Annotated in this window: 113 protein-coding genes and 1 riboswitch (2 of these 114 cut by a window edge); of the genes, 63 read left to right on the top strand and 50 right to left on the bottom strand. The window is 43.9% G+C overall.

Translation table 11 applies throughout. From position 1 onward, the window contains the following. Together ABD744_RS18470 and ABD744_RS18465 are read right to left on the bottom strand one after the other, a co-directional pair. A protein-coding gene (locus tag ABD744_RS18470; protein ID WP_344800057.1) for a hypothetical protein crosses the window boundary here: on the bottom strand, positions 1–222 show its beginning. 543 nt of this gene lie to the left of the window's left edge; the window shows 222 of its 765 coding nt (coding positions 1–222); its start codon is at positions 220–222; its stop codon lies off the left edge, out of view. A gap of 1 nt (position 223) precedes the next feature. Further along, positions 224–1246, bottom strand: a complete 1023-nt coding sequence (locus tag ABD744_RS18465; RefSeq protein ID WP_344800056.1) for a LysM peptidoglycan-binding domain-containing protein — start codon at positions 1244–1246, stop codon at positions 224–226. 280 nt (positions 1247–1526) lie between these two features. Between ABD744_RS18465 and ABD744_RS18460 the strand changes: the two genes are divergently transcribed. The 9 genes from ABD744_RS18460 (at position 1527) to ABD744_RS18420 (ending at position 12083) form a co-directional block, all read left to right on the top strand. Continuing rightward, positions 1527–2282, top strand: a complete 756-nt coding sequence (locus tag ABD744_RS18460; RefSeq protein WP_344800055.1) for a substrate-binding periplasmic protein — start codon at positions 1527–1529, stop codon at positions 2280–2282. A gap of 230 nt (positions 2283–2512) precedes the next feature. Next, positions 2513–3097: a pyridoxamine 5'-phosphate oxidase family protein gene (locus ABD744_RS18455; RefSeq protein WP_344800053.1), complete on the top strand. Its 585-nt coding sequence runs from the start codon at positions 2513–2515 to the stop codon at positions 3095–3097. Further along, a complete protein-coding gene (locus ABD744_RS18450) occupies positions 3097–3417 on the top strand; it encodes a hypothetical protein (protein ID WP_344800052.1) in 321 nt (106 codons plus the stop codon). Before ABD744_RS18455 ends, ABD744_RS18450 begins: the two co-directional genes overlap by 1 nt. 67 nt (positions 3418–3484) lie before the next feature. Then, positions 3485–4369, top strand: coding sequence for a diguanylate cyclase (locus tag ABD744_RS18445; RefSeq protein ID WP_344800051.1), 885 nt, complete (start codon positions 3485–3487; stop codon positions 4367–4369). Positions 4370–4673: 304 nt separating this feature from the next. Further along, complete coding sequence (locus tag ABD744_RS18440; RefSeq protein WP_344800050.1) at positions 4674–5807, top strand: hypothetical protein; 1134 nt, start codon at positions 4674–4676, stop codon at positions 5805–5807. Positions 5808–5963: 156 nt separating this feature from the next. Beyond that, on the top strand, positions 5964–7241 hold the full coding sequence (locus ABD744_RS18435; protein WP_344800049.1) for a hypothetical protein: 1278 nt from the start codon (positions 5964–5966) through the stop codon (positions 7239–7241). 279 nt (positions 7242–7520) lie between these two features. Further along, entirely contained in the window at positions 7521–10184 is a 2664-nt protein-coding gene (locus ABD744_RS18430; protein WP_344800048.1) for a LamG-like jellyroll fold domain-containing protein, read from the top strand. A gap of 60 nt (positions 10185–10244) precedes the next feature. Continuing rightward, the gene (locus ABD744_RS18425) at positions 10245–11090 is read left to right on the top strand and encodes a helix-turn-helix domain-containing protein (protein ID WP_344800047.1); all 846 of its coding nucleotides are present in this window, start codon (positions 10245–10247) and stop codon (positions 11088–11090) included. Between the two features lie 147 nt (positions 11091–11237). Next, positions 11238–12083 carry a hypothetical protein gene (locus ABD744_RS18420; protein ID WP_344800045.1) on the top strand — a complete coding sequence of 282 codons (846 nt, stop codon included), beginning with the start codon at positions 11238–11240 and terminating at the stop codon, positions 12081–12083. 111 nt (positions 12084–12194) lie between these two features. Here ABD744_RS18420 and ABD744_RS18415 read toward each other — a convergent pair whose 3' ends face one another. From ABD744_RS18415 to ABD744_RS18405, 3 genes are all read right to left on the bottom strand, one after another. Next, positions 12195–12839, bottom strand: a complete 645-nt coding sequence (locus ABD744_RS18415; RefSeq protein ID WP_344800043.1) for a DsbA family protein — start codon at positions 12837–12839, stop codon at positions 12195–12197. A 132-nt stretch (positions 12840–12971) separates the two neighbouring features. Continuing rightward, on the bottom strand, positions 12972–13724 hold the full coding sequence (locus tag ABD744_RS18410) for a substrate-binding periplasmic protein (protein ID WP_344800040.1): 753 nt from the start codon (positions 13722–13724) through the stop codon (positions 12972–12974). 285 nt (positions 13725–14009) lie between these two features. Then, positions 14010–15311, bottom strand: a complete 1302-nt coding sequence (locus tag ABD744_RS18405) for a DUF1835 domain-containing protein (RefSeq protein WP_344800039.1) — start codon at positions 15309–15311, stop codon at positions 14010–14012. 309 nt (positions 15312–15620) lie between these two features. On the opposite strand from ABD744_RS18405, the gene ABD744_RS18400 reads away from it, so the two are divergent. Further along, the gene (locus ABD744_RS18400) at positions 15621–15899 is read left to right on the top strand and encodes a type II toxin-antitoxin system RelE/ParE family toxin (protein ID WP_344800038.1); all 279 of its coding nucleotides are present in this window, start codon (positions 15621–15623) and stop codon (positions 15897–15899) included. Continuing rightward, positions 15899–16192, top strand: coding sequence for a HigA family addiction module antitoxin (locus tag ABD744_RS18395; protein WP_344800037.1), 294 nt, complete (start codon positions 15899–15901; stop codon positions 16190–16192). The genes ABD744_RS18400 and ABD744_RS18395 overlap by 1 nt, the downstream gene beginning before the upstream one ends. 167 nt (positions 16193–16359) lie before the next feature. Here ABD744_RS18395 and ABD744_RS18390 read toward each other — a convergent pair whose 3' ends face one another. Beyond that, complete coding sequence (locus tag ABD744_RS18390) at positions 16360–17430, bottom strand: alkene reductase (RefSeq protein ID WP_344800036.1); 1071 nt, start codon at positions 17428–17430, stop codon at positions 16360–16362. 115 nt (positions 17431–17545) lie between these two features. Here ABD744_RS18390 and ABD744_RS18385 point away from each other — a divergent pair, with 115 nt between their 5' ends. Continuing rightward, positions 17546–18526: a LysR family transcriptional regulator gene (locus tag ABD744_RS18385; RefSeq protein WP_344800035.1), complete on the top strand. Its 981-nt coding sequence runs from the start codon at positions 17546–17548 to the stop codon at positions 18524–18526. 13 nt (positions 18527–18539) lie between these two features. Here the strand turns inward: ABD744_RS18385 and ABD744_RS18380 are convergent, their stop codons facing one another. Continuing rightward, entirely contained in the window at positions 18540–18971 is a 432-nt protein-coding gene (locus ABD744_RS18380; RefSeq protein WP_344800034.1) for a helix-turn-helix domain-containing protein, read from the bottom strand. Between the two features lie 98 nt (positions 18972–19069). Here ABD744_RS18380 and tmpT point away from each other — a divergent pair, with 98 nt between their 5' ends. Continuing rightward, positions 19070–19702, top strand: a complete 633-nt coding sequence (gene tmpT, locus ABD744_RS18375) for a thiopurine S-methyltransferase (protein ID WP_344800033.1) — start codon at positions 19070–19072, stop codon at positions 19700–19702. A 313-nt stretch (positions 19703–20015) separates the two neighbouring features. On the opposite strand, the gene ABD744_RS18370 is transcribed toward tmpT, so the two are convergent. Continuing rightward, positions 20016–22043 carry an amidohydrolase gene (locus tag ABD744_RS18370; protein WP_344800032.1) on the bottom strand — a complete coding sequence of 676 codons (2028 nt, stop codon included), beginning with the start codon at positions 22041–22043 and terminating at the stop codon, positions 20016–20018. Between the two features lie 226 nt (positions 22044–22269). Further along, a complete protein-coding gene (locus tag ABD744_RS18365) occupies positions 22270–23238 on the bottom strand; it encodes a GGDEF domain-containing protein (RefSeq protein WP_344800031.1) in 969 nt (322 codons plus the stop codon). 383 nt (positions 23239–23621) lie between these two features. On the opposite strand from ABD744_RS18365, the gene ABD744_RS18360 reads away from it, so the two are divergent. Beyond that, positions 23622–24845 carry a DUF445 domain-containing protein gene (locus ABD744_RS18360; RefSeq protein ID WP_344800030.1) on the top strand — a complete coding sequence of 408 codons (1224 nt, stop codon included), beginning with the start codon at positions 23622–23624 and terminating at the stop codon, positions 24843–24845. Positions 24846–25070: 225 nt separating this feature from the next. On the opposite strand, the gene ABD744_RS18355 is transcribed toward ABD744_RS18360, so the two are convergent. Further along, complete coding sequence (locus tag ABD744_RS18355; RefSeq protein ID WP_344800029.1) at positions 25071–25427, bottom strand: hypothetical protein; 357 nt, start codon at positions 25425–25427, stop codon at positions 25071–25073. Between the two features lie 63 nt (positions 25428–25490). Beyond that, the gene (locus tag ABD744_RS18350; protein ID WP_344800028.1) at positions 25491–25877 is read right to left on the bottom strand and encodes a hypothetical protein; all 387 of its coding nucleotides are present in this window, start codon (positions 25875–25877) and stop codon (positions 25491–25493) included. A 1559-nt stretch (positions 25878–27436) separates the two neighbouring features. Here ABD744_RS18350 and bamI point away from each other — a divergent pair. The 8 genes from bamI (at position 27437) to ABD744_RS18310 (ending at position 36209) form a co-directional block, all read left to right on the top strand. Then, positions 27437–28141 (top strand): biofilm-associated metzincin protease inhibitor BamI, encoded by a 705-nt coding sequence (gene bamI, locus ABD744_RS18345; protein WP_344800027.1) that lies wholly within the window; start codon positions 27437–27439, stop codon positions 28139–28141. Between the two features lie 62 nt (positions 28142–28203). After that, positions 28204–29946, top strand: coding sequence for a biofilm-associated metzincin protease Mep72 (gene mep72, locus ABD744_RS18340; RefSeq protein WP_344800026.1), 1743 nt, complete (start codon positions 28204–28206; stop codon positions 29944–29946). A 259-nt stretch (positions 29947–30205) separates the two neighbouring features. Then, positions 30206–31033, top strand: a complete 828-nt coding sequence (locus tag ABD744_RS18335; protein ID WP_344800025.1) for a substrate-binding periplasmic protein — start codon at positions 30206–30208, stop codon at positions 31031–31033. A 234-nt stretch (positions 31034–31267) separates the two neighbouring features. Further along, positions 31268–31516 (top strand): hypothetical protein, encoded by a 249-nt coding sequence (locus ABD744_RS18330; protein WP_344800024.1) that lies wholly within the window; start codon positions 31268–31270, stop codon positions 31514–31516. Between the two features lie 39 nt (positions 31517–31555). Further along, positions 31556–31882 (top strand): hypothetical protein, encoded by a 327-nt coding sequence (locus tag ABD744_RS18325; protein WP_344800023.1) that lies wholly within the window; start codon positions 31556–31558, stop codon positions 31880–31882. Positions 31883–32151: 269 nt separating this feature from the next. Continuing rightward, positions 32152–32718 carry a (2Fe-2S)-binding protein gene (locus ABD744_RS18320; RefSeq protein ID WP_344800022.1) on the top strand — a complete coding sequence of 189 codons (567 nt, stop codon included), beginning with the start codon at positions 32152–32154 and terminating at the stop codon, positions 32716–32718. Continuing rightward, positions 32708–34930, top strand: a complete 2223-nt coding sequence (locus ABD744_RS18315; protein WP_344800021.1) for a xanthine dehydrogenase family protein molybdopterin-binding subunit — start codon at positions 32708–32710, stop codon at positions 34928–34930. Before ABD744_RS18320 ends, ABD744_RS18315 begins: the two co-directional genes overlap by 11 nt. A gap of 178 nt (positions 34931–35108) precedes the next feature. Further along, on the top strand, positions 35109–36209 hold the full coding sequence (locus ABD744_RS18310) for an XdhC family protein (RefSeq protein ID WP_344800019.1): 1101 nt from the start codon (positions 35109–35111) through the stop codon (positions 36207–36209). 4 nt (positions 36210–36213) lie between these two features. On the opposite strand, the gene ABD744_RS18305 is transcribed toward ABD744_RS18310, so the two are convergent. Then, positions 36214–36735 carry a hypothetical protein gene (locus ABD744_RS18305; RefSeq protein WP_344800018.1) on the bottom strand — a complete coding sequence of 174 codons (522 nt, stop codon included), beginning with the start codon at positions 36733–36735 and terminating at the stop codon, positions 36214–36216. 152 nt (positions 36736–36887) lie between these two features. On the opposite strand from ABD744_RS18305, the gene ABD744_RS18300 reads away from it, so the two are divergent. Continuing rightward, positions 36888–37385: a protein disulfide oxidoreductase gene (locus tag ABD744_RS18300; RefSeq protein ID WP_344800017.1), complete on the top strand. Its 498-nt coding sequence runs from the start codon at positions 36888–36890 to the stop codon at positions 37383–37385. 23 nt (positions 37386–37408) lie between these two features. On the opposite strand, the gene ABD744_RS18295 is transcribed toward ABD744_RS18300, so the two are convergent. The 3 genes from ABD744_RS18295 to hspQ all read right to left on the bottom strand — a co-directional run bounded on the left by ABD744_RS18295 (position 37409) and on the right by hspQ (position 38937). Beyond that, positions 37409–37600 carry a CPXCG motif-containing cysteine-rich protein gene (locus ABD744_RS18295; RefSeq protein WP_344800016.1) on the bottom strand — a complete coding sequence of 64 codons (192 nt, stop codon included), beginning with the start codon at positions 37598–37600 and terminating at the stop codon, positions 37409–37411. Between the two features lie 88 nt (positions 37601–37688). After that, positions 37689–38510 carry an alpha/beta fold hydrolase gene (locus ABD744_RS18290; RefSeq protein WP_344800015.1) on the bottom strand — a complete coding sequence of 274 codons (822 nt, stop codon included), beginning with the start codon at positions 38508–38510 and terminating at the stop codon, positions 37689–37691. Positions 38511–38625: 115 nt separating this feature from the next. After that, on the bottom strand, positions 38626–38937 hold the full coding sequence (gene hspQ, locus ABD744_RS18285) for a heat shock protein HspQ (RefSeq protein ID WP_344800014.1): 312 nt from the start codon (positions 38935–38937) through the stop codon (positions 38626–38628). A gap of 442 nt (positions 38938–39379) precedes the next feature. On the opposite strand from hspQ, the gene ABD744_RS18280 reads away from it, so the two are divergent. Then, positions 39380–39775, top strand: coding sequence for a phasin family protein (locus tag ABD744_RS18280; RefSeq protein WP_344800013.1), 396 nt, complete (start codon positions 39380–39382; stop codon positions 39773–39775). 122 nt (positions 39776–39897) lie between these two features. After that, a complete protein-coding gene (gene phaC / locus ABD744_RS18275) occupies positions 39898–41670 on the top strand; it encodes a class I poly(R)-hydroxyalkanoic acid synthase (RefSeq protein WP_344800012.1) in 1773 nt (590 codons plus the stop codon). Positions 41671–41736: 66 nt separating this feature from the next. On the opposite strand, the gene ABD744_RS18270 is transcribed toward phaC, so the two are convergent. After that, positions 41737–42138, bottom strand: a complete 402-nt coding sequence (locus ABD744_RS18270) for a MaoC family dehydratase (RefSeq protein WP_344800011.1) — start codon at positions 42136–42138, stop codon at positions 41737–41739. A 287-nt stretch (positions 42139–42425) separates the two neighbouring features. On the opposite strand from ABD744_RS18270, the gene ABD744_RS18265 reads away from it, so the two are divergent. After that, positions 42426–43979 (top strand): methyl-accepting chemotaxis protein, encoded by a 1554-nt coding sequence (locus tag ABD744_RS18265; protein WP_344800010.1) that lies wholly within the window; start codon positions 42426–42428, stop codon positions 43977–43979. A 129-nt stretch (positions 43980–44108) separates the two neighbouring features. On the opposite strand, the gene ABD744_RS18260 is transcribed toward ABD744_RS18265, so the two are convergent. Both ABD744_RS18260 and ABD744_RS18255 read right to left on the bottom strand, forming a co-directional pair. Beyond that, on the bottom strand, positions 44109–44915 hold the full coding sequence (locus ABD744_RS18260) for a substrate-binding periplasmic protein (RefSeq protein WP_344800009.1): 807 nt from the start codon (positions 44913–44915) through the stop codon (positions 44109–44111). 105 nt (positions 44916–45020) lie between these two features. Then, positions 45021–45452: a hypothetical protein gene (locus ABD744_RS18255; protein ID WP_344800008.1), complete on the bottom strand. Its 432-nt coding sequence runs from the start codon at positions 45450–45452 to the stop codon at positions 45021–45023. A 96-nt stretch (positions 45453–45548) separates the two neighbouring features. Between ABD744_RS18255 and ABD744_RS18250 the strand changes: the two genes are divergently transcribed. Together ABD744_RS18250 and ABD744_RS18245 are read left to right on the top strand one after the other, a co-directional pair. Further along, on the top strand, positions 45549–45983 hold the full coding sequence (locus ABD744_RS18250; RefSeq protein ID WP_344800007.1) for a MarR family winged helix-turn-helix transcriptional regulator: 435 nt from the start codon (positions 45549–45551) through the stop codon (positions 45981–45983). 145 nt (positions 45984–46128) lie between these two features. After that, positions 46129–46563: a DUF1330 domain-containing protein gene (locus tag ABD744_RS18245; RefSeq protein ID WP_344800005.1), complete on the top strand. Its 435-nt coding sequence runs from the start codon at positions 46129–46131 to the stop codon at positions 46561–46563. Between the two features lie 91 nt (positions 46564–46654). On the opposite strand, the gene ABD744_RS18240 is transcribed toward ABD744_RS18245, so the two are convergent. After that, positions 46655–46948, bottom strand: a complete 294-nt coding sequence (locus ABD744_RS18240; protein ID WP_344800004.1) for a putative quinol monooxygenase — start codon at positions 46946–46948, stop codon at positions 46655–46657. Positions 46949–46968: 20 nt separating this feature from the next. Beyond that, the gene (locus tag ABD744_RS18235; RefSeq protein ID WP_344800003.1) at positions 46969–48003 is read right to left on the bottom strand and encodes a zinc-binding alcohol dehydrogenase family protein; all 1035 of its coding nucleotides are present in this window, start codon (positions 48001–48003) and stop codon (positions 46969–46971) included. Between the two features lie 157 nt (positions 48004–48160). Here ABD744_RS18235 and ABD744_RS18230 point away from each other — a divergent pair, with 157 nt between their 5' ends. Further along, on the top strand, positions 48161–49066 hold the full coding sequence (locus ABD744_RS18230; RefSeq protein WP_344800002.1) for a LysR family transcriptional regulator: 906 nt from the start codon (positions 48161–48163) through the stop codon (positions 49064–49066). 50 nt (positions 49067–49116) lie between these two features. Here ABD744_RS18230 and ABD744_RS18225 read toward each other — a convergent pair whose 3' ends face one another. Together ABD744_RS18225 and ABD744_RS18220 are read right to left on the bottom strand one after the other, a co-directional pair. After that, entirely contained in the window at positions 49117–49494 is a 378-nt protein-coding gene (locus ABD744_RS18225; RefSeq protein ID WP_344800001.1) for a MoaF-related domain-containing protein, read from the bottom strand. Positions 49495–49512: 18 nt separating this feature from the next. After that, positions 49513–50586, bottom strand: coding sequence for an alpha/beta hydrolase (locus tag ABD744_RS18220; protein WP_344800000.1), 1074 nt, complete (start codon positions 50584–50586; stop codon positions 49513–49515). Between the two features lie 178 nt (positions 50587–50764). Here ABD744_RS18220 and ABD744_RS18215 point away from each other — a divergent pair, with 178 nt between their 5' ends. Further along, positions 50765–51688 (top strand): LysR family transcriptional regulator, encoded by a 924-nt coding sequence (locus ABD744_RS18215; RefSeq protein ID WP_344799999.1) that lies wholly within the window; start codon positions 50765–50767, stop codon positions 51686–51688. Positions 51689–51769: 81 nt separating this feature from the next. On the opposite strand, the gene ABD744_RS18210 is transcribed toward ABD744_RS18215, so the two are convergent. From ABD744_RS18210 to ABD744_RS18195, 4 genes are all read right to left on the bottom strand, one after another. After that, the gene (locus tag ABD744_RS18210; RefSeq protein ID WP_344799998.1) at positions 51770–54397 is read right to left on the bottom strand and encodes a TonB-dependent siderophore receptor; all 2628 of its coding nucleotides are present in this window, start codon (positions 54395–54397) and stop codon (positions 51770–51772) included. 117 nt (positions 54398–54514) lie between these two features. Further along, positions 54515–55555 carry a FecR domain-containing protein gene (locus ABD744_RS18205; RefSeq protein WP_344799997.1) on the bottom strand — a complete coding sequence of 347 codons (1041 nt, stop codon included), beginning with the start codon at positions 55553–55555 and terminating at the stop codon, positions 54515–54517. 9 nt (positions 55556–55564) lie between these two features. Further along, positions 55565–56092 carry a sigma-70 family RNA polymerase sigma factor gene (locus ABD744_RS18200; protein ID WP_344799996.1) on the bottom strand — a complete coding sequence of 176 codons (528 nt, stop codon included), beginning with the start codon at positions 56090–56092 and terminating at the stop codon, positions 55565–55567. Positions 56093–56318: 226 nt separating this feature from the next. Next, positions 56319–57992: a GAF domain-containing hybrid sensor histidine kinase/response regulator gene (locus ABD744_RS18195; RefSeq protein WP_344799995.1), complete on the bottom strand. Its 1674-nt coding sequence runs from the start codon at positions 57990–57992 to the stop codon at positions 56319–56321. Between the two features lie 460 nt (positions 57993–58452). On the opposite strand from ABD744_RS18195, the gene ABD744_RS18190 reads away from it, so the two are divergent. Further along, complete coding sequence (locus tag ABD744_RS18190) at positions 58453–59100, top strand: hypothetical protein (protein ID WP_344799994.1); 648 nt, start codon at positions 58453–58455, stop codon at positions 59098–59100. Here the strand turns inward: ABD744_RS18190 and ABD744_RS18185 are convergent. Next, the gene (locus ABD744_RS18185; RefSeq protein WP_344799993.1) at positions 59097–60863 is read right to left on the bottom strand and encodes a SulP family inorganic anion transporter; all 1767 of its coding nucleotides are present in this window, start codon (positions 60861–60863) and stop codon (positions 59097–59099) included. The genes ABD744_RS18190 and ABD744_RS18185 overlap by 4 nt on opposite strands. 204 nt (positions 60864–61067) lie before the next feature. On the opposite strand from ABD744_RS18185, the gene ABD744_RS18180 reads away from it, so the two are divergent. The 4 genes from ABD744_RS18180 to ABD744_RS18165 all read left to right on the top strand — a co-directional run bounded on the left by ABD744_RS18180 (position 61068) and on the right by ABD744_RS18165 (position 66410). After that, positions 61068–61820: a TetR/AcrR family transcriptional regulator gene (locus ABD744_RS18180; protein ID WP_344799992.1), complete on the top strand. Its 753-nt coding sequence runs from the start codon at positions 61068–61070 to the stop codon at positions 61818–61820. Positions 61821–61925: 105 nt separating this feature from the next. Continuing rightward, positions 61926–64292, top strand: a complete 2367-nt coding sequence (locus tag ABD744_RS18175; RefSeq protein WP_344799991.1) for an efflux RND transporter permease subunit — start codon at positions 61926–61928, stop codon at positions 64290–64292. Positions 64293–64323: 31 nt separating this feature from the next. Next, the gene (locus tag ABD744_RS18170; RefSeq protein ID WP_344799990.1) at positions 64324–65148 is read left to right on the top strand and encodes an outer membrane lipoprotein-sorting protein; all 825 of its coding nucleotides are present in this window, start codon (positions 64324–64326) and stop codon (positions 65146–65148) included. Between the two features lie 5 nt (positions 65149–65153). Beyond that, positions 65154–66410 carry a hypothetical protein gene (locus ABD744_RS18165; protein ID WP_344799989.1) on the top strand — a complete coding sequence of 419 codons (1257 nt, stop codon included), beginning with the start codon at positions 65154–65156 and terminating at the stop codon, positions 66408–66410. Positions 66411–66419: 9 nt separating this feature from the next. Here ABD744_RS18165 and ABD744_RS18160 read toward each other — a convergent pair whose 3' ends face one another. From ABD744_RS18160 to ABD744_RS18125, 8 genes are all read right to left on the bottom strand, one after another. Beyond that, positions 66420–67274 carry an ABC transporter ATP-binding protein gene (locus ABD744_RS18160; RefSeq protein WP_344799988.1) on the bottom strand — a complete coding sequence of 285 codons (855 nt, stop codon included), beginning with the start codon at positions 67272–67274 and terminating at the stop codon, positions 66420–66422. Beyond that, positions 67271–68284, bottom strand: coding sequence for a DUF6925 family protein (locus tag ABD744_RS18155; protein WP_344799987.1), 1014 nt, complete (start codon positions 68282–68284; stop codon positions 67271–67273). Before ABD744_RS18155 ends, ABD744_RS18160 begins: the two co-directional genes overlap by 4 nt. Positions 68285–68320: 36 nt before the next feature. Next, positions 68321–69403: a FecCD family ABC transporter permease gene (locus ABD744_RS18150; RefSeq protein ID WP_344799986.1), complete on the bottom strand. Its 1083-nt coding sequence runs from the start codon at positions 69401–69403 to the stop codon at positions 68321–68323. Beyond that, on the bottom strand, positions 69393–70475 hold the full coding sequence (locus ABD744_RS18145; RefSeq protein ID WP_344799984.1) for an ABC transporter substrate-binding protein: 1083 nt from the start codon (positions 70473–70475) through the stop codon (positions 69393–69395). Before ABD744_RS18145 ends, ABD744_RS18150 begins: the two co-directional genes overlap by 11 nt. Positions 70476–70524: 49 nt before the next feature. After that, on the bottom strand, positions 70525–72471 hold the full coding sequence (locus tag ABD744_RS18140) for a TonB-dependent receptor plug domain-containing protein (protein WP_344799983.1): 1947 nt from the start codon (positions 72469–72471) through the stop codon (positions 70525–70527). Positions 72472–72692: 221 nt separating this feature from the next. Next, positions 72693–72877: riboswitch (cobalamin riboswitch) on the bottom strand. Between the two features lie 731 nt (positions 72878–73608). Then, positions 73609–73995 (bottom strand): hypothetical protein, encoded by a 387-nt coding sequence (locus ABD744_RS18135; protein WP_344799982.1) that lies wholly within the window; start codon positions 73993–73995, stop codon positions 73609–73611. Between the two features lie 32 nt (positions 73996–74027). Beyond that, a complete protein-coding gene (locus ABD744_RS18130) occupies positions 74028–74414 on the bottom strand; it encodes a hypothetical protein (RefSeq protein WP_344799981.1) in 387 nt (128 codons plus the stop codon). A gap of 2 nt (positions 74415–74416) precedes the next feature. Next, positions 74417–75358, bottom strand: a complete 942-nt coding sequence (locus tag ABD744_RS18125) for a LysM peptidoglycan-binding domain-containing protein (RefSeq protein ID WP_344799980.1) — start codon at positions 75356–75358, stop codon at positions 74417–74419. A gap of 283 nt (positions 75359–75641) precedes the next feature. Here ABD744_RS18125 and ABD744_RS18120 point away from each other — a divergent pair, with 283 nt between their 5' ends. The 4 genes from ABD744_RS18120 to ABD744_RS18105 all read left to right on the top strand — a co-directional run bounded on the left by ABD744_RS18120 (position 75642) and on the right by ABD744_RS18105 (position 79146). After that, a complete protein-coding gene (locus ABD744_RS18120) occupies positions 75642–76139 on the top strand; it encodes a 2-thiouracil desulfurase family protein (RefSeq protein WP_344799979.1) in 498 nt (165 codons plus the stop codon). Positions 76140–76171: 32 nt separating this feature from the next. Beyond that, entirely contained in the window at positions 76172–76465 is a 294-nt protein-coding gene (locus tag ABD744_RS18115) for a YciI family protein (protein WP_344799978.1), read from the top strand. A 79-nt stretch (positions 76466–76544) separates the two neighbouring features. Then, complete coding sequence (locus ABD744_RS18110) at positions 76545–77237, top strand: aspartate/glutamate racemase family protein (RefSeq protein WP_344799977.1); 693 nt, start codon at positions 76545–76547, stop codon at positions 77235–77237. 70 nt (positions 77238–77307) lie between these two features. Further along, positions 77308–79146 carry a hypothetical protein gene (locus ABD744_RS18105; protein ID WP_344799976.1) on the top strand — a complete coding sequence of 613 codons (1839 nt, stop codon included), beginning with the start codon at positions 77308–77310 and terminating at the stop codon, positions 79144–79146. A 50-nt stretch (positions 79147–79196) separates the two neighbouring features. Here the strand turns inward: ABD744_RS18105 and ABD744_RS18100 are convergent, their stop codons facing one another. Continuing rightward, positions 79197–79583 (bottom strand): DUF3391 domain-containing protein, encoded by a 387-nt coding sequence (locus tag ABD744_RS18100; protein ID WP_344799975.1) that lies wholly within the window; start codon positions 79581–79583, stop codon positions 79197–79199. A gap of 285 nt (positions 79584–79868) precedes the next feature. Between ABD744_RS18100 and ABD744_RS18095 the strand changes: the two genes are divergently transcribed. The 5 genes from ABD744_RS18095 (at position 79869) to ABD744_RS18075 (ending at position 86336) form a co-directional block, all read left to right on the top strand. Then, positions 79869–80216, top strand: a complete 348-nt coding sequence (locus ABD744_RS18095; protein WP_344799974.1) for a hypothetical protein — start codon at positions 79869–79871, stop codon at positions 80214–80216. A gap of 113 nt (positions 80217–80329) precedes the next feature. After that, positions 80330–81337: an ATP-dependent Clp protease proteolytic subunit gene (locus tag ABD744_RS18090; RefSeq protein WP_344799973.1), complete on the top strand. Its 1008-nt coding sequence runs from the start codon at positions 80330–80332 to the stop codon at positions 81335–81337. A gap of 21 nt (positions 81338–81358) precedes the next feature. Next, positions 81359–82555 carry an iron-containing alcohol dehydrogenase gene (locus ABD744_RS18085; RefSeq protein ID WP_344799972.1) on the top strand — a complete coding sequence of 399 codons (1197 nt, stop codon included), beginning with the start codon at positions 81359–81361 and terminating at the stop codon, positions 82553–82555. Positions 82556–82746: 191 nt separating this feature from the next. Then, complete coding sequence (locus tag ABD744_RS18080; RefSeq protein ID WP_344799971.1) at positions 82747–83448, top strand: hypothetical protein; 702 nt, start codon at positions 82747–82749, stop codon at positions 83446–83448. A gap of 302 nt (positions 83449–83750) precedes the next feature. Beyond that, the gene (locus ABD744_RS18075; RefSeq protein WP_344799970.1) at positions 83751–86336 is read left to right on the top strand and encodes a S8 family peptidase; all 2586 of its coding nucleotides are present in this window, start codon (positions 83751–83753) and stop codon (positions 86334–86336) included. A gap of 13 nt (positions 86337–86349) precedes the next feature. Here ABD744_RS18075 and ABD744_RS18070 read toward each other — a convergent pair whose 3' ends face one another. From ABD744_RS18070 to ABD744_RS18040, 7 genes are all read right to left on the bottom strand, one after another. Beyond that, positions 86350–86850 carry a GNAT family N-acetyltransferase gene (locus ABD744_RS18070; RefSeq protein WP_344799969.1) on the bottom strand — a complete coding sequence of 167 codons (501 nt, stop codon included), beginning with the start codon at positions 86848–86850 and terminating at the stop codon, positions 86350–86352. A gap of 71 nt (positions 86851–86921) precedes the next feature. After that, on the bottom strand, positions 86922–87497 hold the full coding sequence (locus ABD744_RS18065) for a uracil-DNA glycosylase family protein (RefSeq protein ID WP_344799968.1): 576 nt from the start codon (positions 87495–87497) through the stop codon (positions 86922–86924). A gap of 42 nt (positions 87498–87539) precedes the next feature. Further along, entirely contained in the window at positions 87540–88019 is a 480-nt protein-coding gene (locus ABD744_RS18060) for an MAPEG family protein (RefSeq protein WP_344799967.1), read from the bottom strand. A gap of 190 nt (positions 88020–88209) precedes the next feature. Continuing rightward, entirely contained in the window at positions 88210–88515 is a 306-nt protein-coding gene (locus ABD744_RS18055) for a DUF1330 domain-containing protein (protein ID WP_344799966.1), read from the bottom strand. An 80-nt stretch (positions 88516–88595) separates the two neighbouring features. Next, on the bottom strand, positions 88596–89219 hold the full coding sequence (locus ABD744_RS18050; protein ID WP_344799965.1) for a glutathione S-transferase family protein: 624 nt from the start codon (positions 89217–89219) through the stop codon (positions 88596–88598). A gap of 30 nt (positions 89220–89249) precedes the next feature. Then, positions 89250–89660 carry a DUF1348 family protein gene (locus ABD744_RS18045; RefSeq protein WP_344799964.1) on the bottom strand — a complete coding sequence of 137 codons (411 nt, stop codon included), beginning with the start codon at positions 89658–89660 and terminating at the stop codon, positions 89250–89252. A gap of 46 nt (positions 89661–89706) precedes the next feature. Next, positions 89707–90408 (bottom strand): sigma-70 family RNA polymerase sigma factor, encoded by a 702-nt coding sequence (locus ABD744_RS18040; RefSeq protein ID WP_344799963.1) that lies wholly within the window; start codon positions 90406–90408, stop codon positions 89707–89709. Positions 90409–90666: 258 nt separating this feature from the next. Between ABD744_RS18040 and ABD744_RS18035 the strand changes: the two genes are divergently transcribed. Further along, positions 90667–91251 carry a TetR/AcrR family transcriptional regulator gene (locus ABD744_RS18035; protein ID WP_344799962.1) on the top strand — a complete coding sequence of 195 codons (585 nt, stop codon included), beginning with the start codon at positions 90667–90669 and terminating at the stop codon, positions 91249–91251. 48 nt (positions 91252–91299) lie between these two features. Here the strand turns inward: ABD744_RS18035 and ABD744_RS18030 are convergent, their stop codons facing one another. Beyond that, complete coding sequence (locus tag ABD744_RS18030; protein WP_344799961.1) at positions 91300–91566, bottom strand: hypothetical protein; 267 nt, start codon at positions 91564–91566, stop codon at positions 91300–91302. Between the two features lie 424 nt (positions 91567–91990). Here ABD744_RS18030 and ABD744_RS18025 point away from each other — a divergent pair, with 424 nt between their 5' ends. After that, on the top strand, positions 91991–92647 hold the full coding sequence (locus tag ABD744_RS18025) for a CatB-related O-acetyltransferase (RefSeq protein ID WP_344799960.1): 657 nt from the start codon (positions 91991–91993) through the stop codon (positions 92645–92647). A 50-nt stretch (positions 92648–92697) separates the two neighbouring features. On the opposite strand, the gene ABD744_RS18020 is transcribed toward ABD744_RS18025, so the two are convergent. Further along, on the bottom strand, positions 92698–94095 hold the full coding sequence (locus ABD744_RS18020) for a DUF5666 domain-containing protein (RefSeq protein ID WP_344799959.1): 1398 nt from the start codon (positions 94093–94095) through the stop codon (positions 92698–92700). Next, positions 94082–94948: a DUF6502 family protein gene (locus ABD744_RS18015; protein WP_344799958.1), complete on the bottom strand. Its 867-nt coding sequence runs from the start codon at positions 94946–94948 to the stop codon at positions 94082–94084. Before ABD744_RS18015 ends, ABD744_RS18020 begins: the two co-directional genes overlap by 14 nt. Positions 94949–95126: 178 nt before the next feature. On the opposite strand from ABD744_RS18015, the gene ABD744_RS18010 reads away from it, so the two are divergent. The 4 genes from ABD744_RS18010 (at position 95127) to ABD744_RS17995 (ending at position 99055) form a co-directional block, all read left to right on the top strand. Then, positions 95127–97094, top strand: a complete 1968-nt coding sequence (locus ABD744_RS18010) for a serine protease (RefSeq protein ID WP_344799957.1) — start codon at positions 95127–95129, stop codon at positions 97092–97094. 144 nt (positions 97095–97238) lie between these two features. Continuing rightward, the gene (locus tag ABD744_RS18005) at positions 97239–97592 is read left to right on the top strand and encodes a hypothetical protein (RefSeq protein WP_344799956.1); all 354 of its coding nucleotides are present in this window, start codon (positions 97239–97241) and stop codon (positions 97590–97592) included. Positions 97593–97680: 88 nt separating this feature from the next. Next, positions 97681–98694: a transporter gene (locus ABD744_RS18000; protein WP_344799954.1), complete on the top strand. Its 1014-nt coding sequence runs from the start codon at positions 97681–97683 to the stop codon at positions 98692–98694. A 7-nt stretch (positions 98695–98701) separates the two neighbouring features. Further along, positions 98702–99055, top strand: a complete 354-nt coding sequence (locus ABD744_RS17995; protein WP_344799953.1) for a hypothetical protein — start codon at positions 98702–98704, stop codon at positions 99053–99055. Here ABD744_RS17995 and ABD744_RS17990 read toward each other — a convergent pair. Then, positions 99052–100101 carry an AraC family transcriptional regulator gene (locus ABD744_RS17990; RefSeq protein ID WP_344799951.1) on the bottom strand — a complete coding sequence of 350 codons (1050 nt, stop codon included), beginning with the start codon at positions 100099–100101 and terminating at the stop codon, positions 99052–99054. The two genes, ABD744_RS17995 and ABD744_RS17990, sit on opposite strands and share 4 nt — an antisense overlap. Before the next feature lie 179 nt (positions 100102–100280). On the opposite strand from ABD744_RS17990, the gene ABD744_RS17985 reads away from it, so the two are divergent. From ABD744_RS17985 to ABD744_RS17965, 5 genes are all read left to right on the top strand, one after another. Beyond that, on the top strand, positions 100281–102254 hold the full coding sequence (locus ABD744_RS17985) for a fatty acid desaturase (RefSeq protein WP_344799949.1): 1974 nt from the start codon (positions 100281–100283) through the stop codon (positions 102252–102254). Positions 102255–102333: 79 nt separating this feature from the next. Beyond that, positions 102334–102825, top strand: a complete 492-nt coding sequence (locus tag ABD744_RS17980; protein WP_344799948.1) for a GNAT family N-acetyltransferase — start codon at positions 102334–102336, stop codon at positions 102823–102825. A 49-nt stretch (positions 102826–102874) separates the two neighbouring features. Then, positions 102875–103723, top strand: coding sequence for a hypothetical protein (locus ABD744_RS17975; RefSeq protein WP_344799947.1), 849 nt, complete (start codon positions 102875–102877; stop codon positions 103721–103723). Continuing rightward, positions 103720–104232 (top strand): pilin, encoded by a 513-nt coding sequence (locus ABD744_RS17970; RefSeq protein ID WP_344799946.1) that lies wholly within the window; start codon positions 103720–103722, stop codon positions 104230–104232. The genes ABD744_RS17975 and ABD744_RS17970 overlap by 4 nt, the downstream gene beginning before the upstream one ends. 205 nt (positions 104233–104437) lie before the next feature. After that, a complete protein-coding gene (locus tag ABD744_RS17965) occupies positions 104438–105994 on the top strand; it encodes a carboxypeptidase-like regulatory domain-containing protein (protein ID WP_344799945.1) in 1557 nt (518 codons plus the stop codon). A gap of 69 nt (positions 105995–106063) precedes the next feature. On the opposite strand, the gene ABD744_RS17960 is transcribed toward ABD744_RS17965, so the two are convergent. Continuing rightward, positions 106064–106528 (bottom strand): DUF1499 domain-containing protein, encoded by a 465-nt coding sequence (locus ABD744_RS17960; RefSeq protein ID WP_344799944.1) that lies wholly within the window; start codon positions 106526–106528, stop codon positions 106064–106066. A gap of 70 nt (positions 106529–106598) precedes the next feature. On the opposite strand from ABD744_RS17960, the gene ABD744_RS17955 reads away from it, so the two are divergent. From ABD744_RS17955 to ABD744_RS17925, 7 genes are all read left to right on the top strand, one after another. Further along, positions 106599–107537, top strand: coding sequence for a sensor domain-containing diguanylate cyclase (locus ABD744_RS17955; protein ID WP_344799943.1), 939 nt, complete (start codon positions 106599–106601; stop codon positions 107535–107537). 161 nt (positions 107538–107698) lie between these two features. Continuing rightward, positions 107699–108604 carry a methylenetetrahydrofolate reductase gene (locus ABD744_RS17950; protein WP_344799942.1) on the top strand — a complete coding sequence of 302 codons (906 nt, stop codon included), beginning with the start codon at positions 107699–107701 and terminating at the stop codon, positions 108602–108604. Positions 108605–108801: 197 nt separating this feature from the next. Continuing rightward, positions 108802–109152 (top strand): hypothetical protein, encoded by a 351-nt coding sequence (locus tag ABD744_RS17945; RefSeq protein WP_344799941.1) that lies wholly within the window; start codon positions 108802–108804, stop codon positions 109150–109152. Between the two features lie 46 nt (positions 109153–109198). Then, a complete protein-coding gene (locus ABD744_RS17940) occupies positions 109199–109834 on the top strand; it encodes a uridine kinase family protein (RefSeq protein ID WP_344799940.1) in 636 nt (211 codons plus the stop codon). A gap of 108 nt (positions 109835–109942) precedes the next feature. Then, positions 109943–110284, top strand: a complete 342-nt coding sequence (locus ABD744_RS17935) for a 5-carboxymethyl-2-hydroxymuconate Delta-isomerase (protein ID WP_344799939.1) — start codon at positions 109943–109945, stop codon at positions 110282–110284. 192 nt (positions 110285–110476) lie between these two features. Beyond that, positions 110477–110971: a YehS family protein gene (locus tag ABD744_RS17930; RefSeq protein WP_344799938.1), complete on the top strand. Its 495-nt coding sequence runs from the start codon at positions 110477–110479 to the stop codon at positions 110969–110971. A gap of 216 nt (positions 110972–111187) precedes the next feature. Continuing rightward, complete coding sequence (locus tag ABD744_RS17925) at positions 111188–112861, top strand: FG-GAP repeat domain-containing protein (protein WP_344799937.1); 1674 nt, start codon at positions 111188–111190, stop codon at positions 112859–112861. Between the two features lie 52 nt (positions 112862–112913). On the opposite strand, the gene ABD744_RS17920 is transcribed toward ABD744_RS17925, so the two are convergent. Then, a complete protein-coding gene (locus ABD744_RS17920) occupies positions 112914–113912 on the bottom strand; it encodes a hypothetical protein (RefSeq protein ID WP_344799936.1) in 999 nt (332 codons plus the stop codon). A gap of 159 nt (positions 113913–114071) precedes the next feature. On the opposite strand from ABD744_RS17920, the gene ABD744_RS17915 reads away from it, so the two are divergent. Next, positions 114072–114530, top strand: a complete 459-nt coding sequence (locus ABD744_RS17915) for an Lrp/AsnC family transcriptional regulator (protein WP_344799935.1) — start codon at positions 114072–114074, stop codon at positions 114528–114530. 8 nt (positions 114531–114538) lie between these two features. Here ABD744_RS17915 and ABD744_RS17910 read toward each other — a convergent pair whose 3' ends face one another. Then, positions 114539–114965 carry the 3' portion of a substrate-binding periplasmic protein gene (locus ABD744_RS17910; RefSeq protein ID WP_344799934.1) on the bottom strand. 323 nt of this gene lie beyond the right edge of the window, so the window shows 427 of its 750 coding nt (coding positions 324–750); the start codon falls outside the window, past its right edge; its stop codon occupies positions 114539–114541.

Below are 114965 nucleotides of genomic sequence, written 5' to 3'. Positions count from 1 at the left end.
TTCTTCTTCTGTTGATTGTTGAAATTGAATAGATTGATATTGTTGAAACATCTCTACTGGCAGTTCTTGTTTTGACTGCATTTGTGTAATATCAATAAAGAACTTATCTCTGATTTGTTGCTTAGTTATATTGTTTTTTCCAAAAGAAACGTTGAGTAGCAAAGCAGCTACGACACTTACGATAATACCTATTTTAAGAAACTTCACTTTGCTACTTTCCATGTTACTTTTCTTCTGCAAATGCAGTTGATGCCGCCCCTGTACTAGCTACAGCAACAGGTAATCTTGCGTTATTTATCATTGCCCAACCACGAGCAAACATTCCGGCAGCTAGAGCAAAGCTCGGTGCATCATCTGCAACTCCGGCGCCTGCTGTAAGGACATCTTCAACTAGGGTTCCAATGATAACTGCTGCTCCTCCCAGAATCACTATACTACCTCCAGCAACCAGCCAAAGGTCTAGTTCATTTTCAGGGCTTGAGGATTGTACAGAAGTGGGAACGACAACGGGTTGACTCGCAGTCCTGCTTCGATCGCTTAACTTCTCAATTTCAATGTCAACTTGATAATCCAAAGCGGTAAATTGCATTCCATTATGCTTACCTTCTAATTTTGGAAAAGAGAATGTTGCTGTTGCTACGGGATTACCTAAAGGAGAAACCGAAAGTTTTGCAGAAGTACTAGGTGAATTAGGTAGGTTTGTCGCGCTAGAGGTCAATCCAGTAGAAAAAGAAATTCTCTTGGATTTAGGGTCAAAACTCGCGTCAAATGATTGAGTTAATTCACCATAGGCACTTTTGTATTTATTTTCTAACTTGGTTTGGACGCCACCATTTTTATTTATTTCAGCAGGAGAAATAGATTTCTCTGATTTGAGCGCTAATTTGCCTGCGAATCGCATCGTAACTTTAACGTTGCCTGATGTTTTGGTTAATTCTGGGCCACTTAAGTCAAAACTTAATGTTGGAGCTTGGCATGCAATACAGGCTTTCTTTTTACCTTTTGTTGGATCTATTTGGGGACGACTTCTTGCTGTCTTAGGGATGAGAAGGGTTTGTCCCACAAAAATTAAATCAGGGTTCTTGATAAAGTGAGATGGTTTATAAACCTGTCTTAGGTGTGGATTATTAAATTCTTTGTTGGTCAATTCAACAATGGCAGGCCATTTAAGCGGGTCACCTAACTTAGAAGAGGAAATGTCCCAAAGAGTATCTCCTGCTTTTACAATATATTTTGTTCCAAACATTTTAAATCCTTTTAAAACTCATAGCCTGTGTTCATGGCATTTAGGTTAGGTAACTGAGGGTAGCACTGATCAGCCAAATTGAAGTTGCGATGTTATCTTTTTAATGAGATAGAAAATGTGATTGAACTCAAACCTATCATTTTATAAACCTAAAAGGATGTTTCGCGTAGGATTTGTACTTAAAAAAACACCATTTAAGTACCAAGGCCGCATTGCGAATATGCTATAGTTTAAAGATCATTTCCCTCTGGCTTTTATGTGAATAAAGGGCTGACCCAAAGTGATAGGACTGTCTTTATTCGAGCATTTTCAAAAGCAATTCGTTTCTAGTCTCTTGGTATCTGTTGCGCTGATTTTCTGCTTTTGCTCCGCTTCAGGCGCGCAAACTTTGAAAGTCTCTATGATAGAAAAGACTCCTGATCAGCTGGTGGCAGCAGAGGTGTTACGTGAAATTTATCATCGGTTGGGTATTTCGTTAGAGTTTATTGTGTTTCCTGGTAAAAGGGCGTTGGTGGAGTCGAGTAAAGGCAATGTAGATGCTGAATTGCAGAGGATTTTTGAGATAGGAGAAAGCTATCCTACTCTCATTCGAGTACCTACGCCTTTTATGACTTGGGGTGTCTCTGTTTTTTCTAATAAACATGATTTTAAAGTTGATGGTTGGTCCTCAATGAGAGGGTTCACCGTTGTGATGATCAGGGGAATGAAGTACGCGGAAATTGGTTTGGAAAATGCCGGGGCAAAAGAAATTATCGTTTTGAATGACATAAAATCAATGCTGAATCTTATAAATAGTCATCGTGCAGATTTGGCAATTTCTTCACACTTCAATGTGACTTATCACTTAAAGAAAATGAATATTGATTCGATTCACCCTCTCAAGCCCCAACTGAAGCGCTATGAGCTGTTTCATTATCTTCATGAGAAGAATAAACATCTGGTCTCTCAACTGGATGGGGTGATCAGGACAATGATAAAAAGTGGTGAGTTAGAAAGGCTTCAAGAAAAGCATAAAGAAGGCGTATTGAACTTCTAACAATTGAGAACAAGCCAGCAATTCTAACCCGTCGTGGCAACGCCTTTCCTCTCTCTGATCCTATTAACCCTAGTTTGGCGTATGAATTTCTCAAAACCATTTTTATTTAAAAAACGTAGGAATTTAGCTGAAGAGCTCATAGAGTGGTGGTTTCACCTTTTCTTTTGGTGTTGTGTGAAGGGTGTGTATTGAGCTGATTTAATTTCAGATTGAACAAGGAGGTTAATGGTATGGCAAAGCAGTTTTCGGAATTATCCGGTAAACACATTGAGTTTATCGGGAATCAAAAAATCTTTTTCGTGGCTACCGCAGCGGAAACTGGCAGGGTGAATTTATCACCCAAAGGTGGGGATTCATTACGGGTGATCAGCCCCACCGAAATTGCCTGGTTGAACCTGACCGGAAGCGGTAATGAGTCGGCTTCTCATGTGCTTCAAAATTCCAGGATGACGTTGATGTTTTGCGCTTTTGAAGGGAAACCTTTGATTCTCCGGGCATATGGCAACGCCAGAGTTTTGCATCAGGGTGATGATGAGTGGGAGAGCTATTGTTCTCAATTTCCATACAGCGTTGCCTCAAGGCAAATTTTTGTTCTGGACGTTAATTTGGTCCAGTCTTCGTGCGGTATGTCTGTCCCGTATTTTAGCTTTGATAGTGAACGTGATGACTTGGAAAAGTGGTCGGAAAAGCAGGGCAAAGAAGGCATCGAAAAATACTGGGTTCGAAAGAATCAAAAGAGTATCGATGGGTTTGAAACGGAAATTATCGAGCGCTCCGGCATCTCGGTGGCTGAACGTGTTAATGAGGAACAATAATGAAGTTTATCAAGTGTCCTGCGTGCTGTGAGAAAATAGATTCAGAGTCCATCCGAAATGGACCAATACATCGAAACCCGTTTAAGCGCAGAGTGATTCAGTGCGATAACTGCGGAGTGCCTTTAAAAGCAACGAGATTGGCATTTTTGATGGCTTGGGTGTTGGTGCTGTCTTTGCCGTTTGCGGTTGTTCATTTGGATGTCATTGCTTTTTCCTTGGTCGCTGGAAGTGGGTTGGTGTTATATCTTTTGATGTCCAAGGGCTATAGTTACGAATTAATGAACAATGCTCAAAGTGATTCAGTTGAGAATGAGAGTTAGCTTGTGACGCTTGACTGATTAATTAGGTGTATAGGGAGTGGATTAGAGTCGAATGAGGTTAATGTATATGGATTCTTTCACTAATCAGCAGTTGCAGTTAATCATTACACAGCTTGATCAGGCGATTCAAAATCACGACTGCTGGTATAAGAACCTGTTGCGTGTTTTGGTGGCTCACCTATCGCCTGAAGAGACCGACTTAATGCCTGATGCACATCGTCGGTGTTTGTTCGGCCAATGGTATGACAGTTCGCAGGCGGAATTCATTAAAGAGCATCCTGCGTTTATTTCATTGGGCACGTCTCATGAGAAAATGCACCACAGTGCCCGGGTTTTATTGCAACGAATCACAGAAAACACTCCGATTGCTGTTAGCGATTGGGATCAGTTCTCTAACCATCTGGAGAGCATGAGGTTTGCATTTCAAACATTAAGGCATGAATTTGCGGACGCGGTGCAAAACCGAGATCCGCTGACGGAAGCTCAGACAAGAACGAACTTGCTGACCAATTTGAGCCAGCAACAGGCGTTGGTTGAGAGAGGTCGTCAGTCTTGTGCGTTGGTGATGCTGGATCTGGATCACTTCAAACATATTAATGATGAATACGGTCACGCCGCTGGGGATGAAGTGCTTGTTTCCACGGTGCAATGTATCAAGTCGGCACTTCGGCCTTACGATCAAATTTACCGGTATGGGGGTGAAGAGTTCATTATTTGTATGCCCGATACAACGGTCGAGCAGGCTCGCCAGGCTGCGGAACGGATGCGCTCTGCCGTTGAAGCGCAATGTTTTCAGTTTGCTGGTTCGGATGCGGGGCTGAATGTCACTGCATCTTTTGGTGTGTCTGCTCTAAGTTCGTCGTTCTCTGTTGAAGAGACAATGGATCGTGCTGATCAGGCAATGTATAAAGCCAAGTCAGCTGGTCGAAACCGAGTGGTGGTTGATGACTAGGAACTTGGTTTTACCTTTCAGGCTCCCCAATCTTAGTGAATAAATTTTTCGGTTCTCACTATTTCTATGGCAAATAAAAACAGCGTTTACGTTCAATACGCTGTTAGCACAATTGGATATGATTTTTCTGTGCTTGCGTAAAGCGCACTAGCAAACTCAGGTTGCTACATAAAACGCATTCATTAGGAAATAGTTTGATGAACATTGTTAATTTTTTGTCGATAAAGCCTTATCTAATCAGGACGTAAATACTTTTCTGAAAAACCGTACTTTTTAAGAATATAACAATAAAAAAGGTATTTTCATGAATCGTTTAATTCGTTCTTCTAGGTTTAATGTGTTATCCGTATTGACCGTTAGTGGCATGGGGATTTTGAGCTATTCGGTCATAAACGATAGTAATGAGATTTCAGTTTCACAGTCGTTTTATCCAGAAACAATCACCGAAAACTCGATGGCGTTAAAAGCTTCGACTGTAAAGCAGGAGAACCTTCAGCTGTTACCGGGCGTGGAAAAGACGGAAGAAGGTTTTAATTTTGATGACTCAATGAAGCTCAAATTAAGAAAAGTCAGTGCAGCTTATGAAGAGCAGGCCAAGTATCCGAGTTTTTCTATACCCATTAACCCTGAAGAATTAAAGAGTAAGTATTTACCAGATATTTCGGTTGCCAATGATTTACCTGCAAACCTTAGAGATCCGGAAAGTCCGACACTTTCCATAGAAACCAATAAGCTCCGTTACTTTTATGGGGATCGTCTGACCGCTACTGTTCAAATTTCCGGGTTATCCGACAATGAAAACAGTGCGGTATCAGCTCGTCTTGTAAGCGAGGGTGACGTTTTGGCTCGCGCTACCGTATACAGAGCGGAGGAAGGGGCTCATATTTACGAGTTGGATTTCAGCGAGTTACGTTTTGACGACGTGGACTGGAAGCAAGAGTTTACGGTGGATACGGAGTTTCAGTTTCTGGGGCAAAGTTACCAGCGTGGTAAAAGTATTGAGTATTTGGCAACCATCGCCCGTGTTGAGGACGTTTCGCCGTCTGAAGTGCAAGAAGACTATTTGTTCATACCGGTGCATATTTCTACAGAAAAACCTGGCTACCATCGTTTGCGTGCAAACTTATATGAGTCTGACAGCGGCAACCCGCTGCTACACTTGCGTGCTGAGGAAACTATTAACGGCAGTAGTGGAACCCTGACCCTTAAAGCGCACGTTACCGCACTCATAGAAGCCGGCTCTGAAGGCCCTTATCAATTGAGAGACATATCGCTTAAGAGGTTGCCTTCGAAGCCTGACTACATCACCGAATTTGGACGAGTTGATCAATCCGCATTTGGCGTGGATGGATACAGTTTTTCCGAATACCAAGATAAACCTTACGTGAATGAAAAGGCAAAACGTATCGCAAGCGAGTTGCGACGTCTTGGTTCTTAATCAGTTTTTAAGTAGTTCTTAATTAGTTCTGGAGCACATCTGGATAAATGACTTTCTGCTTTGGCTAACTAGCAACTCACGCCAGATGAGAGTGATTATTCAGAGACGCCCTGATTCTAAATGATAAAAATAAAATATAAGAAACAGGAGAATACTATGAAATTTTGGAAGTTACTTGCATTATCGGCTGCTATAACCGGAGCAACGACTGCGTCGGCTAATCAATTGGCTGATAAGAACATTATTCTGGTTCAGGGGTTTCAGTTACAGCACGTGTTTATGTCGCGTACGCACGACGATGGTAAACGCTTTGGTTATAACTATTGGAACCGGTTTGATCTTTACAATGATGGTAATGGCGCTGTCAGTGTCGGCAATCCTACTGGCATCACATTGATGGATCAAAATATTCCGATGCTGAAAGATGCGAACGGCGATACCTTCAATATATATGACACGTCCAAACAAGCCGTTTATGCCTCCGACAGTCATGCCAAAATATTGCACTTTGACTCTACTTATCGGTTAGAGGAGCCAAATGGTGAGGGTATTGGTGCTACCATCGCTCAGCAGCTTGATGATTTATTTGATGATGATCCAACCTTTTGTATTCGTACCAATGGTTGTCTCGTGATTACTCATTCAACGGGTGATCTAATTATGCAGTACGTCGAAGAAAACAAGAACTCGCTGCTAGATTCCGCAACCCGAGATGCCTTTGATGTGACGGCTTATGTGGATCTTGCCGGTGCCAGAGGAGGCACTGAAGGCGCAACCCTGTTATATCATTTGGCTAATTTTCTGGATGACTTGGCATCGAACACTGTGCTGTCTTCCGAAAAACAAGATGAAGTGGATGATGCCAATGAGTGGATCAACTTCTTCCTTGGTACTGAGGATGTGGAGTACTTCGCACCAGGTAAACACTTCCAGTCGGGTGTTCTGTATAATTTGCAACCGGATCAAGCGAGAAGTACCGGGCTATCAAACCCGGATGGTATTCCTCATTTACGTGTTGCTTCGGCGGGTGATGAACCTTACGGATTTGTAACTCATTTGTTGATCAAAGGGCAGGATGACAGTGTGGTTCCTTTGCACAGCTCTTGTGGATCGTCTGAGCCGAAGAGCTATGACTCTTGCGTATCGAACCGAAAGCTGGATGGTGAAACTACTTGGCTTGCAAATGCGCCTTCGTCTTTATATGACCATCACTATCCGTTCATTCAAAGTGAAAGCCTTCGTCATAATGGTCACCAGTGGGATGACTCCGGTAACTACATGACACCGCTGATGGATAACGGTAATTTTGTAGATGATCTGGACATTGATTTTGAAACGGTTATCTACAGGGATCTGCTGTTGGATAAGCACATTCTAATTGAAAATTCGTCCAATAAAACCATGGCCCAAGTGCTGGATGCGTCGTTGGACTAATTCTTCAAGCACTGAACCCCGATGTTAAACGCGTCGGGGTTGAGGAACCTCAGATTAAGTCTCGACTGCTTAGTGAAACACGGCCAGAAAGAATGGCCTGAAAGGGAAGTGCTGTTGTTGAGGGGCCTTACCTCTGTCTGTGATTGTTTCTGTATCAAAAAACAGCGTTTACGTTCAATACGCTGTCAGCACAATTGGATATGATTTTTATGTGCGTGTTTAAAACACACGAACAGGCGTTGGCTGTCACATAAAACACATTCACAAGGAATTAGTTAGATGAACATTGTCACTAAGTTGGTCATTCCCTTACTTGTTTTAGTTAATTATCACTCGTTTACGCTGGCATCCGTTCCTGAACGTGTTGAGGTGACAACGTCTAATTCAGTTGGCGTTGCACCACTTGGGGTGCATTTTGATGTTTCTGCCATCGTATTGAATGGAGAGACTTTGAACCCGATTCGAGACGTTTCTTACCGCTGGAGTTTTGATGATGATAGTGGTGATCGTTGGTCGACCAATCAGAAATCAAAAAATACGGCACAAGGTTTTATCGCGGCTCATTTGTATGAAACGCCTGGCACCTACGAAGCAACGGTTCAGATATCGAGCCTTGACGGGTACTTTGAGCCCGTAGAGCGCAAGACCACGATAACAGTGCTTGACCCGGAGTTGGTATATGGCGGAGAGAATACCGTTTGTTTTTCAATGGAGGGTAATTTTGAGGGATGTCCGCTGGGTGCGGAGCAGGTAACACTGACAACGGACAAAGATGCGATTATAAACCTGCGAGAAGAAGGTTATTTCTCCGGTGAAAGCACCAAGCATTACCGTGTTTGGAATACATACAAAGAGTATGTACTGGGGTATGAACACTCCAATTCTTTTGAAAAGGTTGAGTATAAAGAATCCTGGAATTGTCAGAACGAAGCCTTGGAATACAGTGAGCAACTTATATCGGCCAAGCAAATCGAGGGCTATGCTCAAGGCGCTAAACGTTTATTGTTCGCACGCAATGAAACATTTCTTTTGTATGATTCTTTAGCTTTAAACCGCGCGAATGGTTCTTCTTTGGGCGCTTATAAAGCCTGTGAGTTATCTGAATACGGTTTATGTTCAAATGCGCCCGAGCTTTCATTTATCGCTAAGTCATCGCAGACAGATATGTTGATCATAGATGACCAGTCAGACTCGTCGTCTGAGAACACGGATTTACGTGTATCGGATTTGTCCTTCAGTCGTATCTGTGGCTTTAAAAACCGTGCGATTAATCTTTACGATAACGTATCGCAGGTGGTGTTTAATCGTTTGAACATCACACAACTGGACTCAGCCATTGTCGGAAGAACTTATGGGCAGGTGAAACCACACGATGTGATTGGCATGTTTAACTCCAAACTGTGGAAACTTGGGCCTGTGTCAGATACTCAGTTTAACCCTGAGAAGTGCCAAATCCGCAGTTTACCGCTTTGGCACACTGGCGATGGAAAAACCGCGATTGATTCAAAACTCTGGAAGAAAGAGTGGGAGCAGTACAGGAGCGATGTGGCCGCCTTAAAGTCTGACCCGGATTGCCTTGGTGGCGGAACCAATATTGCCTATTTACCTGCACATCGTCATATGTTCCTGGGTAACCATATGTTCGACGCAGTGACTAAACAGGCCGAGCATATTCTGCGGGTGCCATTGGCCCATAAATCGATTTTTTCTGATAATGTTTTTGATCATCCTTCACCCAATAAACATGCCTTAAAGCTTCACAATATGGGTGATTGCGTTCTTATCAATGACTGCCACCTTAATCCTGTTCAATCCGCAGAAAACTACCCAACAAGCTGGGTGTTAATTCGTGATAATTTATTTAAAGCCGACACTGACATTGTTGTGAATATTGGGCCGGGTACCAGCAAAAAGGGTGAGCGCGTTAATAATATTTTGTTTGAGTCCAATCGCGTCGAAGCCAGCTCAAGTGCCAATCAGGTTGCATTGAATGTATCGGCTTTTGACAGTGTTGTTCGCAATAATGTGTTTCTTCAGCCTTTCGAGGAAGATGAGGTAAATGGTCGCACAGACTGGGCGGCTGTTGTGATGGGGCAGGCCAGAAATGAGCCAGATCATGCGAAAGGAAATCAGGTCGTTGGAAATACGGTTGATGTCAATGGTTCTTCGAGTTTGGTTCGGCTGTACACTCAAACGGATGATGCGCGCATTACGGACAATCAGGTTTGTGCGCCAGAAGAGCCTAGGTTTGTTGACCTGCGTGATCCGTCCGTTTCGTATCATGCAGAAAACAATCTGTGGAGTTGCGTGCAGCCTTTAGTGCACCTTGCCTTCGAAGATGAGGAGAATCTGTCGTCAGACTCTGAAAATTACACATCTGGTTCTGTGCATGGGGGCGTTGAATCCGTTAGCGGTGCTGTCGGAAAGGGTGTGGCGTTTAACGGAGTAGGGCAAGAAATTATTCTGACTGACCCTATGAACACGGTTGAATCCACAGGGGCGTTTACCATTATGACATGGCTAAACGTGTCGGACTTTTTGACGCAGGGTGAGGCATTTGGTCGGCCAAGACTGAATCGGCAAGGTGATGTTTCGCTCGGTTTTGATGCCGAAGGCGATGCCATGATTTACTTAAATTCGTTGCATGTTGTTCCTGGGATTCGACTGGTGGAAAATGAGTGGAATCAATTAGCCATTACGTTCAGTCGTGAACATAAGCTAGTGCAGGTGTTTTTGAATGGTAGCCTCGTCCATTCGCAAGTATTTTCGGAAAATACCGACCTTAATTTTGATACGGGTCAGGAGTTCAGGTTAGGCGTTGGGCAATGGCGCTCGGGCTCGAAACACTTCTCAGGCAAGTTGGATGAGTTTAGAATCTTCGATCAAGCGCTTTCGCCAGAGCTGATAAATCTTCAGTATCGGGCTGAGCAGTTATTTTTCTGAGGCTGCTTTCCTACATGTTTGGATTAATAGAGCAATATGCGCTGAATGAGTAGTGATATCATGACAAAAAGTTGCAACACAGAAGAATCCAGCCGGGCACTGCTTTATATCTACGATGGACTTGTGGTTCTTTTGCGTCGTGCTTTTTATGCCGAGAAGCACAGCCATCACTCCATTCAGATTGTGATCAGCCTAGAAAACCCGTTTCAGATTGAATGTAATGATCAGACTCTTGAATGTTCTGCGGTAGTGATTCCGCCGGATCGTCCTCATCAGGTTCGGGAATCTTTTGGCTGGCACGTTACTATTTTGATTGAGCCTGAGTCATTACATGGACGACGGCTAACCAGTGAGTTGTCACTGACGACGTCTGCCCATGTGTTGTCTATGGATAAACTGGAAAACTTACTGGATGGCTACCGCTCGCAAGCGTACATCGATGATGTTGATAATGAAGGTCATTGGGATTTTATTTATCAGCATACCATCAAGTTGTTGGGTATTTTGTCGAAACCGATAGTGCTCACGCCTTTGGATGCCCGAGTAAAACAAGTAATGACAATCATTGAAGCTGAACCGGACAGTAATAACGTCAGACACCTGGAATTCCCTGATATACCTTTATCGAAGAGTCGCTTGGCGCACCTGTTTGTGGAACAGACAGGCATTCCGCTTTCTAAATACGTACTTTGGGTTCGAATTAAACGCGCAGCGGAACAAATACTGGCTGGAGCCAGCTTTACGGAAACTGCGCATCAAGCGGGTTTTTCGGATCTTCCCCACCTCAGTCGAACGTTCAAGCGCATGTTTGGTCTCACTATGTCTAATCTTTTCCAAGACAATGAAAGAGTTCATTTGGTGACTTCAAATCAGCGGTTATCTGGACTTTTGCAGACCAAAAAATAGCGTTTGCATTCAATTCGTGAATCTCCCCTTAGGATATGATTTTTTCTGATCGCCATATTAAGCGCGTCGTGGTCACTTTGTACCAGCTTAGTGTATTTGGTTAATGGATATGACCCAAACAATCGATTAGGAATTAAGGAAAAAATCATGAAGTTAAAGAGTTACATTCTGCCTGTGCTGGTCAGTATGAGCAGCGTTCTTTCTCATGCTGACAGTCTATGGATGACCGATGGCTCACCCGTTGACTTTGCAGACACCATTAAAATTGAAGAAGCGAAAACACCGGAAAGCTTATTGGGTGGTCATGTCTATGAAGGCGCTGTTGACCCCTTGGTGGTATTCGGGACCTATCAGTTGCCGGTTGATGAATCAGCCTATGTCAGTGTGGAAGCTGAATGGGTGCTGATATTGCCAGACACATCCGGCGAGATAGACCTAGATACACCTGTGAAATTACAAGGCATGATTGATGGTAAATACTTTGCGGAATTTCTGGAGAATCAAACTCATTGGTTGCCGGCTTCCATCGGTAACAACTTAATAGCGTCTGGACCGGGCATAGAAACTACTCTTCGGGCTATTTTAGCCGGAGACGTGAATGCGACTATTGAACTCTCGTATGAAGATAAATGGGGACTGCAGCAGACGTTTACTTCCAACAGCTTATCTCTCGCTGAACTGCCGTTGTTGGCGTTAGTGAATGGTGTGCTTCATCGAGATGGCAGCGTTCAATATGTTAACTTGGGCGCGATAGAGTCATCCAGTGCGTTTGTAAATGCAGAGTCTATCAGAACCGTCGCTATTCTCAGAAGTGTCTTGGAATTACCCACCAGTGGTTTGCCTCTGTCGCTTGAATCATTGACGCAATTGACGCTGAAAAACATCAGTAAGGTGATTGTCAACCATCGAAAATACATGGCAACGTATGCAGAGATGAAAGTGACGGATGCCAGTGGCAATGAAATCGGCTCCGGTTATCTTATCTTGCAGTGAGTTAATTTTGCAGTGAGTTTTGCCGTTGACAGATCAACGTTTTGACCGCGATTTGCGGTCAAAACGAGTTTGAGTAATTGGAAGGGGTGATCTCAATAGTTGTTATTGGTCTCAATAGTTCTTGCTGATTTCTGATTCGATCAGGTCTTTTAAGGTTTGATAACCAAACTTGGTCAGAGGCTGCCCGTTAACAAAGAACCCAGGCGTTTTTGTTACTTTAAGGCCCATGGTATCGGCAATGTCTTGTTGAACCCGCTGTACTATTTCTGGCTTCTTCATGTCTTCACGGAGCTTGTCTAAATCCAAACCGAGCGGAGCCAGGTATTTCCAGATTTTCTCAGGCTGCGCTCTGTGATGTTCAGTCCAGTTGGCTTGTTCCTTCAACATGACTTCTAGGGTTTGCCAATACTTTCCTTGTTCTTTAGCGGCTTCAAGAATCAACACCATGACATCCGAACCCTGGTGGAAAGGCGCGTGTCTTACTACCAGATTAACTTTGCCGGGTTTGGACTTTAAAATATTTTTTACGAATGGATAGAACTGTCTACAGGTTTCACAGGCAGGGTCCAGAAATTCAACAATCGTTACTTTTGCGTCCTTACTTCCCTTCATGGGAGAGTAGGGGCGAACTAACTCAGAGGCGCTTTCTCTGGCCGCTTGGTTTTGGCTGCTTTCTTGTGCACTTTTATACATCAGCGTTGCTGCCACCAACACAAGCAGGGCTATTACACTTGCGATTATTGCTTTTTTGTTCATTTAAATATCCTGGTCTTTAACCTTAAATCATTAGATTCAACTATTGCTGAGACACTATACCAGCAAGACTGGAAGTCGTCTGGATTTGAAGCTTTACGATTTAGGTTTTTTGATGTGGGTCATCTTGGAGACTTAATATTCATCCAGCAACTTTTTATATTTCCCGGATTTGATAAGTTGTATGAGTCCACGGTTAAAGTCGCGAAGGATGGTTAAGCCATTTTCAGATTGTTTTGAAATGGCAAGGTGCCGTTCATTATTGGCGAGAAAGGGTTCAATGGCTTGTATTTCATTGTCAATGTTAGGGTATTGAAGACTCAATTGTTGAATCTGATACAGCGCGGGAATATCTTCTGCAACCAGAAGGTCCAACCGGTCGGCATAAAGCATGGTTAACCCTTGTTTTATATCCCGTACTTGGTGCTTGTTTAAGCTGGTATCACTGTCAAACGCAGGCGATGCAGCTGCGCCCCTGATGATGCCGATTCGATAGTCTTTCAAATCTTGCATCAACAGGGAGGGTATTTCTCGGTCAGTGCGTTTAAAAAAAACGGTATTTACTTCTCCATAAGGTGCAGAAAACCGCGCCCACTGAGTTCGGTCTTTTGTATAAAAGGCATCGGCCAGGGCATCGCATTCACCATCTTTAACACTTCTGACGGCCCGAGCCCAAGGCATAATTGTTAATTCGGTGTCGTAGCCTTGAGAGCTCATAACTTCTTGGATGATCCGCCAGGATTGCCCTGAACCAGGTAGGGTTTTATCTGTGAAGGGGGTCCAGGTATCAGTGCAAACTGTAAGTTTTGGTTTCGTGGGTGCAGGGGAGTCTGCAAATGAGAAAGGAGTAATGCAGGCTAAGAAGAGAAGGAAAAGAAGGTTCCACATACGTTTGCGTTTCTTTACTTAAGGTGTCGAATAAATACCTAGCAGGCTATTAACAGGCATCACCTGTGCGCTAACAGTTGATTAGCTTGGTTGGTTACTCATTAAACCTAGTCTAGAAATGAAGATACGTACAACGACTCTCAGGCTTCAGTGGTTTTACATCGAGCGTTGAGGGAGGGCTGTCGGGCTTTTTGAATGTAAATTTTATATGCAAAGGGTCTTGCTCATTCGTTGTTGGGACTTTAAAAAGCCAGCGCGGAGCCGGCTTTTAGATAGTAAAAGTCATTATTTTAAAATGAGCTTTTCGGGTGCTTGATCCCAACGCCAGCAAGACGATTGAGGATCAATGTGCACTCCGCCGAGCCATCTTTCAGGTGGGTTCATGGTTAACCAGTCACTCTCTTTAGCGAGTAACGCCAGGCCTGTATTTGTAATTTCTACTTGTCTGTGTGGCCATTCAGTTTTAGGTTGGTCTGTTGATATTCGTACAGCCGGGTTGGATGACTTGGCCAAGGATTCAAGAATATACCAAAACATGATGTCGCCCAGCCAAGGCAAGGGTTCCCGTTCTCTCGTCAATAAACCAAACAGTTTTCCGGCAGTTCGGCTTTCTTCCTTCAGCATTTCCAGAATTATTTGTTCTGTAAGACTTAAACCGTTCGCTGTAGAAGGCAGTTCTTGTAAGTGGCGTTGTATTGCATTGGCCAGGTTGGGCAATACGCTGGTGTCTTCTAGGCGTATGTTTGCTAACGCAGTGGGGTTCGGAGATTGAAAGGCATTCCAGGTGCGTTGCCCCAAATTTAACTGTTGTTGAGAAACGGGTTTTCGATCATTCCAGAGTAACCAGATCGCCTCAGGGGGTAACTGGCCAAGACCAATGAAACGTTCTGATCCCGGAAAGTGGTTGATGGAGACTATTTCGAATACGTTCGGACGTTGATTTTCTGCGAAGTGGGCCAGAATTCTGGCTAAAATCAGTTGATCGTAAGTGTCATGCTCAAACCAGAGAACCACTCTTTCATAGGTTTGGGCGGCGGTTTCTAAACGATTTTCTTCGGACGTTAAGTCTTCAAGTATCTGATTTCTGGATTGTTGGATGTAAGGGCCATAGGCGGAGGTCAGGTAATCTACCCGAACATCAATAAGGCTTGGATCGTTAGGCACTGGGCCTTGGCAAACTGGATCTGAATACTCCAGAAAATCTCCGACGAAACCCGCCAGTGGTAATGTGTTTTGTAAATCTGTTCCACATCGAATATGAAGCGTCTTCAGATCACTATCCTGGGGTTTATTTTTTGAGTTTATCGTTTTAACAGCACATTGCATGGCTTCAACATGGGCTTTCAGTTTAGGCCAGCTTGGCAATCCAAGCTCTCGGGCTATGACGAACTGAGCATCACTTAACTTAGCTGTTTCAGCGGGTTTGGCATGATTGTTTTTGGAATATTGAGGATGATTGCGATGGAGCCGGGCAATGCCACTTTCATCAGATGCATGAATGTCTTTAAGTAACGCTTTGGCGCGTTTCTTCTGTTGCTCTAAATTAATACGAAACGGGGTGTTTACCCGTGGAGATAGGTCGGTCATGTTCGTTACCCTTTCATGGTATCTGTGTCTGCCTATCAGATTGAAAAGGAAACAAATAATATGTGTGTTTCACCTTGTCGTGGGCGCAGCCCTTTCCGCAGACACAGTGGCTTCGACCGAGCCAATGGACAAACATTACATTGCCTAGGCTTATGAAGTCAATCCCTGTTCGGGATCGAAAGAGCGAAGACGGAAAGGGCTAAGTGTATTGCACTTGAGAGTTGAGTTCGCGAATCAAGTGTTAAAGATGGCTGGTGGGCCGTTATATTTTTATTGATGTACTGATGCGCATCACGCTACACTTATTCTATGATTAAATCATTTAAACACAAAGGCCTTAAGAAGTACTTCGAGACAGGTAGCACTTCAGGTATTCAAGCAAAGCATCAAAATAAATTACGTATGCAACTTGCAGCAATTGATACCGCCCAAGAAATTGATGATATCAATTTGCCCGGTTTTAAATTACATCCTTTAAAAGGAAACCGTGATGGGATTTGGTCTATTACCGTAAACGGTAATTGGCGTATTACTTTCGAGTTTATTGATGGTAATGCTTATATTCTCAACTACGAGGACTATCACTAATGAGTATGCATAACCCTCCACACCCAGGTGAGTTTATACGTGATGTATACCTTGAACCAGCAGGTTTCAGTTGTCGTTATTTGGCTAAGCAATTAGATGTAGCCTCATCAACTTTGAACCGAGTCTTAAAGGGGCAGAGTGCTATATCGCCAGAAATGGCTCTCCGTTTATCTAAGGCGCTAGGTAGAACACCAGAAAGTTGGTTAGCTATGCAAGATAACTATGATCTTTGGCATGCCAAGCAGAATTTAAACTTGGCTAATGTTCGTGAAGTCAATTTTGCAATGGTTTAGTAAAGATATTACTACAACAGATAGGTTGTGCGCAGCTGCAGCATTATGTGAGTGTTGTATAACCCCGCAGCCTATAATAGTTTAAATAGAAGTGTTCAGAGGTTCCCTAATGAAGTTATTTAGAACAACTACTTTTGGTAGTTGTTCTGATTTATTTTTATGGACTATTAGGCCATCGCAGGATAATCAATATAACCTTCAGCACCGCCAGTGTAGAAGCTGTCTGGCTTAGGTTCATTTAACTCGGCATCCGCCTTAAAGCGTTCGACCAAATCCGGGTTGGCAATGAAAGGAACACCAAACGCGACAACGTCGAGTTTAGTGTCCGCAATCGCCGTCGATGCTTCATCTTTGGTGTAGCCCATATTGCCCATCAGGTTACCTTGATAAAGTTCACGAACCGGCGTCATTACATCTGCCTGTTGTTCGCCTAAGAAGTCGGTGCGCATTACATGCCAATAGGCCAGGTTAAACTGGTTCAGGTTCTCTGCAAGCCAGCGTGTTAAGCCAACCGGGTCACTGTCTTTCATGTTGTTAAAGCCATTCAACGGCGAGGTTCGAACGCCAACTTTTCCTGCGCCCCAAACACCGATGACAGCTTCCAATACCTCAAACAATAAACGTGCCCGGTTTTCAATGGAACCTCCGTATTGATCGTTACGGTGGTTGGTGCCATCGCGTAGGAAATTATCGAGCAAATAGCCGTTCGCACCGTGGACTTCTACACCATCAAAACCGGCATCTTTGGCGTTGATGGCTCCTTGTTTGAAGGCTTCAACAATAGTCGGGATTTCTTCTGTGTCTAACGCTCTCGGTACGGTATACGGTTTTTTGCCTTCTGGCGTATGGACTTCGTCTTCAATGGCGATGGCACTTGCAGCAACGGCTGCTTTGCCTTCGTTTAAGTCTGGGTGGCTTGCGCGACCGCCATGCCAAAGTTGCAGAAAGATTTTCCCTCCGTTCGCATGTACGGCGTCGGTGACTTTTCGCCAACCTTCGATTTGAGCCTGAGAGTAGATGCCTGGTTCATTGATGAAGGCAGATGTACCTTCAGCTACCATGGTGGCTTCCGCAATGATCAAACCCGCACCGGCACGTTGCGCATAATATTCAGCCATCATATCGGTAGGTACATGATCAACTGCTCTGGCTCGGGTTAAAGGCGCCATCACGGCACGGTTTGAAAGTTGAATATCACCCAGTTGCACGGCAGAGAAGAGATTTAAAGAAGCAGACATGTCAGCACTCCGTTTCAAATAATTTAATGTGTTTGTTGGTCAGAGCTCCGATGTATCAGAGCTATTGTTTAAACGTTGGACGTAGATTATGCTTCTGGATTGAAAGAAACAATGGGTGGTTTGGAAAGTGATTGTTCGTAATTTAGAAACTATAGACTTTAGAACCTTGTCAATTTTTGTGACGACTTGTCGGTTGTTGAGTCTGACTCAGTGTGCAGATGAAATGGGGTTGCCGAAATCCACGGTCAGTAAAGCCATTTCCAAACTGGAGGAACACCTTCAGGCTAAGTTGCTAGAGAGGTCTACTCGAAGAGTTCAAATTACTGAAGCAGGTCAGGTGGTGCTTAACAGAGCTTCTCATTTGGTGGAGGAGTTTAATTCGTTAAGTGAGGACGTTCGTGAAATTCAACAGCAAGTGCAAGGCTTGATTCGAATATCTGCGCCGCCGGCCATGGGAGCGAATTTAGCTCAAGACATTTTTCCTGATTTCCTGAAACAGTGGCCTAAGGCTCAAATTTCTTTGGAGTTGTCTTATGCCTTTGACGATCTTTTTGTTCAGGGCATTGATCTTGCTCTCCGGGTGGGGAAGGTTGTGGATGATCGCTTGGTGGCGAAGGAGATTGGCTACAGCACCAGGGTACTGGTAGCCAGCCCTCAGTATCTTGAAGAGCATGGTGTTCCGCAAACACCTGAAGAACTCATGAATCATAATTGTCTTAGGTTCCAGTACTCTCCAGATGTGACTCCTTGGATCTTGGTTTCGGGAGAAAAGTCTGTGTCCTTGGATATTTCCAGTAACTTCTATTGTTCAAACATTGAGGCCATCAAACGAGCGACTATGGAGGGGATGGGGATTGCACAGATCCCTGTCAATAACATGGTTTGTGAACTGAAAAGCAGGGCGTTAGTAAGAATTTTACCGCAATGGCATGCTACGATGATGCCCATCTATTTGGTTTATCGGCCTGGGGTGAATAAGCCGAAGCGGGTGGAGGCCATCCTGGAATACCTGGTAAGCAGGAAGGAGTACTTCCAGTTTGGGCCGGACCATCATCTTTGTCAGCAAGGGTGTGTTTCAAGGGCGCAGCCTGAGTAATAATGGGGAAGCGCTAACTTTTCTTCTCTAAAGCTTGTCCTGACTTTTTCAACTTCTTTGCAACTCTGAGCAGCTTTAAAAACGTTGGGCATTCAAAATGACTGGGCGCCTGGCAGGCTGCTGCATGTCGTAATCCGTCGCGCATGGCGGTTAATTCTTTGATCTTAATGTCCAGCTCATCTGCTTTAGATATGAGCAGCTCCCGATTTATTTCCGGCCCTTGAGGCGTAAACATGGAGCCGATTTCATCCAATGAAAGACCTGCCGTGCGGCCCAGTGAAATCAAGGCCAGACGTTGCAATACATTGACGGGGAAAAGACGTCTTAACCCGTTGCGGCCGTTGGACTTTATCAGACCTTTTTCTTCGTAGTAGCGAAGGGTGGACGCCGGTAAACCGGATTCTTTAGAAACCTTGCCAATATCCAATGCATCAGAGTTCGACATTTTTTACTTGACCTCAAGTTGACTTGAATTCGTATCCTAACGTTGAACATTCATCAAAACAACACATTCGCTCAGTTGAGCGATGTTTAGGAGGAATCATGGACGTAAGTTTTTGGCATGAACGATGGGCAAGTCGGGACATTGGTTTTCATGAAGGCGATGCCAATCAATTAATGGTCAACAGTTTTCATGAGCTGGATTTAGCGCAAGGCGCTCGAATATTTATCCCGCTTTGCGGTAAAACACGGGATATCGCCTGGATGTTATCTCAGGGTTATCACGTGGTTGGTGTAGAGCTTAATGAAGGTGCTGTGCTTGAATTGTTTTCGGAGCTGGATATTGAGCCTGTTGCGTCTGAGGCAGAAGGACTTATTCGATACCATGAACAAAACATCGATATTTTCGTTGGTAATATTTTTGATGTCACAGCGGAAATTCTCGGGCCAGTGGATGCTATTTACGATAGAGCGGCGCTGGTGGCTTTGCCATTAGTCTCTCGCAGACAATATACAAAGCATCTTCAAACCATAACAGACAATGCGCCTTTGCTTTTGATCACATATGAGTATGATCAAACGAAGTATGAGGGGCCTCCTTTCTCGATTGTGGGAGATGAAATCAACTCTCATTACGGTGAGCACTATCATATTTCCCAGTTGGCAAGCCGAGAGGTTCCGGGTGGAATTAAAGGCGTGGTTTCCGGCAAAGAGAAGGTATGGTTGTTAAATTAAAGGGTATTAACCGCCTGCCAGGGGGCTAAATATTATTTATTGATGGACTGACTAAGTCGCTATTAAAGAAGATATATGGCCGCTGTATGGGAGTAGACACAGCGGCTGTAAAAGCATGAAAAGCTATTGCCTCTAATCTTCTAGCGTTAATAGACTTGAGTTAATCCAGTCTGCACTTGATGACCGCAATAACCATTGCGGTTTATCATCCGGGCTTTTTGCAGGAAGATAGATTCCTTTGCCGTGATACAAGCCATTGTATTCAGGACAGTTTGATATTTCGTATTTTACCGGATGCAAGTTGAACTCAGGGTTAAACAAGTTCGGCTTCATTTTCTTGTTTGGCTTGGTTATGTGTTTCTGTCTGCATGAAGTGGTAATAACAGGTCGCATTTTTCCAGGTAGAAATAACCTTTATATTTCTGAAGGTTTCATAGGGCTTATTTTCATCAAGTTTCATACTGAGAGGATTGTTTTCCAATATCACAAAATCAGCGTATTTGCCTACTTCCAGTGAACCAACCAAGTCTTCAACACAGCAATGCGCTGCTGCATCAATGGTGACCGATTTAAGTGCATCCAAGCGACTTATTTTCTCATTCTCATTGAGAACGCCAGCCTTTGGGTCTGCCTCCATGACTCTATGAACGGCTTGATCCATCATTCTTAACGGCCCCATAGGCGTGACAGCGTTATCGCTGTGTAGGCTGATTTTGATATTGCTGTTCAGGGCACTTCTGCACAGGTCCAACAGGTTTGCTCTGTCTTCTCCAAAAATGGTGTTTTTAAAGGAGTGTCCCCAATAGCCTACATGCCCGATTAAAAAGCTAGGCGAGATATTAAGTGTGGCCATTCGTTTGATTTTGTCTGCATTCAGCAGTGATGCGTGCTCAATTCGATTTCGTTTCGAATGGTTTGAGGCGTTCTCAAGTGCATTGAGAGTTATTTCTATCGCATCGTCACCGTTAGCATGAATCATCATTGGCCAGTCCGATAAGGATACTTGATCTACTAATTCATTCAGGTCTGTTGAGGTGGGTGAACAACAGTAGTTTGGAGTGCCACGTGTGGGTTGCATTGGGTAGCGCTCGTAATCGTCCCCACATAGGTAAGGTTTTGATTGGTATCCTGTTAAGCCCTGATTAGATCCATCCGACATGATTTTTATATAGGGTAAGCTGAAAAACGGGTATCGAGCGCCCTTAATATAGCTCTCACTTGCAGGCTGAGTTTTGATGCTGTCTATTGGCTTGTAGTTTCGATCTTTGACTTTGGTTTCAAAATCATTAAGGGATTCGACAACCAGAGCGCCTCCAATTCTTACTGGTGTCTCGTTGTTCTTAGCCAATTGATATAAGTAATTTGGCATATTGGCTAAGGCTGGAACTCCGTTTGAGCTTTCCTCTGCGGGTTCAACGCCTGCATCGAAAACTGAGGTTACCCCTCGTGAAGAGGCCACATCAAAATACGTTTTGATTTCGGTTTTAAAAGAATCTAAGGACGGTAAGGGGAGTACGGTAGAAAACGGAAGAATTTGAGTCATTTCAAAAATTTGTCCGTTGCAGTCTGGCTCTGACAATATGGCTTTTAATGCAGCTACGCCGGGGTCTGAGTCATCGGCTGTGTTTAAAAATATCTCAATGGCTTTTGAGTTTACATAGGCTATGTGCATCGAGGCATTAAGGATAAACACCGGGTGGCTGCTGAACTTGTCGTTAAATTTGTCAATGGATTCTTTATTGATGATTTTAACTTGCGGGTCGTCTTCACTGGCTGTGAATAGGGAAGGGTCTATCCCGGCCCCTAAGTACCATTGATTCGGGTTGTTATCGCAATAGAACCCTTTATCCAGAAGCACTTGGAATTGTTCATTTCTGGTATAGGTGTCTTTAAGTGTTTGACCTAGTACGTTTTGGTTATTGATTTTTTGGGGTTGAGTTATGAATCGGCTTAAGTCTGTCCAAGTGTTAAAAATGGCCGCCGGAACGATATGAAGGTGTGGCTCGATGAGTCCGGGTAATATGGTTTGGTGGTCAGTAAGCTTGATGGTTGTGTATTGACTGCACTGTGCGTCAAGTGCTTTTGTGACTTCTGCTTTATCTCCAGCGGCGAGAATCTTATTGTTAAATACAGCCAAGGCTTTTACATCAGTGTCTTCTCCGTTCTTTAAAGTTTGAATAGCTCCTTTACCGCAATTAAGAATTAACAGATTTTGACCTGTCGTTGTTATGTTTTGCTTAGGATGAAGTGCTTTGGCTGAAAGATTGAGTCTGGAGATCAGCGCTTTTGATAGAGGGCTGCAGCAAGAGCAATTAAGTCCGTGATGATGTTTGTGAGTCATGATTTATTCCCTGTCTGGTTTTATTGTGATTGCTCTCGTGTCTTTGAAATGACGCTCGATGCATTTTTTAATGTAGAAGATGAGAGGGAGATTTAAATTACGGAGGATTACATACAAAAATAAAAGATGGGGGGTATCCGGATAATTAAGAAAAAGCGGATATTTTTCAAAATTGTTTTTTTATGTGAAATATTAAAAAATTGGCTGGTTGTGATTGAGTTGATTATTAGTTTTTCACAATTTTGTTCCTCCCGTCTTCTTTCGCTTGATAAAGTGCCTGATCGCAACGCTTTAACCAGCTGGTTACCCAGTCGCCTTCTTGTACTTCTGACAGCCCGCCGCTAAAGGTGACGGATTTACCAATTTTGAAATCATGACTTTCCACCATGGTTCTCAGCTCTTCGGTAAGTTGGACGGCGATATCGAGCTTGGTTTGTGACAACAAAATGGCAAATTCTTCACCCCCGTAACGGAACACCTGATCGCTTGAACGAAGCCGATCCAATAGCAGATCAGACACCTTTTTTAAGACGTAGTCGCCAGTCTGGTGGCCGTGAATGTCGTTGATTTTTTTAAAGTGATCCAGGTCCAGCAATAACAGTGTTGCTGGTGTTTGGTATCGGTTGAACTCATTCAACGCTTTTTCAATTGACGTATTAAAGGTGTAGCGGTTTAAGGTGTTGGTCAGAGAATCATGGGTGGCGATTTGGTTAATTCTTTCGTGCAGACGTTCAATCAAGTAAGAAAACGAGAACGTGAAGAGTCCGACCAGCAAAATGGTGCCATAAATTCGGTAAAGCACGTAATCCGGGTAATGAGGGTAGGCCAGATAAAACACGGCTGAGATGAAGGCCAGTGCCCCCAGAGAAGCTTCTTTTAGTTCCATCACCAAAAAGAAACTGACGACCCCGACGTACGCCCAATAAATACCAAAGCTGGGTTGTAAATAGATGATGTTCAGGATAGTGATCGGAATAAAAAACAGGAAACCTCGGCCTTTCCACAGATAATGACGTTTATGAATCATTAAGTAGATCACCAGTATGAAGTATATTCCGCCCAGAAACGATATGGTGGCGGTGATCGTTTCTCCTCGGCTGTATTGCAAGGCACTGAAGAAGGAGGCCGCTGCGACGCCAAAAACGGAAAGGTATAAACGAAGCCTGAACTTAAACTGGGTGATTTCATCAAGCATAGGGTTATTAGGTGTTAGACCTGTTTTTTGTGAGGGTAGCAATCAGTATAGGTAGGAAATTTACCTTTGGGACCTTAAATGTCTATTTGGCTGGTCTCGTTATTCCTGGGCGCCGTAATTTCTTAGAGTTGCTTTAATTGCTCTCGAATCCAAACATGCAAGGGGTCTTGATCGGAGCGTTGGTGCCAAACGGCAATCACTTCAAAAAGTATGTATGGTGGCACAGATAAAGGTTATACCGATTACCCTGAATACTCAGAGTAGTCATTTAATAGGTTAGGGTTGTTTTGTTGGATTGTCTGTCAATTTTATGGCCAAATTGGGTAGAATGAAAGTTACTTGGTCAATTATCCATAATAAGAACAGGACGCCGACGAATTTAAATGGAATTACATGAGATTTGGTTAGACCTACAGAATAACCCCCACTATTTGCTGATGCCCTTAATTGCCGGCTTCGTAGGCTACATTACTAAGGTGCTGGCCTTGGAAATGATGTTTTTGCCTGTGGAGTTTAAGGGCATAAAACCGTATTTTGGTTGGCAGGGGGTTGTGCCCAGAAAAGCCGATAAAATGGCTGGTTCGGCCACTGATTTGTTATTAAGTCGGTTGCTTACTCTTGAAGAATTGATTGATCGTTTGGACATTCAACGAATGGTGAATGAAGTAGAGCAGCATCTCAAATTAATGACCGACAGAATGATTCGGGACGTTGGAGACAACTTTGTTCCGGAGTATTGGCACAGGCTTCCTAACTTTGCTCAGTACGCCGTGATCAAGCGCATTCAAAAAGAAATACCGGACATCGCAGAAGCGATCTGGCTTGATATTCGAAAAGACCCGAATCACTACATTGATATCAAACACCTGTTGGTGTCGAATCTGGTTAAAGACAAAGCGTTATTGAATAAAATCTTTCGTCAAATTGGGGCTAAGGAGTTTGTCTTTTTTCGCAATGCAGGGTTTTGGTTCGGACTTGTTTTAGGCGTTGTTCAGTTGGGGTGTTGGTTGGTGTGGCATCAACCTTGGTTAATGCCTTTATTCGGCGGAACGGTTGGCTTGTTCAGTGATTGGTTGGCCTTAACGCTGCTCTTTAGACCTTTAAATAAAATTAGAATCTTTGGTTTTGACGTGCAGGGGAAGTTCATTGCCCGGCAACAGGAAGTCGCAAAGGACTATGCGACTCTCATTGCCAAAGAGTTATTGACCCCTGCAAATATGATTGAAGAAGTAATGCGAGGCCCCAGTGCCGATCGCCTTGTGGATCTCATTCAAAAGCACGTTGAGGTCGCTTCGGAAGAACAACTGGGGCGAGCACGTCCTTTAGTGAAATACGCGTTGGGCTCAGAACGGTTTGAAGAGATCCGCAGTTATGTGGTGGAGAAGAGTATGGAAATGCTGCCCGAAACTTCAAGGCACGTAGAGGCGTATGCTATGGATGCTCTCGACATTAACAACACCATTATTGCTCGCATGGATCAACTTACGCCAAAGGAGTTTGAAGGGCTGTTGAGACCCGCCTTTAAGGAAGACGAAAAAACTTTGATTGTTGCTGGTGCCGCACTCGGCTTTTTGATCGGAGAGTTACAAGTGCAAGTGATGCTTTGATCTGATAGATCAGGTATTAACAAGATCAGGTGTAGAAATTAAGATCCGATCCAACATCTCTGAATTAGAAGGTTAGACATGTCCTTACATTCTTCTGTTAATGTGGGTGATTTAAGCAAATCTTTTATGGAGTGTTTTTTTCGACGGCTAATACGCCAAAGCGGTCATTATGATTGAGTGACGAATGCTTCCGCTTTGGTTGTCAGAGCAGACATGTTGAGCGCTTCATTCAACAGATTTTCTGCTGCAATGACTTGTTAACTTTTTCTGATTAATAAAACCATCAAGTACCGGTTTTAATAGGTCGTCAATTTGAGAATCATCAAGCTCAGAATTGCCGTCAATCCACCATCCACCAATACAGGTAACGCTTCCGAGATTAGTTTCAAATCCATTTCGGAATACTGCCATTAATTGTGCTTTACCGCTGATTCCTCGATTCTCAATCAAGTACTTCAGAATTGTAGAGGGTAGACATCCATCTATAGCCATTCGACCAACTTCAGTCAATATCGCTTCATAGTCCTCTATTGAATCTGTAATTTCGCCCATAATTAAGTTAGCGTCGCCAACAAAGGCCAAACGACAGCGAGGTCCAGCCCTCGCGCTTTTTGCGTGGGCGATTTTGATTGGCCTTGGTATGAGTTACTTGTATTCCCACTCTAACCCTACAATATTGAATGTGGTGTATTTTATTTCTTCGCCTTTCCTGTTGAGGATTTTAAACCCCATATCACTTATTTTATTTAGAATATTACGCGCTTCGTCAGAATATTTTTCTTCCAATTCTTCGTTACCACTTTCAGATGACTCTTCTTCAAGTTTTTTAAGCGATGATACTTTTTCAAACAGCTCTGAATAGTCTGAAAAATTCTCAGAAGGCTGCAAGTTTCCATATAACCAAGGAAAGTCGAAGCCCTTGTAAAGCACCTTTGCTACCTCTTTTCCATCTGGACCTAAAAGGTTAAAAGAAGGGTTTGAGCGTTCCCGTGCTTTCTCTTTTAGTTTCTTCTTTTCTTCTCGAGTTGGCATGATTAAATTTACTCATAACAGAGTAATGAACGGACCCTGCCGGTCCGTCCATTACTTTATCTACTTTTCCAGAATTTGTCTCAGCTCAACTGTACCAAGGCTTTTAAGAAATTTCTAAGGAATTCCTCACTGTTCAAAGCAGAATTTTTCATAGAAAGTGTCACTAAATCCAAGCTCATATCTAAGGCAAGAAACCGAAGGGGTTAATGTGCGGGCAACAATGTCCGCTTTTGATGATATACAAGATGCCAGTAGAAGCCAGGCACATAGTCAGCAACGGGGCAGAAGCGGAAGTTCTGAGATGGCAGTAGAAACGACCTCCAGGAATATGGGAGGTCTGATTGCGTCAAAACTCAGCAAACTAACCTGTCAGATAAGATCCAGGTTTTTACAGATCAGGTGATGGCCATAACCGGAACCCCCTTTCGGCCGATTAAACTGGCTCATGCCCCTTCCTTGTAGAATGATACGCTATTTGCTTGAGCCGGATGTCGTAATATTAGTGTTCGTTAAACTCGTCTGCCCCAATATCCACGCCATTACCTATGGGTCTGTTCTCTCCGTCTATGTCTTTTGTGACTTCCGAGAGTAATTGTCCTTGGTCATCGCCCTCGGTTTTTTTGAGACGCTAAATGCAGGTTTCCAGAGTCAACATCCACGAACCAGTGTTTTTCTGTATTGGTTAAGTAGTATTGAACCGTTGCCGTGCCATCATTTCGAGACTGGATTCTTTTATTCGTTAAATTGTTGAAAATTACATTGTCGGTTGATGGGGAAAATCGATATTCAATGGCATTGCTGTATTGGTGATCCAAAAAAATTGTATTGTTGTATACCTTCACATGGCTGGCGCTCTCAAGACCAATTCCGACATCATTATTCAGCCCAAAATTATTGCTATAAATTACATTGTTTCGAACGATTCCTCCTGAATACCCTCGGCTCCCTAGACCTAGGCCGATGCCCCGGTCACAGTTAATAACCGTGTTTCGTTCAATAATGGCATTTTCAGCATCGCTTCAGAAATGAATCGCGTGTTCTGCAATCTTTGTAGGTCGGGTGAACAGTTTCATTTCCATAACAAAACTCTCAAAGTTGTATAGATAGAGCCCTGACAGACAACTGACGCTATCGTTAATGAATGAGTGGATAATTGTTTTTCAGACTAGAAGCAAAAAAAATACAAATTGTGCGGTAGTTGGCAATGTCGGATGTTTTTATTATTTATTAAGAAACTGTGATGTAAACGACTTTTATTATAAGCCTGAGTCACAAAATACTTAACCAGGTACATCTTAAATAACCCTCCCTAACAAAACTATCGTCTTACTTAATTCAAACAGTTTCTTTTAGTATTGTATCTTAATGTCTGAAATTAGCCTGAATTTAGGATTTATTCTTTAACTTAAATTATTTTCTTGATGGCATTTGAGACTTATTTCACGCTAGTTTTGAAGGTGGGTGCTCAAATTTAATAAATTAGTAATTTTTTCTGAAAAATAATAATATCGTAACTTATATTGTCGTCTTACAGATTTTCTATTTTAAAAGGAGTTGAAATGAATAAGCCTTTGCTGGTGTTCTTCGGTTTTTTAATATCAATAGTCAGTATTATCTTGCTAATACAAAAAGAAGAGGGGGATGCTCCGTCAGTGGATGCTCAACAAGCGGAGAATAGAAAAACTGAGCAATCATTAAACCCGTCTTCATTGCCCGAATTATCAAAGGCTGAACCCCAATCGACCGTGAACAGAAACACGTCTTCGGCTCCTGTATCTGGGCCTATCCCAGAACCTATAGCCGCTGTGAAAGATAGGCCATCCTCTATCACTCTGTGGAGCCAAATTGAAGATGCCCTTGATATTGAAATAAACGGCGTTGCTGCAAAAGCACTTACAACCAGCCCAGAGGTCGTCGACTCCATTCATCTCGGTCAAAAAATAGAGATACCGATTCCACAGTTAAATAAGTCACTTCTTACTGAAATTAAGTCTACTCACAATCAATTAAACAGAGTAGAAATTTTCAAGGGCCCAATCCTTAATGGTCTTGATAAAGATAACGTTATTATTACTCGTGGAAAAACCAGTACTTATGTTGTTGTTTCTACCTCTGAAGGTATTTTTTCGGCTGTTATTGATAATGCTACTGGTAAAACCTCTATGACAGATGAAGCCGATATTAATAAGAATAGTTCCAATAAAGATGATTCCGTCACTGTTACAGGAATTGAAATGCATCCGCCAAATCAACCTGTAAATTAAAGGAAGTTAACTGTAATACATTCAATCAATATTAATTTTCTCGTTAAAAAGGACTTTCCAATATGAAAAAATTTAGTCGAGCAACGTTAGCTGCCGTGACGTTAATGTCTGGTTCGGTGGTGAATGCCACTGAAGTCATTGATGTGCTGGTGCTGTATGTGGATGAAGCCACGCAAACCAGCAATGGCCAGGATATAGATGCACGTGTAGCTGCATACATTGAGTTTAGTAATCAGGCGTACCAGAACAGCGAAGTGGATATGAAGCTTCGTTTGGTGGGTATTGAGAGAATAGAAGATAACTATACCTACGTTAATGGCGAAAATTTGGACGCATTAAGAACCAATAGAAATGTTGCGAAATTACGTCAGCAGTATGGTGCAGATCTGGTTTCACTTATAAACCTGCGTCAACCGATGCAAGGGGGTTATGTGTGCGGTATTGGTTACGTTCCGCAAGGAAACGAACAGACAGAAACTCTCTACAGTAATTCATCCAGTGTCGGTTTCAGCCTTGTTGGTGTGGACTGCGGATACAACACGTTTACTCATGAGTTAGGGCATAACATGAGTCTGGGGCACTCCTACGAACAAAATTCTGAAGGTGGTATTTTCTCATGGGCCAGAGGACACGGTGAATACGGTGTATTCAGTACCATCATGGCTTATCCTCAGGCTTTTGGTACAAACAACCAATTACAACAACTTTCCAACCCTGATCATAATAAATGTGAAAACAGGGCCTGTGGCGTAGACGCGTCTCTCTCCAGAGGAGCAGACGCCGTTGGCAACCTTGAGATAACTGCTTCACAGGTGGCCGCTTTTGTTCCTGCTGTTGATACAGGAGGCGGGGATAACGGAGGTGATCTTCCTGTTTGTAATAAGCCAGAACTCGAAGGTAACCTGATCATTAACGGTGATTTCACTTCGCTGGAAAATTGGCAAAGTTTTTTCAATGATGCCAACTTAAGCCTCGTGGAAACCGTAGCAGACTGTGGTAAAGATCTTTTACTTTCCGTTAATGGCCGACAAGAATTTTATGGCGGTCCGTTTCAGGATTTAACGAATGTCATTGAATCAGGTTACGAGTATCAAGTTAAAGCAAAACTGGGTATTGAAGCGGGAGCAAGCCGTGATAATGTGCGCATGGCGTTACAAATCAAGGACAGCTCCGGAACACACTATCAATACTTACCTTCAATGTCAGTAACCGACAATGGTCTGTCTCAATACGATGAGATCTTTAAGCCCGATATCATTGGTGACCTTCAGAGTATTGGGTTGTTAATTTACGGCCCACAATCCGGTACGGATTTCCTAGTGGATGAAGTGATACTTTCCCAGACCGGAGTGAAAGAGGCACCAACTTTGTTGGTAGATGAAGGTTTTGAAAACGGAACCACAGGGTGGGGAGCTTACTTCACAACGAATTTGGCACTTTCACGATCTGCAAAAGAGGGCAATTACAGCCTGGTATCGACTGTACGAGAGAATTGGTATTCAGGCCCTGGCTATAATGTTCATGGTCTTTTAGAGCAAGGAAAAACCTATCAGGTGTCTGTTGATGTGTATTTAGAGAGTGATCAGCGATCAAGAGACTCTGCTCAGATCTGGCTTTATTATGTGGATAATACCGGAGGTCATTGGACGCGTTTAGCTCAAAAAAATGTGTCTATGTCTCAATGGAACTCTCTTGAAACCGAATTCACGGTCAGCGGAGAAGGAACCATTACTCAAATGCGTTTGCATGTATTTGGCCCCCAACCGTCCACGGACGTGTACATTGATAACCTAAGCGTTAAGTAGTTAATGCCTTTAGTTTTATAAATATTCTCCCCTGAGGTTCTGCACTGGTCAGAACCTCAGGGGGCTTCCTGTGAATCAATTCATCCGCTCCAGTCTCACTGCCTTAGCCACTTCTAGCCCAGAAACTCCGAAAAATTGTCTACAACGTATTAATCTTGCTTATTTTCGTATTCAACTTTCGTGACATCCCCTGAAATTAGGACTAGAGTTCAGAGAGTTATTAAGCTCAAAATACTAATAAGTTTTTATAAATGGCTTAATGGTGCTAAAAAACGGAATAGCATTGTATATGGAGATACTTGGTCTATTGAGTTTCAAGCGAGTGTATTCGAATCCACCTGAATCAGAGTTTAACCAAGTTAGACGGCTCATTTCTTTCGTTCTTCTGTGTTTTTCGCTGCAGGCCAATGCTGAGCACTTTAATGCGGCTTCAGACATTTGGTCGCCGTTTATCATGGCAACTGAAGAATCGTATTCTGGTATTGGAGTCGATATATTAAACGAAGTCGTTAAACGAACGGGCGATACGGTTTCTATTCAGCTGGCACCGAACAAGAGAGCAATGAAAATGTTCGAGGTGGGGGAGGCTGATTTTATGATTCTGGACTCGCCGCTTTGGAACGACCCTGAGATGTCTGATCAAATGGTTTTCTCGGATGATGTGATGTCTATCCAAGAGTATATTTATTTTTTGAAATCCAGTTTCATAGAGGTAAAAACACCCTCGGACCTGAACGGGCAAACGGTCAATATTTTGCGTGGCTATTATTATCCCTTGTTTGAAGAGGCGTTTTCAAATGGCTCGATCGTGAAAAACGAAGTGGGCAGTGAACCGAGCTTAATAGAAACCTTGGTCAGGGGGCGGGTTGCTGCTATTTTCATGGACTCCATTGCGTTTCAATACACTACCTCCAAATTCAAGTATGAAACAAACCAATTCCAAAGAGGCCTTCAGCTCAGTAATACAAAGCTAGGAATTAAAATACGCGCCGATAAAGCGTATGTTTTACCTCGCTTCAACCAAGCCATTAAAGCAATGAAGCAAGACGGAACGATTGACCGGATCATCCAAAAATATACTGAGTAAGAGGGTCGTGATTACCTTCAATAAAACGAGTAAGGCGCAGGGAAAAGCGAAACCGGGGTTGTTTCTGAAAAAGGTGTCATAAAAGCACCGAATTTGATCTGATTCTTACTAAAGCTCTGATGTATCAATCTCCTGATCAGGTTGAGCATCCCTCTGGCCATACCGCACCCCTGATGTCATCATTATGTTTATGATTAAATAGTATTGATTTTGTCATTATCAAGGAGATAAAAATTGGGAATTCTAGACAAAGCAAAAGAGCTTGGAGACAAGGTTAACGAGTCTGTTACGGCGTTCAGCAGTGATGAGGTGATTGCGAATACCGTCATTAAAGCGGTAGAGAAGCAAGAAAAAGTAAATGCAATTCTTAAACAGAAGGGTTGTAACTACCGAGTTGCGGATATTGATCTGGGCATGGGCATCCCGCCTTCTGTTACTTTTGGTGTGCGCAGGGTGAATGAGTCCGAAGGTTCTTCTGAATAGTCAGACCCATAGATGTTTTCACGGAATGGAGAAATGGATATGAAATGGATGATCTTAACCGCATTAATCGCACCTGCTCTGGCGGTCGCTGGAGAAAGACCACCTGAACTATGGTCTTGGTTTAAAGATCTTAATAAGTCCAAGGAGGCCTGTGAGATTCAAAGCTCGTATGTTCTTAAGTCACTTTCTTTAGAGAATCAAAAAGAGACTGAACATGGTATCTATGGCAATGTAAAATCGAATCGAGTCGTGGTTAAGTGTTTGTCGATATCGCCTAATAAAAGCAAGTTAATGGTTGCAGTAGCTGGAAATAACCGGGATTCTGTTGAAATTATCCGTAACAAAATTGTTCACTCAATCGATTAGTAGGCTGGCTAAACGCATAGTTTAGCCGGTGTTACAGCTTGCTAGGTCACTCAACTCGCCGTTAAATGACACACGTCTTTCATGCTTTTTTCGGATGTTTGCACGATTCTCCAAATTTGTTGCATGTTTCTGCTTAATTTCGGCCCGCCCATTTCGTATTAATCGTTTCTTATCTAGTCTTTGTTCTTATTCTTATAAAACAATAATTGCGACTCAAACAGAAGTCGTTCGTGATTAATAATTCAAACGTCACTTTAGGGACATGCTTGATGAAACTCTCTCTTAATATTAACGGTAATCAGCAAGAAGTGGATGTTGATCCGAATACGCCTTTATTGTGGGTAATTCGAGATCACCTGCAACTGACAGGGACGAAATTTGGTTGTGGAATGGCGTTGTGTGGTGCCTGTACTGTTCATATGAACGGCAATCCGATTCGTTCATGCGTAACACCTGTTAGCAGTGTTCAGGGTCAAAGCATTACTACCATCGAAGGTGTTACTGAGTCTGATCTTTCAAAAGAAGCCAATGCAGTGGTTGACGCCTGGGAAGACATTGCCGTGGTTCAGTGTGGCTATTGTCAGTCTGGCCAAATTATGTCTGCCACTGCGCTGTTAAAACAAAACCCGAATCCCTCTGATCAAGACATCAACAACTTTATGTCCGGCAATATTTGCCGTTGTGCGACCTATAAACGCATCAAAGACGGGATCAAACAGGCCGCTCAAACAATGCAAATAGCACAAAGCGAATCGGATCTTTTCTACAACGCATCTGAAGAAAACGTCGCTCATGCAACAACGGATTCAGAGGGAGTAAATCATAATGCTGCATAAATTCTCTAGCTCGAACGTTTCCAAAGTAAGGTCTTCTGAATCAGGTATAAGCAGACGTAGTTTTTTAATTACCAGTGCTCAATCCAGTGCCGGTTTGGTGTTGGGTATGGCATTGCCTTTGTCCCAGGCTCAGGCCAAAACAGAAAGTGCTGTTGCGACGACAAAAACCTTTACTCCCAATGCATTTGTCTCGGTTGATTCGTCGAATAAAGTCATCATTACCATCAAACACCTGGAAATGGGGCAGGGCACTTTTACGGGCTTAGCCACATTGGTGGCAGAGGAGTTGGACGCTGATTGGTCTCAGGTGGAATGCCGGGGTGCGGAAGCAAACACGGAGCACTTTGCTAATACCATGTGGGGTAAGTTTCAGGGGACGGGAGGCAGTACTGCGATTGCCAACTCTTATTCGCAAATGCGTAATGCAGGGGCAACCGCACGAGCTATGTTAGTGAGTGCTGCGGCCACACTTTGGCGCGTACCTGTATCTGAAATCAGCGTTGAACAAGGTGAAGTGCTTCATAAATCATCCGGGAAACGTGTTTCGTTTGGTACTTTGGCAGAACTTGCTGCGTTGCAGAAAGTCCCTTCGTCTGTAAATTTGAAAGATCCGGCCAATTTCAAATTGATCGGCCGAAAAGTACCTCGTAAAGATGTAGGCAAAACTTCGGGTAAGGCCATCTTTACTCAGGACATCCAACGGCCAGATCAGTTGACGGCAATGGTCGCGCATCCTCCGAAATTTGGCGCGACCCTTAAATCGTTCGATGCCTCCCAAGCAAAGAAAGTACCGGGTGTTGAAGCTGTGGTCGCTATTCCCAACGGGGTCGCGGTGTTAGCGAAAGATTATTGGGCCGCGAAAACAGCCCGTGAGCAGTTGAGCATTCAGTGGGATGAGTCTAAGGCATTTCAGCAAAGCTCAGACGACATTATGAAAGAGTACAAAGCCTTGGCAGAAAAGCCGGGATTATTGGCGGCAGAAAGTGGCGATGTTGATAAGGGATTCACTGAGGCGGCTCAAATCATTGAAGCGGAGTACGAGTTTCCGTATTTGGCGCATGCGACTATGGAACCAATGAATTGTGTGGTTCAAATTAAGGCCGGAGCGAATGGTACAAGTGGCGCGGAGCTTTGGTATGGCGCTCAGATTCATACTGGTGATCAGATGGCGGTGGCCGGTGTGCTGGGCATCAAGCCGGATCAGGTGAAGATAAACACGTTATTTGCGGGGGGCAGTTTTGGCCGTCGGGGTAATTCACACTCTGACTATGTGGTGGAAGCGGTGCAGGTTGCAAAGGCCCATGGTAAAGGCGTTCCGGTGAAGCTGGTTTGGTCCCGTGAGGACGATACTCAAGCGGGTTACTATCGTCCTATGTACTTCCATAAACTTAAAGCAGGCCTGGATAAATCGGGCAACTTAGTTGCCTGGCAGCATCGCATTGTAGGGCAGTCCATTGTCAAAGGCACAGGCTTTGAAGGCATGATTCAGAACGGCATTGATCATACCTCGGTCGAAGGTGCATCGAATCTGCCTTATGGGATTCCAAACAAACGTGTTGAATTGCATACCACAGAAAATCAGGTGCCGATTCTTTGGTGGCGCAGTGTGGGCTCAACTCATACAGCACATGCAACCGAGTCTTTTTTGGATGAAGTGGCTAAAGCTGCCAATAAAGACCCGCTTGAGTTGAGAATGGCCTTATTGAAAGATCACCCAAGGCATAGTGGTGTGCTTGAATTGGCTGCCAAGCAAGCCAATTGGGCTGCAAAACGAGCAGCGGGCAAATCAGTGGGTGTGGCAGTGCATAAGTCTTTTGGCACTTATGTGGCACAAGTGGTGGAAGTTGCAAAAACAGGTGAGGGCTATAAAGTAGAGCATGTCACCTGTGCAGTTGATTGCGGCGTAACAGTGAATCCGGATGTGATTAAGGCGCAGATGGAAGGGGGCATTGGCTATGGCCTTTCGCCTGCGTTGTTGAGTGAAGTGACTTTTAAACAAGGTAAGGTGGTTCAAAGCAACTTCCATGATTATCAGGTTATTCGAATGAAGGATATGCCTGCCATTGATGTGCATATTGTTCCTTCTACGGAGCCACCAACAGGCGTTGGTGAACCTGGTACACCTGTGATTGCCCCTGCGTTAGCGAATGCGTTGGTGACTGCAGGGGCTGAACGTGAATACCGTTTGCCATTGAAAACGCCATTGGTTTAACTGTTTGCCTGAAAGCGCTCATGATGCATGAGCGCTGTGATAGGGCGCTTGTAATCAGTGTTTGTAATCCAGTGTTAGTATTCAGAGCCATCAATCGATGCTTTGAAAGCATGTTGGATGTGCATTTGTTGGATGCGCATTTGTTAAAAGTATGGGTTGAGTTGAGAGAGTCAGGTTTGTGGAACAGCTAAATACGGCGGAGATCAAGCAAGATAACCACCAGTCAGGTGAAGAGGGGAATTACCCGCTATCTGACTTGAGGGCTTTTGTGGATGATGTTCGTGCTCACCTAATTCAATGGCGTAAATCAGGGAAAAACCTGGCGTTGTTGACGTTAGTGAATGTGGAAGGTTCTTCACCAAGGCCAATCGGCAGTCAAATGCTGGTCAGCCAAACGGGTGAGTCGGTTGGATTACTCTCCGGTGGCTGTGTTGAGTCTGCGTTGGTGAGTGAAGCGCAGGCTTGCATCGAGCGAGACCAGTGGCGGATGATTCGTTATGGAAAAGCGTCCGATTATTTTGACATTCAGCTGCCTTGTGGCTCGGGCATTGATGTGTTGATTGTTCCTATTCTGCATGAACCGCATGTTGCTCATACCTGGTTGGTTGAGTTGGAGCATGCACTTGAACGACGTGTTCCGGTGCAACTTGAAATGGATGTCATTCAGCAAGTTTGCAGAGTGCACGCATTAGCTTCTTCAGAAGGGCAGCGTGAGTACCGTAAAAGCCTGCAACTTACTCGCTTTGAGGCCGAGAAAACTCTGACCTCTTTTCAACGAAGCTATAACCCGAAACATCGGGTCGTAGTGGTTGGCCAAGGCGCGGTGTTTGATTATTTTCTCAAAATGGCCGAATCCTTTGATACGGAACTGGTGGCGTACAGTAATCAGTTTTATCAATCATTGGAAAAAGACATTTACTCGGGGAATCAATGTTTTAAACCTTTGAAGTCGGCAAAGAGTTTTGATCACGATTTGTTGGATGCATACAGCTCATTGGTGATTTTAAGTCATGACCATCAATGGGATGTGCCTGTTTTAACTCAGGCACTGAGTTCAGACGTATCTTACATTTCAGCATTGGGCAGCCAGGCCACTCATCAACAGCGTTTGACATTATTGACGGAAGCGGGCGTTTCGGTTGAAAACAGAGCCAGGGTTAAAGGCCCGGCGGGATTAAATATAGGGGGGCAAACGCCACCTGAAATTGCTTTGTCTATTTGGGCTGAATTGATTTCGAAAAAAACAGGCCCAGAAAAAAACAACTTAGATAAAACTTAAAGTGCTATGCGCTTAGTATTTTCGAAGCGTGATGAATGTTGATTTCATGGGCCGCTACTTTCTTGCCATACTCTTTGCTGAATTTTAAAACAGCATCCAGAAAATACACTACAAAGTCATCGATATTTACGACCACTCGTTGGTTGCCAATGTCATTGGCTGTGGCTTCCATGACGGCCTTAATAAAGATATTTTGAGTTGATTCATTGATGAACTGAATGTTTCTGGCTTTATTGCATTGGCCAATGAGAGATTCTGGGGCTCGTAAGGTCTTGCATCGATCCAACCATAAGTCATCCGGGGTAAACTCAAATGCAGCGGTGTCGGATAAATAATCTTCAGCCCAGATTTTAAAGGTTTCGCGGTCTGCTTCGGTTTGGATTTTATCCGAATGGATTAGCCCCAAGGTGTCGATGGAGGTATATACCACGATCAGCAGCTGTTCAAACAGGTTCTTAGAGTATAGTAACATCACTGCGTCCACGACGTTGGCACAATAGGCTTCCAAGCATTGATTTTGGCTCATAGATTTCCTCAGGTTTTGATTCTGAGCTTTAATTCAATCCAATCATTATGCACCTTAGTACAATTTGGTTTGTTAGGTAGAACTCTTATCGAAATTCTTTGTCTACTGCCTGTTACTGAATTTTACTTTTTGCAAAGGGACTAACATTGCTCATGGCTCAGCGTATATTCAAAGTACTCAGGCAAGTGGCCATGTATTTGGTGTTACTCATGGTGATCAGTGCGTCAGTGGACTGGTGGCGAGCGAAAGACATTCCTAAAATTGACTTACCTGACTTAGTCGGCACGACGATTCAGGGTGAAAGCGTAAATCTCAAGGTAATGAGTAAAGACCAACCTGTGATGCTGTACTTCTGGGGATCATGGTGCGGTGTTTGTAATTTTGTAAGTCCCTCGGTGGATACCATTTCAGAATATTTTCCGGTTATGACTGTGGCTCTGAGTTCCGGCTCAAAGCTGGCGGTGACACAATATTTGAAGGATAACGATTACCATTTTCCGGTATTAAATGACCCCGATTATAAAGTAGGCTCTGAATGGGCGGTTCAGGTCACGCCGAGTATCGTGGTTGTAAAAAACGGGCAGGTTGAACACATCGCAACGGGTTTCGTTAGCTTATTTGGAATGTGGTGGCGCATGTATTTTGCGTAACGATAAACGAGTTGCTTACTGTGTTACTCGTTTTCGTGGAATACCGACACTTTCAGCTCTTCATTCTCAGTAATCTGTACTTCAAAGCGAATGGGTCGGCAGCAAACCTGACAGTCTTCGATGTATTCCTGCTCTGACTCTGAACAGTCGATAAACACAGTATTGGTTTCTCCGCAGTAGGGGCATTGAATATTGGTTTGTTCTTCTCCGTTCATACTGAAACTCTCGTCGTTAAGTTCACTGCATATTGAATGATTTTCCGTCAGACTCTCAGTTGGAGCGTCTGACGTTCCTTATAAAAGATTAGTCCAGAAACTCACGAATTTTAAATCCGGTGGTAAAAGGCCGAGTTTTTGGTAAGAAATGGCCGGCCAACGGAACAATGTCAAGCTCAGCGCCTGCAATGGCATTTACTATAGCTTGGGTGTGATCGAAGCGGATAATTTCATTCTGGCCAACCATCACTAATGTTTCTGCATTAATGCGCTGCAACGGCTCTAAACAAAACTCCGGGTCAGTTGGTAAATAGCACTCGGTATTCCAGAGGGTGTACAGCTTATCTCTGAATACAGGCCAGTGTGCTGGCTCGGGGTTTACAGTTCGGTATTTCAAGCCAAAGGTTGAATCTGCAAAGGTTTTAAACAAGACTTCGCTGCCCAGAACCGTTGAGAATGCTGGTATATAAGTATCACCTCCAAAAGCGGCACCTATTAATATGAGTTTATTGACGCGCTGAGGTTGGTAAGCTGCAATCTGAGCTGCGATGACCGCGCCATCGCTCCAGCCTGCAAAATGCGCATTATCGATATTCAATTGATTCAATAAGTCGAGAGTGTCTTGTGCCATTTGCTCATAGGTGATGGGCGTACTGCCATCTGTGGAGCGACCATGGCCTCGACTATCAATTTCAATGACTTGGTAGGTCTTCGCTAAAATGTGAGTCTCGATGGTCCACATATCAGAGTCAACATAACCTCCGTGTAAAAGTACCAATGGGGTGCCTTCTCCGTGCACTTCATAAAACATTTGTATGCCGTTGATGCTGGCGTACTCGGCTCTTGCGACAGTGGTTAGGGTCATCAAAAAAGCCAAAGAAAGAAGCTGAAATAGCGTATTTATTCTCATAGTAAACGTCCTGTTTTATGTTTGATTTTTATTGTTGTCAGGCGGTTAACTATAACAATCCTCGTGAAAAAGTCTGTGATTTGGGCGGTGAATCAGTGAAGCACTCGCGATACCTTTAATGATGATTCTTACGAACACCGTAACGAACACCGTCGTAATTTTTAAAATAAAAACCCAGCATCGGATGGTCAATTTGACCGGTATCCTCGCTTTGTTTGAGGTTTTGCTCTGCTACGTAAGTCATGTGTCCTGCTTTATCGACCATAACATGATACCAGGGTTTATCTTTGGGGGGCTTTGATTTTGCCATGTCTTCATACCACTGTTCTGTGTGCATGAATCGGTTATCCACCCCGAAAATGACGCCTCGATAGTTAAACTTGTTATGAACAATGATTTGTCCAACGTAAAACTTGGCTTCGCTCATCAGGGTTGCCTTCGGTGATGGCTGAAAAAGAGAATATGTATAACAGTATAGGAACTTATGGGCTTTTGGTGATTGAATTTAAAATAGGAAGGGTGTTTTCGTAGAACTTTTAGGTCGTCAGAACAGATAGAAATCCGCCACGAGAGTTGGAATAATTATCTGAATTCAGGCTCAAGGAGTCATACTTTTAGATCTTGATGAATGGTTCCATATCTATTTTAATGTCGCAGCCAGGTTGTTAAAAAGTGACGTGAAATAGTCCCTGTGTATGAAAAAAATAATTCTAAACGAGCTTTTATGTTTAGGTCATTTTTTTGATCTTGATCAACCTTTTGCGGGTTATTTGGTATACAGTAAAATTGATCATTAAACAGTCACATAGTCAGTGTAGGAAGTACTGGTGTGACTTCAAAATAATAACATCCATCATGGAGGACGAATTATGACTTCACAATTTTTTAAAGATTTTGGTGATAAAACCCAAGAAAGCCTGGCTCCTTTGGTTAAGTTCAATGAATTGCTGAGTGCGTCTATGCAAGATATGTTTAAAGCACAAATGGCTGCGACGAAACGTTATTCTGAAATGACCATGGAGCAAGTCAAGGCCGCGACGGAGATTCGAGATGTTGAGTCACTTCAATCATTCTTTCAAAAACAATTAGGCGCTTATGAAGCGTTCAATGAACAATTCATGGCTGACCTGAAAGCAATGTCTGATGCAGGTATTAAATTTAAGTCTGACGTTGAGTCCATCATTAATCCTGTTCAGGGAGGCGATGAACAAGACGAGAAATCAACCACAAAAGCTAAAGCAAAGACGGGGAAAACGGCGTCCTAACCGTTGGTCTGACTTCACTTTAAACACGTCATTCAGATGCAGGTACTCGTTGGCTGATTAGGCCATGGGGGCTTGCACCTGACGTTTTGTTCTTTTTCTATATCCGCTGAGAGATGAGAGTGATGGCTCCGTTTGAAAATCCGTATTGGAAGATGTCTGTGAAAGCGTTTGAGGAGACTCAAAAACTGTTTTCGACGTTTGCTGCAAAAATGAATACCGATCAAGGCAGTATGCAGGCTGTGGCCGCTGACGCCAGTGAAGCCTACACCAAGTATCTGAATGAATGTGCAAAGCATCCTTGGTTGACGACAAAGCAGTCCGCCCGGGTTGGTGTGGATTATTTCAAAGTGATGAAACAGTCGTTGCTTCAATTAGTGGGTCGTGAGTCGGCTGCTGTGATTGATCCTGAAAGGGGGGATTTGCGATTTGAACACCCGGATTGGTCGGAAAATGCCTGGTTTAACTTTGTAAAGCAGATGTACTTGGTCACCGGCCATGCATGGCTGGACAGTATACAGAATATTCCGGGGCTGGATGATACTGCGCGTTACAGAGCAGAGTTTTTTGTTCGGCAGTTTGTGAATGCCATGTCTCCGTCTAATTATTTGCTGACGAACCCTGAGCTTTTGAAATTGACCGTTAAATCAAGAGGAAAAAATCTTTACCGGGGAATGGAGCGATTTGTTCAGGACATGGAAAAAAGTGCTGATGCGCTTAAAATTTCGATGACGGACGATAGCGCGTTTGAGTTAGGCAAAAACATTGCTACCACGCCTGGCAAAGTGGTTTATCGGGGTGAATTATTTGAGTTGATTCAATACTCACCGTTGACGGAAAAGGTTGCTGAACGCCCGCTGTTGATAGTGCCTCCGTTTGTGAATAAATACTATATTCTGGATTTATCGGCTAAAAACTCTTTTGTTCGCTGGGCGGTGGAGCAGGGCAATACCGTGTTTATGGTGTCCTGGGTCAACCCGGATGAACGGCACCGGAACATTGGCTTTGATCGCTACATTACCGATGGCGTGTTGAAAGCACTCGAACTTGTGGAAGAGCAAACCGGGATACGAGAGGTCAATACGGTAGGCTATTGCATTGGCGGCAGCTTATTAATGGCATCTTTGGCTTATATGGCCGGAAGAAAAATGAAAGCCCGTGTCAAGAGCGCCACGTTATTTACAACTTTGACGGACTTCTCGGACCCTGGCGACATCGGGGTGTTTATTGATGATCAAACCGTGAAAGCCATTGAAGATCAGAATAATCACAGGGGTTACTTTGATGGTCGGGTCATGGCGGTGTCTTTCAGTATTTTGAGAGAAAATTCACTGTACTGGAATTATTTCATTCAAAACTACCTGAAGGGTGAATCGCCGATTGCGTTTGATTTGCTGTACTGGAACTCAGACAGCACCAACATCAGCGCAGCTTGCCATAATGATATGTTGCGTAAGTTTTACATAGAAAATCAATTAATTAAGCCGGGCGCTTATTCGGTAAATGGCACTAAGATTGATTTGGCCAAAATACAGATACCCTTGTATTTTATTTCCACTCAGCAAGATCATATTGCCAAGTGGAAGGTGACTTACGAAGGTGCCAAAGCATGTAAAAACAACGCAACTTTTGTGCTGGGTGAGTCTGGCCATATCGCGGGCATTGTGAACCCGCCTGCAAAGAAAAAGTACTCTTATTGGCTGAACGATACGATTGAAGACAGCGCAGACGCATGGTTAGATAATGCAAAGCAACATTCGGGCAGCTGGTGGTCGCATTGGAATGATTGGTTAGAAGAAAATAAAGGCGATGCCGTCAGTGCCCGAGATCCGGGAGCTGGTTCACTTGCTGTGGAATGTGATGCGCCAGGGGAGTATGTAAAAAGAACCTTGTCTTAATCTGGTGTATTTCATGAGAAAAGCCGCAATCGTTAAATCCATTGCGGCTTTTTAGTATCAGCTAATTCAGCCCTTGTATAAAACCACAGCTTGGCCGGTAATCACTATTTCGTCTTCATCGTTGATGGCTGTGGTAGAGAGCGTGATGATGGGTTTATCTTTCCGCACTTCAATGATTTCCACCGTAGCTGTAATGTCCTGGTCGAGGTACACCGGTTTTTTAAACTGAATGTCCTGGCCAAGGTAGATAGTCCCTTCACCCGGAAGGTGCTTGCCCAGTAATCCTGAAAATAAGCCCGCAACCAACATACCATGAACAATTCTTTGGCCAAACATGGATTTTCTGGCGTAATCGGGGTCCAGATGAACCGGATTGAAGTCCAACGAGAGCTCTGAGTAGTGGCCTACATCATGCTCTGTAAACTTGCGGGTGATTTGTGCTTTTTGACCTACTTGTAGTTGTGTCATACCTAAATTCCTTGGCTGTTTAAATTGAATTTTTCTTTTTGTTTTCAGCTTTAAATATACGGTTTCAAGGCAAAGCGATAATGATTTAGGTCATTTGTTGAACAATTTTCGAATGGAAGGTCAAGTTTCAGGCCAAGTTCAGTGTTGGTACAGGCTTTTTAAACGAATAGTAGTTCGATTTTCTTTCAATAAACCTGTTTTTTATAAAATCTGTCTATACTCAATGGATATTATGAAAAATGCAGAAGCATGAAGTGTATTTTTAATATGGCAGTGAAGAGAGCAGTATGAAAATCAAACATAAGCTATTTGGTTTAACCGGGTTGTCCATCATTTCTTTGATTGTGGTGGTCGCCATTACAGAAATTTTGAATCTCAAATTACTGGATTTGGAAAAAACTTACATAGACGTCAAAAGCCTCGAACTTTCCCTGTTAAATCTGAACCGAGTAGAAATGGAATTCTTGGTTTCTAAAGATAAGTCGAAACTCAGCGAGTTTTCTAAAGAATACAAGTCGTTTCAGGACTTGTCCTTGTTATTGAACGAGGAGCTTGAAGTGCTGGGAATAGACATTCCTGAACTGGCCAAGTTAAAAGGTGAGATCACTCTGTTTCGCAAAGACTTTGAATTATTAGTCAATAATTATGGCCGTGATCCTGCGCGAGATACTGAATTGAAAAAAGAGATGCGGCACTTGTTTACAGCCATTCAGGGGCTGTTTTTGAAAACAGAACATGTGCTGGAGGAAGAAATTAGCCATGGAATAGATTTGGTGGAGTCTCGGATCATTTCGTCAATTTCTATTGTGATAGTGGTATTAATGGCGCTTTCTTACTGGATTGTCAGAGACATACAGATTCGTATTGGCGGGCTTAGCGATGTTATGGCAAGTGTTGCAGAAACAAGAAATTTATCCCTTACGGCGAACGCAAAGGGGAGTGATGAGCTGGCGTTGGTTGCAAGGAGTTTTAATGCATTATTGAGCAGCATCCGGGATTTGGTAGGTAACGTTCAGGGAACGGTGAGTGAATTGAGTGAAGCATCGAGAGAACTGCAACAAAACAGCAGCTCAACTGAAGATGCGTTAACCAAACAGAAAATAGAAACCGATTCCGTCGCAACGGCCATCACTGAAATGGGGGAAACGATTAAAGATGTGGCAGCGACGTCTGAAATGGCGGCTGAGAATACACAGTCAGGTTATCATATGGCTGAAACCGGGTTGACGGATATTTCTTCCACAAAAGAGACGATTTCATATTTATCCAATGATTTAGATGCTGCTAATCAAGAAGTAATCAGTTTGTCTTCCTTGTCTGAAAAGATCAGCTCCGTTTTAAAAGTGATTAAAGACATTGCAGAGCAAACCAACTTGTTGGCGCTCAATGCTGCAATTGAGGCGGCCAGGGCGGGTGAACAAGGGCGTGGTTTTGCTGTAGTGGCTGATGAAGTGAGGACGTTGGCTGGCAGAACTCAAAGCTCCACAGAGGAGATTTCTGCCATTATTTCGTCCGTGCAGAATCAGACACAACGAGTGGTCAGCAACATCAGTTCATGTAAGCAAAAAGGGAATGAAAGTGTTGAGAAGTCCGAACTTGCTCTTACCAGAATTCAGTCAATCATGAGTAATATGCAGCAGATTTTGGATAACAGCACACAAATTGCCGCAGCAGTGGAAGAGCAAAGTGTGGTGTCGGAAGAGATCGCGCGCAATGTGAATGCTATCAGAGCCGTTACCACAGAAAATTCAGACTCCGTAGCAAATAACTCCTTGTCAGCGTCCCGTGTGGCACAGCAGGCTAAAGACCTGAACCTTGCAATATCTCAATTCACTATTTGATATTTGACTGGTTTATTGAACGCTTAAACACGCGTTCAATAAACTGGGGGGAATCATCAGGATGGAGGGTTTGGATAGCGAGTAAACCAGACTGAGTTATTACCTGCAAAGCGCGTTCAAAGTGCCGGTTCAGAAAGAACTTTCTGATTGATGCTTCCATAAAGAGAGTGCGCGTTCCAGATACAATTCCATACGTCCTTCTTCGGTGAGCTTGATTAATAAATTTCGAATCGCATCCTTTAACGCACTGGTATTGCATGGCGACTTTCTTGAAATGGTCAGAAAAAGTGCCTGGCTGGTAACTTTATTTGGCAGGGCCACAATCCCTTGGATGTCCAGTTGCTTGATGTACGCTAAACCGGGGTTTTCTTCATAAATCAGGTAGTCTATTCGTTTTAAACTGAGCATACCGATCCCTTGGCTTAAGCTGCCGACTTCATCAATGGTGAGAAACTTTTTAGCGTATTCATCAAATTCCTGGCCAAAACTGTTATCGACCACTGTAATGCCTTGGTGGGGCATAAGGTCTTCCCATATTTTAAAGTTGATGGGCTTGCTTTCGTTAACCCATACCGCAGTATTCGTTCCGAGAAATTTGGGGTAAATGTAATCCATATATTCGGTTCTTGGCTTGGTAAAGAAAGCGCCACTGACCATATCCAGCTCGCCATGGGCGGTTTTGGCCTGAACTCGCCCCCAGGGGCCGTGATATTTTAGCTCAATAGGAATTTCCAGCGCTGTAGATAGATCGTCTATCAAGAACGAAATGGCACCGGTTAATTGGGACTTATTGTCCGCATTGCGCCATAAATAAGGGGGATATTCAGCATTACCACTGGCTTTAATCACGGTACAGGCAGGCGCCAGCTGGTTGGCCGATAGATTAAAAGAGAAGGCGAAAATTAAGGAGATGAAAACAAACGTTACAGGTTTCATAGTGAACTCTTCGTGCCCAATTTTTATAAATATAGTTCAATAATGATCTCTGGTGTAATTAGCACCGATCCGGGTGGAAAGCCATTTACTATTAACCAGTGTTGATTATTTATGCGCGAGCTTACGGCCTTTGTTTGCGTTCATTATCATTAACGAAGCATTGATAAACCCTGCAGTCAATTCAAGAACTTGTACTGTGTAAAAGGCCAGATTGAACTGCCCAAGAGATGCCCAGTAGTGCAGCACTAAAGCCGAAGGAATGAGTATCAGTAGCCCGTTTGCTGCAATGATTTTCATCCGTTTTTGTTTTTCCTGAATCAGTCTTCCTTTACGGTGTTTTGCTAGTGAGGCCCCCGTTGCTCCTGTAATCGCCATAGCAGGAATTAAAATAAACAGGCCAGGAAAAACAATGATGCTTTTAATCCAGGCGACCTGGTCTAAAGTGCCGAAGAGCTCTACTAACAAAGTGATACTGAAAAAGGAAATTACACATAAAGTTGCAAGAATGGCTGCTGAAACGTGTATTTTAGCTTTCATTTCTATCTCCTGAGATTTATTATTTATGACAATATGTTGTCATTTTATATTTTGACAGTATGTTGTCAAACTGTATTTTGTTCAATTGGAGAAAGCATGACGAAAGGTGAGAAATTTACAGAATTGGTGTTAGAAATTTTTAAAGTGAATGGGATGCTCAACATAGAAGGGGATCAATTGACTTCGTCTTTTGGACTGACCAGCGCCCGATGGAAGGTATTAGGCGCAATTGGTTTGGAGCAAAGACCACTTACTGTGTCAGACATTGCCCGATTAATGGGCCAAAGCCGGCAAGGGACTCAGCGGCTGGTTGACGCTATGGTGAAAGATGGAGTTTTAGCGATGTTAGATAACCCTAATCACAAGCGAGCAAAGCTCATTCAACTGACCATAGAAGGTCAAAAAATTTATGAGGAACTGGATGAAACTCAACGGCCATGGGCAGCAGATTGCGCAGAACATCTATCCAATGAGCAGCTAGAAACCGCATTAACAGTTCTTAAATCGTTAGCCAAGAAGTTTGAAAGTTAAAACGTTGTTTTGAATATTTTCTGGGCTGAACTTATTCATCCTGTTTTTTACAAATACGCTAGCCTGAGCTTCAAAAACTTAATCTTAGGCTCCGTAGTGGCGTGTCGTCACTGGGTTTAATTTTTCGAATTAGTAGGGAACATGGATGGAATACTCGATTGATGAGTTGGTTAAAGTGTATGGTGAAGGTTCAAACTGTCCCAGCCGAGATCAATGGAAGAATTTATTAGAGGGTGATTTAAGTCAGCCGCTGACTGTTGTTAATTTTTTTAAGCTTCGCAAAAATGCTGATACAGCAATTATTGATGATGCGATTTCCGGTGAGGAAGCATTCAGCAAGTATGCAGAAGTGAGCGTACCAACGGTTGATAAAGTTGGAGGTCACTTTGCTCTAAGAGGCGTCGTGGAAAATGACTTTATGGGTGACAAGTTGCTGGACTGGGATTTGATTGCTGTAGGCCAATACCCAGAACGAAAAAATTTCATTGAGTTGTTGATGGATAAAGAATATCAGGCATGTGTTAAATACCGCCAAGCTGCAGTTGAAGCTCAGCACGTTTATTTTGTAAATGCGATGTAGTTTTGGATTGCTACAACTAAAACAGTGAATCAGATCCGTACCAAATACGGATCTGATTGAGCTGAAGGGCATTTTCAGTCAGAACATGCCATTATCCAATTTTGGTCATTTCATTAAGAATAAAGCGATCGACAGCGCCTTCAGTTTCTTCCATATAGGCTTTCAGGTGGTCGTTGTTCATGTGGCTTTGCCAAAGTTCCAGGGTCTCCCAACTCTCAAAAAACAGGAATACCGCAGGGTTTTCATTGTCTTGATGAAGGTCGTATTGAAGACAACCTGTTTCCTTGCGCGTTGGCTCAATCAGTTTCATAAGTGCAGTTTTAACCAGATTAATTTTGTCTGATTTTGCTTCGATTCGAGCAACAATAGTGAGTGCTTGTGACACGATGTTCTCCTATGGGTTATTTAAAAACCTTCCAAAACGACTTTCCCAATGGTCTGGTTGCTTTCAATATGAGCATGGGCTCGTTTTAAATTTTCAGCGTTGATGGTGCCGTAGTGGTCGCCCAAAGTGGTTTGAATGCGACCTTCATCAATCAACTTGGCGATGCTATTTAACAGCTCGTGTTGTTTGATCATATCGGATGTTTGGTACATTGAACGGGTGTACATAAATTCCCAGTGAAGCGAGATCGACTTCATTTTCAGTTTCATAATATCTAAGCCATCACGTGGGTCATCAATTAACGCCAGTTTACCTTGAGGGGTAAGTACTTCTACCAGCTGATCAAAGTACTGATCTGTGTGTGTTAGGCTGATAACATGAGTGACGTCATCGATGCCTACGTCGTTCAGTTGAGGTAATAGCGGTTGATGATGATTGATCACATGATCCGCGCCTAATTTTTTCACCCAATCCTGGCTTTGTTGACGAGACGCTGTGCCTATAACGAATGCATCTGTCAGCCGGGTGGCTAATTGAGTCAGAATTGAACCCACACCGCCGGCAGCGCCTATGATTAGAATGCGTTTTTCAGAAGCAGTATTTTGTACTTTAGCCGTTTCTGTTTGGGCAACAAAATCGAGACGATCAAATAATAACTCCCAGGCGGTAATTGCAGTGAGAGGCATGGCAGCTGCTTCAGTGTTTGAAAGGCTAGTTGGTTTTTTACCGACAATACGCTCGTCCACCAGTTGGTATTCCGTATTAGAGCCTGGCCGCGTAATGTCGCCGGCGTACCAGACTTTGTCACCAATGTTGAATAACTCAGTGTGTTCGCCCACAGCAATTACTTCACCGACAGCATCCCAACCCAGAATTTTATATCCTGATTCAGGTGCACTATTGGCTCTAACTTTGGTATCCACCGGGTTCACTGAAACGGCCTGGACTTTAATTAATAAGTCTCGACCTATTGGCGTTGGAGTTTCTAATTCAATATCAATAAGTGAATCGTTGTTTTCAATGGCTTGGGGTTGTAAGTAACCGATCGCTTTCATGTTTATCTCTCTTTAATGTAGGTTGAACAGCTTATTCACCTGGCGTCCTGAATTGGTGTTTAAGAGCCGTTGAATGTTTGGATGAGGCTATTATTCAAGAATGGATGCATGGTATAAACGGGGTAATTAATGAAACAAATTCAAAATATTTTTGATAATGAATACGGCAGACCTTGATCTTTTTATTCGCACCGCAGATTCTGGCAGCATCACTCGTGCAGCAGAGCAGTTGGATATTTCCACCGCAGCGGCCAGCGCAGCCTTGAAGCGGCTGGAGAAACAACTGAACGTTCAGTTGTTCATTCGCTCGACGCGACAACTTCGCCTGACGTCTGAGGGTGAGCGTTTTCTGGTGCATTGCCGAGCTGCACTGGAAAGCTTAGAGGTGGGCAAAGACTCCATTCATGCGCTCCAAGGAAAAGTTGCGGGTGAGATCAGAATGTCAGCTCCATCGGACGTCGGACGAAATGTGTTGTTGCCATGGATTGATGAAATGATGGATGAACATCCGGAGCTTTCCATTAACCTGACGCTTGGAGATTCTTTATCGGATTTTTATCTTGATCGTGTGGATTGTGCAATTCGGTATGGCACACCGGAAGATTCTTCTATGGTGGCTTTTGAATTGGCCAAGGTAGAGCGAATTATTTGCGCTTCTCCTCAATATGTTAAGACGTATGGCGCGCCAAATGAGCCTGATGAGTTGAAAAACCATAACTGTCTGATTTATCAATTGAGTAATCGTCTGTACGATCATTGGGAGTTCTCTTCAAATAAAAATCAGGCGTTGGGGCAATATAAAGTTCGAGTGACAAGTAACCGAACCAGCAACGACAGTGATTTGGTCCGTCGGTGGGCCGTCTCTGGAAAAGGGATTGCGTTTAAATCTTATATAGATGTATTTAATGATATCCAGGCTGGTCGTTTAATGCGTTTATTACCTGATTACGGAACACCTGACGTCGTGGTGAATTTGATTTGCCCAACCCGTAAACAAATCACCCCTGCGGTGTTATTAATGCGTGATTTTTTTAGAGAGAAGCTAAGGGCGGTCTCTTCCTGAATTCAGGCAGGAAACCCCAACCAGGGGCTTCATTCATTCTTTCTGTATGTTCACTTCGAAAAATTACTTTGGCTTTGGTATCTTTCTCCATTGGGCAGAATAAAATTGGCGTAAACTTTATTGTCATTAAAGTCAAAGATATCAATGACGTGAGTGCCTTTTGTTTCTGTCCAGGCGAATAAAATCAAACCAGTTCTCAAGTCTGTTCGATCCGTGGTTTCAAGTGCAGTTTTGCCTATTTCATTTTTATTCGGGGCATTTAGGTAGGTCCAACGCAGTTTATTCTCTGGTAAAAACTCCATTTGGATTTCGTAACCCGAGACAGAATATTTAATCACTGTATCATCAATATTAAATGAATTTTCTGCGTAGGTTTTCATAGTGACAGCACAGGAAAGCAGTAGGGCGATAAATAAGGGGCTTTTCATTTTCAAGCTCTCGAGAAGTTAATTGAAAAATTTAATCAGGTGTTCTGTGACTAAATCAATGGTCAGAGGGTCTTCGTAAAACTGCATTTGATTCCGGCTTTCCAGCCAGACTAAATCTTTCTGAGCTGAAGGAATTAACTTGAATATTTCTTTGGGTACTTCAGGGCCTGATGCCGCGTTATCTGCATGAATCATTAGCAGAGGTTTCGTTAATTTTGCAGCGACAGGTCGTATGTCGTGACCCCATATATCCACTTCCGACATCGTGGTTATTCGATTTTCCCAGAGACCATGGAAATTCCAAAAACTTCCTTTGTCTTCCCAACGGTTGTAAAACTCTTTAATAACAGGCGCACCAAGTAATACCTTTTCACTTTTTGATACAAGATCAGTGCGAATGATAGGTTGATATTCTACTTTTCCTGTTTGCAGGAATAGATCACGAGCTTCACTGGCTTCAGTTAGACGCGCTTGAACTTTTTCCTCTCCACCAAGATACATACTGGCAACTTGTGGGGTGAGGTAATGTCCGGCTGTGGTTGCTACTTTGGTAATTCTTGGATCAATAGACGCGGCTTCAATGATCCAGTTCGCACCCTGACATATGCCCAAGCCATAGATAGGTTGGTTATTAAGCGAGTTTAACCCGCTCATGAATTCGGTTGCTGCCTGAAGATCTTCTATTTTAGCTTTTCTTGATTCGAATCGACGTGGTTCTCCTTCGGATTCACCATGATATCTTGGGTCAAAAATCAGTACGCTGTATCCCTCTTTTACTAAGCGACTAGCGTATTGAATTGGTGCTTGTTCTTTTACATAGGCAACGGGGCCAATAATGACAATGCTGCCTTTGATCGCATTTTTTGGGAGAAATAAATTACCAATGATTTGGCTACCTTTACTTGTAAAGGAAACTTTCTTCACGAAATGGTTATTAAATTCAATTTGCCCTAATGACCATGGTTGAGTTTCGAATTCTTCGTTGTTCACGTTTGACAGGTGAGAGGGCGTGTTGGCTTGTGTCGATAGGGAGAAAATAATTCCTAAACTGGCAATCGCTGTCTGTAATAATTTGAGCTTTTGTAATTTCATAAAAGTCTCCTGGTCTGAACTCTGGAAAAAGTGAACGGGTAATCAGTAGCGTGCTGATTATTGTTTGTTCAATGAAATAATATTAATGAATCGTTGGTATGATATAAACTAAGTAAAGTGGATGTTAAACATGCAAATTTTGCATGTTTAAGTTGTATGAAATTGCAATGAGACTCTTATGCAAAAAACTCGCTCAATCCCGAATCAACCTAATCTGAATAATTTGCCGTTTCTATCTGCTTTGCTTGAACATGCGAGTATTACGCGGGCAGGACTGGAACTTGGTTTGAGTCAGCCAGCGGCAAGTCGAATTGTTGCTCAACTTAGAAAACAACTTGGAGATCCTCTGTTGGTTCGGACCCAACAGGGGTATCAATTGACGGATTATGCCCGACAGCTAAAAGGGCAGGTGACTAATGCGCTTCATTTAACGGAAGCGTTATTCGAACCTAAATCCTTCTGTCCTGCTCAGGACGAACGCATGTTAAAAATTACCACGACTGATTTCGGCATCTTAACTGTGATTAACAATTTAAATGCTGAGTTACAACATCTTGCACCAAAGGTAAGTGTTCACTGTCAGGGATGGGCATCAGATACACTCGGTCAATTAGAGCAAGGTAGAGTCGACATGGTTCTCTTTGATGAAAGTTCACTTCCAGCGGATTTTCATCGGGAATATCTATTTGATGAGACATACTATTTGGTTGTTAGATCTGGTCATCCTCTTGAAGGCCTAAATACAATTAATGACGTTTTTAAGCATGCTCATGAGTTTACCCGTGTTGTGTTAAGTTATCCTACGGGCCAGGCGTTTGCGCTTGATGATGTTCTTGATCGATGTGGTTTTGAACCACCTTTAAACACGATTGCAATGCCGTACTTTCAGAGTGCACTTTGGTTTCTTCCGACTTCAAATGCTGTAATGGCTGTGCCAAGTCGGATATTTCGTAAATTTGAGAAGGAACTAAAGTTAACCGGATGGCCATTAGATATGTGGGACGAAGGATTTAAGTATTATTTGGTGTGGCATCACCGTTCTAAAGATGAACCTTTCCATTCTTGGATGAGACAAAAAATTAAGAATCTCACTTTAACTTGAATATTTTGAATTCAGAAAGGTCATAACGGCACCTTTTGGGTACCGTTATTAATTTCAGAACGCCACTGTAAACCGTGTTACTTAAAACTCCAGTCTCGCAGTCATGTAAGCTGTCCGGGGTTCGCCGACATTGATACGAAATGCGTTGATGGACGCCGGGTAATATTCTTTGTCCGTCAGGTTTTTAACACCGGCCTGTAAACGTAACTTACTGTTCTCGGTAACCGGGATGTAATACCAGGCCGCTGTGTCATAAATGGTGTAGCTTGGCAGTGTGAAGGTATTTTCATCATCACCCTGGCGTTCGTCCGCGTATTCCAGACCAAAGCCCATGCCCAGACCAATCAGGCTGCCACTTTGTACTTCGTAGGAGCCCCAAACGCGCGCTTTTTGATCGGGCACACTTTGCGGTGAATTACCTTCATTTTCTTTGCTGTCATCGTTGTCGTTAACAATTTCCGCGTTCAGGTTTGTGTAGCTGGCTAACACGTTTAAGCCGGGTACAAACTGCATGGTGGCAGACATTTCAAAACCTGTGGTTTCTTCTTTGCCGTTTAAACGTTGGACAAAATCGTTGTCCACCGTAGAGACATTCTTTCGGGATAATTCATAAAAGGATGCAGTAATACGCAGCTTGTCATCCATTAAACTGGATTTTATGCCCAGTTCATATTGTTTGGCTTCTTCCGGGTCCAGATCTTTTTCTTGCGTGGAAGGAACAAACGTGGTTACTTCCGGATAATTTGGCAAGAAAGACTCAGAATAGGAGCCGTAGAGAGAAATGCCTTCGGTAATCTCATACATCAAACCAAACTGGCCGCTGATGTTTTCATTCGAGCTTTTGAGTTTGGAATCTTTTTCCGTTGCCAGGGGCGCATAGGTACCTGTGAACGGACCATCTTCAAAATACTCAGTGGCCTTGCTATCTCGTTCAAAGTGGTCATAGCGTAAGCCTGTCAGCAGGCTCAGTTCGTCAGTCAGGTAACTTAAATTTTGTATTGAAAAGCCGTATTCGGTATAGGTGTCGTCATTTATGTTAACAATGGTTTGTTCCCGTTTGGTATAAGCCGGTCGTGTGTCCTGATAGATGTCGATGATGTCCAGGTCGAGGGCAAACAGAGGGGCAGGAGATAAGACGCCTGTAATGTCCTGAAGGGCAAAGCCGTTCTCCCGTTTTTGATCCCGAACCGTGTAGTTTGCACCTATGTATAAGGTGTTATCGATATCACCAATTTGGAAATCACCAGTAAGGCTGTTGGATATAAAAAAGTCTGTTTCTTCACCGTTTAAATTTGTGTCTGCTGTGCGTACTAATAAGCCATTACTTTGTACGCTATTGGTATTTCGAAGCTCTATAACTTCGAGTAGGTTAGTTGGAACGCCATCTAATCCAAAGGCAGGTCGTGCCTGATAATCATCAAAGTTTTTCTCAAAATAGCTCACGTTTAGTTTGTTGGTCCAACCGTTATCAAATTCGTGGTCGAAGTTGAACTGGACCCGTTTTTCAATGCTCTCTCGTTCGCTGTATTTACTGCCCAGGCGACGTTCAATCGGAATGTCAGCAATCGATACGTTGCCAGTACCGTCGTCCACTGCGACTGTGCCTCGATCGATTGGAATGGTTTGATCACTGTAACCCAGAGTCAGGATGAAAGTATTTTGATCGTCAGGTGTGTAACTTAATGAGGGGGAAACAGACATACTTTTTGTTTCTGCTTCAACAGTGCCATCCGTGGTTTTTACTTCTCGTAAGGATTCCGAATCTTCTCCTGCTAAAACAACGCGATATTGAAATTTGTCGTTTACAGACCCGGTGCTGTCAAATATCAGTTTTTCTCTGCCGTGTTCGTCCAATTCTGCCTGAATGGAATGGGCGCTTTCTTTTTGAGGTTTCTTGGTGACGATATTGATTAAACCACCGGGACTGACTTGCCCATGAAGCACGGATGCCGGGCCACTGATCACTTCCACACGCTCTACGTTGGCAACGTCTACCCGAGTGCGGTTACTCACCGGACTGCCGTCGAAGAATAGGTGGTTGTTTTCCATTCCGCGAATGTTTACTTCGTCTTCAGCACCACCATAGCCGTCAGAGCGGGTAACGCTTGCTGCATTTAATAACACTTCAGTAATACGGGTAGCATTTTGATCAATGATTAACTGCTCAGGAAGAACCTGAACCGAGCGGGGAAGGGTGTCTACATCCGTTGTAAATCCGGTTGCTGAGCTGGCTTCATCGTATTCATAACGGCTTAACACAGTGCCGTAAATTACCTGGGTTTCAAGTGCTCTGAGTTCAATGGGCGAGAGCGAATAGCTGTTATTTTCTAAGAGGATTGCTTCAAGTTCGGTACCGTTTAATAGCTGCTTTAACGCTTCTTCTGTGCTGTAGAGGCCGTGTATTCCTTGAGTTGTTTTATGTTCAGTTATGCTGGACGGAAACGACAATAAGATACCAGCCTCGCGCCCTAACTGGTTCAGAGCATCTTCCAATGGGCCAGCGGGTATGCTGAACATTCTTTGGACTGAAACGGCATTGTTAAGTGGCTGAGCAATCGCTTTTGTTGATGTCGCGATGAGGGTTGCTGAGCTTAAAACGGTAACAATACAAGCGCCTGATATGGCGTTTGCCATTGCAGTGCGAGAAAAGAGATTACGTTTTCGGTGGAAGTTTTTCGAAGGTGCTGATTTAGTTGTTTGGGGAACCATTACTTCAAGTCCTCTTGATGCCAGGCATAGATAAAAAAAGTTGTTTCTACCCTCTATGTCCCGTGAGAATTTAAAACAGACCATGTAAATTGAACTTTTTTTAGATATTTTTATTTATTAGGACGTTGCGGGCTTTAAGGTCACGAAATATCGGGTCATGTAATGTGCTTTAATCGAAAGGCTGGCTTCAATTGCAGCGATAATTCGGTCTGTGCTGGCAAGCGGATAGGTACCGGACACTCGTAAGTCGGCAATGTTATCAGCACAACGTAAACGCCCATGACGATAGCGGCTGAGTTCTGTCAGAAAGTCTTTTAAACGCATGCCTCTGGCCACAATCATTCCCTGAGCCCAGGCGATGGAATTCAAATTGACAGGTAACGGCTTGTTAATGACGTCTTTTGTAAAATTAACCTGTTGACCTGCTTTAATTGTTTGAGTGTTGTCATTAGCAAGAATAGGTTTGATTTCAACGGAACCGTCAAACACCGATAATTGACAGGATCGATCGTACAGCCTAATTGAAAAACGGGCTTTTGATGTAACTAAACTGCCTTGAGAGGTCTGGATTGTCAGGGGGCGAGATGGTTTGTGGTTTCTCTCTAAGCCTGTAGAAATTAATAATTCACCATTGACTAGATGAATACCTCTTTGATGAGTGTTATCGAACAGATTAAATGCACTATCGGTATTCATTTCAATTTGGCTGCCGTCGGCCAATTGGACGGTTCGTTGTTCTCCTACCCCTGTTTTTTGATCAGCAATCCATTGTTGCCAAGGCGTTTGCTCTTTTGCTGTCCAGGCAGCTCCGCCTGCAAACAAAGCAACGGACAGTGCCTTGATCATTTCCCTGCGGGAAATCATTTGAGGATGTGTGACAGAGCTGTGAGCGACAGATTTGGCTACGACATCGAGCATGCCAAAGCGGTTGTTGACTGACTCGATGTGCTTCCAAGCGCGTTCATGGTCGGGGTGTTGGTCACGCCATTCTTGTAGCGCCTTTAAAATATCAGCTTTTTTGTCAATGGCTTCATTGACATCGACTAACCACTCGACGGCGCGTTTGGCTATTTGAGGCGAGATATCCGTTGGGACGTTGTCACTGACAGAACCTAAGCCGTTTTGAGCGTTTGGTGATTCTGTATTTCTTGCATTCATTAAGGATGCTCAGTCGACAGCGATTGAAAAATAACAGTGGGCACTGGCCTTAACCAGATATCGTTTAACCGTGGTGACAGAAATGGCCAGCTTTTCAGCAATCTCTTGTTGTCGCATACCGTCCAATTGTGAGTATAAAAAGGCTTGTTTTACCGGGATAGGGAGGCCATCCAGTAATCGATCAATCTCCGTTAATGTTTCGAGTAAGATGGCTCGTTCTTCTTCCGAAGGCTCAAAATATTCTGGCATTTGAGAAAGAACTTCAAGGTAGACCTTCTCCAGCTGATCCCGTCGCCAGTGATTTGATAGTACTCGTTTAGCAATTGTGGTCAGAAAAGCTCTGGGTTCACATAAATTGAGAACCTGTTGTTTCCGCAGAATGCGGACAAAGGTGTCATGGCTTAGGTCTTCTGCTTGAGTGCTGCAACCTAACTTGCCGGTGAGCCAAGAAAATAGCCAATTGTGATGTTGATGGTAGAGAGTATGCAATTGCTGTTGAACTGCTTTTTGTTCAATAGTCAGTTCACCAGATGACATAAACACTCCTTTAACTGCGTGTGTTATGTTAATGAGAACGATTATTATTGTAATTTAGTTGGTGGGGCTTTTCAATAATTGAACAAGGATGTTAGGTATATAGATTTGCTAGGTACATAGGTTTGATAGGTAAACAGAACTGGCAGAACAGTGCTCGAGATATGGCCAGAGGTAGACCGGACTTGATGTGTTTAATTATGATGAAACTTATCTAAGTTAAAGCTGGTTACTTTAGCCAAAGTGCGAGCTTTTTAAATAACTCATCCGGGTCAATAGGCTTTGCAATGTGGTCGTCCATGCCTGCGTTCTGGCAGTTCTCTATGTCGCTGGAGAAGGCGTTAGCCGTCAATGCCAGCACAGGCAAAACGGCATTGCCGGATTGAACGTGTTGTTTGATCAGGCGGGTTGCTTGATACCCATCCATTATGGGCATTAAACAGTCCATGAGTACCAGGTCGTAGGTGTTTGAGGCCACTTTTTCAACGGCTTCTTGGCCATTTTGAGCCACATCATAGGTAACGCCGATAGTATCCAGAAAACCTTGGGCTATAAGCTGATTGGTGAGGTTATCTTCTACCAGCAGTATGTGGCCGCTGAGGTTGTCCGGGGTGATGTCAGGCTTTGCATCAGTCGAGCCCTTTGCTGAGTGATCAGGCTGGGCTGCTTCTTCTGGTTGGTGGTCTAAAGGCAGGGTAAACCAGAAGGTTGAGCCTTTACCTGGTTTGCTGGTGACGCCGATCTCGCCTTGCATCATTTCGATGAATGATTTTGAGATCGATAATCCAAGACCTGTTCCGCCATACAGTCGGGTCGTTGATTGGTCTGCTTGATTGAATCGGCCAAATAATTTTTCTATCTGGTCATTGTTCAGGCCGATGCCTGTGTCTTGGATTTCAAAACGAAATAGGCCCGAGTTGGGTTTTCCTTGGCGTACGGAGGTTTCCGAAACCGTGATGGTGACGCTACCCTTAGTCGTAAACTTTAATGCGTTGGAGATCAGGTTATTGAGAACCTGACGAATTCTTAGGCTGTCGCCGAACAGGTGGACGTGGGTGTTCTCATGTATCGAGTGCTTTAAAGCGATTTGATCATCCGTCAGTTTAAATGTTTGGATTTTAACAATCTCGGTCAATAATTGATCAAGGTTAAAGTTATGTTTAGACAGTTCAATTTTACCCGCTTCAATTTTGGAAATATCTAAAATGTCATTCAGTATGTCGTTGAGGTTATTTGAGCTGCTCAGTGCTAAATTAATCAGTTGGGCTTGGTCGTCGTTCAACTCAGAGTTGAGTGCCAGTTTTAACGCACCAATAATACCGTTCATCGGTGTACGTATTTCGTGACTCATATTAGACAGGAAGTCAGTTTTATATTGGTTGGCCTTGGTTATTCGTCGTTCCTGGTCCTGACGAATAAGCTCAACTTCAATCCAGCTGGCCATTAACTTTAGGGCATCAATATCCGTATCCAGAAAATTCCTGGGATAGGCTGATGGACTGCTGAAATTGAGGGTGCCGTACAATTTGTTTTTAAGCCGGATGGGCACACCAATGTAAGACTCTAATTGAAACGCCGTGTAGGCCGGGTGCGAAGCGTATTTATCGTGTTCACCCATGTGTTCAATGGCCACAGGTTCGACGGCATTGCAGGTGATATTGCAGTAAGTGACACCAAAGTCGAATTCGTCGCCAGGGTTAAGGTCAACACCTTCTGGTGTGACGCAATATTTAACCGTATAAGTGTTGTTCTCTATTCGCGATAAAATGGCGATGTCTAAGTTAAAGCGTTCCAGCCCCAGCTTCAACAATTCTTGAATTTGGTGATCAAACCCTTTGTCGAACTCGTTCGTGATTTGATAGATCCGTCGAATCAGAACTTCACTGTTGGAAGAAGGTGTCATAGCGCTCCAGCTATCTCTCAGTGTATCTCTCAGAAAGTCTTTCAGTGTTGCACTATTGAGTCTGGGTCAGTTTGCTTGATTTGCAATTTAAAGTCGATAATTTCAGTGATTTTCAGAGAACGAAGGTTTGTGGTGCGTTTGTAATGCAAAGGTGGGCGTCTTAAATGAAACTGGCAGGTGAGTTTAAATGTAAGTCTACTTAGAGAGGAGGGTAAACAGGGCGTGGATTTACTGATTCACACCTGAATTGCTTGGTTCATTTCTGGATTGTTTGGCTCATGCACCTTGTATCGGGGTGGCAAACCGTGTTTTTAAAGCGGCAAGTCGTTGCCTGGGTGAATGGGCGGAGGTTGGCTAAATTATGATCATGTAAGCGTTTGTAAACGAGTTTTTGTTTCTGGCACGGATTCTGCTGTAGAGGGTTAAATCTTATTCATTTAGCTCAAAGGATTGCTGAATCATGGCTATTACAACAGTGAACAACGCAGTCACCAATACTGCACCTGTTACAGGCAACAGTGCAGGGTCTGCATCTACAACATCTGCGACCAATACCAGCTCTAACTCGAATCAGGAACAAACAAGCGCCGTTGAGAGTGATATAAGACTTTCAAGTCGTGCTAAGAAAGTTCAGAAACTGAACGAGGAGTTTTTTCCTGGTGGTCCGTCGACGGTGAAAATTACACCGGAATTTATCGAGCGCCTTCAGGAGTATGGCTTCATTTCCAAGGCAGAAGCTGAAAGCCTGGGCGCGCAACAAGCGAAAACGGGCGCCGGGGATACGGTTGGGAAGCTTTCATCTGAAATTAAAGCACTGCAAGAACGCTTGAGAACCATTGATCCTCAGGATGGCTTATTAGATATTCTCGAAAAATCCGATGCAATCATCAGTAATCTCGACGGTTCCAAACCATCAGGTCTTGCAGCAGATATCAAAACGGTGAACGCTGAGTTGAACGCGTATTTAAACAGTGAGCAAGCGAAGAAATTGTCTGAGACAGAGAAAGAAACATTGGATGAACTGAGCCTTGCGCTGCAAATTGCAGACAAACTTAACCCAAACAATATTTCTTCTCAAAAGCTGAACAGTTATCTGGCGTTCGCTTAATTTTTAAGCGGTAACCCGGTGAGGTCTGTCCAGGCCTGATAATGGCTTAAATACAGGTTTCCTGACAATTGATCGAGAAAGTTACTGCGTTTTAAGCGGTCTAAAATCGGGCCTTTGACTTCTGAAAGATGAAATTTCATGTTGGCATCTTTCAAGTATTGGTTAATCTCAAACAGGGTTTCAAGTGCACTGGCGTCGATGTCGTTAATGGAGTAACACATCAATACCAAGTGTTTGGCGTCTGGATGAGAGGCGACTAACTCGTTCACTTTATCCTCCAAAAACCTTGCGTTGGCAAAATACAGGCTGGCGTCGATTCGGAAAGAAACGACTTCCGGGTGCGTGATGACATTGTAACGTTCGACGTTTCTGAAATGCTCTGTGGTGGGCACCCGACCCAAAATCGCCACATAAGGATGACTGGAGCGGTATAGGTGCAAACCTATGGATAACAACACACCACTGATCAATCCCCATTCTACCCCGCTGGCCAGTGTAACAACCATAGTAACCATGAGCGCAGAAAAATCTTTCCGGTTAAATTCCCAAGTACGCTGAATGGCTTTGAAATCAAATAATGAAAGCACAGCCACTAAAATCATGGCAGCCAGCGTTGCTACGGGTAAGTAAAATAAATAAGGGGTTAAAAATAAGCCACTGATTGCGATGCCGATGGCAGTAAAACCGCTTGCTGCCGGTGTTTTAGCGCCCGCTTTAAAGTTGACTGCTGATCTGGACAGGCTGGCTGATACCGGAAAAGCCCCTGAAATTCCTGAGGTCAGATTAGACATGCCGAGTGCCACAGCTTCCTGATTCGGGTTAATTCGTTGCCTTTGTTTAGCGGCAAAAGATTGTGCTGCGGATAAAGAACTGACGAAGCCAATGATGCTGATGAGGAGGGCGGAGCTGGCCAGACTTTTCCACGTTGCGGATTCCCAATGCATTGATTGCACATCGGGTAAAGCTATGGAGGGTAAGCCGGCCGGAATATCACCAACGACCACAATGCCTTGCTTTGAAAGATCCCAAAAAAAGACGGCCAAAATGGACACCAACATCGCCAATAGCGGTGTTGTTTTGCTTAATGTTTCCGCCAGGAAGCGGGACTGAGTGATTTTGAAAATAAAAAGATTCAAGAGTTTCGGAAAGAAAAACAAAAAGATAAAGGCGCTAAGGCCAATCATCAACGTGTAAGTATTAAGCTCGCTGATGTTTTGAAAGGTAGAACTTAAAACATTAAAGAAGCTTGAGGTGTCGAGTTCGATACCCAATATATTGCCGAATTGACTGGAAGCGATGACCAGCGCTGATGCCGAGATAAATCCGGTGACTACCGGAAAGCTGATGAAGTTGGTTAAAAACCCCAGTCGGAAGATGCCAAAGGCCAATAAAAACCCACCGGACATCGCTGCCAATACAGCTGCGCCCATGATGTATTGGTCATTACTCAATGTAGTACCCAGTTCAGGGGTTGAAAATGCCGAACCTAAAGCCGTTGCGGTCATAATGGAGGTGATCGCAAAAGGTCCCACTGATAACGGCCCGCTCGAACCAAACAGCGCGTAAGCCAATAGGGGCAACATGCTGGCGTACAGACCGAGCTGAGGAGGCAACCCAGCTAATAAAGCATATGCTAGGGACTGAGGAATCAGCATCATGGTGATCACCAGAGCAGCAATGACATCTTCCACTAAAGTTGCCCGATTGTAGTTTTTTGCCCATCGCAATACAGGAAGCAATTGGCCAACGCTTGTTTTTGTCATCTGGATAATTTTTTGAATGTGATAGTGAGTGAAAATACCAAAAGGATTCTGAGGTCGAATGTAATAAAATGGGAGTATGACCTGTCATACATGATAGATCTAATGCAAATGACCTTTTGGCGGTAATTTTGATTTTATCGTTGACTTTAAACTCTAACTTTTTATTATTGACGAAACGTCACTGACGGATCGTCACCTAAAATTATGGCACCAAGACTATTAGACGAAAACAGCCTTAGGGCGCGAGAGCAACAAATCATCGAAGCCGCAATTGAGATTATTCAACGAAATGGTGTTGAGAACTTAACGATGGATAAAGTTGTTTCCGGCGTGCCATTCTCAAAAGGCACGGTTTATAAACACTTTTTAGGTAAAGAAGACCTGATTTTGGCGATCAGTAATTACGCCATGTCGATCTTGGCAGATTTATTTTGTCGTGCGGCTCAGTTTCAGGGCTGCCCGCGTGAAAGAATGATGTTAGTGAACTTCTCGTATTTGTTGTATGCCATTTTGCATCCGGCGTTGTTTAAAACGGCGCAATGTGCAAAAAGCCCAAATGTATACGGTAAGTGCAGTGAGGAGCGGTTAGGCCAACAGGAACAGCTTGAATTTAAGCTGTTGGGCGCGATTCACAGCATTGTTGAAGAAGCGTTGGCCAGTGGCAGTTTTACGTTGCCGGAACACATGAATATACAGCAGGTTTGTTTTGCGAATTGGTCGGTAGGCCACGGCACCATTGGTTTGTTGTCGGACGATGTAGAACAGTGCGAAGGCAGTAATGGCCTGATCGTTGAGCGAGAATTGTTTAATCAGAATAACTTGTTGTTTGATGGTTTACAGTGGGCGCCGTTTACCAAAGATCATGATTACAGAGCAGGGTTAAGAAAGGCTTTGGAAGAGATTTTCCCTGGGGAACTTTTGCTGATTAAGCGATTGGGCCGGGAATTGCAGATTTAATAAAAAAGATAAAATTACGGTGACATTGTTCCAGCCTGAAAGGGCTGAATATTTCGCCGTATTTTTTTACATTATAAGTGACGATTCGTCATGTTAGGAGGGGCAATGAAAGATAAGATATTTGATTTTGTGGGGAAACATCCCATATGGGTCATTTTGGTGAGTTTAATACTCGTCTTTACGGCCGCAAGCGGGGCTCAACACCTTGTTTTTAAAAGTGATTATCGAGTGTTTTTTGGTGAGGATAACCCTCAGCTAATCGCTTTTGAATCCATGCAAAAAGTCTATACCAAGAGTGATAATGTTTCTTTTGTGGTAGTGCCAGCAGACGGTAATGTGTTTACTCCTGAACATTTGGGTGCACTCAAGAAGTTGACCAAAGATGCTTGGCAGGTGCCGTATTCAACCCGTGTTGATTCGGTGACAAACTTTCAATATACCTACGCTGAAGAAGACGACATGATCGTTGAAGATCTGGTGATGAACCCGGATCGTCTCAATGCCGCACAGCTTGAAAACATTAAGCGGATTGCCATTAGTGAGCCCCAATTGGTCAATAAAATTGTCTCGGAATTGGGCCATGTGTCGGTAGTCAATGTTACGGTGCAATTTCCAGGTATTGATCCTATCGTCGAGTTTCCGGAAGTAGCTTCGAAAGTCCGTGAAATGAAGGCGCAATTTCTGGCAGAAAATCCGGGCACGGAAGTGTACTTGTCGGGTATGGTGATGATGAACACCGCCTTCTCTGAAGCCGCTATGAATGATGGCTCGACTTTGATTCCACTAATGTTCTTGGTTGTGATCATTGTGATTGGGGTTTTGCTACGGACCATCTCTGGCACGATCGCCACCGTGACGATCATTATCATGAGCATTGCTGCGACCATGGGTTTGGCCGGGTGGATGGGCTTTTACCTGACAGGGCCGTCTTCCTCTGCTCCGACCATGATTCTGACACTGGCCGTGGCTGACTGTATTCATATCTTAACGTCCATGTTCTATGAAATGCGCCACGGTGCTGAAAAACGACAAGCCATCAGACGCAGCTTGGAAGTTAACTTACAGCCGATCTTTCTGACCAGCATTACAACCGCCATTGGCTTTTTAACCATGAACTTTTCGGATTCTCCGCCGTTTTGGGATTTGGGCAACTTGGTGGCAATCGGCGTGATGTTGGCGTTTGTATTCTCGGTCACGGTGTTCCCTGCATTACTGACGGTGCTGCCTATTCGGGTGAAAGTTCAAGAAGAAGATAAGCAAGACAATATGACGGCACTTGCTAACTTTGTGGTGAGCAAACGTAAGTTGCTATTGCCATTGGTGAGCGTGTTGATCATCGCTTCGGCAGCGTTTATTCCTAACAATGAACTGAATGATGACTTTGTGAAGTACTTTGATGAAACGGTACCTTACCGTTCAGCCACCGACTTCATGCAAGAAAATGTATCTGGTATGACAGTGCTGGAACTTTCAATCAAGTCAGGCGAGCAAAGTGGCATTAACAGCCCGCAATTTCTTAAAACGGTTTCCGATTTCAGCGACTGGTTGCGTTCTCAGCCTAAAATGGATCACGTAAATACCATTACGGACACTTTGAAGCGTTTGAATATGAATATGCACGCCGATGATCCTGCCTGGTATAAATTGCCAACCAATCAGGAAATGGCCGCACAATACTTGCTTCTGTACGAAATGTCGTTGCCTTACGGTTTAGACTTGAACAATCAGCTGGACGTTGCAAAATCTTCCACGCGTGTCGTCGCTACTTATGAGAACTTATCAAGCAATGAAATGATTGCCGCAGAGAAGAGTATTAACGATTGGTTTGCGGTGAATGCTCCGCAGTATCAAGTGGATATTGCCAGCCCAAGTTTGATGTTTGCTCATATTGGGCAACGCAGCATCATAAGTATGCTGGGTGGTACCACCATTGCTTTACTACTGATTTCTGTGTTGCTGGGATTTGCTTTGAAGAGCTGGCGCTATGGTTTAGTCAGCCTGATTCCCAATTTGGTGCCTGCTGCAATGGCGTTTGGTATCTGGGGTCTTGCAAATGGTCAGATTGGCATGAGTTTGTCGGTCGTTGCGGGCATGACCTTGGGTATTGTGGTCGATGATACGGTTCACTTTTTAAGTAAGTACCTCCGTGCCCGTCGTGAAGGCCAGGCCGATTCCATGGCCGCAGTCCATTATGCCTTTGGTAACGTGGGGACTGCGCTTTGGATCACCACCTTTGTGTTGGTTGCCGGGTTCATGGTGTTGGCGCAGTCCACCTTTAAGATGAACGCAGATATGGGCATGTTGACCGCGATGACCATCTTCATTGCTCTGGTCGTGGATTTCTTATTCTTGCCTCCATTATTGATGGCCATTGATAAATCCGTAGAAAAAAAGAAGGCTAACGCCGATGTATCAAAAGCATCAGGTGAGCATTCAGAAACAAAAAATAATTCTTCCGAAGTAACGGTATAAGCGTCTGTTTTAAGACGATAGGAGAACGAATATGACTGCAGTAATAAAACCAAATTTACAAAAGAAATCTGGCTTTAAAGCGATTTTGGCTGGCGTGACTCTGGCCCTGGTAAGTAATCTGTCTTTTGCTTTGACTGCTGAAGAACAAAAAGGCCTGGATATTTCAAAAGAGGCCAAGTTACGGGATCTGGGCTGGGTCGACAGTACATCGGATATGTTGATGGTGTTGAGAAACCAGCAAGGGCAGGAGAGCATCCGTGAAATTAAAATGCGGAACCTGGAAGTGAAAGGCGACGGTGATAAGAGTTTAACCATCTTTAATAAACCGCGAGATGTAAAAGGAACGGCTTTTTTGAGCTTTTCTCATCCGGTGGGTGCTGATGACCAGTGGTTGTATTTACCCTCGCTAAAGCGCGTGAAAAGAATTGCTTCACGTAATAAATCCGGCCCTTTTATGGGGTCAGAATTTGCCTTTGAAGATCTCAGTTCGTTTGAAGTTGAAAAGTACACTTATAAATATTTAGGTGATGAAGTGGTTCATGGCCTGGACAGTTTTATGGTGGAACAGTACCCGGTTGATGAAAACTCCGGTTATACTCGTCGCGTCGTTTGGATTGATAAAGAAGAATATCGAGTTCAGAAGATCGATTTTTACGACCGTAAAAACTCATTGCTGAAAACGTTAACTTATGTGGATTATCAGCGCTATTTAGGTAAACATTGGCGCGCTGACCTTATGCAGATGGTGAATCATCAGAACGGTAAAAGCACTGAGTTGAAGTGGGATAATTATGCCTTTAAGACTGGCCTGGAAGATGGAGACTTTAATCGTAACTCTCTGAAACGAGTTCGATAAATGTTATGAGTACGACAATAATAACAAGCACGAAAACAACTGAATCAGCACTTAATCGCGTGACTAAAATATCGGCCCTGGCAGCATCCATGCTGCTGGGCGTCAACGTTCAATCGGCCGAGTTTGAATTCTCCGGCCGGGTGGGTGTTGAGGGACGGTATTTTTTTGAGACCGCTCAATACGAGGATCAGTTAAATCATGGTCAAGCGTCAGTATTTGCGGAGCCTGAGGTGTATTGGGGCTGGAACGATGGTAATGACAGTGTCACCTTCAAACCCTTTATTCGAGCAGACGGTCAGGACAGTGAACGTTCTCATGGGGATATCCGAGAGCTTTCATACATACATGCAGGTGATGACTGGGAGCTTCGTGCAGGCATTCGAAAAGAGTTCTGGGGGGTGACTGAGTTCCAGCATTTGGTGGATGTCATTAACCAAACAGATGCAGTTGAAGATTTTGATGGTGAAGACAAATTAGGCCAGCAAATGATCAACCTTTCGGTGGTGAATGACTGGGGGATTGTGGATCTGTTCTTGTTGCCGGGCTTTCGTGAGCGTACTTTTCCGGGTGAAGATGGTCGTCTTCGTGGTCCTGTCAGGGTTGATACCGATGATGTGGAATATGAATCCTCTGCAGAAGAAAAGCATTTGGATGTGGCTGCCAGGTGGACTCACACACTGGGCGACTTTGATGTCGGAACCTACTGGTTCCACGGAACCAATCGTGATCCGGTGTTAACGCCAACGTTTGAAGATGGCGAAGTGGTGCTGAAACAGTATTACAACCAGATGGATCAAGTCGGGATTGATGTTCAGGCCACTATAGATGAGTGGTTATGGAAGTTTGAGACCATCTATCGTGGCACAGACGAAGAGGATTTTTTTGCTACTCAGGCGGGTTTTGAGTATACCTACGTGGGTGTATTTGAAAGTGCTGCAGATTTAGGTTGGCTGGTTGAATACAGCTGGGATTCTCGCGGCGAAGGCGATTTTGATGACCCGGGTTCTGCCTTCCAAAATGATATCTTCTTTGGTTCTCGGCTTGCTTTGAATGATATTCAAAGCAGTGAACTTTTGGCCGGTTTCAGTTCTGATCTTGATCACAACGCTTACAGCTTTTTGATTGAAGCGAGTCGTCGATTTGGCGAAAGCTTTAAAGGCAGCCTGGACGTTAGGATGTTCCAAAGTACTCACGATGCAGATCAGATTTATGCCATTCGTGATGATGACCATGTTCAGCTGACCTGGGAGTGGTATTACTGAGTCTTCAGTCTACGCTGAGCAAATGTGACTTACTGGCTGTAACGCTGTTATACGGATAAACCCATCTTCGTCGCTTTTATCGACTCTGGCTTCCACAGAGAAATGTTGGCGAAGGTGGCTCTCTGTGAGTATTTCTTCCGGTTTGCCATCCGCTACAACTTGCTGGTTCGCCAGTATGATTAATCGGTCGCAAAATCGCGCTGCCATGTTCAGATCATGAATTGCCGTTATGATGACATGTCCTTCTCTGGCCAACGTTTTCAGCAGCGCTAATACTTCAAGCTGGTGGCACAAATCCAGGCTGGCGGTGGGTTCATCGAGGATGAGAATGGGCGTTTCCTGAGCTAGGGCCCTGGCAATAAATACCCGTTGCCGCTCACCACCAGACAGTTCCGTGACACTTCGATCGGCCATCTTGAGCAGGTCGGTCTTTTCCATTGCATGCATTATGCGGGACTGGTCGTACTCACCTTCAGGTTCAAAGGACTTCAGATGCGGGTGTCGACCCATTGCGACTACCTCCCGAACCGAGAATGCATAATCAATGCTGGTATCTTGTGGTACAAATGAAATGTATTGGGCGATGAGTTTTCGCTTGAATGTTTTCAGCGATGCGCCTGAGAGTGTTACTTCCCCTTGATTGGGCTTTGATATGCCTGTGAGTAATTTAAGCAAGGTGGACTTGCCCGCACCGTTCGCCCCAATTAAGCCCACAAACTCACCGCTGGTTTTGTTGTTTTCCTGAGCATTTAGGTGTTGGCTTTGTATGCCAAATTCGAGTGAAATATTGTCGAGCACAACGTTTTTGGGGTATGAAAACGTCAGCTTTGTACAGCTCAGAAGAGGGGCGTTTTTTGAAGTCATTCGTGCGCTCCTGCGTGTTCTGGTTGGCTTTCTTGAGATTTATTTTCTGGTCGATCGAACCTTGTTCGCCATTGTTGTAGCTGGTTGGAATCGCCTACAACATGAAATCGCTGGCGTAGCGCTATTCTGGCGGCAAGCCGTCTTAAGCGATTAGCCGGAGCAGGGTAGTTGCCGGCGCTTTCTGAATGATTCAGAGCAGCGATAATGCGTTCTTTTTCATCGAGGTAATCTGGCAGACCATATTGTTTGAGTATTTGTTGGAAACACTGATGGGCGTTGAGATCGAATGGAGTCTGATTTCCTACTGCATCAAAACACGGAGAGGCAGGATAAAGCATCAGACCTGAGATTAACCCTTTAGGGATGGGGGAGTTCGCCGGGTGATGCAAACCGGATGCGAGCAGTTTAGGAAGTACGTGGGTGTGTGGTCCTTCGGGGGATTTTTCGATCCCGATGGGCTGATAAACTTCAAGGCGACCTATCCGGGATAAAAAGGCTCTATGTGGGTGATGTTTTAAAATATGTCCAAACGCAACGTTGTCTTCAGCCAGAATGTCGGTGCCTTCAGCGGCTCTGAGTGCGGTGATTAACTCTGGGGTCGAGGTTCGGATGCAGACATCGACGTAAGGGGTTTTTAGCCCTAAATCAAACAAAACATCAGCTTGGTTTGCTTCCAGAATACTGTGTTGATCAGGCCCGAGCTCGGTAATGGTTTCACGGTGATGCATTTTGGCTGAGCTTTCAGGCAAACAAAACGCAACCGCTTGCCCCCAAAGGTCGCGATCTTTACGGGAGGTTTCGTAGGCTACAGCGGTGCATTCCGTGAGGTTTTCGATGCGCAGCGCGCCACGGCTGGTTGCAATGGTGAGCGGATCGTTTGGTGATTGATCGTTTGGTGTTATAAGCCGTTCTTCCCCTTCATCGTAGAGAAACTCACCTAAGGCACCGAACGTGCCTAAACTCCAGCTGCTTTGGTGATTGTTCAGGTGTTCTAAAATCAAACTTTTCATGTATTTCCCTATTAGGACGAACCTGTTGTCGTTGACTCAGATGGAGGCTTTTGAAGCCCAATCTTTTTTGATCAAAAGAAACAAAAAGAAGGGCGCGCCCAAGCTTGCGGTAGCGACTCCCAGTGGAATAGCCCGGTCTGTAAATGCCCAGCGAAGCAGTAAGTCCGCGCCAACCAACGTGATTGCACCACCTAAGGCGGATGCGGGCAGCAAATAACGATGATGGGGCCCAAGCATTAAACGCATAATGTGAGGCACGACTAATCCGACAAAGCCAATGGCACCGCACACAGAGACCGTAGCGCCGACCAAAAGTGCAGTAATCACCAGTAATTTTCTTCGGACTTGATCAACACTCACGCCAATTGAGGCCGCGTGTGTTTCCCCTAACAACATGGCGTCTAAATCGCGGGCATAAAACAACAGTAAGCTGATTCCTGAAACAGCAAACGGCAATATCAATAAAACATGATCCCAGGTCCGGGCTTCAATGCCTCCCATGGTCCAGTAGACAATGGTTTTGCCGACATCCCAATTGTTGAGCGATAAAGCCAGAATCATCGATGATGCAGCACTGTTTAAAGCCCCGAGAGCGACGCCCGCCAGAAGTAAAGTGCCAATGGTGGTTTGGCCTCTGTGGCTGGCGATTCGGTAGACTACAAATAAAGTGATGGCCGAACCGATGAATGCAAATGTGGGTAAAGCCCAGACTGTTATGGCTGCAAGACCAGAGTAGAGCGCGATGACGGCGCCCAATGAAGCACCGGCGGAGACGCCTAAGACTGAAGGGGAGGCCAGTGGGTTTCGAAACATCCCTTGCATTACAGCGCCGCAAATGGCCAGGCAGGCACCTGCAAATATGCCGATGATGATTCGTGGCATACGAACATCCAGGATGACATTATTCATCCAGGGGCGAATATTGATGTGGTCTGTATTTAATAATTCTAAATCAAACATGGCCACAAATTGGTTGGCCAAAATGCCGGAAAGCTGGTTCAGAGAAATGTTTGCTGGCCCGTGAACCATGTTGATCATCACACAGAGGATTAATAGCAGTAACAAGACACATAAGCCGAAGGCTTGTTTTGTGATTGGTCTTGAGGGATTAAGGCGCATGGGCATGATCCTTTGGTATTGGGCGGGTGTTTATGAAGGGGACTTTGTTGGGGTTATGCGCTTTGATCAGAAGTTCAGAAACCTGTTGAATGCCATCCCAACTGTATTGCGAAACAGAAAGAACCCACGCGCCTTTCAAGCCATAAACCCGGTTATTCTTAACGGCATTCACGTTTTGCCAGGCGGGCAACTTTTTTAACGTTTGAGCCGGATCTAACTTTGAATCCATTGACCAGCCTCGCATGAGAATAACGTCCGGCTCTAAGCCCATGGCCATTTCTGCACTGATTTTTTGTATTCCGGTTAAGCCCGTCTCACGCATAACATTGTGGCCGCCAGCCAAGGTAATTATTTCATCGATGGTGGTGTTTTGGCCCGAGGAATAACCGTTCAGGTTGTAATACAGGACGCGGGGTGGGCTTTGCTTATGTGAGCTTTGTAGCTTTTGGTGGGTATCTTTAGTGTGTTTTAACGAGTTAAGCAATGTAGTGGCTTGAAAGTCTGTGTCGGTTACTTTTCCCACAACTTTAATGTTGTTCTCAATGTGACTGAAGGTATTACCGCCAGCTAACCGAACCACGGGAACCTGAGCATTCAACAATAACCGAACCGTATCCGCTTGCGTGTATTCGCCTATGAATACCAAGTCCGGCTCAAGTGCCAGGATGGATTCTACTTCACTGCTGATTCGCTTAATGTGTGGTGGATAGACGTTGGGAATGTTGGATAACTGAGGGTTATCGACCAGATTAGTGACGGCCACGATGCGGCGATGGTCGACCAGTTCGTGAAGAATTTCATCGGTGCCTAAGGTTACGGAAATAATCCGTTCAGGTGGCTTTTGCAAAATAATTTCTTCCCTGGTGGGATCAATTAATACCATAGGGAAACCAGCGCTTTCGTCAGTGCTTTCTTTTGTACTTTCTTTTGTACTTTCTTTTGTGATCAGTATGGCGGTTGAGGAAAGCGCGTTGGCATCGAATAAACCTACTTTCAGCTCTGAAAGCCACAGCAAGATGCCACTGAGAAGAATCAGCAGGCCGCATATCGTGGGTTTCGTGAGTGAAAGCATGGTTTATTCTCTTTTAGAGTTTATTTAAAGAAAAAAGGAGAAGGGCACTTTATAAGCTGCCCCGTAACGTTACACCTACCATGGCGTTGATGCCTTTTGTGCCATAGGTTGCCACTTCCTCGTACTCTTCATCCAGCAGGTTTTCAACCCTGCAAAAAAACTCGACCTGGTCATTCAAGGTATGACTCAGGGCTAAATTCAGCAAGGCAAACTCGGAGAGTGTTTTTTGACTGGTGTTCCAGTTTTCATCAAAAATTAAGTCATCTTGCTGGCCGTTGTATTGAACGCCACCGGTAATCCGGGTCTTGTCGTTTGGAAATAGGTAGCTACTGTTCAAACTTGCGATGTGTTTTGCTCTTCGAACCAGTTCTTTTCCGTCGCCATTATCGCTGTCCGTATAGGTGTAGCCTGCGTCGATTCTAAAGTTGTACGCTGGGTTGAGTGTCGCACTGACCTCCACACCTTTGATCTTAGAATCGCTTGGCAGGTTGATGGAGGTTTGTCCGGCACCTGTGATCATATTTCGAACGTCGGAATGGAAGTAAGTTACATCAATGTATCCATCAACGGCGTCGAAATGGTATTCAGTCCCCAAATCCCAGGTGACGTTTTTTTCGGGTTTTAAGTTTTCGTTCCCTTTATAGGTTTCGCTAGAACCGTAAAGTTGGTATAGCCCTGGGTTTTTAATACCAGTGCCTTTACTTGCGTGAATTCGAAGGTCAGATGAGAGCCACCCTGCCAGGGTAAAGCGATAGGTATTATCGTTTTGAAATTCACTGTTGAGGTCTCGACGACCGGCTAGGGTGGCAAACCATTGATCATTTAAGCTCACGCCGTACTCCAATGCGAAACCGGAAGCATCCATTTCTCGATCAATCGTGGACCATCCTTTGGTGTAAAAGCTTTCTTCTTCGCGTTCAGCTGCAAAGGTTATTCGGTGATCTACGTTGGATGATGCTGCATCGCTTTCAAAATAGACATCACTTTGATATTCATATTTTCTGCGCTTGCCTTTATTTTTTGAGCTTAGCGTTCCTTCTTTGAAAGATTCTCTGTTACTGTCGCTGTTGGACACGCCAAACGACTGCTGCCACTGATCATCAAAAAGTGAAAGGTTTGAAGACAGTCTTGCGAATTTCTGACGTACTTCATCGTTTTGGTCAGCATCCACTGCTCTTGGGCGGGGATCAGCTGATCCGGGAACGGAAGTAAAACTATCACTGTCGCTGTCTGCCTCTGTATGTCGGAGGTTCAGTTCAAAAGATAGATTGTCGTTCGCTTGTACGCCTCCACGAAAGCTCAACGTGCCGTTTCGGTAACCGTCTTCTTCATGATTGCCATCTTTCTCGTTGGCATCAGAAATGCCATCGGTATGAACAAGAGAACCACTCAAAGAATAGTGGTAGATATCACTGCCTGAGTTTAAGTTGAATGACTCCTGATGTGTTCCGTAACTGCCGGCCTCAAAGCTGACTTTTCCGTTCAAAGGGCCATTGCCTTTTTTGGTGATGATGTTGATCACACCACCCATCGCATCGCTGCCCCAAAGCGCACTTTGAGCACCGCGAAGCACTTCAATACGTTCAATCTCAAGGCTCATCAGGTGAGCAAAGTTATATTCGGAACCGTTGGCAACATCATTCACTTCAATGCCGTCAATTAATACCAGTGTTTGGTTGGCTTCTGCGCCGCGAATACGCACCTGGGTGAAAGAACCGGCGGCACCGTTACGGCTGACGGCAACACCAGGTACGTCTCTTAATGCGTCCGAAACGGTTCGAACCTGATTTTGCTCAAGGTATTCTGAATCCAGCACGGTCATAGCGCTGCCGGTTGCTGCACGGCTCATTTCCACTTTGGAAGCACTGACAACAATCTCCATTGCGTGCTCTGTTTCAGCGGGTTCCGATGCCAGCAGAGATTGAGAACAGAGTGTCAAAGAGGGGATTAATACCTTGAATGCAGATGATAATGTTGTTTGTTTGTTTGGCGTCATAATTACGCTCCGTCATTGCCCTGGGGTGCAGGAATAGGAGCTGGATGTGCGTTTCTCCTTAGGTTCAACGCACAGCAGACAAACGCCATACGAACGGAGATCGCAAAAAAACGGGAACAGAGAAACAACGAGGCATACACCACGGACTCACTTCCAGCAACAATAATTGAGTTATTGTCACCGTTTCGGAATCCGCCCTGACAAACATCCCCGTTTGAAGGTAGGTGACGCGTTCAACGGCAGGTCTCCTGACTCACAGGTCTTAGTCTCCAACTCACCTTCCCGAGAAAATGCTCAGTGGTATTTTGAATTGGAACTCGCTGTTTACAGTTGCGGGGGCAGCCACGGATTTCAACCGTGTTCCCTATTAATCTCAGTTAAGAGAACCGTTTACGGGGGCGCATTTTACATAAAGGAATTTTGAAAGCAAGAGATAACCAGTATTCTGGTTTCTGTCGGGTATTGATTGTTGTGGCTGGTAAGTCTTTTGAACATTCTAGTATTATTTGCGCTTTATCATCATTCATAATGGTTGCCAGAAAACATTGTCTTTATTGTGCTTGTATGAACTTTTCGTTGTAGTGCCCCTTTTTAACATCATACTTTTTATCAAATTATTCATCATTCGCTGAAATAGACAAGAATCAGATCAGTTGACAGGCTGAATCCGGTTGAAAAGTCACGGATTCAGGAAAGAGAAATGGACTAACTAAATAGTCCCAAATTTACATAGCCGTAGTAGTCTAAAATGTAACTGAATAGGGCTGAAAAAAGTAAAGTAAAGAAAGAATACATAAAAATAATACTAAAAAGAGTTTCAATTGAATTGGCAAAACTTCTGAAGTCAAATCATTTATAGTGGTGTTTCATGATCCTATCAGTTTTAGATCGGTTTTTTAGTGCAACATTTAATGAAATACAAATAACACGGAAAAACCAACTATCTTGAGGGATGATATCTGGGTGATTTTGAAATTCAATTTTTAATCTTCTATCCAATGTAAACGCTAAAAATATGAGTGACATGTATATTAGAGCGAGTGAGCCTAAGGCCAGGATCGCGAGAGAAATTTCTATTAAATCTACTCTGGTCATATCTTCCTAGCGGCTGACAAATTTGCCAACCTTAAATTTTCTCTAAAGTAAATCAAAGTCTATTAAACCAAAGTATTCCGCTGGGTAGGCTAATAGCCCTAAAGTAATCATTGCTAGGCCTGAAAATACGTAAACGAAACAAATAATGATTTCTAGAGCAGTTGCGTGACTACGAAAGTCAAACCCGTTGTAATGATATTGCATTATTTTGTTGTTTATCGATCTGCTTTTAAAAACAACATTTAATGCAATGTTAATTACTCTAAAAAACCAAGTTGTTTGTACAGTAATGTCTGGATGATTAATGAATACTTTTTTAAGTCGTCTATCAACTGTGAGGCTCACAAGTATTAATGTAAAACAAGTCAAAATTAATAGACCGGCTACCCCAAAAGAAAAAACCACTGAAAATAAATCGTAATTTGTCATGATGTCTATCTAATACTTAACTTTAGGGCAAGCTAAAGTAGCCCTAAGTTTATAAATCCTAAGTACTCAAGGGGGTATGCTGAAAGCAGAATGATAATAAAAACAATAAAAGCATACAGGGACAGAAAACAGAATATCTTTTCGGGTAACGTGGCAAAACTTCTGAAATCAAAGCCCTTGTAGTGGTGTATCATTACTCTGTCGTTTTTTGATCTATTTTTAATCGCAACATTAAGGGAAATAGAAACTACTCGAAAAAACCAAGTCTCTTGAATAATGATTTCTGGGTGGCTTTCGAACTTTCTCTTTAAACGCCGATCTAGCGTTACTGAGATAAATATCAAAGCGACATATATAATAAGTATACAGCCAACAGAACCAAAGCTAATTAAGGTCTCTAATGCTTCATATGTTTTCATAATTAGTATGCTATCTGATCATAAATATGACGTGTGCTAGAGACTATTAATTTATCAGAAATAACAGCTACCGCTCCAGCCAAAATAATACCTAATACTATTCCAAATGGTCCTAACAAGAAGGCGAAGGAATAGGCTCCAATACCTAACCCAGCAAGCATTCCTACGCCTTGCGCCCAGGCTTCGCGCTGCCAGTTACCTCCGTTTAAACGCATTTGATCCACTGCTTGATATCTGAAATACCCATCTAAAGCTACCATCCCATAACCAAGACCTTTACCGTATCTGGCAAACTTGGCCAAACTGGTTGCTCCGGAAGAGGTTGTGATTGGTATGGTTCGGTTAGCCATGATAACAGGTCTGCCTGGCCTTGCTATTGTGTAGGATTCCATTTTGGCAGGGTATTTGTTGAAGAAGTTCAACGTTTCATTATTAAACTTTATCTGCATTTCTTTGAACGCGTTGGCTACCTTGAGCTTTGCCATTGAAAGTGTGTTTGGCGCAGCGCGATGATTTTTAAAACCATGATATTCTGCAAGGGCATCGTCGTATTTTTTTAAAGCCATTAGAAAGCTGCTTGCTCTGGCCGTGGCGGCTCCTAAGCCACCGCCACCGAACGTATTCAAATCTGGAGCAATATCCCTTAATCCTAATCTTTCAGACACTTCTGCTAACGCGAGCGCTTGGTGGCCCGTCATTGTTTCCGTTATCTTTGATAGGTTTTGGATACTTGAAGGAGAGCTTTGAAGTAAAAAACGTTGAGACGCTGAACCTACCTCATTCGTTTTTCCTGGTAAAATAATTGCCTGACCCGATCTTAAATTACTTGAGGGACTAAGATGGGGGTTTAAGCTTTTCAGATCGCTTGTTAGATTTTGATTGTTAGATGAGTTACAAACACTTTCCAGTGTATCGCCATTTTGGCAAATATATAGACCAGACATTTTAAAACGTACCCATAGAATTAATTCAGAAAAAATCAGATGGGATTTAACAAAGCGAGAACAGGTATCTCATTGAACATTCCGTGTTTTCTACTTGGTTAATCCTTAACCTAAAGTGGGCGCATTTTAGTCGTTGTCATAAATCAATACGTCGATTGAGTGCACAAATTTTAAATATGAGCCTGACAGCCTCTATGCATATCGGAGTCAGAAGGTAAAATGTGATACTTTTGTATTGGCTCTCAGGGTTAGAGTTTTCATTCTGTCTGTCATAAAGGAAACTTTGCGTATCAAAATCTTAGTCAGTGCCTGTTTACTTGGGTCGAAAGTCCGTTACAACGGTACGGATAAAAAGGCTCAAAATGATGACTTTGAGTGGTTGTTGAGCAATCATGAGATCATTCCATTGTGCCCGGAAGTTGCGGCTGGATTACCAACACCCAGGCCGCCAGCTGAAATTCAGTTTGGCACAGGGGAGGATGTGTTGACCTCTAAGGCAAACGTCATGGGGAATGATGGGGTTGATGTGACGGCCGAATTCATTCGGGGCGCTCACATCGCGCTTGAGGTTTGTCTGGCTGAAGGTATTCAGTATGCTGTGTTGACGGAGTTGAGCCCTTCTTGTGGCAGTTCCGATGTTTATGATGGCCGCTTTAGTGGTAAAACTGTGCCGGGAGCAGGTGTGGTAGCCGCGCTGTTAAAGCAACATGGCATTCGGGTATTTAACCAGCATAACGTTGGTCATTTAAAAGCTTTGTTAGCGCCGATTCAGAATATTTAATGGAATAATTCAGCGGTCAGTTGAGGGAAGAGATGTTTGTAGTTTCGTTGACGTATAAAAAAGATTTGTCCGAGGTGGATCAACATATAGATGCGCATGTGCAATACCTTGAAAAGTATTATGCAGAGAAGGTATTTATTGCATCAGGCCGGAAAGTGCCAAGAACAGGAGGCGTGATATTGGCGAATGCTCCAAGTCTTGAGGCGCTTAACGTTGTTTTGAAAGAAGACCCGTTTTACATTGCAGAGCTGGCAGATTACGAAGTGACTGAGTTTATCCCTTCAATGGCTGCTGATGGCTTTGAATTCTTGAAAAACTTTCAATGAGACCCGTAATGAAGTAGTTTGACCAATGAGTTGATAATTGGGTTTCAGGTCGTATTTATTTTCATAAAGAGGTTAGGGAATGACTTCAAAACACATTGGAATAGTGGGCTGTTCTGCAGAAGGGGCAGCACTGTGTTATAAAACCATTTGTACTGAAAGCCCTCGTAAAATGGGTTCTCACTCCCACCCCGAAGTGTCTATGCATACCCATTCATTGGCTGACTATGTGGTTTGTCTGGATCAGAATGACCTCAATGGTATTGGCGATCTGATGTTGTCTTCGGCGCATAAGCTGAAACGTGCCGGTGCCGAATTTCTGATTTGCCCTGATAATACCATTCACCAGGCTTTTTCTTATGTGGAGTCCCGCTCGCCATTACCTTGGTTGCATATTGCTGATAGCGTTATTGCTAAAGCAAAGGCGTGTGGTTATAAAACGTTGGGCATTTTAGGTACTCGTTGGCTGGTTGAAAGCCAGGTGTATCCAGACAAAATAGATCAAGCCGGATTGTCCTGGCTACGGCCAGAACCTGAAGAAATTCAGGAAATCGGAAGAATTATTATGGAAGAACTGGTTTATGGCGTGTTTAAGCCGGAATCCGTTTTGTATTTTCAGTCGGTGATTTCAGGTTTAAAGCGTTCAGGCTGTGATGCTGTTATTTTGGGTTGTACCGAAATACCATTAATCATTGATGATGGTAATTCTGAACTGCCCACATTAAATTCCAATCGGTTGTTAGCGGAGGCCGCCATTCAGGCGTCGCTTCAGTAAATGATCTTCCGTTGTTGTATTTTCTGTTTGGTAAAAGCTCATTGAAGCTAAAGTGAAAGGGGTGTTTGGTTTGCGTTTTGTTTTGTTATTGATGATTTTCTTTTGTGGGGTGGCAACGGCTGAAGTTGAAACTTTTGTTCGTGATTATACCTACAATGCCAGTGAGAATGATTCCAAAGTCAGTGCCCGTAAAGCCGCCATGCAGCAACTTCAATCCCTACTGATTCAAGAGGTAGGGGTGCAAGTACGATCGACGTTTGAAGTGGACGATACCGTGTCAAACGATGTCCTGACCCGAGAAGTAAAAGCCAACTACGGTACGTTCGCTCGTGCGTTCACTCAAACCAAAATTCTGGATGAACGTTGGAACGGTGAAACGTTTTATATTAAAGCCGAAGTCATTGTCGATACCGATAATTTGATCGAGACAATTCAGCAAGTGTATGTTCAGCAGGTGAATGTTCCGGCCAAGACTACGGTGTGTGAAGACACAAGGGAAAAGGTTAAAAAGCTACTGTATAACGCGCATCGTAGAGAGTCTGTGGCCGAGGCCATTGAATTGGCGATGAATAACCCCATTGATGAAGATTGCCATGATTGGCAGTTCATGATTATTCATAACTTCAAGTCTTTGGGTGTTCATGATGACGACTACCGTCAATTTCTATTTGAGCAAATTAAACAAGAAAAAAGTTCTTTGATTGATCGTCTGTTGGTGGATGTTTTGAATTACGCCATTCGAGTTAATCGGTTGTCTGATGATGAATGGCAAGTGGTGACGGAAACCCTGGCTCTAACGCATTCCGGCGTTGTAAACAGTGTGATCGCCACTCTGATCAACGGCACGCAGGTGCTTGATGATCATAAGTATTCTGAATCCAGCAAAAAAAGTAATGCACAAAAGCAAACCCATGATGCCTTAAAGGCACAGCTGGATGAGCTTCTTCATCTTACCGGGCAGAATAAAATCGGGTTGGATGAACCTGCAACTGTTTCGCAGGTGTCTTCGTCGATTTTGCCTAGGTTAATGAGCTATCAACCTGAATTGGTGCCGGACTATTACGAGCGCTTGAGTCGTCAGATAAATCGCGCAGGTCTCCAGCGCTTGTCGAATAGCGTGACAAATTACTATAAAAAACAGCCTGACGAAGAACGATTGAATGTCGTGAAAAGCTACTTTAATCAAGTGGTGATAAACCAAGCGGTGAGTAATTCATTATATGGCTTGTTTCAGCGTTTAGAGCGGGAAAGAAAATCTCCTGAACTGAGCATGGCGGCGTTGAAATCCATCATTAACTCCAATAAAGACCAAGCGGCTTTGGTGATGGAGCTTGCCCGAACGAATGATAAGACCCGGAACTTATGGTCTATTCGGTTTGATTTGCCAAATTCTTCTGCCTGCTCTCTGAAAGAATGTGCTGCAATGTTGTTTGATCTTGATAAAAGAACACAACAAACCGGCGCAGAATTTTTGGTCGCTTATGGTGAACGCGCTAAACCGATAAAGAACAAAGTCATTAAAAAATTAGAGCGTATCCGGGCTTTGAATAAAGTTCAGGAACCTACGCATCTGGTATCGTCTCTTTTAAAAGTACTTGAGCAAATTGACGCCACAGATGATCAATCCGTCAGTTTGATGGTGTGGGGCTTGGGCGGTGCAAGTAAGAAAACGCAGGATCAGGCCAGAGCGAGCTTAACGCACTTGGGTTCAAAAGCCTTGCCTCAGATGATTGTTGAATTTGATCAGGCCAAACAATACGTACAGCGTCGAATGATTGAAGTAATGGGCACGTTCAAAACAGATCGTGCTAAAACGGATAATTTCTTGAAACAGGTGAAGCCTGCGAATAATCACATTCGGTTTGCGATTGAAGATGCACGTGAATCCCTGACACTGCCAAGCAGTTAACGGCTGTTTAAGCCTCCTTTCTCGACTTCCATAAATTATGGCTTTGGTGATCAGATGAAATACCACATCACCAAAGCAATCATTCCCAGTCCTAACAGGTTTTTAACTCGACTCGGCTTTTTAGGTTGCTTCTTATAACGCTTTTGAGCTTGCTGCGCTGCGGCATTGTAACCTGTGGTAATTGCCTTTGGTAAGTCAACGACTTCCAGCTGAAGGACGCTGTGGCACTGTTGAACAAACGCGCTTTTTTTGATGTTAACTTCTGCAGATCGACAGAACTTGCTTAATTTCAGAATGTCGTCTTCGGTACAAATGTAGAAACCTTCTACCGGAAACGGGGTGTTGCATATAGGCACATCCAGCGAAGAAATGTACATGCCAACTTTAAGTTGGTCGACGGAATATCGTTGAAGTGCAGAAGATGTTTTAGATGCCATGATGAACTCCAAACTTTTTGTTTTGTTGGAGTTGGATAAGCATTGAAAAGGCCAATATGCCGAGCTGAATTTAACAGGGCCTGGAAGTGTGAATGCGTTCTCAAATGTTATCTTCGTTCGTCTGTTTTGAAGTCATTGTTCCATTTAGCTCAATTGTTGTTTATCAAAACAGACCCGCCTGTTGGGTGAAAAGTGACCATTTTTGGTGGTTTCTGACCCGTTTATGGCACTTAACGGGTTCTGAATCTAGGCTTCTACAAGGTGTGTTGTAAGAGGTGTCCTGCCATGATGTACCATTCATTAGATGAAATTATTCCCATACTGTCTGTCTTGATCTTTTTTTTGGTCAGCAGTGATTTGATTGCTTCCGCTTGGGGGCAAGGTGTGGTTGCTGTTTTGTTAGGCTTGCTCATGTATGCGCTATTAACTTCATGGAGTTCAATTAAAGAAGGGCATACTTCGTTCTGGGTGTTGTTAATACACTTTTCCCTTGCCTGCATTGCGGGTGGCGTGAGTGGCTGGCAGTTTTATCAGGTACAGGCATTATTATTGACGCTGGTATCTGGCGTCGTTGTTTTGGGGGCCGCTGGTTTATTGCTGGCATTGATTTGTTTTGGCCGTTCGGACGGTTAATTCAGTAAGGATTAAAAACGCGCAGAAGATTGAAAACTTCAGCGGATTGTGGGCAGAATGGTGATAAATAAATTCACCTGAAAAGACTCGTTATCCGTAGAAGGACTTACGTAATGATCGAAAGAACGGAAGATGTGAAAGAGCCGCCGTTGCTGTTCGAAGAAACCCAGCAAGTACTTAAAAAAATAAGTGATCTGACTTCCCGCGAAATTATTGTCTATTGGTCGTCTGGCAGAGGCAGCGTTTGTGATAACGATGTCATTGCGCTTTATGAAATCCTTGAAAAAATTGGCCCCTCACGAAAGGCCGGTATTTTTATCAAATCCGGCGGCGGAGATGTTGAAGCTGCCTTGCGAATCGTCAATATGCTTCGCGAACGTTTTGATGACTTGGTGGCGTACATCCCACTGGAGTGCGCTTCTGCTGCTACCATGATTTGCTTGGGGGCGAACGAAATTCATATGGGGCCTTTGGCACACTTAACAGCCATTGATTCTTCGCTGAGGCACGATTTGTCACCCATCGACGAGACGGATAACCGTCGGGTCAGTGTCAGCCAGGATGAGTTATCCCGTCTTATTCAGCTGTGGAATTCCAGTTCGAAAGACCATCATGGCAATCCGTATTCAGATATTTTTAAATACGTTCATCCGCTGGTGATCGGTGCCATTGACCGTGCCAGTTCGCTGTCGATTAAGATTTGTCAGGAAATTCTGTCTTATCATATTCAGGACTCGGACGAATGTTTAAGAATCAGTACCTATTTAAATTCAGAGTACCCATCGCATACTTACCCCATTACTTCTCGTGAGGCTAAGAAAATAGGCTTAAATATCAAGTCGCTGGATCAAGAAATAAATCGTTTGTTATTAGAGATGAGCGAGTACTATTCAGAAATGGCGCAGAAGGCAATTACTGATTTTGACGAGTACAACTACCACGACAATGAAATCCTGAACATCATCGAAGGTAAAGATATTCAGGTATTTTTTCAGAATGATAAAGACTGGAATTACATTAAGGAAGAGCGACGTTGGCAGAGCCTGAACAATGAAAGTTCGTGGCGCAAAGTTGAATTTGCTGATGGCAAAAAAACGAAATCCACTTTACACATCCGGTAATTATTTAAGGAATATTAAGCAATGAACTCGCAGTCCGGCTTGTCCATACGACCATTTACCATTTCCCGGTTACCTCGGATTCTATTTGGAAAAGGTGAGCTGTCAAAGCTGGCAGGAGAAATCGCCCATTACGGTAAGAGAGCACTGATTGTGACGGGAGGAGGGTCTTTTACCTGCTCAGAGCATTGGTCTGAACTTCAAGCCGATTTGGATAAAGCCGGTATTTCTTGGTCGCTGATTCGTATACCTGGCGAGCCTTCCCCGGAGTGGGTCGATCAAGCCGTTTCTCAGCATAAAAATGATGGTTTTGATGTGGTGGTTGGTGTTGGTGGTGGTAGCCCTTTGGATGCTGCAAAAGCCATTGCTGGCTTGTTACCTGGCGGCAACTCCGTGATGGATCACCTTGAAGGTGTGGGTCACGGTGTCAGCTATCAGGGGCCTTCGTTACCTTACATTGCAGTTCCTACTACAGCAGGAACGGGCAGCGAAATGACTAAAAACGCGGTGTTAAGTTCGAATGATCAAGGGTTTAAAAAGTCGTTTCGGGATGAACGGCTCACTGCACAAGTTGCGATTATAGATTCCAACTTATTAATGTCTTGTCCAAGAGCCCAGTTGGTGGCAAATGCCATGGACGCTTTTACTCAGTTGTTAGAGTCTTATACCTCGCCAAAGAATAACCCCATTACTGACGGGCTGGCACTCAGTGGATTGCAGTATTTTTTAAGAGGTTTTAGCTTAAACGAAGAAGCGGATCTGAAAGGGTACGACTATCTGGCGTATGCCTCAATGATCTCAGGTATTTGCCTGGCTCAAACCGGTCTGGGGGCAGTACATGGCATTGCTTCGCCGTTAGGCGCGCATTTCCCGATACCGCATGGGGTGGCCTGTGGGACGAATCTGGCAAAAGTGACTGAAACCAACATTCAGGCTTTGCAGACGCGCGACCCGAATTCATTTGCTTTGGGGCGATATGCGTTAGTCGGAAAAATGTTGGATACAAGATTTGAAGGTGATCAGCAACAGCATCTATCCAATTTAGTCTCTGTCTTATGGCGCTGGACTGAGTCTTTAGCGTTACCCAAGCTCAGCCATTATGGTATGACTGCCTACCATGTTGATCAAATCGTGGCAGAAAGTGGCGGAAACAGTATGAAGACCAACCCTATTGTTTTAAGTGATTCCGAGTTGAAGAATGTGTTAGTTTCGCGCCTTTAATGGCTTAGGTGGTCTGTGTTGGGTTCTCTGGCACAGATCACGCTCTTAGGTTCCATTTCTCTTTATAATTCCCTTTTTTAACTCTCTCGGATATTCGCTGTTACTTACCTCCGGATTTTCCTTATTTTTATATTATTCTAAGCTTTTGATTCAGTGAAGTATTCGTAAAGTCGTATTGGGAGAAGTCATCTATGTTTTCTGTAATGGCGAAAGGCATCGGACAAAGTGCGCTGGATCGAGGTGGAATGAGTTTAATACCCGTTTGTTTTAGGTGGTTGGTTTTAAGTGTGCTGGTTGTTTTGGGGGGATGTGTTTCCGCGCCAACTCAGCCTGTAGTAAAAAATGTCCATTACACCGGGTTACCTTCGGATGTGAAAACAGGCGAAACCCTGACCTTTGATGTGTTATTGAAAGTACAGGCGAGCCAATTTGAAGAAAAGCACGACACCGCGTTGAAAGCTTCGGTTATGAAGCAGCTTAACGCCGTGTCTGGGTTGCATTCGCTTCGTGAAGTGCTGTCTACCCACCGCAGTGCTATTGAAACCAAGGTGTTTGATGCTGTTTCTGCTGATTACTCCCAAGCAGAGGAGGGGCAAGATGATGAGCTGAAGTTTGGTGTAACTGTATTGGCGCTTAGTTTTGAAAAAATTCACATGCCTGAATTGCTCGATAAAAAGATAAGACGTTTTCAGTCACTGAAAGAAAAAATCATCGGTTATCAAAACCGTATCCAGCGTCAGGAACGTTACATCAATCAGCTGCCTGTGAATGACGAGGTGTCTGAGAACGTAGAGTTATTAAAAGCTAAGATGTACTTAGGAAAACTGAAAAGCCAACAGAAAACCTTAATCAAAGAATACCAGCAATTGGCTCAAGAACTTAAATTTGAATGATAGCGGCTCATACTGGCGTATAAATCTGAAGAACTGAGAAGTGATGTTTTACTTCGTTTTTTGTTCTTTGGCTGGCAAGGCAGTGGCAGTATCCAATGACCGTTGAGTGGAAGCATTAATGGCTTCCGACTGGCGGGAGAAAAGCATGAATTATTTAGGCTATATTATTTGATAATCGAAGTATCAGATGTCACGTTAACAAAGCTATCAGATAGCCTGTGTCAGGGAGGTCTAAAACGTGAGTGAACCCTGATTGATTTGTTGAACTGGATTCAGGTTCAGCAAAAAACCTGGAGTTCGTTATGAGCCCATCCCGTATTTTCCCATTCCGTTTTGTTCCGCCTTGTGTTTTTTTCCTTTTGTTGTTCTTACTTGGTACGAGCTTACCGACGTTCGCCATAGACCCTGGCAACCCTAAGCAAAGCAAATCTGTTGACGCCAATGAACGGTATATTGTGCGTTATGCCCAAGGGCACTCCGTTGCTTCGCTTAAAGCGTCAGCTGTATTTGATCAGAATAAAGTGACCCGATTACGGGGGTTTAAGTCTGTTTCGCGTTTGGACTTGATCAAGGTGGCTGGTCATGATGACCCGCAAGAGGTTATGAGCCGATTGCGGAACATACCTGGTGTCGAGTATGCCGAGCCTGATTATGTTCATCATGCAACGGCAACACTTCCGAATGATACGCACTTTAATAACCTTTGGGGGCTGAATAATACTGGCCAAACCGGAGGGGCCAATGATGTTGATATGAATGCACCTGAAGCATGGGATGTAACTACCGGCAGCGCAAACTATGTGGTGGGTGTTATTGATTCAGGTATAGATCATACCCACCCCGATTTAGTCGGTAATCTTTGGGTCAACCCCGGCGAAATTCCCGGAAATGGCATTGATGATGACGCGAATGGTTTTATTGATGACATCCACGGTATTAATGCTATCACCATGAGCGGGAACCCGATGGACGATAACAACCATGGAACCCATGTGGCAGGAACCATAGGTGCAGCCGGTAATAACACTTCTGGTGTTACCGGAGTTAATTGGCAAACCAGTATTGCGTCGTGTAAGTTTTTGGATAATACGGGCAATGGTTTTACTTCGGACGCGATTACGTGCCTGGATTATTTTCTAGACCTGAAAAACGCAGGCGTGGATATCGTTGTGACTAATAACTCTTGGGGTGGCGGCGGATATTCGCAAGCGTTAGCAGACGCGATTGCGGCTCATCAAGCGGCGGGAATTTTGTTTGTTGCTGCTGCGGGCAACGATGCACTGGATAATGATGTCAGTCCACATTACCCATCCAGTTTAGACAATGAAAACATCATCTCAGTCGCCTCAATTGATCATCATGGTGCGTTATCCGGTTTTTCAAACTATGGGGCAAATTCGGTTGATATAGGCGCTCCGGGTTCCAGCATTCTCAGCACTTTTTTAGGCGGAGGTTATGTTTTCTTTAATGGCACCTCTATGGCGACTCCTCATGTGGCCGGATTGGTTGCGTTAACCAAAGCGGCTTTACCTTCGCTTAACTGGGACGAACTGAAACGGCATATTTTAGTCAGTGGTCAACCGAACACAGCATTGGCTGGAAAGTCGGTAACTGGCAGGCACATTCGAGCTCATGATGTGGGTGGATTAGGGGCTTTAACTTGCAACATCAGTATTGCCAATACCAATGCGCCCAGAAGTAATGATTTCACGGTTGAAGTTGGGCAATTGGTTACTTTCAGTGCATACCACTCCGATTGCTTTACCTCGTCTGGAGGGTTATCGGTGACCGAAAACAATGTTCCGGTTGCTAACTTGGAGGATGACGGCTTGGGGATGGATTTAGTTGCCGGAGACAGTGTTTATTCGGGCAGTTGGCAAGCTTTAGTCGAGGGGCCGTTTCAGTTGGAATTGGGGGGCGCTGTATTTAATTTAGAGGTTGCTCCGCCATATCCTGCGCCAGATGTGCAATCTGGAAATTATCGGTCTATCTCTGGCACACTTTTGCCTCTCACAGATGACTCTGGTGCTGAAATTACACTGCCTTTTGATGTGACTGTTGGCCATTCGGTTTTGTCGAGCCTGATTGTGGGCAGTAATGGTTGTGTTGGTACAACTGCACCCAGTGGTTGCAGCTATTTAAATACCCCATTACCCGCGAGTGGTCTTTTTGCTGAGGGGCCCGTGCTGGCGCCTCTTTGGGATGACTGGAACCCTTCCGCTGGTGGCGGTGTATATTGGGATGTACTTGGTTCGGTGCCAAACCGGGAAATTGTGATTGAATGGCGCGGGGTACCGCACTTCAATACTGGCTTACCCGGAACGTTTCAAGTGGTGTTGTTTGAGAGTTCCGATGACGTAGAATTTAATTATCAAACGTTGCCTCCGGCATTCTTAACGGCCACTGTCGGTGTTCAGCTGTCTGACTATGCAGTAGCTCAGTACAGTTATAATAATTCACCAGCATTGTCGAATGGCCTTTCTCTTCATTGGGAAGGCTATGATGCAGCACCGGGCGTTGGGTTGGCGACAGACATTACTTTAAATGCCGCAAGTTACTCTGCGGGAGATCCTCATCTTGTGAATGTCTCGATAATGAATACAGGGCCGGATGAGCTGGTGGATGTTTATGTTTATCTAACTTTACCTGACGCCAGTGTTTACTTTTATAACGGAAGCGGGCTGACACCAACTGCTTCGCCCATTGTTTCATCCTGGAATATTGTCACGGGTTACAATTTATCAAATCATGGTTTATTGGGGGTGCTGATGCCTGCATTACCTTTAGGTGCCTATTCGTGGTCGATAGGTTTTATGCCGGCAGGGGTGGTGTTTGATGATACTGCTTTCATTGCGTCCGACTCGGAAGGCTTTGATATGCTTCCGTAAGTTAAACGAGATTTTATGACTTGTTTGCCAGTATTTTTTCCATGGTGTAATTGACCAGTGTTTCTTGTTTTCGAAGAACAAGGTTTTCACGTAATACTTTAAAACCTTGTTTTTCAAAGAAGGGTAAAGCAATGATGGACGCCTCGACATACAGTTGCTTGAGGTTGAGACTTTCGGCTTTTGCTTCCAGTCTTTGATATAAATGTTTGGCTACGCCTTGTTTTTGATGTTTCGGGTGTACATAACAGCAATCAATGTGGCCATCCGGTTCCAGTTCGATGAAACCAGCAACGCTACCATGAATGATGGCAAGCGTAGGTTGTTTGACCTCCAGTCTATCTTTCCAAAATAGATAATTCGGTGGTGTTTCTGCCCATGCTTCTTTTTGTGCCGGACTATAGATCTCGGAACTTATGGCATGTACTGCATGATGAAATACATCGGCTATTTCGTTCGCGTATTTGGGGTGGTAATGGCGTAGTTGGCAAGGTGTGGTGTTCTTGGGTGTACTCATCGTTACGTGTTCTTCTTTATTTACTCATATTGTTTTTAGGACACAGTATTCTGGCTTGGATATCAAAACAATTAAATAATCTCAGATACCCTGTCTTTTAGCTTGGGCAGGAGCTCTGTTTCAAACCAAGCATTTCGCTTGAGCCAAATGTTATTTCTCGGGCTTGGATGAGGTAAAGGGATAATGGCTGGGTAAAAGGATTCCCATTGTTTAACGGTTTCAGTTAGCGTCATCTGCTTCGGTAAATTCAAATGCCATGCTTGGGCGTATTGACCTATAACCAGCGTGAGCTCAATGTTGGTCAGAGCCGAAAGTAAATCATGTCGCCACAGTTCGGCACATTCTTTACGAGGGGGTAAATCGCCACTTTTTCCCTTGCCTGGATAGCAAAATCCCATGGGAATGATGGCCAGTTTTTGTTCATCGTAAAAGACCTCTCGTGTTATGCCCATCCAGTGTCGTAAACGGTCGCCGCTGGGATCATCGAAGGGAATGCCTTTTTCATGTGTGATGGCGCCGGGAGCTTGGCCGACCACCAAAATTTTTGCGTCCGGATTGAACTGCAAAATGGGCTTTGGTTTGAGAGGTAACTCTTGCTCGCAAATCGTACATGCTCTTACTCGACAAATTAAATCGGAATCACTCATTTACGAATCTCATTGTCGCTGGCTGAAACATAATAGTAGCTATTAAAGAATGGCTTGAGCGGCAATGGCAATGATGGCCAGCCAAGCAACAAGCTGAACCGGAATCTTAACAAATTCGCTGCCAAGAATGTGTAAGATTACATAAGAGATGTTGGCCCAGAAAAATATTCCTGACCAATACGTAATTTCAGCACTTATTTTGTGAGTGCTCACGTCAGTTAGGAAATCCGTGGTCAGTAAAACAGCAACAAAGGCAGGGATGGTTTTGATCATGCCTAAGTGTGCTTCTTTGAGTCGTTCAGCCCAAGACGGCAATTGTGCTCTATCGCTTTTGTCACAATCTGCAGCAGGTATTCTCTGAACTGAATTTTTAAGTTCAGAATTCATTGATAAACAATCGGATGTTGGGGCGTGAGAAAATGAGGTTACACTCCAAGAGAATAACCGGGCAGCAACGTAAGGAATCCACAGTAGGGTGGAGATGACTCCTGTTAATAGTAAATAATAATAAGCCTGTTGCATGGTATTTTTCTCCCTCGCCATTTCTTGACGTTCATCACTTGAAGTAACTTCCCGTGATCACGTGCAGACATCGGTATGACGAAATGATGTTTGATTCTGATTGTTTATTATCTAAAATATTTCAAACTTCACTATGTGAAATTGTCTTGAGTTATTGTTCGTTTGTTCGGATTATCGTTTAAGCTGTCATTCAATTATCGGTGTTGTAACTGGCAATAATCGTGGTTGCCTTAACGGAAGACTCGAAATACTTTGCTTTGATCTGTAAGTATTCCGGGTCATGAAAGAAATCATTCTTCGCTTGTTCGTCTTTGAAATAAATTGTAAACACCCGGTTGATCGGGTTGTGTGTTTCGGACATTAAAACCTGATCTACAGTAAAGTCGTAATGGAAGCCCCCGCCATATCTTTTTAATATCGGAGCCATGTTTTCGCGGTACGTTTGATAGGCGTGATCATCAGTAACTTCTAAGCCAACCAGCATTTCATAAGCCATCGTGATTCCTTTCTCAATTTCTGTGTCTGTAAATGTCAAAGCCCTCTGAAAGAGAGGGCCGTGTATTCTGGCAGATCTAACTATGCAAAAAGACCAACTGGTGATTTTTGCATAGGAATAAAGCCCCTCAAAGATTCAAACCGTTCAATCCAGGCGGTTAAATTCTCGTAAGGCGTCAGGTCAATGTTGCCTTCCGGCGCATGAGCGACGTAGCTGTATATAGCGACGTCGGCCAAAGTAGGTGAATTACCGACCAGCCAGTGGGTGTTTTCAAGTTCTGAGTTGAGAATGGTTAAAACTTGCTTTGAGATTTTCTCGACTTCTACTCGGTTAATGTCAGCACCAAACAGGTTTGCTCGTCTTGCTGCTGCCGGCCCGTTAGTTACAGGGCCTGAAGCGATGGCAATGTACCTTTGTATCCTGGCATAACTATCGGCATCTTCAGGTAACCATTGGCCGGACGTGTCGTATTTTTTGGCAAGATAAACAAGGATAGCAGCCGAGTCAGCCAGAACTTTATCACCATCTTCAATGACAGGGACTTGTCCGAACGGGTTCTTTGCTAAAAAGGCAGGCTTTTTATGTTCGCCGGACGGTATATCTACATGAATGAGTTCATGCTCGAGACCCAGTAGCCCAAGAAAAACTTCCACTCGGTGTGCGTGACCGGAAATGGGGTAGCGATAAAGTTTGATTGCTGACATCTTTATTTCCTGTTTGGCGAAATTTAAGGGTTAAAGTTGGCGATCGTCTTCTTTGATCGGTAAGTCGTTGATGCTGGCGATGCGCTCTTTCATCAGACCTTTTTCGTCGAATTCCCAGAGTTCGTTGCCGTAAGAGCGGTACCACTGGCCGGAATCATCTCGCCACTCGTAGAAAAAGGTCACAGCGATGCGATTGTCGGTATAAGACCAAAGCGTTTTTTTCAGTTTATAATCCAATTCGCGGTTCCATTTTCGTTCCAGAAAACGTTCGATATTTTCTCGACCCTCAACGAATTCAGAACGATTTCGCCACTTGGAATCCAGGGTATATGCTTGTGCTACTTTTTTAGGGTCACACGTATTCCAGCCATCTTCGGCTGCCTGTACTTTTGCCGCCGCTGATTCAGCATTGAAAGGGGGGAGTGGTGGTCGTGTACTCATCTTAAAACATCCTATTTTCTTAGTTGAATAATAAGGCAATAGCCAATTAGAAACTCATTCCTGTGACGAGAAGTTCTCTTGCTCTTGAAATTCGAGACCGTACGGTGCCGATCGGCACTTGAAGTGAGTCTGCAATTTCTTGATAAGAGAGGCCGAATTGCTCGCGATAAACAAACGTTTGGCGAATTTCATTTGGTAAACCTGCAAGCTGGTTTTCGTATTGCTGATCCAGCTCGTTTTCTACCATTTCCTGTTCTGGCGAGAGTTCAGTGCTGACGTATTGGTCAAATACATCTCCTTGCTCCTCTTCATCACTGGTTGGTGTGTCGAAATACTTTCTGGTTCTAATTTGTTTTTTCAACGAGTTCAGCGTCGTGTTGGTAGCAATGCGATACAGCCAGGTATAAAACTTGGCCTCGCCACGATAATTCTGCAAAGAAGAAAATGCGCTAATGAATACATCTTGAGTAACGTCATCGATGTCGTACTTATTCGGGATATAGCGAGCCACAATATTGCGAACTTTCTTTTCGTACTTGTTGATGAGCTTATTGAAAGCGCTAGTATCACCCTTGAGGGTGGCAGCCACCCAGATTTCATCGTTAGAAAGAGGCGTTTTAACTTCAATGAGTTGTTTTGAGCACTGGTTGGCGGCTTCTACAGAGGTATCAACAGCCGTAGGTTGTAGGCAATGAACAAAGTTATTAAGTTCTTCTGTAGGCGATACTGTCGTTGCTAAGTTGTTCATACTGTCGTCCTCTGGTTGAATTGCTTCGCAGTGAAGCGGCCATGCTCAATGGGTTCTTTATTCGTTTCGAACTATTCTGAAAGAATGTGTACAGATCTGTTCAGTTGCTAATTAGATTAAGTGTACAGATCTGTTCAGTCAAGATTTAATTTTCGTTTTTATTTATCGAAAAAATGAACTTTTTTGGGATTGTGGTAACCTAGCGCCTGTGACAGGTTCTATTATTCGGGTAACCGACCCTATTGATGAAGGCATAAAATGGCAGTAGATAAACGACAGCTTGTACTGGAAACCGCTTTGAAACTTTTTAGCGAAAACGGCTTTCATGCAACTGGCATTGATAAGGTTCAAGCCGAGTCGAAAGTATCAAAAACGACGATGTATAAATACTTTAAGTCGAAGGACGACCTGATCCTTGAGGTGTTGAAATTCCGTGATGAGCAGTTTGATGCCTGGATAAGTGAGCGTATTGATTTTCACTGCGAGAATACCTTTGCTGATGAACCTGTCGCTAAGCTATTTGCATTGTTTGAGGCGCTTCATGAGTGGTTTAACTGCCCGAACTTTTGCGGATGTAACTTCATAAATGCCTGTGCTGAGTTTAATGACCAGAATCATCCGGTTCATAAATTATCGACCGAACATAAGTTGAATTTTGCTGGATTTATTAAAGATGTGCTTGATGAATCCGGCTTTAAAGCCGAGGAAGATTTTGCACTGCAGATTTGTATATTGATCGAGGGCGCGATTGTATTTGCCCACACCGCATGCCAAAAACAGTCAGCGAAAGTAGGGCAGAAAATGCTTCGCGTATTACTGGAAAACCAACGACAATCTGCCTGAATGTTAAGCTAAACGAACTGGAGTGGGTAGACGTATGATGGCATGTGATTATGTGTTTTTTCGCTTCAGATTTTTGATGATTTCTTCTCGTACACTGATCATGTGTCGATAGGATTCTATTAGGTTGGTGTAAGCGTTAAACGCTTCAGGCATAGATTCATCCTTGCTACTGGGTAAGGTTTGAATTGCATCCATTGCTAAAGTGAAATGTGCGATCTCGGCTTCTAATGCCTCAATGATTCTGAGACGCTGTTCATTACCATGGTTCACATCAAGATCAAATTCAACTTCAGAGTTTATCAGTGAAATAGACATAATTTCCCCTGTTATAAAAATATCCATGGATGACTCACACTCATTGTGAGGAACCAAACAAAACAGGATAAAGGTTTATTTATAACAGGGTCGCTAAATTATGATCAGTTCACAATTCTGGATGTCTCAAATAGTTGGAAGAGATTGTTGGTTTCACCTGTTAGAAAAAGAGAACTGGTTATCGGTTTTCATGTTTGCTGGTGAAGGTGTTTTGTAGGTTTCAGGCGTTGATTTAGGACGAATGGTGGAACTAAACGCGGTATCTTAACTCCAAGTATGTTTCACAAGATGATTTCTTATTTTAATACACATTCAAGAACCAGCTTATGCAACAAATTCCTCTTTTAAAGCGTCCAAAAGTTCACTGACTTGCCTAGTGTTTTAACCAAATATTGAAAGTTTTAACATTCGCTTGAGGTGAAGTATGCAAAATAAGCATTGGTCAAAAGTTCAGTTGCTGCATGAAGTAGTATCGAACCCAAATATTACTGTAAAAGGTAAACACAGTTATTACAGCGACGCATGGGACAAAGGATTTGAGGAGTCTGTTGTAAGGTATTTGCACGGAGATGAAATCAGCCGTGAGTGGGAACCGCGCTGGAAAATAGATAAGCTGTTCATCGGTGATTATGTGTGTATCGCTGCGGAGGTTGTGATCCTGATGGGAGGAAATCATACCCACCGAGCTGACTGGTTGTGTTTGTATCCGTTTATGGATTTCATTGAGCAAGCGTATATTGGAAAGGGCGATACTCATATTGGCGATGGTTCATGGCTAGGTATGAGGGCCATGATTATGCCAGGTGTTTCGATAGGAGAAGGTGCCATTATCGCTGCGAACAGTGTGGTTACCAGTGATGTAGAGCCTTATAGTGTTGTCGCTGGCTCCCCCGCAAAAGTAATTAAGTATCGTTTTGATCCGTCTGTTGTAGAGGAATTATTAGCTCTAAATGTTTACGATTGGCCAGCAGAAAAGTTTGACGCACTTAAAAGGTTTTTATGTTCGCCAGATATAGATCAGCTTAAAAATGAAGCATTGTCGTATGATGCTGAAAATGGTTCGCAGTTAGATCAAGTCTGAACTAATACATCTGAACTACTACAGATCACTAACCCCTCCATAATCTGATTTTACTCTTCGGGGTCAAAATCTTCCTCGAACTCGGGATCGAAGTCTTCCTCGTAGTAGTAATCTTCGAATTCCGGTTCCATATCTTCTTCGTAGAATTCCTCTTCAAAATCAGCATCTAACGCGTCATCGTCTTCGTAATATTCTTCCTCGAAATCTTCATCGTGGAAGTCGTCTTCAGCGTATTCATCTTCTTGATTGGAATAGTCTTCTTGTTCTGAATCGTCTTCGTAAAAATCGGTATCGGCCTCATCTTCGTCGAAGTACTCCTCGTCATCATCATGGAGTTGGTTTTCATATTCCTCAACGTCAATACCTTCATCCAGTTCTATGGCATCCTCAAGTTCGAATTCGTAGCCACCAATGTTGATGGTTCCGTCTTCTTCCGTTTCTGACACATAGCCTTCGTAAATGAGTTCATTTACGTGTTCGAGCACAAACTCGATGGAGTCGGCCTTGATGGATTCAACATGGAATATGTCTCCTTCAAGCTGGCCACTGACCAGAACCCTCTGATCGAGCTCTTCTGACTCAAGCAACTCTTCGGCAAGTAATTTATCCAATGCCAAATTTTGGTTGTTGATTTGCCAATGGCCTTCTGAGGTTTGTTCAAGCTCCCCAATCAATTGAACCTGGTCCAGCTCAGGGACGATATCTAAACGGCTGGCGACTATTTGGCCGTCGTCTCGTCTGAAACCACTCACTTCGATTTGGTCACCTAAATCCAATTGTGCGAGTGTCAGGGTTTCACCGGATTTATGATCAAAAATCGCCGTGTGATGATCCACCAGTACCGATTGATTCAGAATATCGAGCGCTTGTTTTCCTTGCAGGATCTGATTGATCGGGCCTGATACTTCATAAATGATATCAATGGATTTGGCCGGGTAATCAAATTCGGTATTTGCAGACCCTGTAGTTTTATCGGCAATCACTGCGACTACCTGGCCTAATTGGAAAGCGCCTGCGGATGCCGGTTGCTGATTGATGGTGATGGGCGTTTGTTCGTCGAAGGTGATGTGCGCATTGCTGACCCAGATGCTGCCGAAGCCCGTGATGGTCCCAACAATTCCGGTTCCGCCTATGCCACCAGGTTTTGTTTGCTTGTTTTGAGCGACGTTCCCTGTACCGCCAATGCCTTCGCCTGATTGTTTGCCCGTTCCACCAATGCCACCGGGTTTATGAGCTACTTGGCCAGTTCCACCAATGCCAGTTTCGGCGGGTTTTCCGGTGCCTCCGATGCCTTGGGGGTTGTGCACGCCTGTGCCTCCAATGCCTGAACCTTCCTGGCCAGTTGGAATAGTGTTTGCGGTGGTATTCAGCGTTTGTTGGGGCGTACTGCAACCTACCAGTAAAACCAGTATGAGATATAGAGATTTAAGGCGACTAAGCCGACTCATTATCCGAATCACTCGGTTCACTGAAAAAATATAGCCCTGTGTTCATTCGCAGTGTGGAGGAGGTGTTTTTGAGTTGATCTTTTTCTTTCAGCTCAATGGCTTTTTTATTCAACGCTTGAAGTAACTCCATACCCTGGTTTTCCGCCATTACTTTCAGTTCTTGAATGGATGCTTCACTCAAACCGTCGTAATAGACACAACGCTCAAGGAAGGGGGGCTGTTCTGAGCGTAAGTTGGTACTGGCGGCTTCCAGGTGATCCGCAACGTTCATTCCCAGGAAGAAGGCTTTTTCATCGAGGCTGCTGTCTGGCAAAAAGGCTTTTTTATTAAGTTCCACCCAGTGGTCGTCGATGAGGGAGGCCATGCCCAGCCGTAACCACTCATCCAGAATAACTCTGGCCCTCATGTCTTGTTTACATACCGACTGGACGAGGTGCTCAAAGTCGGCTTCATCAGGTTCGTTGGCTTTGGCTTTGAATGCCAGGCGTCGGGGCTCGCCGCTCTCGTCTAAATATTCTGGTTTGGAAATCCAGTTGGCAACCAATTGGGAGCCGATACCTGCTGCTGAATGCTCTTCTTCGTTGTCTGTTTGGTTGCGCAATCGACGAGTGTCTTTACGGTGTACGCCGGTTAATAGGCTGATTCTCGCGTCGGTTTGTTTTTTGTTATCGAGTTTAAAGTCGCGATCCGCCACGTCCACATAGGTACTTTTCAGTAATTCAATCAGATATGGAAGCGTTATTTGGAACGAGAGCAACAGACGTACTAAGGGCGTAAGCACTTTCTTGAGTGCCTTAATAACCGCTTTAGGTGGTTCTGCGGCGTTCGGTGGTGTGGGTGTATTAGCAGGCATAATGCCAATCATAACTCAGTGAGGGATTTATTCCCATGGTAATTCTCTGTGTGTGACTCAGTGCTCGTTCTATCAATTATTTTAGAATAAATATTTTGACAAGGGAAATTTTCCCACATATCTTGATAATCGAAAAGAGGGAAAAAATCCCACAAAACAAGCACACCGGAGAAATAACATGAAAAATTTAAAAAAGCTTGCTCTGGCTACCGCAGTATCAAGCGCAATCGCAGCAATCCCTGCTCAAGCAGATACAAGAATGATTCGAATCATTGGCGGGACAGACGCAGTACCTAACACGTACCCCTGGATGGTGTCTGTTCAAAGTAAATCGGGTGGTGAGCACTTTTGTGGGGCAAGCTTGATCGATCAAAAATATGTATTGACTGCAGCTCACTGTATTGAGGATGAAACCGCTGCCAACATTCAGGTAGTGATCAGTGAATACGACTTAAAGCAAACAAGTTCGGCAGAAGAGACCTTGACGGTTAAAAACATCTTCATGCATCAGGAATACAAAGACGACCACGACATTGCCGTGCTGGAGCTTGATACAGCCAGTGCCAAAGCCCCAGTGAAACTGGCGGATGCTGCTCTCATGAGTGGGCTTTCCGTTGGCTCAAATTTGAAAGTGATGGGTTGGGGAAACCGCTCAACGTCCGGTGAAGAATTTCCAAATATTCTGCAGGAGGTCCAGGTGCCTTTGGCCGATCGTGCAACCTGCGATGCCAACTACGATAAAGTTGGTATTGATATCACGGATAACATGATTTGTGCCGGTTTTGCTGAAGGGGGGAAGGATTCTTGCCAGGGCGATAGCGGTGGGCCGCTGGTGTATCAAAAAGACAGCGATTGGTTTCAGGCGGGGGTAGTCAGTTTTGGTGAAGGGTGTGCTCAAAAAGACTTTTTTGGGGTTTACACCAAAGTTGCTAATTACAACGAGTGGATAGCTAAAGTAAAAGCAGGCGAGGTACCGCCTTTAACTGCTAAACCGGGTGGCCCTGATGAGGGTGAAGGCGACGATGATGAGTGGGATGATGAACTGGGAGGCGATTGCGGCCATTTCGAAGACGATGAAGATTTTGGTGATGACTTCAACGGCGAAGACCTTGAGGAAGGAGAAAGCGGAGATGACGATTTAGCTGATGAAGAGTTAGCTGATGAAGGTGGCGAGTACGACGAAGATTGTGATGATGAATTTGATGACGAGTACGATGAAGACGATGACAATGGTATTGACCTGCCTGACTTTGATTTTTCTGATTCCCCGTATGAAGTACCGACATTCCTAGGGTTTATGGCGCCAGGGCAAGACCATCAAGTCGAAGACGCTGTTCTGTTCTATAACAATACAGACGCTGCTGTAACGGTTCAGGGTATTAGTATTGATAATACTTCGAGCTTTGAGATCTTAGAAAATGAGTGTGATGGTAAAACCATTGAACCAGATGAAGAATGTGAAGTATTGATTGGTTTTAAAGCCTCGGATTCTCAAGTTCATCAAGGAAAACTCACTATTTCAACCACGGATACAGAACATTCGAGCATCAATGTAGATTTATTTGGTGTTGCTTTACCTCGCCTTGTTGTTGAAGAAGATTTTGATGGCATGGAGGGTGTGGATGACGAGGAGTGGTTCTTTGATGGTGAAACTCAATGGACCGGGGACAGCGAAAACGATGCTTTTGAATTGGCGTGTGACCAAGTGACGGAAAATGAAGATGCTCTGATCATGACCGAAATTGAAGGGCCTGGCGTGTTGGAGTTTGACGTAAATTTGGTGGGTGATGCCCCTGGAAATACGATTCATTTCATGGTGGATGGTGAAGTGGTCGTGAGTTTGTCAGGTGACAGGGCCTCGAACCGAGAAAAACGCCACTCGGCGGAATTATCTGCGGGTAAGCATCAAGTGAGCTGGGTGTATCGTAAAACGGCTGCAAACACAGCATCTGCCAAAGCTAATGTCAGTAATGTGAAATTTAAAGCCGCTGGAAGTGCTGGTTCGGGATCGGCTTCTCCTGCAAGCAAAGCATCAGGGTCTGACAGTTCTTCTGGTGGTGGTAGCTCGGATTTCTTCTTGTTCGGCTTGCTGTCTTTATTAGGTTTGAGCTTAAAGAAGTTGGGTTTCAAAAAAGGGCGCAAATAAGCGATTAGTGATGAGCGCAGGCTCACAACGAATATAAAGGATTATATGCCACACGGACGTAGGATATGGACGTCTTTATTGTGGAGTTCCCTTAACCGGGGAACTCCACAGATACCTTTAGGTTTGATAAAACTGGAATTGAACATGAAAAAGCACTTTACTTTAGGCTTATTGATTTTGACTTCAGTGTCGGCGTGCAACAGTTTGGAGAGCCAAGCAAACTATTTAGAGCCACTGTATTCTGTGAATGTAAAAGCGACAGAGATCACGTTTGAAGTGAAAAGCAACGGCTGTACACGAGCAGACGACTTCCACATTGGTATTGCACCTGTGAATGAAACCAATCGACTTTGGATAGAGCGACTGAATATGGATCGTTGTCGGAAAATGCCGAGAATTATAGAAATCACCAAGGGGTACGATGGCAGTAAAGTTGATATTGATCGTCCCATTATTTTAGAAAATTTATTGTTGGTGAAGCCGGCAAATAGAAGGTAAAACGTTGGAGAGTGAGCTAAGAGTAAGTAATGCGGCAATCCATGTCGGTCGTTTGAAGAAGAGAGCATTTTTGAAGGAATCAGAACTTTTGAGGAAACCACAATTTTTAAAGGAACCAGTGCCTCAGACCGAACGGCTTTTTGATGTGTTGAGTGGTCGTTTGAGCGCTGTTATCAGAGGCATTCTTATGGGTGGTTTAGTCATGATGTTTGCTTCAGTGTCGTACTCGCAAGAAAGTTCAAATTCACCATTACAGGTCAGAAACGACGTTCATCAAGATTCGGGGACGCGGGCGAAGTCAGGCAAACCCATTGTATTAAAGAAAAAACAAGCCAAAGATGCTCCCAAACGGTTAAAAGTGAAAACGGAGCATGAAAAACTAACCTTGGGTGTGGGGGCTTATATGAGCCATGGAGACTACACGACAGACCGCAGCACGAAGGTCTTCAGTATGCCATTCCGAGCCAGTTACAGTCTGAGGCAATGGCGTTTAAGTGCTCAAATTCCTTATCTTTACATTGATGGCCCGGCCAATATTTTAGTTTTGCGTGAAGGCGGCGAGACCATCACTCAGGCAAGTAAAGAAGACAAGCAGCGCTGGGGCTTCGGCGATTTACGTTTGAATGGGCAGTATTCATTACCTTGGGTTCCGGTTAAAAATAGTCTCTTTCATCTTGGGGCGGGTGTCAAAGCGCCGACGGGCAGTGAAGATGAAAACCTGAGCTCTGGCGAGTTCGATTATACTGTTTTCACTGGTGGCTCATGGCGAGATGGCCGTTGGGTTGCTAATGCCCGTTTGGGATACCAATGGATGGGAGACACCGATGAAACAGATTACAACGACCGAACTTTTGTTTCGATTGGTGGTAAATATCTTTACAACCGAACCCAAAATTTTGGTGTTAGCTATCGTTTCAAGGAAGCGGCTACCGAGCGAAGTCAGCCAATACGCTCGCTGACCACATATTTTAATCAACAGCTTAAAGAGGGATGGAAGCTGAGCTTTGCAGCGGGCCTTGGGTTCAGTGAATCCAGTGCGGATTATTTCGGCGGGCTGAGTATCAGTAAATCCTTTGTGAGTAAGAAGCGGGTTAAGTATTAAGGTGATTATGTTATGGCCAGTATCTTTCGTTATCTTGTGCCTGATCTTCGGCGCGGGTAATGTTTATGCGCAAGAATCTATGAATCAAAGGCTTGAAGGTACTTACTTCATATGGAGCGAATCTGCATTCGATGACCCTTCCCGTACTACCGGGATGAGTTTTGTTATTCGCGGAGAAAGTGCACAGTATTTATATCACTCCATGCCTCAGGAAGCGGTGCCGGATATATGTCTGGATGACGGGTCGCTCGTTAAACAAGGAAAATCTGTTTCTTGCGGCAAGTCTCCCGCAGGCGATTATTCGTGCAGCTTTGGTTTAGACTTAGCAACAGAAACGCTGACTTCGGGCGGATCTTGTTAGGGTTTATTGGTTTTGCTGTCCGCTGCATTCTTCATCCGCTTCTGTACTTCTTTTGGGTATACTCCGCTCCAACGATGATAACTTCTGCTGAATGAACTCAAGTTGCTATAACCCAGCAACATCGCGATATCTGTCAAACGATAGTAGGTATTTTTGAGGTATTGATTGGCCATGTTAAATCGTACAGAGTCCAGCAGGGCACTGAACGAGGTGTTGTGCTCTTGCAGCTTTCGTTGAAGTGTTCGCTGGCTGCAATGCATGGACGAAGCAATGTCCTGGATGTTGGTGGTGCCGTTTGCTAAAGAAAAGCTGATAACTTGCGTGACTTTCTCTACGATGGTCTGACTATAGGATGACAGCGCCTTGTTTACGCGCGTATTGATTTGTTTTATCAGGCTGTTTACGTCTTCAAGTAAAATGGATTGGTCTGCTGTGATGGACAGGCTACGGCAATTAAAGGCCACCGGGCAGCCAAAGTATCTGGCGTATTCTGAAATGCGATGTTGATCTCTTTCACTTCGAAGAAAATAACACCCCCGAATCGGATATGATTTTCCTAACATCCCAAAAATAATATTCATTGCGCTTGCCATGGCGTAGTCCTGGTATTGCACCATTTCCTGAATATGTGGCAGGTCCACATTGAAAGTGAGCGTAACGCAATCGTGTTGATTAATAACTTCCACCTGATAGCCGGACACCAGAATTTTCAGATACTTGATGATGGTCGTCAGTGCTTCCGCAACGTTATTGCACCGGTTCAGCATAGGGCCGAGCGGGGCCAGAATCATCATGTCCTGCTGTCTTGCCAGTTGTATTGCGACGTCGGGGTAATTGAGTTCTTTGGCGGTGGTTTCGAGAAGATAAACAAACTTATCGAAAGGAATTAACAGACTTTTTACTTTTTCCGGTTGCAGACTTTCTTCGATGAATATTTCTTTATCCAACCCGACGGATTCGTAAAGCGATAATGGATTGCCTCCTTTCGCAATCACTAAAGCGCTGAATCCACGTAAGAAACTGGCATTAATGTACGGTGCATCCATAGCGCTCTCCTGACGTCGCATTTTTGCGCTCTTCATTTGTCTTCATGTGTTGGTTTTATGACCTTAAAAATTTTGGCGTCAAGTGGCAAGTCGGTGGCGTGAAAAGATAAGTGTGTTGTTTGGGATAGATTACATTAACCAACACTTATAAAAACAATTAGGTTGTTTGGAGATTGGTTATGAATGCGAAAGTGTCAGCCACCGTTGTTGCCCAGAAAGTACAAGTCACCTCAAAAGCTGACGGCTGGCGTGCCTATTCCTCTGGCGTTGCCTGGGGAACCGTTACCTTATTTTTTGGTGTATTAGCTGGATACATCGCTATGCTTGTAGCGCTCTTTACGGGAACGTTAAATTTGGTTGAAGGCATGTTTGCAGCAACCTTGTTGATCTATCTTGGATTCACGGTGGTTCATGAAGCAGGTCATGGCAATATTGCTCATGAAGTCACCTGGATGAAACCATTTGAGCGGATAATGGGGTGGATTTCGACGTTACTGTTCTTGGTTCTTCCTTTTGGACTGTTTGCTAAAATCCATGACTATCATCATGCGTTTACCAATGATCCGGATCGAGACCCGGATCATTGGGTATCGGGGGACACCTGGTTGGAAGCCAGCCTTCGAGCACCAACGCTGGCCTTTAATTATCTGTATTTAACTGCAACTCGTTTTAAAGATGACCCTGTTATTACTCAAACTCACCGGTCGTCTTTGGTGTATTACTTGGTTACCTTATCTATTGTTTTGGGATTGCTTGGTTCCGGTTTATGGTTTGAGTTATTGATCGTAGGCATTTTGCCCATTTTCTTAGCCAGTTATGTTTTGGGGATGTTGTTTGATTGGATTCCTCACATGCCGACTCGTCAACAGAGTCGATACCAGAATACTCGAAGTTATTTGTTCCCAGGTTTGGGCTTCTTAACGATGGGGCAGAGCTACCATCATATTCATCACTTATATCCGCGAGTGACCTGGTATAACTACAAGCGGGTTTTTGATCTGATTCGCCCTGAGCTTGAAGAGAAAAATGCGCCCATTGAAGAATTGTTTCCAAGTAATGTTCCGGGCTTTGGTCAGTCTCTGAATGCTTTGGAGCCCCGGAGTTTGGACGGTTTTCATAAACTGACATTACGTGTAGAGAGTATTCAACAAGTTACAGCAGAGTCGGTAGCCATTACTTTTGAGCGTATGAATGGTCGGGTCTTTTCATTCAAAGCGGGTCAATATGTGACGTTAAGTAAGCTCATTGACGGCGATGTTGTCACTCGTTGTTATTCTCTGTGCGAAGCCCCTGACTCAGGAAAACTGACGGTGGGTGTCAAGCGGGTTAAAAATGGGCGCTTATCGGTCTATTTGAATGAAATACTGAAGGCTGGCGATGAGCTGACGGTTGCAGGACCGTTTGGCGATTTTATATTTGATTCCGATGCGTCTATGAACGCGAAACAGGTAACGTTGATTTCGGGGGGAAGTGGCATTACTCCGAATTTAGCGATCGCCAAGACGGCTTTGGCAAGGTGTCCGGATACTCAGGTTCACCTGATCTACGCGAATCGATCCATCAAGGATATGATGTTTCTGCTTCAATTGAATCAACTGCTGTTTGACTATTCAGATCGATTTAATCTCACGAATATTTTTGAGCAACCCCATGCTAGCTGGCATGGAGAGACAGGGTATCTGACAGAAGAAACTTTGCTTAGGGTCTTGGCATTACAAGCGGACCCTCTGGAGAGTGCTTTTTATGTTTGCGGCCCAACGCCCATGAAAGACAACGTGGTTAAAACGTTAAAAGGCCTTGGAGTTAAGGACAGCCAGGTGTTGGTCGAGGAGTTTGCTCAGGTGACACCTAGGCCTGAAGGCGACGTTCATTCGGTGAAGATTGAATTAGCCAATGGCTTAACACATGAGCTGAGCGTTGCCGAGAACCAAACGGTTCTTCAAGCAGCCCAGCAGGAAGGCGTGAAGATTTCACACGCTTGCGGGGTGGGCCAATGCGGTTGCTGTATGATGCTGGTTGCTGAAGGTGAGAGCGAGTTGGCTATTGAAGATGCACCTGGTTTGTTATCTGGGGAGAAGGATCGGGGGTTAACGCTGGCGTGTCAGTGCCGTCCTAAGTCTGCATTGCTCTTGAAAGAAGTGCAGACGATATAGACCGAGGTTTTGCCGTTTGGGCCTTTGTGTTAGCGTTGTGCGGTAAACATTTATTCGTTTTGAAGGAGTTGAAGTCTGCATGTCAAAAATGAACATCCGTCAAGTGAATGAGCAAGATCTGAATCGGTGTTATGAGATTGAAACAGCAGCTTATGCCGGGGATGAGGCCGCTAGTAAAAGTAAAATCTTAAAGCGCATCAAAACCTATCCCGAAGGTTTTGTTGTACTTGAAAACAACGAACAGATTCTTGGTTTTGTAAACTGCGGAGCGACTCATAAAGTACAGCTTTCAGATGAAGAATTTAAAGAATTGGTTGGCCATGATGCAGAAGGTGAACATATCGTCATTATGTCTGTTGCTATTCACCCTGATTTTCAAGGGCAGGGTTACGCCAGTCAATTGCTGACTCATTTCATTCACATCATGCGGAACATGAACAAACAAGACATCTATCTGATTTGTCAGAGGGAGCTAACTGCAATGTATGCCAAATTTGGGTTTGTGGATTTGGGGCCGTCTGAATCTGAGCATGGTGGCCTAAGTTGGCATGAGATGTCGTTGGTGTTGTAAAAATTTCTGCTATACCTAGAAGTGATTCTTTCACTTTTAGGCTTCATCCATGGCATGGGACAGGTTTCATTTTATTTGCAGGCGTAGCCATCATTCACTCCAAGCCAAGGAAAGTGTGGATGAGTGTCTTACTCGTGTTGAAAGCGAGCCTGGCGTTCATTTGTATGGGGAACAGCCTGAACCGGGTTCTTTACCGGATTTGCTGTTGGCCGAAATCAAAGACATAGAAAACCAACAGGCTGCGGCTCGGGTCATAGGTTTGTATGGTGGGTTAGATTTTACGTCTCAACTCAATGAACCGATGCAATTAAAGCGGGTTATTGCATATTTGTCCTGTGTGGTCGTGGTGTTTTTTTTGGTGTCTTGCTTATACCAACTGAAAGTTGCGCCTACTTTTTTGGAAACTTACCGAACGTTTGAACTGGATATTCCGATCCATGTTCTTTGGTATCAGGATTACTGGCTGATGTTTTCAGTGGTAATTTTTGTGCTGTTATTGTTGGCATTAAAGGTGGGGTTTGAACTCAAACGACTTTTTCAGTTTGCCGATACTCACTTTGAATCGTTTATTTTTAACCGATTAACGCTACCAGGCATTCGTACTGCTTATCTGAACATTCTAGAAGCGGTATTTTATCCGTTGTCTGATACTTCAGAGCAAAGAGGTATTCCGAGTTATTTGATTACCGAGCATTTACGGGCCATGGAACGTTCCGGGATGGATGTAACTCAAGAAATACAGTCCATCATTCAAAGAGAGGGGCGTGCTCTCACCGTACTTTGCGAACGACAAATGCGAATTATCTCTGCGTCCATTGCAATTATTATCATTGCCGCCATTTTCTTTTTTCTGATCAGTGCCTATTCACCCATTTTCATACTGGGAGAGACCATATGATGTCTTTCGTGAAAACTCATCGTTCTTTTGAAAATACTCAGGGGTTTACTCTCATTGAGTTGATGGTGGTCGTGGCCATCATCGGTATTCTGGCGTCTGTGGCTTTGCCTGCTTATAAAGTCTATGTGCAGCGAAGTGAAGTGACGGAAGCGATCAGTATGGCGGCCGCGCTCAGAGAAACCATTACGGAGTATTACATTGAAAATTTAGAGTTTCCCGACACCAACGCAACGGCTGCGCTACCAGAGTCCAACTACTTGATTGGCAACCGAATTACAGGTGTCGAAATTGAACAAGGAGTAATCCACGTCGCCATCGGAAATAAAGCGTCTAAACCTCTGCAAGGTAAAATACTCAGCTTCAGACCTGCGGTTGTGACAGACAGTCCCACAAGCCCTATTGCCTGGTTATGCGGTTATGATGAACCAGTAAAAGGGATGGAGGCAGTCGGTCAGAATAAGACGGATCTGAATAAGGAGTTTTTGCCTTCGGCCTGCCGGGGAGGGTAGTTTTGTTAAATGATATTAATCGTATTGCTGTAATTGAGTGTTTAATTAACCCCCTTTCCGTTTCAATTGTAACGCTTGAGAAGAACTACTGCTTTTGTCGTATTAATTAAATCTCTGGGTTATAAGACTATATCTATCCGTTTGGTTAGGGTGGTGAATCCCTGACCGTTGAAATGTATGTTCTTCAAAAAAGGATAGGGAAGTTATGAAGAAGCTAATCTCCGCATTCACGGTATCCAGTTTATCAATTGTGTTATCTGGGTGCTTTTTGGATGACTTATCGAATGTCCAAAAGGTCTCTGTACATCAACCTGAAGAAACATCACACCGTTCAGTTGCGATTGATGATGAGTTTGGGATCATTGCGAATCAAGTTATTAAAAACAGGGGCGCTTATTGGGCAAAAGATGCCGTTTTGCCTGCTATTAATAATACTCAAAGCGGCGAAGGAGTTAACATTCGAGATGGGATGGCAATTGTTGCGGACTCACCCTCCAGCACAGTTAAAATCTTCGCATATAGCTATGATGATGAATTGTGGCATCAGGAAATCGTGATTCATGAACCTCGCTTATCGTATTTTGGTGAATCCGTTTATGTCGATCGGGAATGGGCTGTGGTCGGCGCGCCTTGGGCGGGGACGGTTGTTATCTATCAAAGAGAGGAAGATGAAGAAGGAACGCAATGGAGTGAACAAGCTCGCTTAACGGTTGATTCCGGTTCAGAAATGGAGTTTGGTGCATCAGTCGATAAGGAAGGAGACGCTCTGTTTGTTAGCGCATATAAAGGGGATCGTGTATATGTCTACGAGCTTGAAGGTCAGACCTGGCAAGTCAAGCAAGTACTAGATCATAAAGATAATTCTCGCGTTCAACCCAAGCAGTTTGGTTGGTCACTCGATGCTCATGAAAATTACCTTGCAATTGGCGCCTACCGTGATCAGTCATTTGAAAACGGGTCGGTCAATGGCGGCGTAGTTCATATTTATAAAAAACAGGATGGTCTTTGGAATCTGGATCAGAGCGTTAAGCCGTTTATTGAAGGGGACATCATTGCTGGTGGTGCTTTTGGTCATAACCTTGAAATGAATAAACATAATTTATTGGTCGGTGATAATGTTCTGAGGAAGATTTTTCGATACACCCAAGAACATGGCTCTTGGAAACGGTCAAACGTGATCGAGGCGCCAGAGGGGGCATCTTCGGATTTTGGTTATCATTTAGCGATCAATACACATAATCTTTTAACCGGTGGTTCCAGTGCCTTATTGATGGGGCCGAAAGTAACGAAACGAGTTGTCACAGGCCGAGTCACTGACCCTAATGGCAATGTTGTGGCGAATGCGATTGTCTCTGGCATGCTGGCCGATGTTACAACTGATGTCACGGGGGTTTATCAAGAGTCGTTGCCTTTAGGCTGGTACGGTAGTTTGACTGGTCAGTTTCATTCGATACCTTCGCAGCCTTTACAGGTAAATCCAATCACGAAAGATGTCCAGTTGAACGATATACAGTTAAACGAAGTGCCGCTTCATTCAGTACATGGAAGAATATCGGGTGTTTTTGGGCCTGTTAAATTCCTGGTGACAGGCTTTGATGAGCCGGTGGTGGCAACTCGGTTTTTATCCATCCGATTACCTAACGGCTGGTCGGGAGAGATTCGACCGGTCAGTGAAACCCATCAATTTACACCCGAGAAACTCGTTATCGAAAAGATGTCCCAGAATAAAGTAACGTCTTTCCGAGGGTCGCCAGTTAACTAATATGGTCGCAATTCTCCCAATGCCATCATTGCTTGATGGTTTTGGGAGTTTAATGAGTGACCGTAAAGGCTACGAATCAATACTCTCAATTACTCCCTTGCTTTCCAGCCTACCTCTGAAGTCTTCGGTCCGAAAATAATTAACAAACACATCCCAAATACCCAATAAAGAGGAAGAGCGAACTTGAAGCCTGTTTTCTTCGGGCACCGCGAGTACTTCAAAATAATCCACGAAATGAAAAACAGCGCTGTGTGTTTTGGCGTAAATGTATCCTTCGCGCTCAAACTCGATGGTTGTTCGAGGCATTTCTTTAACCGACTGCTGTACCAAAGGCCAAGCTTCTTTCATTGGCATTTTGAGCTTGTAAGGCCGAATACTATGAACAAAAGTGATCGCTTCAGTGGAAGCGCAATTTGGCAATGGTGGGCACCAATAAAGCGATTGATCTGGCTCGGGGTCTTTTTGTGGAAGAATCAGGCATCCGGACAGGCCGGTTAATAGGAAAAACAGGGCAGTGATTCGAAGGATCTGCATTTGGGGATCTTTTGTAATATGGATGAGCTTGTCTAAACTTTTTAGACACGTATCTGGAAAGTTTACCGCAATGTCGAACCATCACGAATACATTGGTAATAAACTGTTTGAGTTTGTTGATATTAATCAGGAAGGTTACGCAATTTTTGATGCAAATGACTTTCTGGTTTATTGCAATAAAGCCTACGGTCAAATTATGGGGTTTGAACGGAATGAGGTGATAGGTAAGACGTTCAGCCAAATTCTGGCAATGAGCTTTGAGGCTGAAAAAGGTGTGAAAACTGAGCACAAGGATGTGGGCTCCTTTTTGGCACGAGTCAGCCAGCAATGGCGCTCTTCTCAGTATCGTTTGTTTGAAGTTGAAACGCATGACGGGCGCTGGTTTTTATTGTCTGAATTAGCGAATGAAACCGGTGATGTTTTAATTCAAACCAAGCAGATTACAGAGCAGAAAAACCTGGAAAAGAAACTGCTTTCTTCTCGGGATAAACTTCGTCGTTTGGCCCTGACGGATGAGCTGACTCATGTAGCCAACCGTCGGTGTTTTGTTGAGTCGGTGGAGGCTGAGCTGAGTCGTTGTCAACGATTAAGAAAAAACGTGGCTTACATGATATTGGACTTGGACTACTTCAAATCTGTTAATGATACCTACGGTCATCAGGCGGGGGATGAAGTATTGAAACATGTAGCGTCGCTGGTCAAAGAAACACTAAGAGATTACGACATTTTTGGTCGTATCGGTGGTGAGGAGTTTGCTGTCTTTCTTGGTCAAACCGAAGCCAAAGAAGCGTTAGAAATCGCAGAACGGATTAGATCCATTATTGAAAACAATCCTCTGTCCCATCAGGGTGTCCGTATTCAGTTGAGCGCATCTATCGGCATTTCATTGGCGTATGCAATGAATTGCAGTTACGTTGAAATGTATAATCAGGCAGATAAAGCGTTGTACCAAGCGAAAAACGAAGGTCGGAACCGGTGTGTTTTGTATGAGAGCTATTGCGGAGGCTGAGGTATTCTCCCGGCGAACCTACCATCATTCTTCTATTGAAACAGAATATCTCGAGTTTATCTTGTTTGCATTCCTCAGTACTTTTATAATTTTTCGTGTTTTATTTCAGAGGCCTATATCCGCCTTATCAAGCATTTGCTGCGTAGACATAGAGAGTCACCATGTTATTAGAAAAAATTAAAAATCGTGAGAGCGGCATCGTTCTCTATGGAATTACGCCACCTAAGAAAGGTACGGATCAAGAGAAGGTTGAAGAAATATCGACTAAACAAATTGAGCGGCTACAGTCTCTGAACCTTGATGGTTTAGTGCTTTACGATATTCAGGATGAGAAATCCCGTACTTCGGAAGCCCGTCCGTTTCCGTTTATGGAAACACTGGATGCGTTTTCATACAGTCAGGCGCATTTGAAAGGCCTCAATATTCCTAAAATTGTTTATCGTGCGGTAGGTAAATATTCCGAAACCGAGTTAACAGAATTCTTGGAAACCGCCTCTCCGGAGGAAGTGCTTACGGTGTTTGTCGGGGCTGCTTCTAAGTCTCAGGACGTTACCTTGACCATGAGCCAGGCCTATGAGCTGAGATCGAAAACTAATAGCAATATTTTATTAGGTGGGGTGACTATTCCTGAACGGCACCAAAGTAAGGGCGACGAGCACTTGCGAGTGTTTGATAAGATCAAACAGGGCTGTTCTTTCTTTGTTTCTCAGGGGGTTTATGATGTGAATGCCTCTAAGAACTTGCTGTCTGAGTACTATTATTACGGAAAGGAAAATAACATTCCGCTGGTGCCTATTCTTTTTACCTTGACGCCGTGCGGTTCTGTAAAAACGCTGGAATTCATGAAGTGGCTGGGGATCAGTATTCCTAAGTGGCTCGAAAATGAATTGATTCATTCCGATGATATTCTCCAGCAGTCCGTCGACTATTCTGAGCAGAGTTGGTTGGAACTGAAAAAGTTTGCGGATGAAAAAAATATTCCTATTGGCTGCAATATTGAAAGTGTGGCTATCCGTAAAGTGGAAATTGACGCCTCTATTGAATTGTTGAACCGAATCAGCCGATAGTTTCTGATGACGCGGGTTTAAGATTAAACCCGCTGTTTCTTATCTTTGTTTCTTTCTTTGGCCCTCTCCAAACGTCGCTGTGCCCACATGCAGCTTATATACAGACTGATTCATTAATTCATCGTATTGTCAGGGATCATTTCGGGTGTTTATCTGTCTCATTTATTTCAAGAACAGATACAACGTAAGGATTCACTATGTTGCCAATGGGAACCATTGTCACTTTTTGTATGTTGATTGGGCTTATATTTGCGTCTCGGTTGCCTGTTTTGATACGTCTTCAACAGTTACCCAAAAGTGTGATGATGGTCATTGGCTTTGTTGTACTTGCTGCCGGTTTATGGAATGTTTTGTGGTATGCACTTCGTCATCTGACCGAGTTTTGGGGAATAGCCGCATTGCTGTCCGGGTCATTAATGGTCATTACTGCGGGCTACATTATTAATGAAAAGAAGATGCCGGGCATGTTGAAGCAAGCCCGCCCTTTGGTTCAACTGCTGTTGTTGGCTTGTATGCTGAAATACGGCATCACCATTTATCAGATGTAATTGAATCAGATGACATATTGGATGAAATAAGGCGTCGCTTTAGGTTATGAATAATTGCGTGACTCTCGATCAACTGGTTCTTTCGTTGCTTACTCAGGGAGAACTGAAAAAGCCTCTTGTAGTTGGTGTTTCTGGCATTGATGGCTCTGGCAAAGGTTTCATTGGGGAAAAGCTTAAGCGAGCGCTCACCGCAAGAGGGGTAAACACATATTTGATCGGTATCGACGGTTGGTTGTCTGATATTGATCCTAGGTCAGGCACTGAAAGCCCGGCCAAAATATTTTATGAGCAAGGTGTGCGTTTGAGTGCATTTGTGGAAGAGATTCTGACACCGTTGAAAATGCAAGGTTACTTGGATGTTGTTGTGCAGCAAACGACACCATCTTCCGATGAGACGCGTTTTGATCGTCGGTTTTGCCTGGAACACCCGGATGTGGTGATTATCGAAGGTATCTTTCTTTTTCAGCCAACGATTGAACTGGATTACCGAGTTTGGATTGATTGCAGTTTTGAGACGGCGCTAGATAGGGCTTTATCTCGAAATCAGGAAGGTTTAACGGAAGAAGCGTTGCTCACCGATTATCGACAGATTTATTTTCCGGCGCAGAAACATCACTTTGAAGTTGATCAACCTAAACTAAGGGCTGATGTCATTCTAAACAATGATCCAGCATTGCAGTAAGATGGTTAACTTGCTCTTGAGTTGGCTGTTTTCCATATGGCTGGTTTGTGATTCCCTCAAGTGTTTTCAACTCGACTAAGTGTTTTACCTAAAGAACAAGGAGGTTTTGTGCCACATTGCATTGTTGAGTACTCATCTGACTTAATGCCTGAAACTGCGCCGACACAAATGATGGAAGCGGTTTTAAAAGGGGCGTTGAATTCGGCACTGTTTGATCGTAAAGACATCAAGCTGAGAGCTATGTCTTATGAAACTTACCTGGGAGGGCATGATTCTCAGCGCTTCATTCACGTTGAACTGAAGATATTGTCTGGTCGAAATAATGAACAAAAAGTCATACTCACGGAAAGTGTTCTGAACCAGTTACGCGGACTGAATTTATCAGATATTTCTATTTCAGTGGAAGTAACGGACACTGATAAGGACTCTTACCGGAAGTCTGTGAAGTGAAGCTGGTATTCAGTCGATACATTCAACCTGACGCGGATAGATTAGTCTCCAAAAAGAAAGCTGAAGAAATAAGTAGCGTGTGCCGAGAGCTGCAAACCGTTATAATCGACGGTCCTCACTTTATTCTTCAGGCTCAACCTAAAGAGTCTGCGGAACATATCCAACGTTTTATCTCGTCCTTAAGGTAATGAAATGACCAATAATGATGTACTTCGCCGAATTCGCTTTATCTTTGATTTTAATGATAAAACGATGATTAAAATTTTTGCGGCGGCAGACCTGAGCGTGAGTCGGGATGACATCAGCAACTGGCTTAAGAAAGACGATGATGATGCCTTTCAAAATTGCCCTGACGTTACTCTGGCGACGTTTTTAAACGGCTTGATTAATGAGAAGCGCGGAAAAAAAGAAGGGGAGCAACCCGTTCCTGAAAAACGTCTGAACAATAATACTGTTTTGAGAAAATTAAAAATTGCTTTAAATCTGAAAGCCGAAGATATGCTTGAAATTTTATCTCTGGCTGAATTCCGTCTGAGTAAGCATGAACTTAGTGCTTTTTTCAGAAAACAAGATCATCAGCATTATCGTGTCTGTAAAGATCAGGTGTTGAGGAACTTTCTACAGGGACTGCAACTTAAATACCGGGACGGTGTTGCGCCTAAGCCTAAATATCAATGGAAATCGTGATAATGGCTCATATTGTTTGACGTAAGTATGAGATCAAGACTGGTCATAATGTAGGATTGAATAATATTTTTTTCCTCCTTTTTGACTAATTCAGCGTCTCATACTCCTGTGTAAATTAATCCCTTTGTCCGATGTCCTTATTGCCCCTTTCTTAAATAATTTTTGCAGCTGAGTTGCATTCAGCTTTTTAACAAAAATAAAAATTAGGAGAAAGGAATGAAGCAATCATTTCGGGTAAGTCAACTTGCTGTTACTGTGGCTTTGTTGTCTGGTATCACCAGCGTTCATGCGTTTAGCCCAGTAAAGTTGGTTGATGTTTCAGATAAACTGGATGGGTTTGTTCACATTGAAGGTGCCCCGCCTTTTACTGGTGAAGGCTTATCCGGTGCTGCCTGGCTGGATTACGATCAGGACGGCGACCTGGATCTCTTTTTGCCAAACGGTGTTGGCGCAAGCAGTGCGTTATTTCGGAATGATGATGGGAATTTCATCGACGTGACGCGAATTGCTGGTGTGGGTAATACGTCGGGCAATTCAGGGGTGTCTGTAGGGGATATTGATAATAATGGCTACCCGGACATCTTTATGACGGGCGAAGGCCATATGATGTTAGCTGCACAGACGCCTACCGTTTTGTATTTAAACAAGGGTGATGGAACCTTTGCTGATATCTCTTCAACAGCGGGAATTCAAACCCCGGAAAGTGCGTTGGCGACGGCCATGGCGGACATCAACAATGATGGTTATCTGGATATTTTTATAACAGCGCCGGGGCATCTCGATATTTCTGAAGCGGTGGGCTTACCACCAGGGTCGTTTGGTGGGCCGGCCAAACAGCATAAGAATAAACTTTATTTAAATAATGGGGATCTTACCTTTACCGACATTTCTGAAACCGCAGGCGTGGACAGTGATCTGGGTGCATGTGCAGTCAGTTTCTCGGATTGGGATAATGATGGTTTCAGCGATATCTTTGTCGCCAACTGTAATGACGTTCAGTTAGAAACTACGCCCTTCAATGTGTATCGCAATAATGGTGATTTAACCTTTACGGATGTGGCGGATCAAACCGGTCTGGATCAGCTGGGTTTTTGGATGTCGGTTACTCATGGTGATTATGACAACGACGGTGATCTAGACATTTTTGCTTCCAACTTTGGGTTGAAATACTTTCCCGGCGCGGAACAAGAATATGAATATCATCCTCATGCTTTGTTCAGAAATAATGGGGACGGTACTTATACCGATGTTGCTAAGTGGCTGGGGCTTGCATACCTGGAATTTGGTTGGGGGGCTACTTTTGCCGATTTCAATAACGATGGATTTTTAGACTTGTATTTTGCTGGGTCAATGCCTGCGATGGGGGTTATTGGGAATCTGAAAGGTAATCCAGGTCGCTTGTATATGAACAATCGATTGGGCGGTTTTTACCCTACGTTTCAGTCTCAAACGGGTGGAAATCTCAGTAATCGATTTACTTCTGGGGTAGCAAGAGCGGATTTCGATAATGATGGCTTTGTTGATCTGCTTGTTAAGACCAGTACTCAGTTTGATCTTGAGACGGGTGAGATAACGGACCTTGGAACTCCGGTGTTATTGCAGAATGCAGGAAACAAAAACCATTCTTTGACGGTTCGTTTGAAAGACAAGTATGGTCGTTCGGAAGCCATTGGTGCACGTATTCAGGTGACGACCATTGCAGGTACGCAGACTCGTGAGATTCTATCGGGGTCAAGTTTTGCCTCGTCTGAATCTCCGTGGCCAACATTTGGTGTTGGAAAGTCGAGATTTGCGAAAGTAATGGTTATCTGGCAAGACGGCAGTGTTGAAAACTTTGGCTGGATCAAAGCACGAGGTATTGTGGATTTGGTTCAAGGGCAGGGGAATTAAGCAGCCATGTATGGCTAAAGAGAAGGGCCAGCAGTGGCCCTTCTTTCGTGTGTCAGGTTGCTAAAGGCGGTTTTGTAGTGTTGAGACAAGTTGTGCCGCAGAGGTGTTTGTTGGTTAGGTGCTTGTCCCAGTAATGCGCTGGAATTCGATCCATCACTCGTGTCATTAGGGCGATGACGATAACCGAAAAAAAGATTCTTGCCCAAAGCACTCCGGAAAGATCGGCGCCTAATAATAAAACCAGCAGTGTGTCTTCAATGACGCTGTGACAAAGGGCCAATAAACACATTGCCGCAAAAACATCGCGCTTAGATACATGGCCCGCTTTGGATTCGTTGATTAATAGTCCGCCGCCAAAACTCAGGCCAAGTGTTACCCCCACAATGGTGATGGTTGTGGCCTGATGGCCAATGCCAAGCACTTTGAGTACTGGCGTCAGTAAAAGTGTCATTAGCTTTTCAATCCCTACCAGTTTCAGGATTTTAAGCGCAGTTAGCAGCACAATGATGATAACTTGGATCATGATCAGGCCTTCCACCTGGCTGACTACCCAAGACCATAAACTTGGGTCTGGCTTCTCTGGTTGCCAGGCGAGTTGGTTGGCTTCTTGTAGCCAGTCGAACTCGACATAAAGTGTGTTCATGATCCAGGCAATTAACAATCCACCGCCAATGCGAAGTAATAAAGTCACTCGTAGACGCACGCCTGCTTGTTGGGCGATGCGTGCTTCCACAGGTAAGCCATGCGCAAACAGCATCAATAAAGAAAGAACGGTGACCTGAGCCACTGTCAATACTTCAGTTTGTGCGGTGTAAAAGAAGACCAGCATGCCGGCATAGATGTTTGTAAAAATGGTGGTTGCCCAGACAATGCCCATGGATTCAGGTAAACCGACCCATTCCATAACAGGTCCGAGCACTAAGCCGAGGTATTTGAGAAAGCCACACAGCTCCAGAATCTTAACGACGATGATGGCAGGAATCATTAAGCGGAAAAGGGTGAAGGAGACTTGCCAGATTTCTTTAGACAGTTCTGAGAAAAACGCTTTCATAGTATTAATAAACTCATGTTTACAGTGTGTTGTGCTGGGCTTTGAACAAACATGGTTCTATCTTAATCAAGAAATAGGGTAATAATATTTTGAATTTAATGTTGTTTGGTTAATATAATTTCTTAATGCTGCTTGAAACCTGAGGGAAATTATTACGCCATGAGCTTAAGTGAATTGGATCGACGTATACTTCGTCAATTGCAAAAAGATAATAATATCACAAATGCTGCACTGGCTGAGCGCATTGGCTTGTCTGCCCCTGCTTGTCTTAAACGGGTTAAGCAACTGCATGAGCAGGGTGTGATTGAACAGAACGTTTCCATTCTCAATCCTAAGCAGGCTGGTATTGGAATCACCATGATTGTTGAGGTTGAGATGGAACGAGACCGAACGGATATGAATGAACAATTCATAAAGCGCGTGCAATCCAGCCCTGAGGTGACTCAATGCTATACCGTTACAGGGGAAGTGGACTTTGTCTTAATTGTGAATGTTACTGATATGGAGGCGTTTCAGGCATTTACGGAGCGGGTGTTGTACAGCGATGCAAATATGAGAAAGTTCAGGACGTTGATCTCAATGAAACGAAATAAATTTACCACCGAACTGCCAATCTGATTGATTTGTTACTTCACATAACTATTAATGATACGCTGGATGCGGCCTTCTTCTTTCATGTCAGCGATGGCCGTGTTTAATTCCTCAAGTAAGTAAAACTTATTTTTATTCAGTTTAATGGATAGTGGGGCTTCGCTGAGTTTGGCGCCTCGCTTGAATTTTACTCTGTCCATATGCTCGGCTTTGATCAAAAAGTTAAAGAGCAAATCATCGAAAAAGGCTGCGTCTACACGTTTTTTGACTAATAAAGTCAGTAAGTTTTTGTTGGAGTAGGCTTCATGTCGATCAATGATTTTATTTTTAAAGAGTGATTGATAGGAGCCATAATAGTAGCCTCTGGTGATGCCTATGAATTTACCGGATAAGTCAGACGGTTTGGTGACTTCGATGAAATTGGGTTTAAGGAAGTAAATGTATTCATACACGATGGTGTAT

The sequence above is a fragment of the Litoribacillus peritrichatus genome, from assembly GCF_039537985.1.
In the GTDB taxonomy this organism is placed as follows: domain Bacteria; phylum Pseudomonadota; class Gammaproteobacteria; order Pseudomonadales; family Litoribrevibacteraceae; genus Litoribacillus; species Litoribacillus peritrichatus.
This window is presented reverse-complemented; position numbering and strand designations above follow the sequence as displayed.

What these genes read in the sequence shown, in the direction of transcription:
- ABD744_RS18465 (WP_344800056.1), bottom strand. Translation starts at nt 1,246, where the DNA reads ATGTTTGGAACAAAATATATTGTAAAAGCAGGAGATACTCTTTGGGAC.
- ABD744_RS18455 (WP_344800053.1), top strand. Translation starts at nt 2,513, where the DNA reads ATGGCAAAGCAGTTTTCGGAATTATCCGGTAAACACATTGAGTTTATC.
- ABD744_RS18450 (WP_344800052.1), top strand. Translation starts at nt 3,097, where the DNA reads ATGAAGTTTATCAAGTGTCCTGCGTGCTGTGAGAAAATAGATTCAGAG.
- ABD744_RS18445 (WP_344800051.1), top strand. Translation starts at nt 3,485, where the DNA reads ATGGATTCTTTCACTAATCAGCAGTTGCAGTTAATCATTACACAGCTT.
- ABD744_RS18440 (WP_344800050.1), top strand. Translation starts at nt 4,674, where the DNA reads ATGAATCGTTTAATTCGTTCTTCTAGGTTTAATGTGTTATCCGTATTG.
- ABD744_RS18435 (WP_344800049.1), top strand. Translation starts at nt 5,964, where the DNA reads ATGAAATTTTGGAAGTTACTTGCATTATCGGCTGCTATAACCGGAGCA.
- ABD744_RS18430 (WP_344800048.1), top strand. Translation starts at nt 7,521, where the DNA reads ATGAACATTGTCACTAAGTTGGTCATTCCCTTACTTGTTTTAGTTAAT.
- ABD744_RS18425 (WP_344800047.1), top strand. Translation starts at nt 10,245, where the DNA reads ATGACAAAAAGTTGCAACACAGAAGAATCCAGCCGGGCACTGCTTTAT.
- ABD744_RS18420 (WP_344800045.1), top strand. Translation starts at nt 11,238, where the DNA reads ATGAAGTTAAAGAGTTACATTCTGCCTGTGCTGGTCAGTATGAGCAGC.
- ABD744_RS18415 (WP_344800043.1), bottom strand. Translation starts at nt 12,839, where the DNA reads ATGAACAAAAAAGCAATAATCGCAAGTGTAATAGCCCTGCTTGTGTTG.
- ABD744_RS18410 (WP_344800040.1), bottom strand. Translation starts at nt 13,724, where the DNA reads ATGTGGAACCTTCTTTTCCTTCTCTTCTTAGCCTGCATTACTCCTTTC.
- ABD744_RS18405 (WP_344800039.1), bottom strand. Translation starts at nt 15,311, where the DNA reads ATGACCGACCTATCTCCACGGGTAAACACCCCGTTTCGTATTAATTTA.
- ABD744_RS18400 (WP_344800038.1), top strand. Translation starts at nt 15,621, where the DNA reads ATGATTAAATCATTTAAACACAAAGGCCTTAAGAAGTACTTCGAGACA.
- ABD744_RS18395 (WP_344800037.1), top strand. Translation starts at nt 15,899, where the DNA reads ATGAGTATGCATAACCCTCCACACCCAGGTGAGTTTATACGTGATGTA.
- ABD744_RS18390 (WP_344800036.1), bottom strand. Translation starts at nt 17,430, where the DNA reads ATGTCTGCTTCTTTAAATCTCTTCTCTGCCGTGCAACTGGGTGATATT.
- ABD744_RS18380 (WP_344800034.1), bottom strand. Translation starts at nt 18,971, where the DNA reads ATGTCGAACTCTGATGCATTGGATATTGGCAAGGTTTCTAAAGAATCC.
- tmpT (WP_344800033.1), top strand. Translation starts at nt 19,070, where the DNA reads ATGGACGTAAGTTTTTGGCATGAACGATGGGCAAGTCGGGACATTGGT.
- ABD744_RS18370 (WP_344800032.1), bottom strand. Translation starts at nt 22,043, where the DNA reads ATGACTCACAAACATCATCACGGACTTAATTGCTCTTGCTGCAGCCCT.
- ABD744_RS18365 (WP_344800031.1), bottom strand. Translation starts at nt 23,238, where the DNA reads ATGCTTGATGAAATCACCCAGTTTAAGTTCAGGCTTCGTTTATACCTT.
- ABD744_RS18360 (WP_344800030.1), top strand. Translation starts at nt 23,622, where the DNA reads ATGGAATTACATGAGATTTGGTTAGACCTACAGAATAACCCCCACTAT.
- ABD744_RS18350 (WP_344800028.1), bottom strand. Translation starts at nt 25,877, where the DNA reads ATGCCAACTCGAGAAGAAAAGAAGAAACTAAAAGAGAAAGCACGGGAA.
- bamI (WP_344800027.1), top strand. Translation starts at nt 27,437, where the DNA reads ATGAATAAGCCTTTGCTGGTGTTCTTCGGTTTTTTAATATCAATAGTC.
- mep72 (WP_344800026.1), top strand. Translation starts at nt 28,204, where the DNA reads ATGAAAAAATTTAGTCGAGCAACGTTAGCTGCCGTGACGTTAATGTCT.
- ABD744_RS18335 (WP_344800025.1), top strand. Translation starts at nt 30,206, where the DNA reads ATGGTGCTAAAAAACGGAATAGCATTGTATATGGAGATACTTGGTCTA.
- ABD744_RS18325 (WP_344800023.1), top strand. Translation starts at nt 31,556, where the DNA reads ATGAAATGGATGATCTTAACCGCATTAATCGCACCTGCTCTGGCGGTC.
- ABD744_RS18320 (WP_344800022.1), top strand. Translation starts at nt 32,152, where the DNA reads ATGAAACTCTCTCTTAATATTAACGGTAATCAGCAAGAAGTGGATGTT.
- ABD744_RS18315 (WP_344800021.1), top strand. Translation starts at nt 32,708, where the DNA reads ATGCTGCATAAATTCTCTAGCTCGAACGTTTCCAAAGTAAGGTCTTCT.
- ABD744_RS18305 (WP_344800018.1), bottom strand. Translation starts at nt 36,735, where the DNA reads ATGAGCCAAAATCAATGCTTGGAAGCCTATTGTGCCAACGTCGTGGAC.
- ABD744_RS18300 (WP_344800017.1), top strand. Translation starts at nt 36,888, where the DNA reads ATGGCTCAGCGTATATTCAAAGTACTCAGGCAAGTGGCCATGTATTTG.
- ABD744_RS18295 (WP_344800016.1), bottom strand. Translation starts at nt 37,600, where the DNA reads ATGAACGGAGAAGAACAAACCAATATTCAATGCCCCTACTGCGGAGAA.
- ABD744_RS18290 (WP_344800015.1), bottom strand. Translation starts at nt 38,510, where the DNA reads ATGAGAATAAATACGCTATTTCAGCTTCTTTCTTTGGCTTTTTTGATG.
- hspQ (WP_344800014.1), bottom strand. Translation starts at nt 38,937, where the DNA reads ATGAGCGAAGCCAAGTTTTACGTTGGACAAATCATTGTTCATAACAAG.
- ABD744_RS18280 (WP_344800013.1), top strand. Translation starts at nt 39,380, where the DNA reads ATGACTTCACAATTTTTTAAAGATTTTGGTGATAAAACCCAAGAAAGC.
- phaC (WP_344800012.1), top strand. Translation starts at nt 39,898, where the DNA reads ATGGCTCCGTTTGAAAATCCGTATTGGAAGATGTCTGTGAAAGCGTTT.
- ABD744_RS18270 (WP_344800011.1), bottom strand. Translation starts at nt 42,138, where the DNA reads ATGACACAACTACAAGTAGGTCAAAAAGCACAAATCACCCGCAAGTTT.
- ABD744_RS18265 (WP_344800010.1), top strand. Translation starts at nt 42,426, where the DNA reads ATGAAAATCAAACATAAGCTATTTGGTTTAACCGGGTTGTCCATCATT.
- ABD744_RS18260 (WP_344800009.1), bottom strand. Translation starts at nt 44,915, where the DNA reads ATGAAACCTGTAACGTTTGTTTTCATCTCCTTAATTTTCGCCTTCTCT.
- ABD744_RS18255 (WP_344800008.1), bottom strand. Translation starts at nt 45,452, where the DNA reads ATGAAAGCTAAAATACACGTTTCAGCAGCCATTCTTGCAACTTTATGT.
- ABD744_RS18250 (WP_344800007.1), top strand. Translation starts at nt 45,549, where the DNA reads ATGACGAAAGGTGAGAAATTTACAGAATTGGTGTTAGAAATTTTTAAA.
- ABD744_RS18245 (WP_344800005.1), top strand. Translation starts at nt 46,129, where the DNA reads ATGGAATACTCGATTGATGAGTTGGTTAAAGTGTATGGTGAAGGTTCA.
- ABD744_RS18235 (WP_344800003.1), bottom strand. Translation starts at nt 48,003, where the DNA reads ATGAAAGCGATCGGTTACTTACAACCCCAAGCCATTGAAAACAACGAT.
- ABD744_RS18230 (WP_344800002.1), top strand. Translation starts at nt 48,161, where the DNA reads ATGAATACGGCAGACCTTGATCTTTTTATTCGCACCGCAGATTCTGGC.
- ABD744_RS18225 (WP_344800001.1), bottom strand. Translation starts at nt 49,494, where the DNA reads ATGAAAAGCCCCTTATTTATCGCCCTACTGCTTTCCTGTGCTGTCACT.
- ABD744_RS18220 (WP_344800000.1), bottom strand. Translation starts at nt 50,586, where the DNA reads ATGAAATTACAAAAGCTCAAATTATTACAGACAGCGATTGCCAGTTTA.
- ABD744_RS18215 (WP_344799999.1), top strand. Translation starts at nt 50,765, where the DNA reads ATGCAAAAAACTCGCTCAATCCCGAATCAACCTAATCTGAATAATTTG.
- ABD744_RS18210 (WP_344799998.1), bottom strand. Translation starts at nt 54,397, where the DNA reads ATGGTTCCCCAAACAACTAAATCAGCACCTTCGAAAAACTTCCACCGA.
- ABD744_RS18205 (WP_344799997.1), bottom strand. Translation starts at nt 55,555, where the DNA reads ATGAATGCAAGAAATACAGAATCACCAAACGCTCAAAACGGCTTAGGT.
- ABD744_RS18200 (WP_344799996.1), bottom strand. Translation starts at nt 56,092, where the DNA reads ATGTCATCTGGTGAACTGACTATTGAACAAAAAGCAGTTCAACAGCAA.
- ABD744_RS18195 (WP_344799995.1), bottom strand. Translation starts at nt 57,992, where the DNA reads ATGACACCTTCTTCCAACAGTGAAGTTCTGATTCGACGGATCTATCAA.
- ABD744_RS18190 (WP_344799994.1), top strand. Translation starts at nt 58,453, where the DNA reads ATGGCTATTACAACAGTGAACAACGCAGTCACCAATACTGCACCTGTT.
- ABD744_RS18185 (WP_344799993.1), bottom strand. Translation starts at nt 60,863, where the DNA reads ATGACAAAAACAAGCGTTGGCCAATTGCTTCCTGTATTGCGATGGGCA.
- ABD744_RS18180 (WP_344799992.1), top strand. Translation starts at nt 61,068, where the DNA reads ATGGCACCAAGACTATTAGACGAAAACAGCCTTAGGGCGCGAGAGCAA.
- ABD744_RS18175 (WP_344799991.1), top strand. Translation starts at nt 61,926, where the DNA reads ATGAAAGATAAGATATTTGATTTTGTGGGGAAACATCCCATATGGGTC.
- ABD744_RS18170 (WP_344799990.1), top strand. Translation starts at nt 64,324, where the DNA reads ATGACTGCAGTAATAAAACCAAATTTACAAAAGAAATCTGGCTTTAAA.
- ABD744_RS18165 (WP_344799989.1), top strand. Translation starts at nt 65,154, where the DNA reads ATGAGTACGACAATAATAACAAGCACGAAAACAACTGAATCAGCACTT.
- ABD744_RS18160 (WP_344799988.1), bottom strand. Translation starts at nt 67,274, where the DNA reads ATGACTTCAAAAAACGCCCCTCTTCTGAGCTGTACAAAGCTGACGTTT.
- ABD744_RS18155 (WP_344799987.1), bottom strand. Translation starts at nt 68,284, where the DNA reads ATGAAAAGTTTGATTTTAGAACACCTGAACAATCACCAAAGCAGCTGG.
- ABD744_RS18150 (WP_344799986.1), bottom strand. Translation starts at nt 69,403, where the DNA reads ATGCGCCTTAATCCCTCAAGACCAATCACAAAACAAGCCTTCGGCTTA.
- ABD744_RS18145 (WP_344799984.1), bottom strand. Translation starts at nt 70,475, where the DNA reads ATGCTTTCACTCACGAAACCCACGATATGCGGCCTGCTGATTCTTCTC.
- ABD744_RS18140 (WP_344799983.1), bottom strand. Translation starts at nt 72,471, where the DNA reads ATGACGCCAAACAAACAAACAACATTATCATCTGCATTCAAGGTATTA.
- ABD744_RS18135 (WP_344799982.1), bottom strand. Translation starts at nt 73,995, where the DNA reads ATGACAAATTACGATTTATTTTCAGTGGTTTTTTCTTTTGGGGTAGCC.
- ABD744_RS18130 (WP_344799981.1), bottom strand. Translation starts at nt 74,414, where the DNA reads ATGAAAACATATGAAGCATTAGAGACCTTAATTAGCTTTGGTTCTGTT.
- ABD744_RS18125 (WP_344799980.1), bottom strand. Translation starts at nt 75,358, where the DNA reads ATGTCTGGTCTATATATTTGCCAAAATGGCGATACACTGGAAAGTGTT.
- ABD744_RS18115 (WP_344799978.1), top strand. Translation starts at nt 76,172, where the DNA reads ATGTTTGTAGTTTCGTTGACGTATAAAAAAGATTTGTCCGAGGTGGAT.
- ABD744_RS18110 (WP_344799977.1), top strand. Translation starts at nt 76,545, where the DNA reads ATGACTTCAAAACACATTGGAATAGTGGGCTGTTCTGCAGAAGGGGCA.
- ABD744_RS18100 (WP_344799975.1), bottom strand. Translation starts at nt 79,583, where the DNA reads ATGGCATCTAAAACATCTTCTGCACTTCAACGATATTCCGTCGACCAA.
- ABD744_RS18095 (WP_344799974.1), top strand. Translation starts at nt 79,869, where the DNA reads ATGATGTACCATTCATTAGATGAAATTATTCCCATACTGTCTGTCTTG.
- ABD744_RS18090 (WP_344799973.1), top strand. Translation starts at nt 80,330, where the DNA reads ATGATCGAAAGAACGGAAGATGTGAAAGAGCCGCCGTTGCTGTTCGAA.
- ABD744_RS18085 (WP_344799972.1), top strand. Translation starts at nt 81,359, where the DNA reads ATGAACTCGCAGTCCGGCTTGTCCATACGACCATTTACCATTTCCCGG.
- ABD744_RS18080 (WP_344799971.1), top strand. Translation starts at nt 82,747, where the DNA reads ATGTTTTCTGTAATGGCGAAAGGCATCGGACAAAGTGCGCTGGATCGA.
- ABD744_RS18075 (WP_344799970.1), top strand. Translation starts at nt 83,751, where the DNA reads ATGAGCCCATCCCGTATTTTCCCATTCCGTTTTGTTCCGCCTTGTGTT.
- ABD744_RS18070 (WP_344799969.1), bottom strand. Translation starts at nt 86,850, where the DNA reads ATGAGTACACCCAAGAACACCACACCTTGCCAACTACGCCATTACCAC.
- ABD744_RS18065 (WP_344799968.1), bottom strand. Translation starts at nt 87,497, where the DNA reads ATGAGTGATTCCGATTTAATTTGTCGAGTAAGAGCATGTACGATTTGC.
- ABD744_RS18060 (WP_344799967.1), bottom strand. Translation starts at nt 88,019, where the DNA reads ATGCAACAGGCTTATTATTATTTACTATTAACAGGAGTCATCTCCACC.
- ABD744_RS18055 (WP_344799966.1), bottom strand. Translation starts at nt 88,515, where the DNA reads ATGGCTTATGAAATGCTGGTTGGCTTAGAAGTTACTGATGATCACGCC.
- ABD744_RS18050 (WP_344799965.1), bottom strand. Translation starts at nt 89,219, where the DNA reads ATGTCAGCAATCAAACTTTATCGCTACCCCATTTCCGGTCACGCACAC.
- ABD744_RS18045 (WP_344799964.1), bottom strand. Translation starts at nt 89,660, where the DNA reads ATGAGTACACGACCACCACTCCCCCCTTTCAATGCTGAATCAGCGGCG.
- ABD744_RS18040 (WP_344799963.1), bottom strand. Translation starts at nt 90,408, where the DNA reads ATGAACAACTTAGCAACGACAGTATCGCCTACAGAAGAACTTAATAAC.
- ABD744_RS18035 (WP_344799962.1), top strand. Translation starts at nt 90,667, where the DNA reads ATGGCAGTAGATAAACGACAGCTTGTACTGGAAACCGCTTTGAAACTT.
- ABD744_RS18030 (WP_344799961.1), bottom strand. Translation starts at nt 91,566, where the DNA reads ATGTCTATTTCACTGATAAACTCTGAAGTTGAATTTGATCTTGATGTG.
- ABD744_RS18025 (WP_344799960.1), top strand. Translation starts at nt 91,991, where the DNA reads ATGCAAAATAAGCATTGGTCAAAAGTTCAGTTGCTGCATGAAGTAGTA.
- ABD744_RS18020 (WP_344799959.1), bottom strand. Translation starts at nt 94,095, where the DNA reads ATGAGTCGGCTTAGTCGCCTTAAATCTCTATATCTCATACTGGTTTTA.
- ABD744_RS18015 (WP_344799958.1), bottom strand. Translation starts at nt 94,948, where the DNA reads ATGCCTGCTAATACACCCACACCACCGAACGCCGCAGAACCACCTAAA.
- ABD744_RS18010 (WP_344799957.1), top strand. Translation starts at nt 95,127, where the DNA reads ATGAAAAATTTAAAAAAGCTTGCTCTGGCTACCGCAGTATCAAGCGCA.
- ABD744_RS18005 (WP_344799956.1), top strand. Translation starts at nt 97,239, where the DNA reads ATGAAAAAGCACTTTACTTTAGGCTTATTGATTTTGACTTCAGTGTCG.
- ABD744_RS17995 (WP_344799953.1), top strand. Translation starts at nt 98,702, where the DNA reads ATGTTATGGCCAGTATCTTTCGTTATCTTGTGCCTGATCTTCGGCGCG.
- ABD744_RS17990 (WP_344799951.1), bottom strand. Translation starts at nt 100,101, where the DNA reads ATGGATGCACCGTACATTAATGCCAGTTTCTTACGTGGATTCAGCGCT.
- ABD744_RS17985 (WP_344799949.1), top strand. Translation starts at nt 100,281, where the DNA reads ATGAATGCGAAAGTGTCAGCCACCGTTGTTGCCCAGAAAGTACAAGTC.
- ABD744_RS17980 (WP_344799948.1), top strand. Translation starts at nt 102,334, where the DNA reads ATGTCAAAAATGAACATCCGTCAAGTGAATGAGCAAGATCTGAATCGG.
- ABD744_RS17975 (WP_344799947.1), top strand. Translation starts at nt 102,875, where the DNA reads ATGGCATGGGACAGGTTTCATTTTATTTGCAGGCGTAGCCATCATTCA.
- ABD744_RS17970 (WP_344799946.1), top strand. Translation starts at nt 103,720, where the DNA reads ATGATGTCTTTCGTGAAAACTCATCGTTCTTTTGAAAATACTCAGGGG.
- ABD744_RS17965 (WP_344799945.1), top strand. Translation starts at nt 104,438, where the DNA reads ATGAAGAAGCTAATCTCCGCATTCACGGTATCCAGTTTATCAATTGTG.
- ABD744_RS17960 (WP_344799944.1), bottom strand. Translation starts at nt 106,528, where the DNA reads ATGCAGATCCTTCGAATCACTGCCCTGTTTTTCCTATTAACCGGCCTG.
- ABD744_RS17955 (WP_344799943.1), top strand. Translation starts at nt 106,599, where the DNA reads ATGTCGAACCATCACGAATACATTGGTAATAAACTGTTTGAGTTTGTT.
- ABD744_RS17950 (WP_344799942.1), top strand. Translation starts at nt 107,699, where the DNA reads ATGTTATTAGAAAAAATTAAAAATCGTGAGAGCGGCATCGTTCTCTAT.
- ABD744_RS17945 (WP_344799941.1), top strand. Translation starts at nt 108,802, where the DNA reads ATGTTGCCAATGGGAACCATTGTCACTTTTTGTATGTTGATTGGGCTT.
- ABD744_RS17940 (WP_344799940.1), top strand. Translation starts at nt 109,199, where the DNA reads ATGAATAATTGCGTGACTCTCGATCAACTGGTTCTTTCGTTGCTTACT.
- ABD744_RS17930 (WP_344799938.1), top strand. Translation starts at nt 110,477, where the DNA reads ATGACCAATAATGATGTACTTCGCCGAATTCGCTTTATCTTTGATTTT.
- ABD744_RS17925 (WP_344799937.1), top strand. Translation starts at nt 111,188, where the DNA reads ATGAAGCAATCATTTCGGGTAAGTCAACTTGCTGTTACTGTGGCTTTG.
- ABD744_RS17920 (WP_344799936.1), bottom strand. Translation starts at nt 113,912, where the DNA reads ATGAAAGCGTTTTTCTCAGAACTGTCTAAAGAAATCTGGCAAGTCTCC.
- ABD744_RS17915 (WP_344799935.1), top strand. Translation starts at nt 114,072, where the DNA reads ATGAGCTTAAGTGAATTGGATCGACGTATACTTCGTCAATTGCAAAAA.